The organism is Chitinophaga jiangningensis, assembly GCF_900142605.1.
Lineage (GTDB): Bacteria > Bacteroidota > Bacteroidia > Chitinophagales > Chitinophagaceae > Chitinophaga > Chitinophaga jiangningensis.
Genome location: NZ_FRBL01000004.1, coordinates 173,015 through 288,357, shown reverse-complemented (window position 1 = coordinate 288,357; position 115,343 = coordinate 173,015). Strand labels below are relative to the sequence as shown.

At 47.3% G+C, this 115,343-nt stretch carries 98 protein-coding genes and 1 tRNA gene (2 of these 99 running past the window's edge); 50 read left to right on the top strand and 49 right to left on the bottom strand.

The window, feature by feature from the left end:
* Together BUB18_RS11430 and BUB18_RS11425 are read left to right on the top strand one after the other, a co-directional pair.
* A protein-coding gene (locus tag BUB18_RS11430) for an anaerobic C4-dicarboxylate transporter (RefSeq protein WP_073080859.1) crosses the window boundary here: on the top strand, positions 1-1,006 show its 3' portion. It extends 335 nt beyond the left edge of the window; the window shows 1,006 of its 1,341 coding nt (coding positions 336-1,341); the start codon falls outside the window, past its left edge; it ends in the stop codon at positions 1,004-1,006.
* 34 nt (positions 1,007-1,040) lie between these two features.
* Positions 1,041-2,207, top strand: coding sequence for a porin (locus BUB18_RS11425; protein WP_073080857.1), 1,167 nt, complete (start codon positions 1,041-1,043; stop codon positions 2,205-2,207).
* A gap of 95 nt (positions 2,208-2,302) precedes the next feature.
* On the opposite strand, the gene BUB18_RS11420 is transcribed toward BUB18_RS11425, so the two are convergent.
* On the bottom strand, positions 2,303-4,729 hold the full coding sequence (locus tag BUB18_RS11420; protein WP_073080855.1) for an MG2 domain-containing protein: 2,427 nt from the start codon (positions 4,727-4,729) through the stop codon (positions 2,303-2,305).
* A gap of 125 nt (positions 4,730-4,854) precedes the next feature.
* Here BUB18_RS11420 and BUB18_RS11415 point away from each other — a divergent pair, with 125 nt between their 5' ends.
* The gene (locus BUB18_RS11415) at positions 4,855-6,087 is read left to right on the top strand and encodes a BaiN/RdsA family NAD(P)/FAD-dependent oxidoreductase (RefSeq protein WP_073081358.1); all 1,233 of its coding nucleotides are present in this window, start codon (positions 4,855-4,857) and stop codon (positions 6,085-6,087) included.
* A gap of 70 nt (positions 6,088-6,157) precedes the next feature.
* On the opposite strand, the gene BUB18_RS11410 is transcribed toward BUB18_RS11415, so the two are convergent.
* Positions 6,158-6,787, bottom strand: a complete 630-nt coding sequence (locus BUB18_RS11410; protein ID WP_073080853.1) for a deoxynucleoside kinase — start codon at positions 6,785-6,787, stop codon at positions 6,158-6,160.
* Between the two features lie 10 nt (positions 6,788-6,797).
* On the bottom strand, positions 6,798-7,277 hold the full coding sequence (gene folK / locus BUB18_RS11405) for a 2-amino-4-hydroxy-6-hydroxymethyldihydropteridine diphosphokinase (protein WP_073080851.1): 480 nt from the start codon (positions 7,275-7,277) through the stop codon (positions 6,798-6,800).
* Between the two features lie 86 nt (positions 7,278-7,363).
* Here folK and sppA point away from each other — a divergent pair, with 86 nt between their 5' ends.
* From sppA to BUB18_RS11380, 5 genes are all read left to right on the top strand, one after another.
* Positions 7,364-9,121, top strand: a complete 1,758-nt coding sequence (sppA, locus tag BUB18_RS11400; protein ID WP_073080849.1) for a signal peptide peptidase SppA — start codon at positions 7,364-7,366, stop codon at positions 9,119-9,121.
* A gap of 105 nt (positions 9,122-9,226) precedes the next feature.
* The gene (locus BUB18_RS11395) at positions 9,227-10,333 is read left to right on the top strand and encodes an ABC transporter permease (RefSeq protein WP_073080839.1); all 1,107 of its coding nucleotides are present in this window, start codon (positions 9,227-9,229) and stop codon (positions 10,331-10,333) included.
* A gap of 39 nt (positions 10,334-10,372) precedes the next feature.
* Positions 10,373-10,906 carry an SRPBCC family protein gene (locus BUB18_RS11390; RefSeq protein WP_073081355.1) on the top strand — a complete coding sequence of 178 codons (534 nt, stop codon included), beginning with the start codon at positions 10,373-10,375 and terminating at the stop codon, positions 10,904-10,906.
* Between the two features lie 3 nt (positions 10,907-10,909).
* On the top strand, positions 10,910-11,449 hold the full coding sequence (locus BUB18_RS11385) for an SRPBCC family protein (protein ID WP_073080837.1): 540 nt from the start codon (positions 10,910-10,912) through the stop codon (positions 11,447-11,449).
* 101 nt (positions 11,450-11,550) lie between these two features.
* Positions 11,551-12,045 (top strand): DUF2911 domain-containing protein, encoded by a 495-nt coding sequence (locus BUB18_RS11380; RefSeq protein ID WP_073080835.1) that lies wholly within the window; start codon positions 11,551-11,553, stop codon positions 12,043-12,045.
* Between the two features lie 95 nt (positions 12,046-12,140).
* Here the strand turns inward: BUB18_RS11380 and bioA are convergent, their stop codons facing one another.
* The 4 genes from bioA to BUB18_RS11360 all read right to left on the bottom strand — a co-directional run bounded on the left by bioA (position 12,141) and on the right by BUB18_RS11360 (position 19,039).
* On the bottom strand, positions 12,141-13,418 hold the full coding sequence (bioA, locus tag BUB18_RS11375; RefSeq protein WP_245805655.1) for an adenosylmethionine--8-amino-7-oxononanoate transaminase: 1,278 nt from the start codon (positions 13,416-13,418) through the stop codon (positions 12,141-12,143).
* 41 nt (positions 13,419-13,459) lie between these two features.
* On the bottom strand, positions 13,460-16,006 hold the full coding sequence (locus BUB18_RS11370) for an ATP-binding protein (RefSeq protein ID WP_073080833.1): 2,547 nt from the start codon (positions 16,004-16,006) through the stop codon (positions 13,460-13,462).
* A gap of 275 nt (positions 16,007-16,281) precedes the next feature.
* Positions 16,282-18,234: an LTA synthase family protein gene (locus tag BUB18_RS11365; RefSeq protein WP_073080831.1), complete on the bottom strand. Its 1,953-nt coding sequence runs from the start codon at positions 18,232-18,234 to the stop codon at positions 16,282-16,284.
* Between the two features lie 133 nt (positions 18,235-18,367).
* Positions 18,368-19,039: a response regulator transcription factor gene (locus tag BUB18_RS11360; protein ID WP_073081350.1), complete on the bottom strand. Its 672-nt coding sequence runs from the start codon at positions 19,037-19,039 to the stop codon at positions 18,368-18,370.
* A gap of 161 nt (positions 19,040-19,200) precedes the next feature.
* On the opposite strand from BUB18_RS11360, the gene BUB18_RS11355 reads away from it, so the two are divergent.
* Positions 19,201-20,058 carry a polysaccharide lyase gene (locus tag BUB18_RS11355; RefSeq protein ID WP_083549794.1) on the top strand — a complete coding sequence of 286 codons (858 nt, stop codon included), beginning with the start codon at positions 19,201-19,203 and terminating at the stop codon, positions 20,056-20,058.
* 70 nt (positions 20,059-20,128) lie between these two features.
* The gene (locus BUB18_RS11350; protein ID WP_073080830.1) at positions 20,129-20,908 is read left to right on the top strand and encodes a patatin-like phospholipase family protein; all 780 of its coding nucleotides are present in this window, start codon (positions 20,129-20,131) and stop codon (positions 20,906-20,908) included.
* 62 nt (positions 20,909-20,970) lie between these two features.
* On the opposite strand, the gene BUB18_RS11345 is transcribed toward BUB18_RS11350, so the two are convergent.
* The 3 genes from BUB18_RS11345 to BUB18_RS11335 all read right to left on the bottom strand — a co-directional run bounded on the left by BUB18_RS11345 (position 20,971) and on the right by BUB18_RS11335 (position 23,323).
* Positions 20,971-21,930, bottom strand: a complete 960-nt coding sequence (locus tag BUB18_RS11345; protein ID WP_073080828.1) for an HAD family hydrolase — start codon at positions 21,928-21,930, stop codon at positions 20,971-20,973.
* 337 nt (positions 21,931-22,267) lie between these two features.
* On the bottom strand, positions 22,268-22,681 hold the full coding sequence (locus tag BUB18_RS11340; protein WP_073080826.1) for a hypothetical protein: 414 nt from the start codon (positions 22,679-22,681) through the stop codon (positions 22,268-22,270).
* A 6-nt stretch (positions 22,682-22,687) separates the two neighbouring features.
* Positions 22,688-23,323, bottom strand: a complete 636-nt coding sequence (locus BUB18_RS11335) for an MgtC/SapB family protein (protein ID WP_218588029.1) — start codon at positions 23,321-23,323, stop codon at positions 22,688-22,690.
* 177 nt (positions 23,324-23,500) lie between these two features.
* On the opposite strand from BUB18_RS11335, the gene BUB18_RS11330 reads away from it, so the two are divergent.
* The gene (locus BUB18_RS11330; RefSeq protein ID WP_073080822.1) at positions 23,501-23,947 is read left to right on the top strand and encodes a response regulator transcription factor; all 447 of its coding nucleotides are present in this window, start codon (positions 23,501-23,503) and stop codon (positions 23,945-23,947) included.
* 239 nt (positions 23,948-24,186) lie between these two features.
* On the opposite strand, the gene BUB18_RS11325 is transcribed toward BUB18_RS11330, so the two are convergent.
* Entirely contained in the window at positions 24,187-25,836 is a 1,650-nt protein-coding gene (locus tag BUB18_RS11325) for a SusD/RagB family nutrient-binding outer membrane lipoprotein (protein WP_073080820.1), read from the bottom strand.
* An 11-nt stretch (positions 25,837-25,847) separates the two neighbouring features.
* Positions 25,848-28,937 (bottom strand): SusC/RagA family TonB-linked outer membrane protein, encoded by a 3,090-nt coding sequence (locus BUB18_RS11320; RefSeq protein ID WP_073080818.1) that lies wholly within the window; start codon positions 28,935-28,937, stop codon positions 25,848-25,850.
* 1,101 nt (positions 28,938-30,038) lie between these two features.
* Here BUB18_RS11320 and BUB18_RS11315 point away from each other — a divergent pair.
* The 4 genes from BUB18_RS11315 (at position 30,039) to BUB18_RS11300 (ending at position 36,309) form a co-directional block, all read left to right on the top strand.
* Complete coding sequence (locus BUB18_RS11315; RefSeq protein ID WP_073080816.1) at positions 30,039-31,067, top strand: pectinesterase family protein; 1,029 nt, start codon at positions 30,039-30,041, stop codon at positions 31,065-31,067.
* Positions 31,068-31,135: 68 nt separating this feature from the next.
* Positions 31,136-33,442 (top strand): WG repeat-containing protein, encoded by a 2,307-nt coding sequence (locus BUB18_RS11310; RefSeq protein ID WP_073080815.1) that lies wholly within the window; start codon positions 31,136-31,138, stop codon positions 33,440-33,442.
* Positions 33,435-35,660, top strand: coding sequence for a WG repeat-containing protein (locus BUB18_RS11305; RefSeq protein ID WP_073080813.1), 2,226 nt, complete (start codon positions 33,435-33,437; stop codon positions 35,658-35,660). The genes BUB18_RS11310 and BUB18_RS11305 overlap by 8 nt, the downstream gene beginning before the upstream one ends.
* 97 nt (positions 35,661-35,757) lie before the next feature.
* Positions 35,758-36,309: a lipocalin family protein gene (locus BUB18_RS11300; RefSeq protein WP_073081344.1), complete on the top strand. Its 552-nt coding sequence runs from the start codon at positions 35,758-35,760 to the stop codon at positions 36,307-36,309.
* 754 nt (positions 36,310-37,063) lie between these two features.
* Here the strand turns inward: BUB18_RS11300 and BUB18_RS11295 are convergent.
* Both BUB18_RS11295 and BUB18_RS11290 read right to left on the bottom strand, forming a co-directional pair.
* Positions 37,064-39,307, bottom strand: a complete 2,244-nt coding sequence (locus BUB18_RS11295) for a glycosyl hydrolase family 95 catalytic domain-containing protein (protein ID WP_073080811.1) — start codon at positions 39,305-39,307, stop codon at positions 37,064-37,066.
* Positions 39,308-39,380: 73 nt separating this feature from the next.
* Positions 39,381-40,265: a YybH family protein gene (locus BUB18_RS11290; RefSeq protein WP_073080809.1), complete on the bottom strand. Its 885-nt coding sequence runs from the start codon at positions 40,263-40,265 to the stop codon at positions 39,381-39,383.
* A gap of 197 nt (positions 40,266-40,462) precedes the next feature.
* On the opposite strand from BUB18_RS11290, the gene BUB18_RS11285 reads away from it, so the two are divergent.
* Positions 40,463-40,906, top strand: a complete 444-nt coding sequence (locus BUB18_RS11285) for a hypothetical protein (protein ID WP_143159910.1) — start codon at positions 40,463-40,465, stop codon at positions 40,904-40,906.
* 71 nt (positions 40,907-40,977) lie between these two features.
* Here the strand turns inward: BUB18_RS11285 and BUB18_RS11280 are convergent, their stop codons facing one another.
* Genes BUB18_RS11280 through BUB18_RS11260 form a run of 5 tightly spaced genes read right to left on the bottom strand, consistent with a single transcriptional unit; the run spans position 40,978 to position 44,416 of the window.
* On the bottom strand, positions 40,978-41,400 hold the full coding sequence (locus BUB18_RS11280) for an organic hydroperoxide resistance protein (protein ID WP_073080806.1): 423 nt from the start codon (positions 41,398-41,400) through the stop codon (positions 40,978-40,980).
* A 28-nt stretch (positions 41,401-41,428) separates the two neighbouring features.
* Positions 41,429-42,193, bottom strand: coding sequence for an alpha/beta hydrolase (locus BUB18_RS11275; protein ID WP_073080804.1), 765 nt, complete (start codon positions 42,191-42,193; stop codon positions 41,429-41,431).
* Between the two features lie 57 nt (positions 42,194-42,250).
* Positions 42,251-43,018, bottom strand: coding sequence for a DUF1223 domain-containing protein (locus tag BUB18_RS11270; protein ID WP_073080802.1), 768 nt, complete (start codon positions 43,016-43,018; stop codon positions 42,251-42,253).
* A 20-nt stretch (positions 43,019-43,038) separates the two neighbouring features.
* Positions 43,039-43,485, bottom strand: coding sequence for a hypothetical protein (locus BUB18_RS11265; RefSeq protein ID WP_073080800.1), 447 nt, complete (start codon positions 43,483-43,485; stop codon positions 43,039-43,041).
* A 7-nt stretch (positions 43,486-43,492) separates the two neighbouring features.
* Positions 43,493-44,416 (bottom strand): heme-binding domain-containing protein, encoded by a 924-nt coding sequence (locus BUB18_RS11260; RefSeq protein WP_073080798.1) that lies wholly within the window; start codon positions 44,414-44,416, stop codon positions 43,493-43,495.
* Positions 44,417-44,671: 255 nt separating this feature from the next.
* Between BUB18_RS11260 and BUB18_RS11255 the strand changes: the two genes are divergently transcribed.
* From BUB18_RS11255 to BUB18_RS11215, 9 genes are all read left to right on the top strand, one after another.
* Positions 44,672-45,694, top strand: a complete 1,023-nt coding sequence (locus BUB18_RS11255; protein WP_073081341.1) for a sensor histidine kinase — start codon at positions 44,672-44,674, stop codon at positions 45,692-45,694.
* A complete protein-coding gene (locus BUB18_RS11250; protein ID WP_073080796.1) occupies positions 45,675-46,436 on the top strand; it encodes a LytR/AlgR family response regulator transcription factor in 762 nt (253 codons plus the stop codon). Before BUB18_RS11255 ends, BUB18_RS11250 begins: the two co-directional genes overlap by 20 nt.
* 274 nt (positions 46,437-46,710) lie before the next feature.
* On the top strand, positions 46,711-47,301 hold the full coding sequence (locus BUB18_RS11245) for an RNA polymerase sigma factor (protein ID WP_073080794.1): 591 nt from the start codon (positions 46,711-46,713) through the stop codon (positions 47,299-47,301).
* Positions 47,302-47,380: 79 nt separating this feature from the next.
* Entirely contained in the window at positions 47,381-48,562 is a 1,182-nt protein-coding gene (locus BUB18_RS11240) for a FecR family protein (RefSeq protein ID WP_073080792.1), read from the top strand.
* Between the two features lie 285 nt (positions 48,563-48,847).
* The gene (locus BUB18_RS11235; protein ID WP_073080789.1) at positions 48,848-52,186 is read left to right on the top strand and encodes a TonB-dependent receptor; all 3,339 of its coding nucleotides are present in this window, start codon (positions 48,848-48,850) and stop codon (positions 52,184-52,186) included.
* A gap of 16 nt (positions 52,187-52,202) precedes the next feature.
* Positions 52,203-53,876 (top strand): RagB/SusD family nutrient uptake outer membrane protein, encoded by a 1,674-nt coding sequence (locus tag BUB18_RS11230; RefSeq protein WP_073080787.1) that lies wholly within the window; start codon positions 52,203-52,205, stop codon positions 53,874-53,876.
* A 26-nt stretch (positions 53,877-53,902) separates the two neighbouring features.
* The gene (locus BUB18_RS11225; RefSeq protein WP_178372122.1) at positions 53,903-56,734 is read left to right on the top strand and encodes a SusC/RagA family TonB-linked outer membrane protein; all 2,832 of its coding nucleotides are present in this window, start codon (positions 53,903-53,905) and stop codon (positions 56,732-56,734) included.
* Between the two features lie 14 nt (positions 56,735-56,748).
* Positions 56,749-58,404, top strand: coding sequence for a RagB/SusD family nutrient uptake outer membrane protein (locus BUB18_RS11220; protein ID WP_218588028.1), 1,656 nt, complete (start codon positions 56,749-56,751; stop codon positions 58,402-58,404).
* A 15-nt stretch (positions 58,405-58,419) separates the two neighbouring features.
* Positions 58,420-59,637 carry a glucuronyl esterase domain-containing protein gene (locus BUB18_RS11215; RefSeq protein ID WP_083549777.1) on the top strand — a complete coding sequence of 406 codons (1,218 nt, stop codon included), beginning with the start codon at positions 58,420-58,422 and terminating at the stop codon, positions 59,635-59,637.
* Between the two features lie 23 nt (positions 59,638-59,660).
* Here BUB18_RS11215 and BUB18_RS11210 read toward each other — a convergent pair whose 3' ends face one another.
* The gene (locus tag BUB18_RS11210; protein WP_073080784.1) at positions 59,661-61,040 is read right to left on the bottom strand and encodes a hypothetical protein; all 1,380 of its coding nucleotides are present in this window, start codon (positions 61,038-61,040) and stop codon (positions 59,661-59,663) included.
* Between the two features lie 131 nt (positions 61,041-61,171).
* Between BUB18_RS11210 and BUB18_RS11205 the strand changes: the two genes are divergently transcribed.
* Together BUB18_RS11205 and BUB18_RS11200 are read left to right on the top strand one after the other, a co-directional pair.
* Positions 61,172-61,245 (top strand) — tRNA-Pro (locus tag BUB18_RS11205).
* A gap of 74 nt (positions 61,246-61,319) precedes the next feature.
* Positions 61,320-61,925: a hypothetical protein gene (locus BUB18_RS11200; protein WP_143159908.1), complete on the top strand. Its 606-nt coding sequence runs from the start codon at positions 61,320-61,322 to the stop codon at positions 61,923-61,925.
* A 76-nt stretch (positions 61,926-62,001) separates the two neighbouring features.
* On the opposite strand, the gene BUB18_RS11195 is transcribed toward BUB18_RS11200, so the two are convergent.
* Both BUB18_RS11195 and BUB18_RS11190 read right to left on the bottom strand, forming a co-directional pair.
* Entirely contained in the window at positions 62,002-62,352 is a 351-nt protein-coding gene (locus tag BUB18_RS11195) for a lipocalin-like domain-containing protein (RefSeq protein WP_073080780.1), read from the bottom strand.
* Between the two features lie 109 nt (positions 62,353-62,461).
* Entirely contained in the window at positions 62,462-63,067 is a 606-nt protein-coding gene (locus tag BUB18_RS11190) for a helix-turn-helix domain-containing protein (RefSeq protein WP_073080778.1), read from the bottom strand.
* Positions 63,068-63,315: 248 nt separating this feature from the next.
* On the opposite strand from BUB18_RS11190, the gene BUB18_RS11185 reads away from it, so the two are divergent.
* Together BUB18_RS11185 and BUB18_RS11180 are read left to right on the top strand one after the other, a co-directional pair.
* Positions 63,316-64,935, top strand: coding sequence for an arylsulfatase (locus tag BUB18_RS11185; protein WP_073080776.1), 1,620 nt, complete (start codon positions 63,316-63,318; stop codon positions 64,933-64,935).
* Positions 64,936-65,006: 71 nt separating this feature from the next.
* The gene (locus BUB18_RS11180; protein ID WP_083549773.1) at positions 65,007-66,038 is read left to right on the top strand and encodes an HAD family hydrolase; all 1,032 of its coding nucleotides are present in this window, start codon (positions 65,007-65,009) and stop codon (positions 66,036-66,038) included.
* A 458-nt stretch (positions 66,039-66,496) separates the two neighbouring features.
* Here the strand turns inward: BUB18_RS11180 and BUB18_RS11170 are convergent, their stop codons facing one another.
* The 7 genes from BUB18_RS11170 to BUB18_RS11140 form a co-directional block, all read right to left on the bottom strand.
* Positions 66,497-68,233: a RagB/SusD family nutrient uptake outer membrane protein gene (locus BUB18_RS11170; RefSeq protein WP_083549769.1), complete on the bottom strand. Its 1,737-nt coding sequence runs from the start codon at positions 68,231-68,233 to the stop codon at positions 66,497-66,499.
* Between the two features lie 16 nt (positions 68,234-68,249).
* Positions 68,250-71,486: a SusC/RagA family TonB-linked outer membrane protein gene (locus BUB18_RS11165; protein WP_073080771.1), complete on the bottom strand. Its 3,237-nt coding sequence runs from the start codon at positions 71,484-71,486 to the stop codon at positions 68,250-68,252.
* Positions 71,487-71,585: 99 nt separating this feature from the next.
* On the bottom strand, positions 71,586-72,659 hold the full coding sequence (locus BUB18_RS11160; protein WP_073080769.1) for a FecR family protein: 1,074 nt from the start codon (positions 72,657-72,659) through the stop codon (positions 71,586-71,588).
* Positions 72,660-72,716: 57 nt separating this feature from the next.
* A complete protein-coding gene (locus BUB18_RS11155; RefSeq protein WP_073080768.1) occupies positions 72,717-73,319 on the bottom strand; it encodes an RNA polymerase sigma-70 factor in 603 nt (200 codons plus the stop codon).
* Positions 73,320-73,617: 298 nt separating this feature from the next.
* Positions 73,618-74,097 carry a DUF2200 domain-containing protein gene (locus tag BUB18_RS11150; protein ID WP_245805654.1) on the bottom strand — a complete coding sequence of 160 codons (480 nt, stop codon included), beginning with the start codon at positions 74,095-74,097 and terminating at the stop codon, positions 73,618-73,620.
* Entirely contained in the window at positions 74,036-74,278 is a 243-nt protein-coding gene (locus BUB18_RS11145; RefSeq protein ID WP_073080766.1) for a hypothetical protein, read from the bottom strand. The genes BUB18_RS11150 and BUB18_RS11145 overlap by 62 nt, the downstream gene beginning before the upstream one ends.
* Positions 74,279-74,355: 77 nt before the next feature.
* Complete coding sequence (locus BUB18_RS11140) at positions 74,356-76,398, bottom strand: site-2 protease family protein (RefSeq protein WP_073080764.1); 2,043 nt, start codon at positions 76,396-76,398, stop codon at positions 74,356-74,358.
* A gap of 168 nt (positions 76,399-76,566) precedes the next feature.
* Between BUB18_RS11140 and BUB18_RS11135 the strand changes: the two genes are divergently transcribed.
* Positions 76,567-77,034, top strand: a complete 468-nt coding sequence (locus BUB18_RS11135; RefSeq protein WP_073080763.1) for an OsmC family protein — start codon at positions 76,567-76,569, stop codon at positions 77,032-77,034.
* Here BUB18_RS11135 and BUB18_RS11130 read toward each other — a convergent pair.
* A complete protein-coding gene (locus BUB18_RS11130) occupies positions 77,028-77,771 on the bottom strand; it encodes a polysaccharide deacetylase family protein (protein ID WP_073080761.1) in 744 nt (247 codons plus the stop codon). The genes BUB18_RS11135 and BUB18_RS11130 overlap by 7 nt on opposite strands.
* Positions 77,772-77,782: 11 nt before the next feature.
* A complete protein-coding gene (locus BUB18_RS11125) occupies positions 77,783-78,424 on the bottom strand; it encodes a hypothetical protein (protein WP_073080759.1) in 642 nt (213 codons plus the stop codon).
* Positions 78,425-78,572: 148 nt separating this feature from the next.
* Between BUB18_RS11125 and BUB18_RS11120 the strand changes: the two genes are divergently transcribed.
* The gene (locus BUB18_RS11120) at positions 78,573-79,457 is read left to right on the top strand and encodes an ATP cone domain-containing protein (RefSeq protein WP_218588027.1); all 885 of its coding nucleotides are present in this window, start codon (positions 78,573-78,575) and stop codon (positions 79,455-79,457) included.
* A gap of 40 nt (positions 79,458-79,497) precedes the next feature.
* Positions 79,498-80,784 carry a DNA polymerase III gene (locus BUB18_RS11115; RefSeq protein ID WP_178372121.1) on the top strand — a complete coding sequence of 429 codons (1,287 nt, stop codon included), beginning with the start codon at positions 79,498-79,500 and terminating at the stop codon, positions 80,782-80,784.
* Between the two features lie 43 nt (positions 80,785-80,827).
* On the opposite strand, the gene ppsA is transcribed toward BUB18_RS11115, so the two are convergent.
* Entirely contained in the window at positions 80,828-83,224 is a 2,397-nt protein-coding gene (gene ppsA, locus BUB18_RS11110; RefSeq protein ID WP_073081320.1) for a phosphoenolpyruvate synthase, read from the bottom strand.
* A gap of 91 nt (positions 83,225-83,315) precedes the next feature.
* Between ppsA and BUB18_RS11105 the strand changes: the two genes are divergently transcribed.
* Genes BUB18_RS11105 through BUB18_RS11095 form a run of 3 tightly spaced genes read left to right on the top strand, consistent with a single transcriptional unit; the run spans position 83,316 to position 86,808 of the window.
* The gene (locus tag BUB18_RS11105) at positions 83,316-84,149 is read left to right on the top strand and encodes an LOG family protein (protein ID WP_245805653.1); all 834 of its coding nucleotides are present in this window, start codon (positions 83,316-83,318) and stop codon (positions 84,147-84,149) included.
* Between the two features lie 29 nt (positions 84,150-84,178).
* Complete coding sequence (locus BUB18_RS11100) at positions 84,179-85,741, top strand: PAS domain-containing sensor histidine kinase (protein WP_245805652.1); 1,563 nt, start codon at positions 84,179-84,181, stop codon at positions 85,739-85,741.
* 2 nt (positions 85,742-85,743) lie between these two features.
* Positions 85,744-86,808 (top strand): response regulator, encoded by a 1,065-nt coding sequence (locus tag BUB18_RS11095; protein ID WP_073080756.1) that lies wholly within the window; start codon positions 85,744-85,746, stop codon positions 86,806-86,808.
* Position 86,809: 1 nt separating this feature from the next.
* Here BUB18_RS11095 and BUB18_RS11090 read toward each other — a convergent pair whose 3' ends face one another.
* A complete protein-coding gene (locus BUB18_RS11090; protein ID WP_073080754.1) occupies positions 86,810-87,175 on the bottom strand; it encodes a hypothetical protein in 366 nt (121 codons plus the stop codon).
* Between the two features lie 82 nt (positions 87,176-87,257).
* Positions 87,258-88,091 carry a universal stress protein gene (locus tag BUB18_RS11085; RefSeq protein WP_073080752.1) on the bottom strand — a complete coding sequence of 278 codons (834 nt, stop codon included), beginning with the start codon at positions 88,089-88,091 and terminating at the stop codon, positions 87,258-87,260.
* A gap of 170 nt (positions 88,092-88,261) precedes the next feature.
* Here BUB18_RS11085 and BUB18_RS11080 point away from each other — a divergent pair, with 170 nt between their 5' ends.
* The 3 genes from BUB18_RS11080 to BUB18_RS11070 all read left to right on the top strand — a co-directional run bounded on the left by BUB18_RS11080 (position 88,262) and on the right by BUB18_RS11070 (position 90,551).
* Positions 88,262-89,188, top strand: coding sequence for a 1-phosphofructokinase family hexose kinase (locus tag BUB18_RS11080; RefSeq protein ID WP_073080751.1), 927 nt, complete (start codon positions 88,262-88,264; stop codon positions 89,186-89,188).
* Between the two features lie 122 nt (positions 89,189-89,310).
* Positions 89,311-89,715 (top strand): hypothetical protein, encoded by a 405-nt coding sequence (locus BUB18_RS11075; RefSeq protein WP_073080750.1) that lies wholly within the window; start codon positions 89,311-89,313, stop codon positions 89,713-89,715.
* A complete protein-coding gene (locus BUB18_RS11070; RefSeq protein ID WP_073080749.1) occupies positions 89,712-90,551 on the top strand; it encodes a universal stress protein in 840 nt (279 codons plus the stop codon). Before BUB18_RS11075 ends, BUB18_RS11070 begins: the two co-directional genes overlap by 4 nt.
* 44 nt (positions 90,552-90,595) lie before the next feature.
* Here BUB18_RS11070 and BUB18_RS11065 read toward each other — a convergent pair whose 3' ends face one another.
* From BUB18_RS11065 to BUB18_RS11050, 4 genes are all read right to left on the bottom strand, one after another.
* Positions 90,596-91,405, bottom strand: a complete 810-nt coding sequence (locus BUB18_RS11065) for an adenine nucleotide alpha hydrolase family protein (RefSeq protein WP_073080748.1) — start codon at positions 91,403-91,405, stop codon at positions 90,596-90,598.
* A gap of 121 nt (positions 91,406-91,526) precedes the next feature.
* The gene (locus tag BUB18_RS11060) at positions 91,527-92,369 is read right to left on the bottom strand and encodes an adenine nucleotide alpha hydrolase family protein (protein WP_073080747.1); all 843 of its coding nucleotides are present in this window, start codon (positions 92,367-92,369) and stop codon (positions 91,527-91,529) included.
* Positions 92,370-92,374: 5 nt separating this feature from the next.
* Complete coding sequence (locus tag BUB18_RS11055) at positions 92,375-92,866, bottom strand: hypothetical protein (RefSeq protein ID WP_073080746.1); 492 nt, start codon at positions 92,864-92,866, stop codon at positions 92,375-92,377.
* A gap of 102 nt (positions 92,867-92,968) precedes the next feature.
* Entirely contained in the window at positions 92,969-93,727 is a 759-nt protein-coding gene (locus tag BUB18_RS11050; protein ID WP_073080745.1) for a DeoR/GlpR family DNA-binding transcription regulator, read from the bottom strand.
* A gap of 53 nt (positions 93,728-93,780) precedes the next feature.
* Here BUB18_RS11050 and nudK point away from each other — a divergent pair, with 53 nt between their 5' ends.
* Positions 93,781-94,359, top strand: coding sequence for a GDP-mannose pyrophosphatase NudK (nudK, locus tag BUB18_RS11045; protein WP_073080744.1), 579 nt, complete (start codon positions 93,781-93,783; stop codon positions 94,357-94,359).
* A gap of 1 nt (position 94,360) precedes the next feature.
* On the opposite strand, the gene BUB18_RS11040 is transcribed toward nudK, so the two are convergent.
* Entirely contained in the window at positions 94,361-95,200 is an 840-nt protein-coding gene (locus BUB18_RS11040; RefSeq protein ID WP_073080743.1) for an alpha/beta hydrolase, read from the bottom strand.
* A 480-nt stretch (positions 95,201-95,680) separates the two neighbouring features.
* On the opposite strand from BUB18_RS11040, the gene fusA reads away from it, so the two are divergent.
* The 4 genes from fusA (at position 95,681) to BUB18_RS11020 (ending at position 99,710) form a co-directional block, all read left to right on the top strand.
* On the top strand, positions 95,681-97,717 hold the full coding sequence (fusA, locus tag BUB18_RS11035) for an elongation factor G (RefSeq protein WP_073080742.1): 2,037 nt from the start codon (positions 95,681-95,683) through the stop codon (positions 97,715-97,717).
* A gap of 110 nt (positions 97,718-97,827) precedes the next feature.
* A complete protein-coding gene (locus BUB18_RS11030) occupies positions 97,828-98,364 on the top strand; it encodes a hypothetical protein (RefSeq protein WP_073080741.1) in 537 nt (178 codons plus the stop codon).
* Positions 98,365-98,541: 177 nt separating this feature from the next.
* Positions 98,542-99,264 (top strand): SDR family NAD(P)-dependent oxidoreductase, encoded by a 723-nt coding sequence (locus BUB18_RS11025; protein ID WP_073080740.1) that lies wholly within the window; start codon positions 98,542-98,544, stop codon positions 99,262-99,264.
* A gap of 38 nt (positions 99,265-99,302) precedes the next feature.
* Positions 99,303-99,710 carry a hypothetical protein gene (locus tag BUB18_RS11020; protein ID WP_073080738.1) on the top strand — a complete coding sequence of 136 codons (408 nt, stop codon included), beginning with the start codon at positions 99,303-99,305 and terminating at the stop codon, positions 99,708-99,710.
* Here the strand turns inward: BUB18_RS11020 and BUB18_RS11015 are convergent.
* Genes BUB18_RS11015 through BUB18_RS11000 form a run of 4 tightly spaced genes read right to left on the bottom strand, consistent with a single transcriptional unit; the run spans position 99,683 to position 102,040 of the window.
* Complete coding sequence (locus BUB18_RS11015; RefSeq protein WP_073080736.1) at positions 99,683-100,369, bottom strand: class I SAM-dependent methyltransferase; 687 nt, start codon at positions 100,367-100,369, stop codon at positions 99,683-99,685. The genes BUB18_RS11020 and BUB18_RS11015 overlap by 28 nt on opposite strands.
* 60 nt (positions 100,370-100,429) lie before the next feature.
* Positions 100,430-101,137 (bottom strand): AraC family transcriptional regulator, encoded by a 708-nt coding sequence (locus BUB18_RS11010; protein WP_073080735.1) that lies wholly within the window; start codon positions 101,135-101,137, stop codon positions 100,430-100,432.
* Between the two features lie 5 nt (positions 101,138-101,142).
* Positions 101,143-101,754: an immunity protein Imm33 domain-containing protein gene (locus BUB18_RS11005; protein WP_073080733.1), complete on the bottom strand. Its 612-nt coding sequence runs from the start codon at positions 101,752-101,754 to the stop codon at positions 101,143-101,145.
* 31 nt (positions 101,755-101,785) lie between these two features.
* Entirely contained in the window at positions 101,786-102,040 is a 255-nt protein-coding gene (locus BUB18_RS11000; RefSeq protein ID WP_073080731.1) for a hypothetical protein, read from the bottom strand.
* A gap of 66 nt (positions 102,041-102,106) precedes the next feature.
* Between BUB18_RS11000 and BUB18_RS10995 the strand changes: the two genes are divergently transcribed.
* Entirely contained in the window at positions 102,107-102,685 is a 579-nt protein-coding gene (locus tag BUB18_RS10995; protein ID WP_073080729.1) for a Crp/Fnr family transcriptional regulator, read from the top strand.
* 53 nt (positions 102,686-102,738) lie between these two features.
* On the top strand, positions 102,739-103,257 hold the full coding sequence (locus tag BUB18_RS10990; protein WP_073080727.1) for a DinB family protein: 519 nt from the start codon (positions 102,739-102,741) through the stop codon (positions 103,255-103,257).
* A gap of 44 nt (positions 103,258-103,301) precedes the next feature.
* Here the strand turns inward: BUB18_RS10990 and BUB18_RS10985 are convergent, their stop codons facing one another.
* Positions 103,302-104,876, bottom strand: coding sequence for an arylsulfatase (locus tag BUB18_RS10985; protein ID WP_083549762.1), 1,575 nt, complete (start codon positions 104,874-104,876; stop codon positions 103,302-103,304).
* A 293-nt stretch (positions 104,877-105,169) separates the two neighbouring features.
* Here BUB18_RS10985 and msrA point away from each other — a divergent pair, with 293 nt between their 5' ends.
* Positions 105,170-105,658, top strand: coding sequence for a peptide-methionine (S)-S-oxide reductase MsrA (msrA, locus tag BUB18_RS10980; RefSeq protein ID WP_073080722.1), 489 nt, complete (start codon positions 105,170-105,172; stop codon positions 105,656-105,658).
* A gap of 73 nt (positions 105,659-105,731) precedes the next feature.
* On the opposite strand, the gene katG is transcribed toward msrA, so the two are convergent.
* The 4 genes from katG to BUB18_RS10960 form a co-directional block, all read right to left on the bottom strand.
* Positions 105,732-108,002, bottom strand: a complete 2,271-nt coding sequence (gene katG / locus BUB18_RS10975) for a catalase/peroxidase HPI (RefSeq protein ID WP_073080720.1) — start codon at positions 108,000-108,002, stop codon at positions 105,732-105,734.
* 306 nt (positions 108,003-108,308) lie between these two features.
* Positions 108,309-108,737 (bottom strand): YqgE/AlgH family protein, encoded by a 429-nt coding sequence (locus tag BUB18_RS10970; protein ID WP_073080718.1) that lies wholly within the window; start codon positions 108,735-108,737, stop codon positions 108,309-108,311.
* 16 nt (positions 108,738-108,753) lie between these two features.
* A complete protein-coding gene (locus BUB18_RS10965) occupies positions 108,754-109,218 on the bottom strand; it encodes a DUF4268 domain-containing protein (RefSeq protein WP_073080717.1) in 465 nt (154 codons plus the stop codon).
* 111 nt (positions 109,219-109,329) lie between these two features.
* Positions 109,330-110,301 (bottom strand): methylenetetrahydrofolate reductase, encoded by a 972-nt coding sequence (locus BUB18_RS10960; RefSeq protein WP_073080715.1) that lies wholly within the window; start codon positions 110,299-110,301, stop codon positions 109,330-109,332.
* Positions 110,302-110,604: 303 nt separating this feature from the next.
* Between BUB18_RS10960 and BUB18_RS10955 the strand changes: the two genes are divergently transcribed.
* The 3 genes from BUB18_RS10955 to BUB18_RS10945 are packed head-to-tail and all read left to right on the top strand — an operon-like array spanning position 110,605 to position 113,658.
* The gene (locus BUB18_RS10955) at positions 110,605-111,573 is read left to right on the top strand and encodes a hypothetical protein (protein WP_073080713.1); all 969 of its coding nucleotides are present in this window, start codon (positions 110,605-110,607) and stop codon (positions 111,571-111,573) included.
* 2 nt (positions 111,574-111,575) lie between these two features.
* Positions 111,576-112,241, top strand: a complete 666-nt coding sequence (locus BUB18_RS10950; RefSeq protein ID WP_073080711.1) for a hypothetical protein — start codon at positions 111,576-111,578, stop codon at positions 112,239-112,241.
* 46 nt (positions 112,242-112,287) lie between these two features.
* The gene (locus BUB18_RS10945) at positions 112,288-113,658 is read left to right on the top strand and encodes a glycoside hydrolase family 28 protein (protein ID WP_073080710.1); all 1,371 of its coding nucleotides are present in this window, start codon (positions 112,288-112,290) and stop codon (positions 113,656-113,658) included.
* Between the two features lie 48 nt (positions 113,659-113,706).
* On the opposite strand, the gene BUB18_RS10940 is transcribed toward BUB18_RS10945, so the two are convergent.
* Positions 113,707-114,609, bottom strand: a complete 903-nt coding sequence (locus BUB18_RS10940) for a BPSS1187 family protein (protein WP_073080708.1) — start codon at positions 114,607-114,609, stop codon at positions 113,707-113,709.
* 88 nt (positions 114,610-114,697) lie between these two features.
* On the opposite strand from BUB18_RS10940, the gene BUB18_RS10935 reads away from it, so the two are divergent.
* On the top strand, positions 114,698-115,343 hold the 5' portion of the coding sequence (locus BUB18_RS10935; protein WP_073080706.1) for a DUF695 domain-containing protein. It continues 458 nt past the right edge of the window; 646 of the gene's 1,104 nt are visible here — the first part of the coding sequence; it begins with the start codon at positions 114,698-114,700; its stop codon lies beyond the right edge, outside the window.

The following is a 115,343-nucleotide window of genomic DNA, read 5'->3' as shown; positions in this document are numbered from 1 at the left end:
GCTCCCCATTATTGCAGAGGTATCTACCAAAAAAAGAATACGTCCTGAAAGAGCACTCAGTATTTCCGTTATTGCTTCCCACCTGGCCGTTACCGCCAGCCCCATATCCGCTGCCACTGCAGCACTGGTATCTATACTGGGCGGCGCCATCAGTTTACCACAGGTAATCATGGTAAGTATCCCGGCCTGCCTGGTAGGCATCTTATGCGGGGTAGCCGTATGCTGGAAGAAAGGTGTGGAACTGGAACGAGATCCGGTGTTCCTTGAAAAAATGAAAGACCCGGAATTTGCAAAAAGCATCGATCTCGATACCTCCGCATCCAGAGAGCCACTGAAGCCTGGCGCTAAAACAGCCGTAGCGATTTTTGGACTCGCTGTTTTACTGATTGTGATGGTAGGTGCGTTCCCTAAAATGCTGCCTACGTTTGAACCCGGACACGCCAACCTGGCCATCAATAACCTGGGTAATATTAAAATGGCTGCTATGATTGAGCTAATAATGCTCAGTGCGGCCGCAGCTATTATGATCTTCACCAAAACAACTGCTGAATCGGTTTCCAAAGCCAGCCTGTTTACGGCCGGTGCGGTTGCTGTAATATCCGTTTTTGGTGTGGTATGGATGAGTGCCACCTTCATGCAAACCAACCAGGCGATCATTGAAAGTGCACTGGGCAACATGGTCAGATCGGCACCGTGGACTTTCTCCATCGCCATATTCCTACTGAGCATGCTGCTGTTCAGCCAGGCTGCCACCACACAGGCCCTGGCGCCACTGGGCCTTGCACTGGGTATCAGTCCTGCCCACCTGGTAGCCATGTTCCCGGGTGCAAACGGCGACTTTGTACTTCCCGGTTATCCTACACTGCTGGCGGCCATAAACTTTGACCGCACCGGTAGTACACATATCGGGAAGTTCCTCGTCAATCACAGCTTTATGATACCCGGACTCGTGGCGGTGGGTATGTCGGTAGCGGCGGGCTTTTTCTTTGCAAGTATCTTACTGTAAGCAGATATCCATTTAGTACCATAATCTAACGTACATGTACACACGTAATTGGCTATTGTATGTATTGTTGCTGGTATCATTTACTGCGGCCGCCCAGCAGCAGGAAGCGCAGGATACCATCTACAAACCCCTGATTAACCCTTCTAAGGTGTCGTTGTTACAGAATATGGACCTCATTGCCAATATGCGCTTTGCGGAACGTAATCAGTTTGTAAACGGCACCTACACGGGCTCTAAATTTGTGAATGAGCAATTCAGGCTGGAAATCAGGGGAAAGGTGACAGATAAACTTTACTTCCGCTTCCGCGACCGCTACACCCGCGATCCCATTACGCAGTCCATCGATAATATCAGCAGATCTACCGATCTGGCTTATCTCCGTTTTGATCCTAACGAGCACTGGAAAATATATGCCGGTAAACTCTGCGCCGACTGGGGCGGTTACGAGTTTGATGCCAACCCGATCGATATCTACGAGTACTCTGACATTATCGAGTACGCCGATAACTTTCTGACGGGTGTTGGCTTTGGCTGGCTGCCCAATAAAAATCAGGAGTTTACAGTGCAACTGCTCAACAGCCGCACAAAATCCTTTTATGAATTATATGATACCATACCTGGTATTGATGAAGCCAAATTCCCGTTTGCAGCCGTTGCAAACTGGCGTGGAAGCTTCTTTGGTGGCAAATTCCAAACGATCTGGTCCTATAGCATTTTTAAAGAGGCAACGCAACAGTACATGAACTATTTTGCTTTCGGTAACCAGCTACAGTTAAAGGGCTTTCGTTTGCAGTATGATTTCAAATTAAGCCTGGAAAACCTCGATCGCAAAATGATTGTAACTGATATGGTGAGAAGTCAGCTTCACTCCACCGCACAGCAGGTACGTTACATGAGCCATTGGGTTAGCGCGGATATCCAATTGAGTAAAATTGTACATTTCGCTTTCCAGGGTATGGTGGATTTTGCGTTTTGGGATGGCAATCCTGATCCTAATGCTCCCAGCAAGCTGCGCACCGCCTGGGGCTATATTCCGGGCATAGAAGTATACCCGCTCAAAGATGTGAACCTGCGTATTTTCTGCAACATGATAGGTAGAATATATCGCCATTCTGATTATGCGAAATCAGCATTCGGATTGACAAATAACGATAACTACCGCTTTTCGATTGGCTTCGTAACGCCATTAGTTGTTTTATAACCTCCTTGTTTTTTTACTTTCTGCTCCAGGGTGGAGGAAGTAAAAAGGGGAACGTCCGGCGGACGTTCCCCTTTTTTGTAAGTGAGGAGAGGAATCTAAAACTCCTGCTCCAAATGCCCTACACTACCATCTTCTGCCATACCTTCTACCACCATTCTGAATTTCTTAGTGAAATCATTGTTGTAGAATTCGATATTAGCCGTATGCGTCAGCGTATCTACTGTCACGTTAGGGTTCCAGTATAAAGTGAGACGTTTATCAGGTAAGGAGTGAACTTCTTTTTTCACGCTGTAGTCTGGAGAGTAAAATTGTTTTACAATCGCATAACCCGCTTTTTTATACAGCTCAAATCCGCGGATGCTGGGATCGTTCTGCGGTACGTTATCACCACCTTTTTTGGTGTAGATGGCGATGGCACCATTCGCACCACCAATACCCATAAATGGCGGGCGGATCACTTTAATCAGCGCGATGTCTGTCACTGGCAGAGAGGAGAGCATGGAGATATCTGTCTGCATTTCGTTCAGATATAATCCAGGCGCACCACCACGCCAGCTGATAGAAGGATTATTAATATCGCCGGTAATCTGCAGCCCTGCTACCTTTGATTGCAGGTACTGAAATACGTTCATGGCTATAGGCGTTTCCTTGGTGAGGTCGAAAGTGATACCATCACCACCGGCAAACATACCGCTTACATATCGTTTTTCTGTAGTTTCCTGCGGTTTCTCCTTTTTCGCATTTACGTTTACCTCTTTCAGGTATACCATTTTATTATTGATAGCCCTGTTCACTTTATTGCTTTCTGCAGCGTTGGCCAGAAAAGCTTTCAGTGCGGTATTATCCACCGGAGGAGGTACACGTAAAGGTGCCGGAATCTTGATCAGGGAAGGCTTTTCGAAGAAATGGTTGGTAAATTTAACACTCACGTCTTTGTTTTTCTTCGCCACATCATTGCCCTGGTAGTAGATGTAGGCCGTGTCCGGAAACACCATTCCGGAAATATGGAACTCCCCTTTATCATCCACAGGTGCCTGTGCAAAGAGGCTGGAGCTATCTGCCGGTACTTTAATAATCATATCGATCTGACCGCCGGTTGTCAATGGTCTGCCTGTGCCGGACATGGCTTTTCCGTCCATAGACAAGCCCTGCTCGTATGGATATTTGATTTGCGGGTATTCGTTGTTAAGTATTTTTTCCCAGCTGAAACGTGTCCAGCCGTTGGTCAGCATCACCAGGTCCAGTGCCTGCAGGGTTTGTGCGGAATCGTTGCGGAAGTACCAGGCCGGATTGTACACAAAACCTTTGATATCGGATGTCAGCAGCAGGTTGGAAATAATATTATTTACATTTTTAGTTTCCACCGGTACGGCTTCAGCATCCGTGATGGATACGGATATACTGGTATTAATAGTATCAGGGAGACGTAAAACCAGCGTGTTCTTGGTTCTCGCTTCCGTGTGAATATCCGACTCCAGTACATCCATCTGGAGAAGATCGTTTTTCTTTACAAACACCAGTCGCTGCGCAACAGGTAATCCTGATTTTGTAAACAGGGAAATCTGCACGATGCCGGAAGGTATGTTGGTGGCAGGTATAAATCCGCTGATACGGCCATCTGCCACGTCCAGGTTGGCTTTATATACCATTTGCTGGTTCATCTGTGCCAATACCAGCAGCTGATTCATGCTGGTATCATTGTCCGGGCCTGCAACGGCCTGGTAGAAGATCCTGGCGCCTTTATTATAAACTTTCAGCGTTACGCCTTTTGATTGTGCAGCTGGCAGGTCAATAGTTTTGGACTGGCCTTTTGCACTTTTCACTACTGCCTGGTATTTTTCGCCGGCAGCGGGAGTGTAGTCGAAACTGCCCATACCGTCGTGTACCGACTTAATAGCTGCCGTCTGGTCACCTTTGCTGCTTTTAACGGTACCGGTTACTTCAATCGGATACCCGTTCTGATCAATGGCTTTGAAAGCTACCGTGGCGGCCTGGCCTACGATGGCGTTACCACCTTCCGGGAAAAATTGCACGGAAAAGTCCTGTGCCAGCGAGTCGGCTTCAGGAACAGCTTTTTTGGCCGGATCAAATATTTCGAAGTTCTTCGTGAAGAAGAAGGCCGGATCAAAGTTGTTCATCCACGCAGTATAGGCGCGGATCTGGTAAGTCCCGGGTTTTTGCGTTTCAGGCAGTTCGAAAGCGCCGGGCGACATACCGCCGCCACTGGCAAACAGTTTCTTCTGAATGATATTGTTATTCTTGTCCAGCAGTTCTACGTAGAGGTTAGTGGCCTGAGTAGAGGGAAGGCCCTGCAGGGTGATATATGCCCGGAACCAGATGGTCTCACCGGCGGCATAGTAGTCTTTGTCCATATGGAGGTAGACTTTCTCCTGAGGGTAGCGCTTCACAAATTGCTCCAGGGCCTTAACGATGCGGTCCGACCAGTCATCCGGCGGCGGTACGATGAAAGCCATTGCGGTAACAACTCCTGTCAGCAGCGCTATTGGAAGTTTCCATTTCATGGTTGTTGATTTGTATACAAATTACTAATAAGTGTTAATTGTCCTAAGGAATCCTTAAAAATAGCAAGTTCAAAAGATTAAAGTTATTATTGCGCAAATACTGGATTTTTTTTAACAAGATTTTAATGAGTTTCAAGGGAAAACGACTGGTTGTGACAGGTGGCGGTGCTGCCGGATTTTTTTGTGCGGTAAACGCTGCACGTATGAACCCCCACCTGGAAGTATGGCTGCTGGAAAAAACCGGCAAGTTGTTGTCAAAGGTAAAAGTGAGTGGGGGCGGGCGCTGCAACGTTACCCATAACGCTTCCGATATCTCGTACATGGCTAAACGTTATCCCCGGGGTGGCAACTTTGTAAAAAAGGCTTTCGGGCAGTTTTTTGTACCGGATACCATCAGCTGGTACGGTGAAAGAGGGGTGAAACTCAAGGCAGAAGACGATGGCCGGATGTTTCCTGTTACCGATTCCTCCCAAACGATTATAGACTGCCTGTTGCGTGAAGCAGATAAATACCTGGTGAACATACGTACAAATGTGGAAGTACTGGCGCTGGAGCGCCGCGACAATGGCGGCTGGAAGCTGACTTTAAGCCAGGGGCCCGCGATTGAGGCGGATTTCGTGTGTATCGCCGCTGGCGGCTATGCCCAGGAAGGTAAATTCCAGTGGTTGAAGCAGATCGGGCATACGGTGGTACCGCCTGCACCGTCCCTTTTTACCTTTAATATGCCTGGCAACCCGATCACGCAACTGATGGGTGTAGCCACAGATGCCATCGTAAAAATTGCCGGAACCAAATTACAGCAGCAAGGCCCGTTACTGATCACGCACTGGGGTATGAGTGGCCCTGCGGTGCTGCGCTTGTCCGCCTGGGGAGCACGAGAGCTGCAGGATATGCAGTATACGTGTACGGCTATAGTAAACTGGTTGCCATCTTACAATGAAAATAGCCTCCGGGAAGACTGGCAGTCGCTCCGATTCGAACTGGGCAAGCAAAAAATATACAACAAGAACCCTTTCCAGTTGCCACAGCGCCTCTGGCATTTTTTACTGCAACAGGCTGGCATAGGCGAAGAGCTGCGCTGGGCCGATGTTCCAGCCAAAGAGCAGAACAAATTGCAGAAGATGCTGGTGGCAATGGAGTTTCCAGTGAAAGGTAAAACGACTTTTAAAGAGGAATTTGTGACCTGCGGCGGCGTCACCTTAAGTGAAATTGATCCGGCTACAATGCAGAGCCGTATTGCGCCGGGGCTGTATTTCGCCGGTGAGGTGATGGATGTGGATGGGGTGACTGGCGGGTTTAACTTTCAGCATGCCTGGACGAGTGGGTTTATTGCTGCGAAGAGTATCAGTAGTATTTAATTGTGGCGGCGCACCCGCGCCGTCTCCCGGCATTTGTCCACCACCTGCGGTGGTGGACAAATGCCGGTCATTATAACTTCATATAATTAATCCCCGGTTCATACTCCTCTTCCAATGCATCCAGCAATTTCTGAAAATCCGCCGGATTACGCACAAAATCCAACTTCGTCATATCCACCATGAGCGTACGAACAGGATGCTGTTTGATATACTGCATATACATGTCGTGCACATTCAGCAGGTATTCATCCGGGATGGCCTGCTCATAGGAGCGGTTACGGTGGCGGATATTTTCCTGGACTTTTGATACAGGTGCGTTGAGATAAATCAGCAGGTCGGGCTGTACCAGCTGCGGGTTGATGATGTCAAAAAGTTTCTGGTATAAGGCGTATTCTTCCTCCGGCAGGTTGATTTTGGCGAACAGCAGGCTTTTGATAAACAGGTAATCGGAGATGGTGCCGTTAGAGAACAGGTCTTCCGATTGCAACATATCCTTGAGCTGCTTATATCTCTCTGCCATAAAAAATAATTCCAGCGGAAAAGCGTACTGCTGCGGGCTTTTATAGAAAAGGGGAAGGAACGGATTGTCTGCAAACTCTTCCAGGATCAGTTTGGATGAAAAATGTTTGGCCAGCATTCCGGCAACGGTGGTTTTTCCGGCTCCTATGTTTCCTTCTATCGTGATAAATTTATAGCGCATGTATCTTCTTTTATAATTTGTGGACCGGTGAATCATCCGGGCAGCTTTCCCATAGTTGTTGGACTGTGCGATGCATCACGGGATGCACGTAAGCGGGTATGATGTCGTTGAGTGGTGTGAGCACAAACCGGCGCAAATGCATGCGGGGGTGGGGGATTTTCAGATCAGGGAGCGATAATATCTCCCCGTTAAAAAAAATCAGGTCTATATCTATCACCCGCGAGCCCCATTTTTCCTGACGCACCCGGCCAATCGTCCTTTCTATTTCCAGTGTGCAGGTTAGTAAACTGTGTGCATCCAGCTCCGTAGTTATTTCCAGTGCCTGATTAAGGTAGTCTGGCTGATCTACCACACCCCAGGGTGCAGTTTGGTACAGTGGGGACTGTTGTACTACCTGACCGGCCCTTTCTCCGATCAGTTGTATTGCCTGCCGGAGATTGTGCTCCCGGTCTCCCAAATTGCCACCTATAAGTAATATTGCTGTATTCATGTATAAATCCGGCCCCAAAAGTAGCCATATTCCTTATTTTTGAAAAAAATGTATCTTTCCTAATAGTTTCATATTAACTCGATAACATGCGTTTTTTTAAAGTATTCTTTGCAGCCCTGTTGGCATTGATCGTATTCACAGCCATTGGAATGATAACCATCATGGTGCTGATAGGAAAGGCGATAACCCCTGAAAAAGTTAGCCTCTCTCCCAACAGCGTTTTGGTGCTCGAAACCAGCCAGCGATTCCTGGAACAGGAACAATCTAACCCCCTGGGAAATTATTTCGGTGGTCTGGACACAGATGTGCCTGGCCTGTACGAAACCATTCGTTTGATTGACCATGCCGCCGATGACGACAACATCAAAGGCATTTACCTGAAAGTAAATGGCAACGGCAACGAACTGGCCACCAGCGAGGAACTACGCAGGGCAATACTGCAGTTCAAAAAATCCGGAAAATTCGTATATGCGTACGGGGAAGTAATCGACCAGGGAGCCTATTTCCTGGCCACCGCAGCAGATAAGGTTTACCTGAACCCTCATGGAGGACTCGATTTCAGAGGCTTTTCCACTGAAATTATGTTCCTCAAAGGTGCGCTCGATAAACTGGAAATCAAACCTGAAATTTTCTATTGCGGAAAATTCAAAAGCGCTACCGAGCCACTGCGCGAGTATAAAATGACTGATGCTAACCGCGAACAAACGACCTTATTTCTCGGTCAGTTATACGGCAACTACCTGAGCGGTATTGCAGCCAGTCGCAAAATAGATACTGCCACCCTGCATCAATACGCCAATGAGGCCCTGATCCAGGAACCGGGAGATGCGCTGAAATATAAGCTGGTAGACGGTTTGAAATATGATGACGAGGTTACAGCCGAACTGAAATCCAGGTTGAACATTAAGTCCGACGAAAAGATCAACTTTGTATCTCTCTCTAAATATGATAATGCTTCCACTCTCAGCGAAGGAGAAGGCGACAGCAAAATTGCCGTGATCTATGCGCAGGGTAATATCGTTTCCGGTGATGATGAAAAAGAAAATACCATCGCCAGCGATGTATATGTGCGTGATATCCGCAAAGTAAGAGAAGATAAAAATGTTAAGGCAGTAGTATTCCGGGTGAACTCCGGTGGCGGTAGTGCACTGGCCTCTGAAGTGATCTGGAGAGAGCTGAGCCTGACCAAAAAAGTAAAACCGGTTATTGTGTCTATGGGAGATTACGCGGCCAGTGGTGGCTATTACATCTCCTGCATGGCAGATACTATTTTTGCAGAGCCCAATACCCTGACCGGTTCTATCGGCGTATTCGGGGTGATGATGAACTTATCCGACTTCTTCAAAAATAAGCTGGGTGTCACTTTCGACGGTGTGAAAACGGCTAACTATGCCGACCTGGGTAATACCGGCCGCCCTATGACGGAAGCAGAAAAGAAACTGATCCAGAATAGTGTGGATACCACTTATGCTACTTTCAAATCAAGAGTGGTAGCTGGTAGAAAACTGGACCCGGCGATTGTGGACAGCATCGCACAGGGCCACGTGTGGAGCGGTACACAGGCACTGAAGCTTGGCCTGGTAGACCGCCTGGGTGGTATGAACGATGCGCTGGCATCTGCCGCAAAAATGGCTAAACTGAGCAGCTATAAAATCTCCGAATATCCGGATGTAAAGCCTTCTGTAAGCAGAATGCTGCGCAATATGGGTAACAAAGTGAGCACCAGCATGGTGAAAAAAGAAATGGGTGAGCAGGAATACAAGACCTACCAGGAGCTGAAATCCGTGAAGGAACTCCATGGCCAGGTACTTACCCGCATGCCTTTCGATTATATTATCCGTTAATAAAGCCCCTGAGGCTTAGCTAATTGGGAGTTGCTGTCAGAAATGATGGCAATTCCCAATTTCTTTTTATGTAGTTTTACGCGGTTTTTTAAAATTGCAGATCAGATGAATGGAGCTAAGTACAGTCAGTGGAGAGCGATGTTGGCCATTACGAAAGGTAGCCTGAGAGCGACTTTCAGAAGTCCTTCTTCCGTAGTTTTCAGCCTTGCGTTCCCATTGGTATTTATCCTCGTGTTTGGGTTTATTGGAAACAGCACAGTATCTGTAAAGGTGGGAGTAGACCGCCATACAGACATCAGTACCACCTATTTTAAGCAATTAGCGGCTAATAAAACGCTGAAGCTCATTACCGATGACAGCGAGGCGGAAATGGCCGAGGACCTGAAAAAAGGTAACCTCGTCGCTATTCTCAACATCGAGCAGCAGCCCGGTACAGACGGGCAGGAACATTATAAGCTGCATGTTAAAACGTCCACCGCCACCGATCCCAATAAAAAAGGTATTTTGATTGCTGCCCTCCGGGCCGTTACCGGTCAGCTTGACAGCCAGGTATATCCCCGCCCTTCCGTGGCTACCATTATCCCGGAAGAGGTGCCGGGCCGCATTTACAAGACGATTGACTTTATCCTGCCAGGCCAGCTGGGCTTTGCCCTGATGAGCGGGGCCGTGTTTACCACCGCCTTCCTGTTTTTCGGGCTGCGGCAAACACTGGTACTGAAGCGCTTTTTTGCCACGCCTATTAAGCGATTCTATATAGTGCTGGCGGAAGCCCTGGGCCGTACGGTATTCCAGGTGATCAGCTCCATCGTAATTATTGCCCTGGGCCACTTTGCCTTTGGGTTTACGCTGGTGAATGGTTTTGTTACTTTTATGGAGATGTTGGTGCTGTCGGCATTCGGATGCCTGATATTCCTTGGCTTCGGTTTTATCGTTAGCGGTATTGCCAAAAACGAGAGCACGATTCCGCTGTTTGCCAATATTATTACCCTGCCGCAGTTCCTGCTGGCAGGTACCTTTTTCCCGATAGATTCTTTCCCATCCTGGCTGCAGCCCATCTGTAGGCTGATGCCGCTTACTTACCTGGCCGATGGCCTCCGTGAGGTGGCCTATGAGGGCAAGCACCTGTGGAATATAGGGTTCGACCTGGGTATCCTCACCATCTGGGGGATTGTGGTGTATATTGTGGCAGTAAAAGTATTCCGGTGGGAGTAAGCGGGGCTTTTGTTAGCTTTGCTGAATAAATCCCTGCACATGCAAGCCTTTTTCATCATTTTGGGGGCATTGATAGTACTGGTGCTGGCTTTGTTTGTAATCAGCATGATATTGCCAGCAACCGTAAAGGTGGAGCGTTCTCTACAGATTCCTGCCAGCGCAGCCCAAATATTTCCTTATGTCAATACCTTGAAGAACTGGGAGTTATGGTCGCCCTGGCAACAAATGGACCCACAACTTGCCATTACCTACGGTGAAAAAGAAAGCGGGGCAGGGGCAGGTTACAGCTGGGAAAGCCGCAACCGCAATATTGGAAAAGGTAGTGTAGTGATCACCGTTTCCAGGGAGGAGCAATACATCGCCACGGAAACGGACTTTATGACCATGGGGGTAGCTAAAGGCTATTTCCGATTTGAACCTGTACTGGGTGGTACTGTAGTAACCTGGGGCATGGTGGCCGACCTGGGCCAGCACCCTGTCCGTAAGCTCATGGGGCTGATGATGGACAAATGGGTAGGCAAAGACTTCGAGAAAGGCTTACAAAACCTCGCAAAGATTAGCAGCAAAAAATAAATTATGAGATTTGTTAAATTAGGAATCATCAGTATCATCGTTTTTAGTACACTGATTTTCCTCGGCTCTTTATTATTGCCTACTACTGCCGTTGTAGAACGAACCGGCGTTATTCAGGCACCAATCGACTCCGTGTACGCACATATCGGCGATCTGAAGGCCTGGGAAGACTGGAACCCCTGGTTTAAGCCGGATACATCCGCTACCATCCAGTTTTCTGAACAAACCAGCGGCACCGGTGCCTGGTACACCTGGACGGGTACACGCAGCAGTGGTAAAGTAACTGTGCTGGACAGCGACACCAAAAAAGGCATCCATTACAGCATGGATGTAAAAAATATGAAGCCGGTGGATGCAGGCATTGAACTGAAGCCTACTGCCGATGGTAAGGCCACCGCCATCTTCTGGCATATGCAAACAAAACTGGGTATGCTCCCCTGGTGGAAATTACGTGGGTTTATGGCAGATAAGATCTTTGGACCCGCTATGGATAAGGGTTTGACTACTCTTAGCGAGATTTGTGAAGGCAGGAATGGAAACTGATGGAGCTATTTTGCCATTAATCCATATTAACAAATTGTTGAGCTTATTATCTTTAAATTGGCTTATCCTTCTAAACTCTAACTAAATAACGCACATCCAACATGAAACAGTTCATCATGGCAACTTTCTTCGTTGCTACCGCAGCATTGGCCTTCGGTCAGGAAAAAGCAAGAAAGAGCCCAAAAGTAACCACTGAAGCTAACGGCATTAAAGTGGTATATGGTCAGCCTTCCAAAAACGGAAGAGAGATCTTCGGTAAACTGGAGCAATACGGAAAAGTATGGCGTACCGGTGCCAACGAAGCTACTGAAATCACTTTTTCGAAAGATGTAAACTTTGGCGGTAAACCAGTAAAAGCTGGTACTTACACCCTGTTCTCTATTCCTGATCCTAAAACCTGGACCGTTATCCTGAATAGTAAACTGGGCCAGTGGGGTGCTTACGACTACGATAAGGTTAAAGACCAGAACGTGGTGGAAGTAAAAGTAAATCGTCAGGCATTGTCTACTCCGGTGGAAAAACTGACTTTTACCCTGCCAGGGAATGCAGTGGTGTTTGAATGGGATGATACGAAAATATCAGTTCCGGTGAAGTAGTAACTGGTGATTATTTTTTTATCGGGGAGAGACGAAGTGCCTGCGGCACTTCATCTCTCCCCGATTCATTTCCGGGCCTGAGGCCCGGAAATGAATCAAATGGATTGAAGGAGGTCGCTAATGCAGTCATACACTTCCTGCAGCTGTGCATCCGTAATGCAATACGGCGGCAGCACATATAAGGTATTGCCCAGTGGCCGCAACATCACCCGGCGTTCCCGGAAGAAGCGGTGCAGCTGATCAGCAATGTTATTAGTATAGCCGTCCGCGTTAGTGGTGATAATATCGAATGCAAGGATGGTGCCCTGGAGTCGCGGCGCTTTGATCTTAGGTGATTGTTGGAGCTGCGTCAGGAACCTGGTATGCGCTTCGTGTATCCGTTGCCGGTTGGTGGCGCAGGCAGGGTCGGTAAAGAGGTCGAGACTGGCCAGTGCCACGGAGCAGGCGAGGGGGTTGGCGGTAAAGCTATGACCGTGGAATAAGGTTTTGAGTTTATCGTTGCTGAGGAAGGCATCGTAAATGGTACTGGTACAGGTGGTAACACCCAGCGCCATACTGCCGCCGGTGAGGCCTTTGGAAAGGCATATCATATCCGGTTGGGTGCTGCAGTTTTCCATCGCAAAGTTTTTTCCTGTTCTGCCGAAGCCGGTCATCACTTCATCGGCAATGAGGAGGATCTGGTGTGATTGCAGCCAGGCCAGGAGCTGGTCCAGTGGTGCGGCTTCGTACATCAGCATGCCACCCGCGCCCTGCACCAGTGGCTCAAATATAAACGCGGCAATGGTGCTTAGGTCCAGTGCTTCGATGGTGGCTTTCAGCGTATCGAAATTATCAGCAGCAGGCAGGTCGATGAAATGAACTTCAAAAAGCAGGTCGTCGAATACGCGGGTGAATACGCTCCGGCCGCTCACGCTCATGGCGCCAAAGGTATCGCCGTGGTAGGCGTTTTTAAAGGCAATGAATTTATGGCGGCGCTGCCCTTTGTTATCCCAGTACTGGAGCGACATCTTAAGTGCCACTTCTACGGCGGTGGAGCCGTTATCGGAATAGAACACTCTTTTTTGGTTGGCAGGCAGCAGTGGTAGCAGTCGTTCAGCCAGTTCTACTGCCGGGGCATGGGTGTATCCTGAAAAGATAATATGTTGTAGCTGAAAGGCTTGTTTGGAGAGCATTTCCGCGATATGTGGATGTGCGTGCCCGTGAATATTTACCCACCAGCTGCTGGTGGCATCTATATAGGCGTTTTGCTGATCGTCGAATAGGAGTGCGCCTTCACCGCGGGTGATGGCGATGGGCTGTGGCGCTGTTTGCATCTGCGTGTACGGATGCCATATTACCTGCTGGTCACGGGCTGCTAAAGTCATTTGCTGCATCATCAATGAATTAGGTAGGCAGCGAAGGTACAACAACAATACTATTCGTAGTATTTGGCCAGGGCCTTAAAGAGGTCCGCGGCGGCGTAGGGCTTTGGCAGCAGGTCGGTAACGTGCAGGATGGCCAGCTTTTCCCTTACATCCGGCATAATATCGGCAGTGAGCACGATGATAAAAGCATCCGGCTGGATCATTTTAATATGTGGAATCGCTTCATAGCCGTTCATTTCCGGCATATGGAGGTCGAGGATGATGCCATCAAAATGTTGTTCTTTCAGTCGTTCCAGCGCCTGTTTGCCGTTGGTGGCGGTGGTAATGCGGGCGCCGGATTTCTTCAGTTGCATTTCGATGATGCGCACGTTGATCACGTTATCCTCCACTACCAGCAGGTTCATATTGTCGAGGAAACCTGCCGGGTACTGCTTAGGCGTATGTTGTTTTTTGTGGAGGACGGGAATATCGAATCCCAGGGTGAAGTGGAAGGTGGAGCCTTTACCTGGCGTACTTTCTACGTGTATATGGCCCCGTTGTATTTCCACAAGTTTTTTGGTGATGGCGAGTCCGAGCCCGGTGCCGCCATGGCGGCGGGTGGTGGCTGCTTCTGCCTGTACGAAGGTTTCAAATACCTTGTCCTGTATTTCCGGCGGGATGCCGATGCCGGTATCGCGCACAGCAAAGCCTATATGGGTGCGGTTACCGTGACAATCTTCCTGGTGTACCTCAATACATACCGATCCTTTTTGTGTGAATTTGATGGCGTTGTTGATCAGGTTGTTGAGGATTTGGCCGAGGCGCACCGGGTCGCCCAGAATATTTTGCGGCAGGTCGTGATCCACCGCTGTATACAGTTTAATGCCTTTAGCTTTGGCCAGTGGCTGGTAATTGCTGGCGATGCTGTGGATGAGGTCAGGCAGGTGAATCGGGATGTGTTCCAGTTCAATTTTGCCGGCTTCAATTTTATTGAAGTCGAGTATGTCGTTGATGAGGCCGAGCAGGTGTTTGGAGGAGAACTGCAGGCTTTGGATAACTTCGGTATTTTCAGGCAGGTGGTTATCTTCCAGGATGCCGGCGATACCGATGATGGCGTTGAGTGGGGTTCTGATTTCATGGCTCATAACGGAGAGAAATTCGCTGCGTGCCTGGGCAGCTTTTTCTGCGGATTCCTTGGCTTTGAGTAATTCCAGCTCCGTTACTTTTTGGTTGGTGATGTCCATGATGATACCTCTGAAGTGGGTTACCTGTCCGTTAGTAAAAACGGGGATGCCCATTGTTTTTACCCAGGTAGGCGTACCTTTTGCGGAGATATGCCGTAGTTCGAGGCAGTATGGTTTTTGATTTTCCAGCAGCTGTCGCCGCGCTTCTTCAAATACGGGCCTGTCGTCCGGATGATAGAAGGAAGCGGCGCTTTGGAGGGTAACGGGATAGTCTGCCGGTACTTCCCTGAGTTCAAAGATTTGTTTGGTCCAGAAGATTTCTGAGGTGGCGGTGTTGAACTCCCAGCCACCGATCGCCCCCATTTGCTGGCTGATGTTAAGCAGGTGGAGGTTGCGTTCCAGTTCTGCTTTTGTTTGCCTGAGGGCGATCTCGTCCCGCTTCCTGGAGGTGATGTTTTTAATCATGATCAGGATGCGTTTGTTGGGGCCGTTGTGGTTTTTCAGGAGCGACATTTTCATTCCGTACCAGTTGTTGATTTCCTGGCGAATGTCGCGGTACTCATATTCCTGTGTTTCTCCGGTACGCAGGAGGATGTCGGTCAGGTTATCGAACACCGGCGCCAGTGGGCCCAGCACTTCTGTCATGCTGCGGCCTACGATCTGTTCTTTAGGATGGAACAGCAGGCAGTCATTATTACACCAGACTTTAGTAAAGATTTTATACTCGTTCATCTCCATTACAATGTCATCGAGTGTGCCAATGAGTGCGTCGAGATCGGCGCGTGTTTGCTGATTGGCTTTCTCAGCCCGATTCCTGTCTCTTTCCTGGTTGTTGGCAAAGAGGAGGAGGGCGTAGCTTTGGATGAGTGGTTGCAGGGTGTCGATAATGCTGGTGCAGTATCCGCCGGGTTTATTGCCCAGGCCGATCACACCTAATATTTTATGATTGTATATAATTGGAATGCCTAAGTAGGAAGTTAGAGAAATGGAAAGGTCAGGATAGCTAACGGAAGTTTCGTCTGGTTCCGGATTGTTGTTAATAACAGGTGCGGCTGTTTGGATTACTGCTTTGGTAAGCGTATCCATGTTCAGGAATTGCAGGCCTGGCTCCTGGTCTTTGAAATAGCGGCGTTTCATTTCCTGCAGGTAGGCAGCAGGCGCAGCAGCGTGTAATATTAGTTTAGGGAGATATTGGTAGCTCGTGGTGATTTCTCCCACGAACCCTGTTTCACTGCCCGTGATGGTCAGCAGGTTTTGGAGAAAGTGCTCGAGCGTGAGCTGCAGATTTTTATGCAACGCCAGCGTTTGGTGCATCTCTGCGAGAACGCCCATGATGCCGGACAGCTGCTGGAGCCTTGCTTTTAGCGCTGAAATTTCAGTAATATCTTCCACCGCCGCCTGAGGCAGCAATACAGGTAAAGTTGAGGCCAGCATGAGCGATCAAATTTTAGTTGAGTGTTCTGGTTTCTCAGTTTTCTGTTTGTCTCGGAAAATCTCAGTTTTACACTACTAGCGGGCAATGGTTATGATGGGAGTATGGTATGTATCTCTTAACGGGTTAATCAGGGGAATAAATTTACTTAAAATATGTTCACAGCCAAGTTAATTTTTCGCACATCGGATGTGCAGATGATGTGCATATCGTTTGGAAAAGGAACAGTCCCCGCCACAGGCGGGGACTGTTCCTTTATATGGTCATAAAGCGACTACTATAATTTGCGCATACCACCATTCTTAAACAGCGTGTATGCCGTTTGATAGTTTGCGATGGCTTTGCGCAGCAGTACACTATCCATCGGCTGCGACTGTAAATCTCCGGTGCTGTCTTTCACGTGGAAAGTTTGCGCCTGGTGCTGTGGTCCGAGGATCATCAGTTTGCCTGGCTCGAGATAGCCGAGCAGTTGGTAGGTGCTGATCATGGCGCGTGGCTGGTAATCAGCGGCCAGTACATCTCTCCCGTATAAATTTGAATTGTATGACCAATTGAGGATTCCTAACAGTGTCGGGTAAATATCGAGTTGGGAACACATGGTAGGAATTTCCCGAGGTACTTCGTTTGGTACGTTGTAAACGATGCAGGGGATGTGATACTTATTCACTTCTATTTCATTCTTGCCTGCAACGCTGGCGCAATGGTCGGCCACAAATATGATGATGGTATTTTTAAACCACGGTTTTTGCTGCGCCTGTTTCAGGAACTGACCGATAGCATAATCGGTGTACTGAACAGCCCCTTCACGACTGGTATGCGACGGAATGGAAACCTTTCCTTCCGGATAGGTAAACGGCCTGTGGTTAGAAACCGTCATCACGAAATCGAAGAAAGGTTTGCCGGCAGCATGTTTTTCATCTGCCTTTTTCAGTACGGCACTGTAAATATCTTCGTCGCAAACGCCCCATGCATTCTCAAAATGTACGGCGCTGTCAGGGAAATTTTCCCGTTTGGTAGGGAAGTTGTCGCCCACCAGGCGATGGCGTAAGCGGTCGTATATATCAAATCCGTTGTTACCAAAAAACTGGTTCATGTTATCGAAGTAGCCATCCCCGCCATAAAAGAAGGTGCGGTCGTAGCCGGCGTTGCCGAAAATAGTACTGAGACTGAACAGCCCTTCATTATTTTTACGGCGTACGATGCTTTGCCCTGGTGTAGGCGGAACGGCGAGTGTGAGTGCTTCCATGCCGCGTACTGTTCTGGTGCCGGTAGCATACATGTTGGTAAACAGGATACTTTCTTTGGCGATACTGTCCAGCACGGGTGTAATGCGTTCCTTGTTGCCAAAACGTTCCATGAAGGTAGCGCTGAAGCTCTCAATCGTAACCATGATCACATTTGGCTTTACAGCTGCTGCGGTATCAGCAATGTGGCGATAGATGCTGGAGCCGGGTTCCAGGTATTTGCTATTGCCGGACTGTAAAAGACTGCGCATTTCAGCAAACGCCTGTTTATCATCTTCCTGGATATAATACTTATCGTATGGTAATTCATTATTGAAATAGGCCGACCCGAAGCTGTAAATACCTGCTTTAGACAGTTCCTGCTGGTAGCGGTTTTTGCCGGTTTCTGCCCAGGTATTGCTTACCAGGTAGAGATGTAACACTGCGATGGCAATGGTGCCGCCGGTGATGACCAGTCGCATACGAAGGGGTGTATACGACTGAAAACTTGCCCTGAACATGCCGGCCCTGGCAGCCAGCCAGGTAAGCAGTGCAGTACCTGCCAGTACGCCACCAATCAGTAATGGCAGCGGGTAGGACTGGTTGATGTTATTAATCACCTCATAGGTATAGAGGAGGTAATCTACTGCGATGAAGTCAAATCTTGCCTCATACTCCCCCCAGAAGGTGAATTCCGCAAAGAAGGAGAAGATCATGATCAATAATGCCAGGAAAAAACCGAATCCGGTGAAGGCTTTGTTGAACCATGTTTTATTGAGCCGTTGCGGCAGCAGCAGCAGGTAAATGGAATAAGCGACGGTGAAGAACACCGCGACACCCGAATCAAAGACTAATCCCTTGGCAAGGATGGACAGGATATTCCCGAAAGAGAGGGTGGCCACAGGAAAGGCCCAGCATAATAGCGCAACTCTTACGATTGTGGAAAGCAGGAGGTACAAAGCAGTAAATCCGAACTGCACGGCGTACCTGTTAGGTGTAGGCTTCATTATGAAAAATTGATGCGCGAAGGTAAGCTGTTAGATTAAATTTGAATTAATTATTTTATGAGCGTTACCATCGTGGGGTTGCAGGCGCAGTCTGGATTCTGAAGATTTTCTGAATTTATCTAGTGGGGTAGTTTTAGCCGAAGCGATAGCCGGTGCCATAAACAGTTTTAATATAGTCGTTGCCGCCGGCTTCCATCATTTTTTTCCGCAGGTTTTTGATATGGGTGTAGATGAAGTCGTAGGAGCCTGCCTGGTCGTAAGCATCACCCCAGAGGTGGCTGGCCAGGGCGGATTTTGTGATCAGTCGGTTTTGGTTGGCGATCAGGTACAGGAGCAGCTGGTATTCTTTGGTGGTAAGCTGGATAGGTCGCTGGTGGATTTGAACGGTTTGGGAGCCGGGGGTAATGGTGATTTCATGAAATTTGATGCGGGTATCGCCGTCAAAGTTTTTGCGTCGCAGGAGGGCGTGGATGCGGGCATTTAATTCGGAGAGGTGGAAAGGCTTGGTGAGGTAGTCATCCGCACCAAGGGCGAGTCCTGATAGTTTGTCTTCCAGTGAATCTTTTGCGGAGATAATAATGATTCCTGCGCGGGAGTGCAGGTGTTTGAGTTCTTTCACGATGTCGAGCCCACTTCCTTTGGGCAGGTTGATATCGGCCACTATGCAGTCATACTCAAATTCGTTCACTTTCCTGATGCCTTCCTGAAAATCCCCTGCTGTTTCGCAGATGTATCCCTGTTGTTCCAGGTATTGCCGGATGGCGTTACGGAGGGCTGTTTCATCTTCTATAATCAGGATCTTCATAAAATAAATATAATGATAATTATTCATTGACAGTCATTTATGAAATCGATTGCAAAAAATCGATTTCAATGCTAGGAAATTTGAAAAACAGCCCTTATCTTTTTAATGAAAATTGCAGTTCGATACTGTAGTAGCTATTTAAAACCCACAAATTTAAGCGCATGATTTCCACGTTTCGCATGCATGCCTTTGCCGTATTAGCGGCAACCTGTCTATTTTCCTGTAAGAAGGATCAAACCCTTGAAACCCCTGCCGACCCTGGCGCGGGCACGGGAGCACAAACAGAAGCAATTTTAAGTACCTGGACCAACAACTGGGACAACTACGCCACAGGCACCTGGCTTTCACAGTCGCAGGCCGCCAGTGATTTTGGTAATGTCAGCGGTTGGAATTCCGGACGTACTTACATCTCCAATGGTAACTTGCGCATCACGCTGGAGCCCAATGCCCTGAGCGCGGCTGGTGGCGTGGTGGCCAACATTGATGTTTCTGATGGTTCTGCTTATGAGATGGACTATGACATCCGCTTCCACAGCCAGTTTGACTGGAGCCGTGGCGGAAAAGTAGGCTTTGGTTTCAGCGTTGGTGAAGGTAACACCGGCGGTGATCCGGGCTGGGATGGTAATGGTGGATCATTACGCCTGATGTGGTATCAAACAGATGCCGGCAGGGTATTTTTCCAGCCTTACATTTATTACAAGGATCAGCCAGGAGAGTATGGTGACACCTTCGGCAAGAGTTACCCATCCTCAGGCAGCATCCAGAAAGGTACTACTTACCATGTACACATGTACATCAAGAGTAATACCGGCAGCAACACCAACGGTCATGTACAGATCGTGATCAATGGTACAGTGGTACTGGACCAGGACATCCGCTGGACAACCAACGATGCACAGCGCCTGATCAAAGGAGTGACGTTCCACACTTTCCGCGGCGGCAGCCAGAGTTACTGGGAGTCTACTTCAACAGGTTACATTTATTATGACAACCTGTCTGTACACAAGATCAGCAACTAAACAACAAATCCCTCATTTCCGGCTCGCACGGGAATGGGGGATTTAATGCAGCAGTTATTATCTTAGCAACATGGAATCATTAAAATCCGGCCAGCGGGCTTTTGTATTATCAGGAGGTGGTGCCAGGGGTTATGCACACCTGGGGGTATTGAAGGCTTATGCGGAACATGGCATCGTACCTAAAGCTATTGCAGCTACCAGCGCAGGTTCTATAGTAGCAGCGTTTATCGCTAACGGCTATAGTACGGAAGACGTTCGTACCATCTTCAGGGAATACAAAATCGGCCTTTCCATGCAATGGAAAAACTGGCAGGTGGGATTTTTGTCGCTCAAAAAACTGGAACACGTACTGGAGCAAACCCTCCGGTACAAAACATTTGAGGAACTGAACATGCCCCTGTACATCACGGCTACCAATTTCGAAACCGGCAACCAGCAGGTGTTCGACAGCGGCAACATTATTCCGGCAGTACTGGCAGCATCGTCTGTGCCGATGCTGTTTCAGCCGGTATTGGTGGATGGCATCCAATACGTGGATGGAGGCTTATCCAGCAATTTACCTGTGGAGCCGCTGCGTGGAAAGTATGATGATATTATCGGGGTGCATGTGAATCCACTCACTCCCTTCAATGCATCAGGAGGATTTTTATTTAACCTGGAACGTACGTTGCACCTGGCTATCCGGGAGTCGGTACAAAAAAATAAATCGCTGTGCAGCGAGTTTATAGAGCCCGCAGCATTGGGCCACTTCGGTATGTTTGACTTCAGCAGGTTCGAGGAGATTTATACGGCCGGACTTGACTATACGAGGAGCATACTGTCGGAAACAAACATTACATATCATCGGTAAGATCAGAAAGATCATAGTAAGCGCCTCGTCACTGCCGATGACGGGGCGCTTTTTTTATTGCATCAGGGGAAAACCGTATTCCAGTCGTTTTTCATACTGATCACCTGCCAGTAATATTGTTTGGCCATGTTGAGTGATTTATTGTCTTTCTCACCATACTCAAATTCCCGGGCGGCATCATCATGGTTTACAATGAGCTGTAGTGACTTGTAAGGACTTCCCTGGGAAAAGCGCAGCATATACACATCCCCGGCGCCGCCTTCGTTACCACAGGCCAGGATAGGCCGCTTACCAATATGAAACTGAATGTTGACGGGCTTTTCCTGTTTATCATTAAATGTGGTCATACCAGGTAACCGCATGATATCATTTACGCCAGCGCTATCTACATACTTGTATTTTAATTCCGAACCAATGACCTGCTCGGCCGGAATGCCGTATAACGTATCACTTACCACGCGCATAAAATCCACGGTACCGCCAGAGCAGATGAAGGTTTTGAAACCATTTGCACGCAGGTAGTTCAGCAGTTCCAACTGTGGTTTATATATCGCCTGGTATAACGACGTTCTTAAAGTGGGGTGTTTTACGGTATTGAAGAACAGCTGCACTTCTTCCGCAAATGCCGTGGAGGTCATCCCGGAATGGGTGAGGTTGAACAGGTGAATAATTTCTTTTAACCCGGCTTTTTCAAAATAACCTTTATCTTTTTCAATAACGGCCTTATACGGCTGCTGATTTTTCAGTGCAGGGTTTCTTGCAACCATTCTATGTACACGAAAAATGGCGAATAAACCCTGGATAAGAGGCTTTTCGGCCCAAAGGGTACCGTCGTTATCGAAGGTAGCGATTCGATCCGCCGGTGGCACAAAATCAGTTCCCGGCGTCGTCACCGCATGTACGAATTGAATAATGGATTGTTTAACGGGGCCTTCATTCCAGGAGGGGAGCGGATCGCTTTGCGCCAATGCCGCTGTGGAAATAAGCATGCTGATCAGGAGTGCCCGGAAAAGTCTTTTCATGGTCAGATGTTTTTTCTACAGTACAGCTGGCGGGGTGAGATTGTTTAAATGCAGTACTTTCAGCAGGTGGCTTGACCTTTAATGCTGCAAGTGATCTACTTTAAAAAAATAAGAATATAACGGCATGGCACACACCTTTCATGATACCGGCACAGGTTTTCCACGTATGGTTAAGTGTATGATAGATAGTTTTTCGCAAGGTGACCGGCATAGTACAGTGGTTGTTGTGACTATGTGGACGATTAACCGGGACGGATATTGTACGTTTCATAATACAAATCTCGCAGGCGGTTGTGACAACCTTGTGTCAGCAGCATTTACATCTCCCTGAAAAAAATCAGATAATATGATTGGCTTTCATTAATTCCTCCTGGTTTTGGTGGTTGATATACATCAGGATCAGCGGCTGCTGGTGGTTTACTTCCAACAGGTAAGTAACGTTGAAGGGGATGGCCGTATCCGGTTGCTGCTGGTAAGTGGCGCCCCAGGTAACTTTTGCACTGGTGTAATGGTCAGTAATATTGTTCAGGGAGATTTCAATGACCTCCATTCTCAGCAGTCCCGTTTTTTTGTTGTAATCGATTACACTGCGCAGCCATTCGATAAAGGACTCATCATTTTTGTAAGGTTTCGATTTTCCTCCATCGGCTACCATAAATTCTTTCGCATAGAAGTGCGCGATGGCCTGGGGCTGATGACCAGCGGCAGCCTTGCCGTAGTCCGTAAATAATTTTTCGAGCGTCGTTATCATAGCGGATTATTTATTCCAGCCGATTTCCTTAATGTCCTTTTCCTGCTGTAGTAGCTGTACCAGTTGCAGCATGGACTCATTAGTGATTTTATCAAATTTCAGCTGAAGGGTATAGTAATCATCTTCTTTCTCCATGAAAAAGCCGGACAAGCTCAACTCTTTCATGGTTGTTACCCGTTGTAACACATTGTTGGCTATGATGCTGGAGGTAGTTACCAGGCGCAGGGAGTTTTGGCGGAAGCGTTGTGATACCCTTTTTTCCAGCGGTTGCAGTGCCCATAAAATGATAATGGCTACCAGTGTGGTGGCGCCTGCTGCAAAATACATTCCGCCGCCGGTGGCCAGGCCTATGGCTGCTACGGTCCATAGTCCCGCTGCGGTGGTGAGTCCGCGGATAGTGCCCTGTTTCATAAACAAAATGGTGCCGGCGCCAATAAATCCAATGCCGCTAATCACCTGTGCGGCCACCCTGGAAGGGTCCAGCACTACATGTTCGGTGCCCAGTACATCCGAAAATCCGAAAGCAGATACCATCATAATAAGGCAGGAGCCAACGGATACCATCATGTGCGTGCGCATGCCCGCCGTCCAGTCCTTCCGTTCCCGTTCCAGCCCGATCAGCGCCCCGAAAAGCGCTGCCATAGATAGTCTGATTGCGATTTCCTGCCAGGTTAACATAAGCCAACTTTTACTTTAAGTTAACGAAAAGGCAGCGTTTTTCCAGCAATATTCGTTCATCCTGTTAACAAAAAAGGGTGATAATACGGTTGTTGAATAGATAAAAACGTTGCAATTTCGAGAACGCCATATCACTTTAGCATGCATCTGTTTATAGCATACTCCAAAAGTTTTAACGTGGGTATAAACATTTTTATAGCTGCAAATCCTTCCTTATACCGCTTTAAACTTCAGCGGTTGTTGTCTGCCTGTCACGAACTACGGGTACAGGCATTGTCCGCCGGAGAATGGACCTGCCCGGATAACTTACACCTGCAGTACGATGCAGTGCTGATCGACAGCAGGACTATATTTCACCAGATAGAAAGCACGCCCTGGAATGCCTTCAGGCTGGCTTCGTTTATTCGTGGCTGTTCTGAACTGGTGCCGCTGATTATGCTGGGAAATGGAGAAGATCTGGAAGAAAAGATCCGCGGACTGCAACATGGCTGCGATGATTTCCTGGATCGTTCGGTGAGTGTGGAGGAGCTGGAGTGCAGAATCCGCAACCTGGTTAAACGTGCCCGCCGGCAGGCAGCATTTGGGTGAATGGGGTTTTGTCTTTTTTTCTCGCAAAGCAGCATAGGCAGGTAAGCAACCAAGACCTGCAGTTTGTTACAATAAGTTTGTTTGATTTGTGTGAGACCTTCGGTCTCACACAAATCGTTTAGTGGTCCGCCAAAGGCGGACCACTAAAATGATGTTAACAACAAAACAAAAGCCTTAGCTGCTTACCTGCTTATGCTGCTTTGCGAGCAAAAAAGGTCGCGCACAAGCGCCGTAGGCGCCTACGGCTTATCCCACCATACCGGTTCTGACAGGTAAGCAGGCTTGGCCGCATTCGGATTCGCTTTCAGTACCTGATCGATATTGAAATTAATTTCATAGCTCGCCACTGCAAACCTCCGCGGGTAATCCGTAGGAGCAGGATAGCCTTCTATATACACATGCGATGGCCGCTGGTAGCCTTTGTATACGCCGGTTGCCAGGTTGTATACGCCGGAACCGTCCGCACAGTAGTTATTGCGACGCATATCCGCCCAGGTTTCCACGCTGAACGACAGCGCTATGTATTTCTGGATCATGATATGACTGAGCGTGAGGTTGGCAGCACTTTGTACCACGGAAGTACTCTGCAGGAACTGCTCGGTTTTTGCCGGCAGGATACCCAGCAGGTTCATGTGCGAACGTATCCCCGCCTTATAAGCCGTTAAGGCTCCGTTGGCATCACCCTGGCGGAATTTAACTTCTGCCTCTATAAAACGCATTTCAGCATTGGTGAGCAACAGCCCTTTTGCATCTCTTTTCGTATACCAGGAACCGGTAGACAATACACGCTGGCCGGCGGTAGGTGCATACGGATTTTTACGCAGCGGAATGTATACGGAGTCGCCGTTAGCAAACTTATTGGTAGACGAGTTATACGCCGGGTTGGAAGGGCCAGTTTTAGGCAGGTCGGAAGTCATATCCATCCCTTTGGTAAATAACCAGCCGGTATCCACCTGCATACGTGGCAGAATGCTGTCCATACGCGGATCACGCATGTTGTTAGCCCCTGTTGGAGCTCCCTGGTAATTATTGGTGAGATAGTCAATGTAAAGTTTGGTAAAGCGCACCGTGGTGCCGGTATTGCTATACTGCAACGCTTCTTTTGCCGTACTGGTTACGGTAGGGCCTTCATCCACATACTGGCGGATGCTGCTCTGGTCGTCCGTTTGAGGTGCATTGGCCAATGCGTCCAGCACTGCCTGTGCATTGAAGCTGCCTTTTTTGCTGGTATGCAGCAGGAAACGGGCCTTCAGACCGTAGGCCAGTCTGATCCATTTATCCACTGAGCCATTGTTGAGGATGTCAGCTTTCGACAACAGTGGCGCCGCAGGGCCCTGGGTCTTTTTCAGGTCGGCAATCGCTTCATCCAACAGTGGCAGAATTTTCCCCTGTATATATTCTCCGTCATCGAACTTCGGGGTGTAGGTGCTTGCCATGGCAAACTCATCGTAAGGCAGCATGCCGTAGAAATCCGCCAGGGTACCAAATCCCCAGCCTTTGATGACCTTGGCGGCACCGATGTAATGCCAGGCTTCCACCTTTTGTGCGGCAGTAATCAGCGGGTCCACGTTTACGGCGGTATTTACATACCAGCACTGCCATGGCCAGTTGGCGCTGGAAGTATTGCTGTACCACCTGGTAAGGTTCCAGTTGTTGTTGGTAGCGGCATTGGAAGCCGGATATACCACCGCTATCTGCTGTGTTAGAAACGAAGCGCGGGTGCCGGAGCTTTCGTAACAATCCGAAAACTGGCTGATGAGCGGCGCCAGCCTCATATCGGCCGTAGGCACGTCGGAGGTGGCAGTGTTAGGATTTTTGTTTACATCCAGCCATTTCTTGCAGGAACTAACGGCAACGGATATACCTATAATTAAGAATATTTTTCTCATGGTAGCAGCAATTAGAATTTAAAGTTTAAACCGAATGCGATCCCTCTCGTGGCAGGTACGCCTACATAATCGATCCCTACTGATCCGGAACCGGTTACGCCGGCACCGGCAGCACTGATTTCAGGGTCCATACCGCGGTAGTTGGTAAACAGCAGCAGGTTGGTACCGGAAATAGTAGCAGTAGCTCCTTTCAGCCAGCCGATGCGGTTCAGCACATTTGAAGGCAGTGAATAGGATAAGGCTACAGACCTGAGGCGCATCCAGTTTACGCTCTGGATGAAAAACGGTGCATTGTTGGCATATACATCACGGTAGTACTTTTCAGTAGCTTTTACGGTACGGGTTACCGGCTCATACTTACCGGTAGATGGGTTCAGCGACACGCCGGTAAAGGTGAGGTCACTACCACGACCCAACGTAGTTTCCGACAAACCGTTTACTGTCATCAGCCATTCGGTGGCATTGTATACATCACCGCCCAGGCGGAAATCCCACAGCATGGAGAAGTTGAACGATTTGTAACTAAAGCTGTTGTTGAGGCCTCCGATCATATCAGGCTCCCTGTTACCCACCGGTAAGGTGGTAAGGGAAGAAATGGTAGGATAGCCGGTGTTATAGTCAAGGATCACGTTGCCGCTGGAATCGGTAGCCCATTTGGAACCGCTCAGTCCCATGAACACGCCTTTATTAAAGGAGGCGGCCTTACCCGGTCCTTCCTGCACATCGGTTACATACAGGATGTTGATGGCTCCAGGCAGTTCTTTTACGCGACCTTTATTTTTAGAGATGTTGAGGGTCACGTCCCAGTTGAAGTTCTTGTTACGCACAGGGTTGGCGTTGATGGTGAGTTCAATACCCTTATTTTCAATCACGCCGGCGTTTACTGATTTCAGGATATAGCCGGTAGCGTTACTCACCCTTGGCGACAGGATCTGGTTTACGCTTTTGTTGTTGTACACGGTGAAGTCGAGCCCGAGGCGACCGCCAAGGAAGCGCAGTTCCGTACCAAATTCATAGGAGTCGGTATTTTCAGGCTTCAGCTCGGGGTTACCCTGCTGCCAGTAGTTTCTGTAACCACCGCCTACGGTGAGCTCCGGACCAAAGAGGCCGGTGGAGGTCACGTAAGGGTCGGTATCTTTACCTACGCGGGCCCAGGATGCGCGTACCTTACCAAACGACAATACACTGTTTTTAGGCAGCAGTTCGCTGAACACGAAGCTACCGCTCACAGAAGGGTAGAAGAAGGAGCGGTATACTACCGGCAGGGTGCTGCTCCAGTCGTTACGGCCTGTGATGCCGAGGTAAGCGAAGTTTTTATAGGATGCCCTGAATTCGCCGTACACCCCTACCAGCCGCTTCTGGCTTACATTGTCCTGTGCATATCGGTTTTTATTATCCGCATTGTTGAGGGAGATCAGTCCCGGAATGGAGAAGTTTTCCGCTCTTACGGAACCGGTTTTCGTGTAATAGTCTTCGGTATTGTGTCCCAGCAGGAGGTTAAAGTCGAAATCCTTAAACTGTTTATGGGCGTTGAGCATGAGGTTACCGCTGGTGAAGTTGTAGCGGCGGGTGGTTTCGGAGAGCATACCATTCTGCCAGGCTATTTTAACGGCGGAGCCGGGGCTGGTGAGACTGGTAAACTGTGTTACGAAGTTATCGATACCGAGGCGGTAGGTGGCATCGAGCCAGTTGGTGATTTTTACGCTGGCATAGATGTTACCGAGCATGCGGGTGGTTTTATCGCTTTGCGGGCTTCTGTTGATGGTCCAGTTGGCGTTGTCGATATCATCTTCCAGGGCTACGTTAGGCAGCAGGCGACGTTTGGAGCCGTCAGGGTTCAGCCATACGGACATATCGTCGTCAGTAGGCCATGACATTATACTTTGGAGATATCCACTACCACTGCCGCCATACAGGCCGCTGCCGGTGAGGGTTTTCTGCGTATTGCTTACGGCGTAGGTGGCGTTTACGCCAAAGGTAAAGCGGCCCACCTGCTGTTCTCCGTTGAAGCGTACGGAGGTACGGTTATAATCGGTGGTAGGCACAATACCTGTTTGCATGATATTGGAGCCGGAGAGGAAGAACTTACTGAGTTTGGTACCTCCGGAGATATTGAAACTGTTGTCATACGCGTGAGCGGTCTGGAAGAAGTCGCCCAGGTTATCGTAGGCTGATTCACCGGCGCCGAATTCAGGCCCCCAGGAGAAGTAGGTTTGATCCGTAAACGTGCCGCTGTAGGAGGTGCCGCGTTTGTAGCGGTCCTGTACTTTAGGCAGTTTGTTGACCCAGTTGGTGGTGTATCTTGGGGTAACGCTGACGATGGTATTGCCTTCGGAGCCTTTTTTGGTGGTGATCACGATGGCGCCGGCAGCAGCCTGCAGGCCGTATAACGCAGCAGCGGCGGGGCCTTTGAGCACGGTGATGGATTCCACATCTTCCGGGTTGATGTCCATAGCGCGGTTGCTGTTGGTGGTGGACATGTTTACGGAGCCGTCGAATGCGCTGTTGTCGCCCTGGCCGGTGGAGTTGTTCATAGGCACACCGTCGATGATGAACAGTGGCTGGTTGTTACGTTCCAGGGAGGTACCGCCGCGGATGATGATGGAGGCGGAGGAGCCGGGGGCGCCGCCGGAGTTGGTGATGTTGAGACCTGCAATTTTTCCGTTCATAGAGTTGATCAGATTGGGGTCTTTATTTTTCATCAGCTCGTCTGCCTTGATGTCCTGTACGGCGTAGCCGAGGGCTTTACGTTCCTTTTTGATACCCATGGCGGTTACGATTACCTCGTTGAGTCCGGTACGTGTGGGCATCAGCGTTACATTGATGGTAGCGGCGTCGCCAACGGTAACTGTTTGGGCGAGGTAGCCGATGTAGGTGAACTCGAGGGTTTGCCCAGGGTTAGCCTTGATGGTGTATTTCCCGGAGGCGTCCGTGACAGTGTTGACATTATTTTCACGGATGCGAACCGTAACACCGGGAAGCTGTACTTTTTCATCGGAGATGACGGTGCCGGAAATAATTTTTTGCTGTGCCGTTGTGAGTTTGGGCAACAGGAGCGTTATTAACGACAGGATCGTCAATAACCTGAGTGTTGTTCTCATGTTAAACGTTTTAGATGTTGGTTGACTTGCAGTTAATACTTATCTGAATTATAATAGGAGAATAGTATTTCTTTCTACATACAAAACTTGATTCCACAATAAGCAAATAATTGAAAAATACCTTTTGAATCCGTTGTGAATTACAGTTTGGCAAATGGCTTTCGCATTGGTACTAATATAATGGCTAAAAATATAATTTTCAAGCTATTTTTTCTAATATTTTGGAAGAGGGGGCCCTGACACCTTCGGTGTCAGGGAGAGGGGGCCGTGCTGCGCACGGCGGGCGCTTTTGATTTGTTTTTTGGCGGTTCCTCGGGACGAGACTGTGTTACGAACGTGGGTGCTTTTCGCCTGCTTTTGGGATAGGCGGCGAGTTTGCACACGTGCCAGTTCTTTGGGAAGGAGCTGTGTTGTATACGCAGGTGCCTTTCATTTGCTTTTGAGGCTAGCCGGTGGATTTGCATAGATGGCGGCTCTTAGGGACAAGCCTGCGTTGTGCACGCAGGTACCTTATTTGCTTTTGGGATAGGTCGGTGCCGTTGCTTTGTACTGACATGTGCTGATCCATTGGGAGTACCTGTACTACGCACGGCGGGCGCTTTTGATTTGTTTTTTGGCGGTTCCTCGGGACGAGACTGTGTTACGAACGTGGGTGCTTTTCGCCTGCTTTTGGGATAGGCGGCGAGTTTGCACACGTGCCAGTTCTTTGGGAAGGAGCTGTGTTGTATACGCAGGTGCCTTTCATTTGCTTTTGAGGCTAGCCGGTGGATTTACATAGATGGCGGCTCTTAGGGACAAGCCTGCGTTGTGCACGCAGGTACCTTATTTGCTTTTGGGATAGGTCGGTGCCGTTGCTTTGTACTGACATGTGCTGATCCATTGGGAGTACCTGTACTACGCACCGCGGGCGCTTTCCAGCCTTAGGTTGCTGATAGCCGGCAGCACTTAAAGCACAACTTCCCGGGAGGAGATGTGCGCGCAGCGCACACTCCCTCCCCGGGATCAGCCCGCGCCGCAGGCGCGGGCTGATCCCGGAAAAACCTGCTGAATTTTTGAATATTTTTTCAGAATTTAGGACCTGATTAAAATATGGGACACGTTATGAATTGTAAGTCAGGTAACTACTTGATAAGAATAGTTTTGTTTTTGCTGCTCTTCGCAGAAACGAAGGTTGAGGCGCAAACGGCCAATCCACAACAGTACAAGTACGTATTTACCGTGTCGAAGGACGGTTCGGGAGATTTCAAATACATACAGGATGCGATTGATGCCATGCGGGTGTATCCGCTGATGCCGATTGTGCTGTACATCAAAAACGGCGTGTATAACGAAAAGATTGAACTGCCGGCACCTAATACGGATGTACGTTTTATCGGGGAGAGTGTGGACAGCACCATCATTACCTACAACGATTATTCCGGCCGTGGTAAGCTTACCACCTTTACCAGCTATACCGTTAAAATTTCCGGCAACCGGTTTATAGCAGAAAACATCACATTTGTAAATGCGGCGGGGCCGGTAGGCCAGGCCGTAGCGCTGTATGTGGATGCGGACAAGGCGGTGTTTAAGAACTGCCGTTTCCTTGGGCACCAGGACACGATTTTTACCGGTGGGGAAGGGGCGCGACAACTATTCGTAAACTGCTACATCGAGGGAACAACGGATTATATTTTTGGCCCGGCAACAGCGGTGTTTCAAAACTGCACCCTGCATTGTAAAGCCAATTCCTATATTACTGCTGCCAGTACTACCGCCGGAAAGGCATATGGTTATGTGTTTACCGACTGCCGCATCACTGCTGATCCCGGCATAACATCGGTGCAGCTGGGCCGTCCGTGGCGGGCCGGTGCTAAAACAGTATTTTTACGTTGTGAGATGCCAGCCGCTATTGCTGCCGTAGGGTGGAGTAACTGGAGTAATCCGGACAATGAGAAAACGGTGTATTACGGTGAATACAAAAGCAGTGGCCCGGGAGCAAATGCCGCCGGCAGGGTTACATGGAGCCATCAACTCAGTGATAAGGAAGCCGCACAATATACCCTTTCCAACATTTTTCGTTTAGCCGGTACCGATAGTTGGTATGAAAGCATTGCTACGCCTGCATTCCAGTGGCCTGCAAAAACAAAATAATTATTACTTGGTGTTTCATGAATTACGCAGCATATTTGCATTTTTCGCACCAATATTCTGTGTAATTCATGAAATACCTGAAGTTGATCCTGCCATTGCTGTTCCCTGCTGCGCTTACCCAGGCCCAGCAAATTACCAATGCCGCCTATCTTGATCGTTTTGACGGCCTGTTTGCCGATGTGAAAATTAATAACCGCAAAGTGCTGCTGCACAGGTCCGGACTGGTTACCATCGATAAAATCGAAAACCAGGGCTACTTTCATACGGTAGTAGGTATTAAAGATAATGCCTACGGCGCTATTAACTACAACGGCAAAATTATCGCCCCCTTTACTTTCGATGAAGTGAGGCTGGCCGATGAAGACGATGAATACGACCCCTCCAACAACTACTGCTACGTTATCACAAAACTCAATGGTAAATACGGGGCTATCGATACACTGGGCAACGTCATCTGCAAAAATGAGTACCAGCTGATAGAACCCCTCAATGCGCGACTGCTCAAGATCCAGCGCAATGGTCGCTGGGGCTGGGTGGAACTAACCACCGGCAAAGTATTACAGGAGCCCGCCTATACCGACGTTGGTAAGAGCTATGTAAGCCCGTATGTGGAAATAACCAACAATGGCAAGAAAGGTCTTGCGAAGGAAAGCGGTGAAGTGGTAGCTGCACCTGAATATACTTCCTTCCATTATCCCGGTATAGAAAACAGCCGGCAGTTTGGGTATGAAATAAATGGAAAGATCGGCCTGATAGATCTTTCAGGGAAAAAAATTACACCTGCCGTATATACACGAGTTCAACGCGGCCCTGTGGCCGGCACATTTGCGGTAACGCAAAACGGTAAAACAGGTATTATTGATTCCACCGGCAAAGTGCTGGCGGCACTTGTTTATACAGAAGTAAGTCCCTTCGGCAGTTTCCTGGTAGTAAAACAGGAGCAAAAATTTGGCGTGCTGGATAAATCCGGAGCAATGGTACTCCCCGTTCAGTTTGATAACTTAGAGGTATATAGCAGCAACGGACAACCGCAGATGTCATCTACCACCCTGCAGAAACGCTGGGTATCCCCGGAACCGGCGTATTTTCTCGCCAAAAAAGGCGCGTTGAAAGAGTTGTATGATAGCACCGGTAAAAAGCATTTGTCCGGCAATTATCCTTTTATTACGCTTTATGCATCTCAAAAAGGAACATTTGTTGTTACTAAAAATGCTAAGGGCGACCAGGCATTACTTCGTACGGATGGTTCAGCGATCATCCCGACAGGATTTGAAGAACTGCTGGATGGCTATCATTCCACCTATCTGTACATGGACCGTGCTGCCGGCAACCAAAAGAAAGATTATGTTGCTATTGCGGCAAATGGCAAGATGGGATTATACCATCTCCCCACCAGTAAAATGATATTACCGCTAAAGTATACACGGATTGAATGGCAAAATGAACAGTTGCTGAATGTAAGGGAAGGAGAGGACGCATACAGCATGATAAATATTAATGGCAAAGTTGTAAAGCCTTTACAACGCTATGGTTATTATACCGCGGTAGCGCCGGATCGGATCATTGAAACCAAATACCGCGACAATGGCAAACTTACAACCCTGACGGATGAGAGTGGGGCTGTACTGTATTCAAAGGAAGACTGGGACTTTAAAGAAAATTCTTTCTCCAGGCTGTTAATGAAACCAGGTGAGGAACCTGAACACATTATGTACGCTGAAGGACTCCTGAAAATGTGGAACGTTCCCGAGGAAAATCTCTTTCTCAATATGAAAGGGGAGGAAGTCAGGTTTAAGGAATATGACTTTGTCAGCGATTTCTATAACGGGCTGGCCATTGCCGGTAAAATGGACGCTAACAGGAATGCCACTTACGGCATTATCAACCGGAAAGGAGATATCATTTACCCCATTACAGCAAGTGATATAAAGCAATTTGACAGTAGCCTGGTGCTGGTAAAAACTGATACGCTGCAAGGCTTGCTGAGAAAAGACGGGACGGTGTTCATTCCCATGAAGTACAAGCAAATTTCCAGTATTTACGGCATTCCTTATTTCAAAGTGTCTACCAGTGAAGGGGAAGGCGTCCTCGATTCTACCGGCAAGGAAGTGATTGCCCCTGCCTTCCGCGAACTGTACTATGATAAGGATCACAAATTATTCCAGGCAACAACCCATGATGACAAATATGGATTAATAGGATTAGACGGAAAAGTAATGCTGCCGGCTGTATATGATGAACTAAACCGCAATAATGGCTATAGTGCGGATGGGTTTCCGGTGCTCGTAAAAAAGGATAATAAATATTTTTATGTAGATGGGGAGGGTAAGGAATTACCTTATGCATCCGCAAAATCAAAAGGTTATAATGATTAAGTATTTGATCGTTGCCACTTTGCTGTGGTGTACAACGGTGCAGGCACAACAGGGTTCCGCCTTTGTAGGTGGCCTCGCAAGGATTGAGCAGGATGGGAAAAGCTGGTATATCAATACCCGTGGAGAAAAAGTATTTGACCGCATCCTGTCCCAAGTAAAAAATGGGGAAGAGGAGGCAAACGCCTTGCAGGTGATTGCGCTGAATGGCAAGATGGGCGTGATAGATGCCGAACAACGAATAGTGGTAAAGCCTGAATACGATCAGGTAGAAGCTAAGTGGAACCAATATCTCGAATTAAAAAAAGGAAATAAAGTAAACCTGGCAGACAAACAGGGGACGCAACTGTTTCCCTGGCAGTTTGAGGAAATCAACTACCTCGATGGCAACAATTTTGATGTGCGTGCTGGTAAGCTGTGGGGTATTTATAACCTCGAAGCTAAGCGACTGATCATACCACTGGCCTATGAAGGATTCGATTACTGTGGCGGCTGTGGCAGGAAAGGTGATTACCTGTTTGCCAAAAAGAACGGCAAATGGGGCATCATCAATTTTAACAACGAAACCCTGCTGCCTTTTGAATATGACCACGAACACTATTACATGCGCAGTGATAATTGGGTGCGTAGTCTGAAACGCGGCGATAAGGAAGTAGTGATTAACCTGGATACCAAAAAGGAATATCACGGGCCCGACTATACGGACATGGATGTGCTCAGCGCTGGTATGCTCAAAGCGAGGCACAACGGGCTGTTTGGGTTGATTGATGCTGCCGGTAAACAAGTGGCTGACTTTGTATACACAGATATTTATAGCCCTTATGATGAAAGATATGCCGGGGAATTGATTGGTGTTGTAAAGGATGGAAAGCACGGGATCATACTGCCATCCGGAAAAGTGGTGTTGCCGCCTAAGTACGAAAGCGAAATCCACTGCATAGAATCGTTTATGATTGTGCAGGAAGAGGGGATGTACCAGTTGCTGGACAGTACCGGCAGGCCTTTACTGGATAAACATTACACGGCCATAGCACCGAAATATGTTGGCAGGGATAACCAGCGGCAGCTTATTTTCATGCTGAAGCAACAGGCGGTGGATGGATTTTACAATCCACGTACCGGTAAAACGGCTGCACCGGCATTTTATGAACTGGACCCTACTTCAGATGGCACTAAAGCCATAGTAGAGCACCAGGGGCAGTACGGATTATATAGCATCAGCGGAGAAAATATCTTACCCATTGCCTACAGCGAAATCGAGGAATTAACGCCGGACCTGTTTACGGTGGCTGGCGAGGATAACAAACGCGGACTGTATGATGTGCCCAATAAGAAAATGCAGATACAACCCGCATTCAGGAATATTACGCAATTGCCCGGCAGTGGAGATGATTTCCTGGTGATTATGAACCATGAAGATGCTTCCTACCGGTATGGGATATACGATAAAACCTACAAACAGCTATTGCCGGCAGATTACACGGATATTATCTGCATTGGTCAGGATGGTTATTTATTGAAGCAGTTGCAGGGCGATTCGGTGATTTATTCCCTTTATAACCTCCGTACGAACAAGCTGCAGCCGCTCAAATGTCTCTATGCATACCAGGTAGAAGTGCCTGGCCAGCTGCAGTTAACTGATTCTAACGAATCAGGGATCATCGATGCTAATGGCAACATGGTGATACCGATGGCCAAACAAATGATTCATCCGTTGAAGAATAAAACCTACCAGGTAATCAGGGCACAGCAGGATGGCACTTTCAAATATGGTTATACTGACAGCACCGGCAAAATGATTGTGCCGGTGATATATGATTATTCCGGCAACGATGCTGATTTTGAGGGTGACGGGCTCCTGCTGGTGCGGGACGACCGGGAAGTAGGGCGCAGTAAAGTAGGCCTTGCCTCCACACAGGGGCTGATTAGGCTTCCGGTGGCTTACAATGCCATTATGCAAGGCGATCCCGGCCCGGGCTACATCGTGATGAAAGGTGAGCAGTTCCAATTGCTGGGCCCCGATGGGCAGCCCGTAGTGCCTACCTTGTTTGATGATGTTGCCCTGGCTAAAGTGACGTTCCGTAACGCCACACTGGTATCCTTTTCCTGGCCGGTGCTGACACGTACCGGAAAAGTGTATCAGTACATTAATGCTGATGGCACCACGCTGCCTGTCAGGCTCACCGGTGTGGCTGACTTTGAGCCCTCATATGGGTATTAATATACACAGTACGAGAATCCTGCAACTGAATGCCAGCGCTACTTACAGGGCTGGCATTTACTTTGGTGGCTATTCCTAAAAGGTATTTGCCATGACAATGCGTAAGAATCTGATTATAGGAAGTGCCGCAGCGGTAGCTGCCGCCGGTGTAATGCTTTATCTCAAAGGCCGCAGCGTATCCATCCCCCGAGGCGCTACTCCCGTGCAGCCCTTTGATCTCTCCAGATACCTGGGTACCTGGTATGAGATAGCCCGGAAAGATTACCGCTTTGAACGAAATATGAGCAATGTAACCGCTACCTATAGTCTTACTCCTAAAGGGGAAGTGCTGGTAGATAACCGCGGCTACGATGAGGCCACAGGCGAATGGCGGGAAAGTACCGGCAAAGCAAAGTTTGTAGGTGATAAAACTACAGCAAGATTCAGGGTATCCTTCTTTCCGTTTATATATGCAGGTTATAACGTAATCGATATCGATGACGACTACCAGCACGCACTCGTAGTAGGTGATAACCTTGATTACATCTGGTTTCTCTCCCGCACACCTGAGTTACCTGAATCGGTGAGAGAAAGGTTTATGGCAAAAGCGGAAGAATTGGGGTACTTGATAACTTCCCTGATCTGGACTACACACGACCGTAAAGCATGATTGCTGTCAATTGTTTTTTGATAGCAGATAGATGAGGATCACTCTTAGTTGATAGCTATTATCGTTTCGCGGCATAGGGACGGAAGCATTTTCATTATTAGAGGGCTTGTGTGATTTTTAGCGAAGATTGTGTTTTGATAGACGCCTGCGAGGCGTCTCTACGCCGCTGTTTAGGATATGTGAAGTTGATAGATAGTTAGAGTTCTGCACTTAGTGTGGTTATGAATATTGCATTACCTGGAAATCCTGCCAGGCGAAGTAGAGACGCCTGGCAGGCGTCTATGCGATTAAATCTCCTCCATTATCTTCGCACTAATCGATTCAAATTTACATTCAATTATATCACGGATGAAGCACCGCCGCAGTACCCGGGTGCAGGTACATCCTCAGTTCGCCGTCTTTTAGGGTTCTGCACTTAGTGTGGTTATGAATATTGCCATTACCTGGAAATCCTGCCAGGCGAAGTAGAGACGCCTGGCAGGCGTCTATGCGATTAAATCTCCTCCATTATCTTCGCACTCATCAATTCAAATTTACATTCTATTATATCACGGATGAAACACCGCCGCAGTACCCGGTTGCAGGTACATCCTCAGCTCGCCGTCTTTTAGGGTTCTGCACTTAGTGTGGTTATGAATATTGCCATTACCTGGAAATCCTGCCAGGCGAAGTAGAGACGCCTGGCAGGCGTCTATGCGATTAAATCTCCTCCATTATCTTCGCACTCATCAATTCAAATTTACATTCTATTATATCACGGATGAAACACCGCCGCAGTACCCGGTTGCAGGTACATCCTCAGCTCGCCGTCTTTCAGTTTATACATTTTAGGGCTTTTATCAAATTTTATAGTGCTGTACGGCCATTTAAGCACTACTTGTCCATTTAGGATAGCTGCTACCGTTACTTGCTGTATCTCTCCATCATGCATCGTTGCGGAATACAGTAACCCTTCTTCACTTCTCAACTGCTTAAAACTGACATTTTTCCAGGAGGCCGGTACGGCCGGAAACAGGGTAGTGACGCCCTTATGCGTTTGGAGCAGCAGTTCGTGTACGCCTTGAGCGAAGGCGAAGTTTCCTTCTAACGTGAAGGGGTTATACGTAAATCCGGAGTATTGTCCGCCTTTCTGATCACCGTTGAGGTGGAAGCTGTTGGCGCCTGTGAAGTTGGAGGCAAACCTGCGGAGCATGGATACGGCGCTGTCGCCGTTACCGGTTTGTGCGTACAGGCAGGCGGCCCATGCGAAGGAATAGCCTACCCATTGGCGGGTACCTTTTTTCTCCATCCAGGTAAGGGATTGATCGATGATGGCTTTTTCCTTCGGGTCGGTGTAGGAAATGACTTTCAAAGGATAGATGCCGATCATATGGCTGTGGTGGCGGTGGGAGTGGGTGAGCTGTTGCCCAGGTGCTATAAGCAGCCCGGTGGTATCCGTGCTGAAGTAGGGATACTGCACCAGTTCTGTTGCGTTCACTTTTTTGCCAGTGGCGGCTGCGTTTATTTCCGCATATTTTTCAAAGAAGAAGCGTACCAGTGCCAGATCGTAGTTGGTGAACTGTGGGAACCAGGCGTGGATGCTGTTATCATTGAATTCCGGTGAGGAGCTGAGCGGATGTTTGAATTTGCCACTAACTGGATCGGTTATACGAAGTGCACGCAGGTAGGTGGCTACTTCATCAAACCATGGTTTGCAACGGGTGAGCAGGAATGTTTTATCGTTGCTGTATTTCCATTGCCAGTAGAAATGTTGCGATAACCATGCTGCTGTGGTAGGACTGAGGGAGTACTGAATCCAGCCGCCCATAGGTTTGGCGGAGATGGTGCTTACTCCTGGTACGTTGAGTCCGTTGACGCCAAAGTATTGTTTGGTCCAGCGTTTATTTTCATCGCGGGTGTTCCAGAGCCAGTTGGTGAAGCCGGCGGTGAGGTCCAGGTGGTTGGAGGTGTAGCCGGGCCAGTAGCTGAGTTCCGTGTTCAGGTCGTGGTGGATATCCCCTTTCCAGGGTGGCAGCTTGCCATTGTCGGCCGTCCATACTGCCTGCAGCGTGATGGGAGGCGTGTTTTTGCGTGCCACTGCACCAAACTTATACATATCCAGGTAATATTGTTTTGCCAACAGCGTATCCGGTAGTTGTATGCCGGATTGTGCCCAGTAGCGCTGCCACCATTCGGTATGGGCGCGGTGGGCATTATCGATAAAATCCTGCGTGATGGCAGCCGTTGGTGCGGGTGCGTTATGCGTGATGGTCCAGCTGCCGGCGAGACGGTTGTTGCCGAGGCGCTGCCAGTTGACTGCTACTTCGTAATACTGGCCGTTGTACGTAGGTTGGTGGTAGCGGATGGTATTACCCGAAGTGGTAATAGTCCCTGCGGGGTAGCCGAGGCGTTGCAGGCTTTGTCCGTCCACAGAGTTGGTAGTTTGCGTAGTGCCATTGCCGGTATAGGCTGGTGTTACCAGCGTGGGGGTGAAGTTGGCCGGTACATTTTCGATGATGAAAAGTCCATAATCGGCGTTCGCCTGCACGAAGGTTTGAAATACGCCGCCGTTGCGGAAGTGGATGGTGTTAATGCCCGTTGCAATGTCCAGGATATTGGTTTGTATCTCTCCTAAACCTGCCAGGGGAAACGTAATAGCCGCGCCGGGAATTTTAGTAGGGGCAGCATTGGCTTCGTAGGGCGCATCGCCGGCGGCTTGTGCGGAATCGTACTGGTTGTTTTTTACTTTTTGGGCTACCCACTGAAAAGTGAATTGATCGATGCCTGGCATGGGGCGGTCGTCCCAGAGGTCGGCCCGGTCGAGGGAGAGTTTAAGTAATCCTTTTTCTTTCCAAACGAGGGCGCCCAGCATGCCATTGCCCAGTGGCATAGCGTCGTACCAGCGGGTGGCGAGTGTATCAGCTTGCAGGTTATGCGCCGGCGCAGGCTGCGCCAGGCAGGTGGAGCTAAAAAGTGCTACAGCGGCTGTTTGTAACAGCAGCAGTTTTTTAATATTCATTGTTCAGGTTTGTGATCCGGAACTAAGATAAAGGAAAAAAGCCCCTGCCAGTTAAAAAATGGATGGGTGGATGTTAGTCGTGCACTACCATTTGCCGGAACATTTTGTAGTTCCCGTCTGTTTCGCGTCGCCATACGTTAATGCTTTTGCCGCTAACGATACCTTTGTTGCCACCAGCGTTCCAGTGCACGGTATAGTAGCCGTTGACCAGTACAAAATCGCCCAGGTTCTTCAGGGACGACATATTGATTTCCACCTGGTCGATGCCTACTGCCGGGTCCTCGTGCATCACATAATAAGCGTTAATGGAATCCAGGCCTTTAATGGCGCTGGCATAGTAGGGCATGTAAATGGCGTCGGTAGCGTATAGGCCGGCCATGTTAGCGCCATTTCTCGTTTTTACATTGTTTTCGAACACCTGGTTTTGTGCAGCAATCAGTTTATGTATTTTATTTTTTTCGGGAGATGGAATGGCTTTCTGTAGTACGGTGATGGCGGGAAATACTTTGCGGTCGATGTAGTTGGTGGCACCCTGTATTTGTGCCAGTAGAACGAGGTGTTGGGGACTGCTGATATCCCATACCTGCAGGTATTTAGCCTGGTAGATGTAGGGGGCGTTGTCGCCATAGAGCAGGGTGGTGGTGTAGTTGCCTATTTCTATCACATGGTTTTTGAGCACCTGCAGGTCGGTGATGGTGTGGGTCGTGTTGCTGTGCTTCACGGAATCCAGCCAGGTAGATATAAATGTTGCTATGGCAGCTTTGCCATAGAGGGTGGGATTGTATTCCGGCATTACCACGGACCTGCTGTTGTAATACGCCATGATGCCATTGAGGTCGCGGGTAGCCCATGCATTATCGATTTGCTGGTTAATGGCAGCGAGTTTGGCGTGCCAGTCGGCCTGAGCGTAGCTGCCAAAGGGCAGGGAGAGGAGCAGGAGGAGGAACAATGGCTTCATATAGTTGGGTGTGAAGGGTTTGAATGATGGTATCGTTGCTACTATCTTTATAACAAAGAAACCGAATAATTGATGAATTGGATATGCAGTAAATGTTAATTTTCCATTGGTACAAAAAACAAGGAATTGTAAACTTTTTCCCTAACTATTTGAATATTGAAAAACAACACTTTAATTGCTACTTTAAACAGATGATTATGATTTTGGAAGTTCAGCCATATATGAGGCTTGGTCAGTTTAAAATAGGGGCGGGAAAGCAGGAAATCAGCCAGCAGCTGGACGGTGACACCCAGGACGCCATAGATGAGGCATCTCAGGATGCTTATCCTCACCTGGGATTGACATTTGACTATGATGAGGAAGGCCGCTGTGTAACAATCAGCGCGTCAGTACCGGCCGCAGCAATGTATGAGGGGCTGAATTTACTAGCCACACCTTTTGCTGCTATAAAAGAGCGTTATCCGAATTATACCCGGATGGGTAATAACGCGGTTTTATTGATCGACCTGGGCATCGGCCTTACTTTCGGCAACCCTGAAAACCTGGACAGGCAGCTGCCGAAGCAGGTGAGTATTTATGCCAGAGCGATTATAGAGGAGCAGATCAGGGATTTGGAGAGTTGGTATAGGATGTCGTGTTAATTACTTCTTATAATATGAAAAACAGGCAGTGAAAATTTTCACTGCCTGTTTTTATTTATAAGGATGGTCGGTTAAACCAGATTAATTTCCACCGGAATATTACTCTTCACCGCTTTCGAATACGGGCAGGTATTATGCGCAGTATTCACTATCTGTTGCGCCACCTCTTTATCCAGTCCCGGCAGTGCTACGTTTAGTCGTGCCTGTAAGCCGAAGCCACTATCAGATGTAACCAGGTCTACTTCCGCATCTACGGCGGTATCTGCCGGCAATTTAATACCCAGGGTATGCGCTGCAATGCCCATGGCGCCGATAAAGCAGGCGGACCAGCCGGCTGCAAACAGTTGTTCCGGATTGGTACCCTTACCGCTGCCAGGTAAGCCGAGTTTGATTTGCAACTGCTGGTCGTTGCTGCTGGAAGCGCCTTCGCGGCCGCCGGTAGTATGTGTTTTACCTGTATATAATACTTTGGTGTTTGTTGCTGTTGTTTCCATGCTATTAATATTTAAGTAGGTGATTGAACTATTTTTGTAAGCTGGCGGCGATAATAACTTTCGCCACTTCTTCAGGATGAGAAATAAATACGGCGTGGCTAGCTTTTATTTCAGTGATTTTGTCGCCGGCTCTTTCGTACATTTTACGCTGTACCCAGGGAGATAGTGCGTGGTCTTCCGTAGATAAAACAGCATAAGCAGGTTTTGTTTTCCAGGCGGCATGTGTTACCGGTGTGCCAAAACAGGCGGCATATATGGGGCCCTGTGATGCGGCCATGAAGTCTGCTTCTTCTTTACTCAGGTCAGCTGCAAATCCTTTATGGAACTGCTTTGTGTCGAAGTACAGGATGCCATGTTCATCCGGAGGCAGAATACCTGATCCTTCCATTTTGGGTGCGCCTTCAGATTGCTGTGCGCTGTTCTCGCCCGCATCCGGCTGAAAGGCCGCGATATATACCAGCGAGGCTACTTTCGGATGCACACCTGCTTCTGTAATCACGGTGCCTGCCCAGGAGTGGCCTACCAGTACGGTAGGGCCGTCCTGCTTATCCAGTATCCTCGTGGTAGCATCCACATCATCTTTTAGGGAGGTAAGCGGATTTTGTACCACGGTTACGTGGTAACCTTTTGCTGTCAAAATTTTAAAGAGCTTCTGGAATCCGGAGCCATCCGCAAATGCACCATGTACCAGCACAATATTTTTGACAGGCTTGTCGCCAGGATCTGCGGCCAGTACGGAAACTGCCGGAAGGCAAAACAATACAAAGAGGGTGATCTGAAACAATTTTTTCATGTCTGTTGTGTTTTTAAATTTCAGGCCTTAGTGTAGCCGTTACAGTGATAATTATTACTAGTCGAGTTTTGTTTTTGCTGCTGCTATAATTTTACCGTCACTGTTGCGTTGCAGGAAGCCGATCAGTTCCCAGTCCTGGGTGTTAAAACCTGCAGGCGTAGGCACCATGGCTATGCTCGCTCTTTTAGGATCGACGGTGGTGAGTTGTTTTACAATCTGCACATGACTCAGTTTCCTGCCTGCATTTTCCCCTGCCCGCACGTTGCTCTGTGCATTTTTTTGTACCAGGGCAAGGAGTAGTCTGGTATTTTTTTGGGGAGATAATGGCGCCCACGATACAGAGAGGCCGCTGGCTGCGGGCGTAGCCTTCAGGTGCAGCGTTTCTTGCGGAACGGCATCCAGCGCCTGATTGATGGCGTAGGTGATGTTGGCTACATCGGAGCCTACATACTGGCTTCTCCCGTTAACCACTATCTGAGGCGTATATACGGTGTTGAGGTTGAGCCAGCCGGCGTATTCTTCCTGTCGTTCAGAAAAAATATGCTGACTAAAGCTGTCTTTCCAGCCCTGGTGGTCCCAGTAGTCCACATGGAAGGCGAGGAGGTAGAGTTGTTTGCCATTGCTTTCCTGTTCCAGTTTGGCCAGCAGTTCATCTGCCGGGGGGCAGCTGGAGCAGCCTTCGGAAGTAAAGAGTTCTACTACGGCAAAGCCTTTGGAGCTGTCGGTGCTGTGTACCAGTGGGCCTGAAGTATTACTGTACAGCGGGTTGCAGGAGGCAAACAGCGCGGAGAGTGATAATACGGCGGAGAAGAATATTGCTTTCATATACTATAATTTTTTAAGGATCAGTAAGGATCGCATGGGTACCATGCGCGGTCTAATGTTTGTATAAAGTTTGTTCTTGCGGCGGCGTCCGCAGGACGGAAGGCAGGCTGGTTATATACATCCACGGAGTAAGCCGGTGCTTGTCCGCTGGCGGTAGGCTGCATATTTACGGTTTCCACGCGCAGCAGTTCCCCATTGATATAGCTGCCGAACCAGAATTTATTATCCTGCTCACGATAGGTCACCAGTTTGAATAAAGCCTCCGGTTGCGAGCGATTGTCGAAAGCCGCTTTGTTACCATACAGCATCGCGACTTCATTATCTTTTTCGTTGATGACGGTAGTGATGACCCGCATGCCACTGTCGTTAAAAGCGAATGGACGGATGGCAGGAGCCTCTTTTTTATCCATACAGCTGGCGATCATAAAGGCGAGTACAGCCACGGTGAATACATTTATAAAGCGCATGGTGTTATTAGTTTAAGGTGGAGAGATCGAAGATGCCGCCGGTTTTGGCTGCTGCTTTATGGCAGGAAGCGCACGACTGTGCTACGAGCAGGGTGGTGGTGGGTTTAAGCGCCTTGGTTTCAAATTTGGCATAGCCCCAGCCATCGGTGCTTTTATAGCGTTCAGCGTCCCTGACCATAAATTGTACGTTTTGGAATTGACCGGGATGGATGTACCCGTCTTTATCCCGCTCTTTGTCCCACACCACTTTGGCGATGACGGCGCCATCTGGCCATGGTTTGATCTGCTTCTCCCTGATGGCCTTCATGGCAATGGGGTTGGCGTACATGACGCGCATAGTGGTATTATCAAACCGGGAGGTGGTGCTCATCACTTCCCACTGCCTGAACTCAGGCATAAACTGTATGCCGGTGAGTGAGGTGGGCAGTGGATTGGGGAGGGTGGTAGCTGCCTGTTGTACGGTGTCCTGCTTAACCGCCGTTACTGTTTTTCTTTTAGTGAGAAGATAATTGCGCAGGGTAGTAAGTTCTGCGGCACTCACGGCGGCGGCGCTATGAACGGCGGCGTAGGAAGGCAGCGGCATCGTACCGGAGTTAATCATGTTATATGCTTCCCAGAGTGCAGCTTCCCGGGCAGCAGGTGCCAGCTTATCCCATTCGGAAAAGTTCAGGTGCTTACGTGCGGTAAGGATGTCGCTACGCACCATGGAAGCCACTCCCGGCAGTTTATCGAACCATTTCAGGTTTGCCGTGTTGGAATGACAGGGGTAGCATGCTCGAACGAAGATCTCTTTCACCGCTGCCGGAGCTTCGAGATCGCCCGTAACGGGTAGGTTATCGACTACTTTGGTAGTGAATGACAGGACCGCTGTTACTGCGAGGACGATGCCTGCGGATACGCTGATAATTTTGAGCCGGTTTGATATTTTCATATGCCGAAGTATTATGACACAAAGAGAAGGATTGTTAACCTCCTGTTGAAACGTAATACCCTGTATCCGGCAAAAAAAGGGGTGAGCCGGACAGATTTCGGGGTGAACCGATCCGCTCATTTTAAGGAATCGTATGACCTGGTTTAAGGGCCTGCCGGGCTTACCGGTGGGATTGTCTGCTTCGGCCTTCAAATGGCCGGATTCGGCCCTGATTTGTGCCTGGGGGATATGAAATACGATTATCTTTGGTTCACTATGAGGAAAAAACAGTCATTCAAAATATCGGGCAGGATCATATGGTTAAGCTCCCTGTTTCTGGGCGTCATTGTTTCGTTACCCAGCCTGATCCAGCACCAGTATAATATTTACGAGGTGATAGCCAATTCGATGATAACCTTTCTATTTTCATTGTTTGTATGGTATTTCAATATCTATACACTACCCGTATATACTTCCAAAGAGATAGCACGGGGATTCGCTGTTTACCCTCTGATCAGGAACCTGCTGGTAGGGGTGGCAGTGATGTTCCTGTTGTCATATATCCAGCAACAGATACTCACACATATTAACTTCGGGCCGGTAATGCTCATGTTTGAGGTACGTGGAGTCCTGATCAATCTTACCTTTTATATGTTTATTCACCTGCTCTATCAAACCTACCAGGGGCAGCGGGTGAGCATTGAACTGGAACGCAGTAAAATGGATAACCTGGCTGCGCAGTTTGAATTACTGCGGCAGCAGGTAAACCCGCATTTCCTCTTTAACACCCTCAATACGTTGAAGTACATGGTGGAAAGCGGGGATGAAAATAGTGTGGACTTCATCCTGAAATTGTCCGATTTCTACCGTTTTACCCTCGAAAACAGAAAATCAGACCTGATCCGGATGTCGGAGGAACTAAAGATACTGCAAGCCTATATCTACCTGCTGAAAGCCCGCTTTGAGCATGGTTTTGAAGTAGATTTGCAGGTAAGTGAAGCGCATAAATCCTCTTCAGTGCCACCGTTTACTTTACAGCTGCTGGTGGAAAATAGTATCAAGCACAATGTAGTGGCACCGAACAAAACGCTGTACGTAAGGATTTACTCAGAGGGGGACTATATAGTGGTAGAGAACAATGTGCAGCCTAAGATCACGCCGGAGTCCTCCACCGGCATTGGCCTGGAGAATATTAATGAACGATATCAGCATCTGCTCGGAAAGAACATTGAAATCTTACCAGATAATAAAAAATTTATTGTAAAACTTCCGGTAATCGATGAGGATAGTAATAATTGAAGACGAAATTAAGGCCGCAAAGTCGCTGGCAGGGCTGATTGCCAAAATCCGCCCGGAGGCGACGGTGGAAACCATGTTGCATAGCATTGAAAGCGCAGTGGCATATTTGAATACCAACCCGCCGCCTGACCTGCTGTTTATGGACGTACAGCTCTCCGATGGCTTGTGCTTCGAAATATTCCGCCAGGTGAAGATTACCAGCCCGGTGATCTTTTGCACCGCGTATGGGGAATACTCGATGGATGCCATCAAGTCCAACGGGGTCGACTATATCCTTAAACCCTTCTCCGCCTCGGAGCTGGAAGCAGCATTCACCAAAATGGATAATTTCAGGAACTTTTTCCAGCAACGGGAGCAGTCCGACTGGCTGGAGTTGATCAGGCGGCTGGATAAGCCGGAAAGCAAAACCAGCTTCCTGATTTTTCACAATAACCGGTACATGACGGTTCGTACAGAACAGATTGCGTTTATCTATATCAAATACGATGCACCTTATATTGTAACGTTCCAGCAGCAGAAATACATCATTTCCCAGACACTGGAGCAACTGCAGGCGCAACTATCTCCCCGGCAATTTTACCGACTTAACCGGCAGTACCTGATCAATTTTGACGCAATTAAGGAGGTGGAACATTACTCCGGCCGCAAGCTGGCCATTCACCTGGCAGTGCCGGCAGAAGAGCAGCTGACCGTAGGAAAGGATAAGATGACGCAGTTTTTGCAGTGGATGGAAAACAGGTAATTAATGGATGGTCATTACAAATAATCATTACTGTTTATTGCCATATTGATGAAGTAGAGACGCCTCGCAGGCGTCTATCCGGGTAAATCTACTACACAATCTCCGTTTTAATCAATTAGCTATAAAAGAGTTTGTGTTTTGATAGATGCTTGCGCGTGTCTCTGCGCTGACTAGCATGTTTTTCATTTTGGGAACGGAGTTGCAAAGCATTACTGAACATACCTGTATAATAATTCCCTGCTTTTTTTTAGCTTTAAGAACTGATACTACAGGTATGGCTATTCCGCGTCTCGCTAATGAAAAGCAACTGCTGGCTAAAATAGCCAACGGGGATGGCCATGCATTCAAGGTAGTATACGACTGCTATTACCCTCACATCTATCGATTTGCTTTCAGGATATTACAGTCCCGCAGCCTGGCCCAGGAGGTACTCCAGGAAACCATGCTTAAGCTGTGGCAGTTGGGTGATCAGCTGCACAAAATTGAATACCTGGAAGCCTGGCTGCACCAGGTAGCCCGCCATCACGCCATCGACCTGCTGCGCAAAAGCGCGCTGACAGCCCGCGTGCAGGCGGTGATCAGTGATACTTTTGAGGAGCGGCATAATGAAACCGAGGAAAGGATACTGCTGAATGAAACCCGGAAAATTCTGGAAGAAGGTATACGCCAGCTGCCCAGGCAGCAACACCTGGTATACCAGCTTTGCCAGCAGCAGGGCATGAAGTATGAGGAGGTGGCTGCGCTGCTCAACATCTCTCACGGTACCGTACAAACGCACATGAAACTCGCGCTTAAATCGCTTCGCCGCTACATGCAGGAACACAGTGATATCGCCGTTCTGCTGATCATCCTGCGATTATTATAATTTTTTTTCTCCGCCATTACCTCGATTTTCCCGCTGGTTCGTCAATATATAAAGCCCGCCAATGCAGGCAACGTAACTAATGGAAAAAGAGAGACTTCGTTACTTATTCCAGCAATACCAGCGCCATTCCCAAAGCCCTGCGGAGCAGGAGGAGTGGCTTGCCGCCTTGTCGGATGCAAACCTGGAACCCCTGCTGCACGAAATCGCCGCTGAGGAGTGGGAGCATACCACACCTGCCACTGAAGCGCTATCAGCGGAGGAAGCCCAACAAGTATATGAAGCGGTCATCAGCCATCCCCAACCTGCGCGGGTACGCCGCCTCTGGCCCCGGATGGCCATAGCAGCCTCTTTTCTCTCCTGCTTACTGGTCGCCGGCTACCTATACTACAAAAGCAAACCAATACCAGCTGCAACCATCGCACTGCAGCAGCCTGATGTAGTACCAGGCGCTACCCGTGCTACCTTAACGCTGGCCAATGGCCGAAAAATCGTATTGTCCGCCGAAACGGATGGGGCCATAGCCAAACAGGCTGGTATTCAAATTAAGAAAGAGAGAAACGGGGTTTTGGTGTATGAAGTAACCGACAGTCGCGACGTAGCCGCCAACGCCGTAAATACCCTGTCTACCGCCAAGGGCGAGACGTATAAAATTATCCTGCCCGACAGAACGCAGGTTTGGCTCAACGCCTCCTCGTCCTTGACGTATCCGGTAAAGTTCAACGGTGCCGACAGGGCAGTAACGCTTTCCGGCGAAGGCTATTTTGAGGTAGCCGGCGATCCGTCTCATCCATTTAAGGTGAATGCAGGCACCCAGCAGGTAACGGTGCTGGGTACACATTTTAACATTAACGCCTACACGAATGAGCAGGTAATTCGTACCACCTTGCTGGAAGGCAGCGTAAAGGTGAGTGCCGGAAATGCAGTGGCTATCATACAGCCGGGGCAGCAGTCGACCCTCCAAAACGGGGACATCGGCGTGCGCACTGTTGATACCGACCAGGCCACCGCCTGGAAAGACGATCAGTTTGTATTTGACGGTGAAAACATCCAATATATCATGCGAATGATTGAACGCTGGTATGATGTGGACGTGGTATATGAAGGCGCAGTTTCCCGGGAGAAATTCTATGGGGGCATATCCCGTTATGAAAATGTATCTGAAATATTAAAAGTATTAGAGTCAACCAAAAGTATATCCTTTAGGATAGCAGGCAAAACAATCTATGTAAAAACAAAAGAGACCAAAATTCATCTGAAGTAATCGTAAAATTTCCATCGTTATGCGAAAAAGTATTCCATGTTAATGAGTTGCGAATGAGCATAAAAAAAGCCAGGAGTGCTGGACACACCCCTGGCTGGTCCGGCTCATATCCATAGTATTACTACCACGTTAATCGCAGTTCCGCTTATGCTTCAACAATAGAGCGGCTGCTAAAACCGAACTAAACAAATGTATAGAATTTCTACCAAGGAATGGGGCATTCCCGTGCCGATACGTCCCTATTTTGCTAAATTCTTGTTGATGATGCGTGTCATTAGTTTTTTAATGTTAGCAACGCTAATGCAGGTGAGTGCCAAAACAGTTGCGCAAAAGGTGAGTCTTAACGCCAGCAACGCCACGCTAAAAGCCGTATTGAAGGATATCAGCAAACAATGCGGCTACCATTTTGTGATTACGGAATCCAGGCTCAAGGAATCACGGCCTGTGAGCATCCATGTGAAAGACATGGAGCTGCCCGCCGTACTGGATGAGATCTTCCGCGGTCAGGTACTGACGTACAGTATTAACAAAACCACTATCGTTGTAAAGGAAAAAGATTTTCCTGACACGGAGCCCGCGCCTGCACTGGTGATCCAGGAGATCCGGGGGAAGGTGACGGATGAATCCAATTCGCCCCTCCCTGGTGTAAGCGTTAAAGTAAAGGGTACCAGTACAGGTACGCAAACGAATGAGAAAGGCGAATTCACTATCCGTGCGGATAATGGCGCCGTACTTATTTTTTCCTTTATCGGTTTTGAAACCAGGGAAGCAACAGTGGCCGGCTCCAACCTGAATATTGCTTTAACCACTAAGCAAAGTGCCATCAATACCGTGGTGGTAAATGGTTATACTTCCCAGCGCAGGTCCGATGTAACGGCGGCCATATCCACCGTTTCTGGAGCGGAGCTGCTGAAAGCGCCGGTAACCAATGTTAACAATGCACTCGCAGGCCTGGTTCCCGGCCTGGTAGTACAGCAAACGTCCGGTCGCCCGGGTATCAACTCTGCAGCACTTTATATCAGGGGGCAGGTATCCTCCAATGCCACAGCGCTGATTATTGTGGATGGTGTGGAACGTACCTCTTTCGGCGATATAGACCCTAACGAGATCGAGAGTATTAATATCCTGAAAGACGCTTCCTCCACCGCATTGTACGGTCTTAAAGGTGCCAACGGCGTTTTTGTAATCACCACAAAAAAAGGGAAGGAAGGGCCTGCGAAAGTAGCGCTCACCAGTAACTTTGCGGTGGTGAGTCCTACCCGCCGGCCGGACGTACTGGGTGCCTATGAAAGTGCCATGCTGTACAACGAAGGACAGATAAATGTGGGAGACCCCAGGACTTTCACGGATGAAGACTTACAGATTTTCAAAGATGGTACGGGTGATAAACTGCTGTATCCGGATGTGAACTGGTATTCAGAACTCGTAAAAGAACACTGGTCCCAAAATCAGCAGAACCTGACGATTTCAGGTGGTACAAAACACATCAAATATTTCACCTCTTTTGGTCACCAGTTTGAAAACGGCAACTTCAAAGAGTTTAAAACGCCACTGGATTATTCCACCACCCCCAGCTACCGGCGTTACAATTTCCGGGCGAGAGTAAGCATGGACGTCACCCAAAGTACCAACTTTGAAGTGAACCTGGCGGGGCGTAATGAACACCGGTATTCGCCTACCGGCTTTACAGAGTATAATGACCCCGCCGGCGCGGTGAGCAACGGCATTGAAGGAGTGGTGGGCCGCGCATTGAAGATGCCTTCCTGGGCATCACCATTCTTTAAGGAGTATATTAATTCAGATGATCCTGCGCTCATCGCTTTGGATGCTACCTATAACCATATTGTAAACTATGGCCTGGCAGGGGTTAACTCAGTAAATCCTTATGCACTGCTTACCTATGGCGGATACGCCTTCACGGACAATAATGTGGGAGAAGCCGTGTTTACACTCAGCCAGCAACTGGATGCCATCACCCAAGGCTTATCCGTAAAAGCGCAGTTTGGCTACGATGCCACCCAGCTCTCCGGAAAATTGCAGCGGGGCAGTATAGGCTATTTCAACTTGGACAGAACTACGCTGGCATTAACGCCAGTAGCCGGCACCTATAACGACTTTTTCGGTGCCCCTGCCTATACCCGTAGCGGCTATACGAAAACAAACCTGCAGGTATTCATCAATTACCTGCGCTCCTTTGGAAAGCATAATATCAGTGCTAACCTCATCGGGCAACGGGAATTACAGGGTGCCACCACCGCAGCAGCTCCTTTCGCCAATCAGGGGCTTATTTCCCAGCTTACCTATAATTATGGTGGCCGCTATTTCCTAACAGGTAGCGCCACCTATAATGGGTCAGAAAACTATGCCAGCGGTTACCGCTACGGCTTTTTCCCATCTGCTTCGCTGGGTTACAACCTGGCTAATGAAGCATTCATGCAGAAATATGACTGGATCAGTATGCTGAAGGTACGTGGATCCGTAGGCCGGGTAGGTATCCCCAGCCCTGGTACGGGCCGTTTCTATTACCAGAATAAATTCGGGGCAGGCGCTAATGTCCCCTTCGGTAACCCAAACAGTTCCTTCAGCGCGCCTACCTACATTCAAACACAATACGGTAATCCATACGTGACGTTTGAAGTCTCCCTGAAAAGAAATATAGGACTGGATGTATCCCTGTTTCGCGACCGGCTGAGTATCACTGCGGATGTATTTGACGACACCCGTTCCGATATCCTCACCACCCGCTCTGCTACCAGCTTCGCCACCTACGGTGCTACGGTGCCAAGTACCAACTACGGGATGAATTATAATAAAGGCTATGAGCTCACGGTGCAGTACCGCAATAAGGTCCGCAACTTCAGCTATTCCGTTACCGGTAATTTCAGTTATGCGCATAACGAACGCCGGATCATGGATGAGGCACCGGGACTGGCAGCCAACCTGAAAGCAACAGGTACGCCGCTGGGTACCTATTTTGGTTACCATGTGCTGGGCTTTTATGCTGACCAGCATGATATAGATAATAGCCCGTTGAATAAAGTGACTGCGTTTCCTTCTATTCCAGGCGATTTGAAATACGAGGATATAAATGGCGATGGCATTATCAACAACCAGGATGTAATGCCTATCGGTCATCCCAATATTCCGGAATACAACGGGAGTCTGCAATTTCAGTTTGGATACAAAGGATTTCAATTATCCATGCTATTCAACGGGGTAACTAACGTTAGCTCTAATGTGATCTTCCAGAGTGCATCTCTTGCGCAGTACTATGGGCCTATGCTGGGAAGGTGGACACCGGATAATCCAAACCCTACCTGGCCCGCAGTTCGTCCGGGATTGAGTGCAAACCCCAATGAAAGTCTGAACGATTTTATTTTGCAGGATGCCTCCTATATCAAATTGCGGAATGTGCAGCTAAGCTATTCCCTGCCCACATCGTTGCTGAACAAATGGCGGTTGACGGGGCTAACAGTATACGTGAGTGGGCAGAACCTGAAAACCTGGACGAAATTCTATGGCCTGGACCCGGAAAATACCATGTCCGGCAACGCTTATGCACCAGCTATTACCACCATTCCAACTACCAAAGTCATCAACTTTGGACTGAACCTTTCTTTCTAACCAACGATTCCATTTTATGAAAAAGTTTATATATCTGGTAAGTCTGGTGATGCTCTCTGCCACCTTATCCTGCAAGAAAGATTTCCTTCAGCGGGATGTTGGCATCCAGACGGATCTGGAAGAAGTATTTAAAGATCCTTTACAGGCCGCGCGCTACGGCGATTTTACCTATACCTTTTCTATCAATGACTATGGCCGTTTAAGCGGTTATAAGGGCATGACCTCACAATTTACCGATGAGTCTATTGCCAACAATGCACAAACAGAAGTGGCCACTATGAACTCAGGACAGTGGCTGGATGGCGGGGCATCGGATGTAACCGGCATTTATTCACAGATGTACAGAGGTATCCGCAACGCCAACATTATGCTGGCGTACATGGAAAAAACACCATGGACGGCGGAGTATAATCCGGACTATATCAAAGGAGAACAGTTATACCTGCGTGCCTATTTTTATTTTGAATTACTGCGTCGTTTCGGAGGCGTAGTGCTGCTTACCAGGGCGCTGGACTTTACGGAAGCGGCTAAGGATATGCCGCGTAATACCTATGAAGAAACGTTGTCGCAGATTTTGACCGACCTGGAGCAGGCCATCCCGTTATTGCCGCTTACCAATGCAGACTGGCCCAACCCTGCTGCACAGGCCAACAGGGCCACGGGTGCTGCCGCTATGGCTTTAAAAGTACGTGTGCTATTGTTCGATGCCAGTCCGCTCAACAATACCAATGATGATCCGGCTAAGTGGCAGAAGGCCGCTGCTGCCGCAAAAGCTATTATTGACCTGGGTAAATTTTCGCTCGAGCCCAATTACGCAAACGTATTAACGGTGGCTAACTCCAACGAATATATCAGAATATGGCCGCGTGGGGGAAGAGCGTTTATTGGCACTTACCTGAGCGACTTCTTGATCCCTACCAGCTATGGTGGCGCGCAGTCGAATTTATCGCCCACACAAAACCATGTGGACCTCTACGAAATGAAAAACGGGAAACCGATCACTGATCCCACTTCCGGTTATGATCCGCAGAACCCTTACCTGAACAGAGACCCACGATTTTATGTGAACCTGTTATACAATGGTGCTGCCTGGCAGGGGAGGGCGGTGCAAACCTGGCAATCCAGGCCCAATGCGCAAGGTATAGTCACCTATGGTACAGATAACAGCAGCGCGATCAGTATCACAAAAACCAGTTACTACCTAAAACGCTTATGGCCCGAAGCATCTAAATCCGGTTCCACGGCAAATGCCTTGCTGAATTATGTTTTTTACCGCTATGCTGAAATCCTGCTCAACTATGCAGAAGCACTGAATGAAGCCGCAGGGCCGGGAGAGGAGGTGTATAAATCCGTGAATGCCATCCGCACCAGGGCCGGCATGCCGGAACTGCCGGCAGGTTTATCCAAAGCAGAGATGCGTGCCCGCATCCGCAATGAGCGCGCCATTGAATTCGCTTTCGAAGATATGCGCTGGTGGGATATCCTGCGTTGGAAGCAGGGTGCCGAGCTGGTGGCCCAGCCTATGAAGGGTATGAATGTGATTAAGAATGCCAATGGTACACTCACGTATGAGGTAGTGGAACTCCCGGTATTCAAAAAGGTGTTCAACGACTATATGTATCACTACCCAATTCCAAGAGCAGAAATGAATAAAACTTCCGGCGCATTGGTGCAGAACCCCGGATGGTAATCAGTATTCACTTAATGAGTTTTATAATGAACAGATATATAAAATTGCCCGGACTGATATTGGTGTTGCTGTCAATGATCAGTCAGCCGATTTTCGCGCAGCAGGATACTACGGCGCTTACACCTGCATTCAGTGATACCGTCAGAGGGATCAAAATATTGCAGGCTCCTGAAGAAATAGCCATTCCATTTGCAGTAGTCACAAAGGCAGCGCTTAATAATGCAGTGAGTGCTGTTAACGCTGCGCAGCTGCCCAAACTGCCGTTGAGCAATTTATCGGGTTTACTGGCAGGTCGACTCAGTGGGCTATGGGTCAACTGGACCGGCAACCAGCCTGGTGGTGGCAACCTCACTTATCAGATAAGGGGTAAATCCTCCTATGCCGGCGGTGCCACGCCTATAGTGCTGGTGGATGGTATCGTCCGGGATTTTGAGGATATGGACATCAATGAAATTGAAAGCGTATCAGTACTGAAAGATGCAGGTACGCTGAATTGGTATGGACTTAGCGGTGGCAATGGCGCCATATATGTGACTACTAAGCATGGAAAGGCTAACCAGCGTTTAGTTACGGTAGATGCCCAGGGCGGCTTTCAGACAACCGATAATTTGATCAGACCACTGAATTCGTATCAATATGCCTCCCTGTACAATCAGGCATTAACGAATGTGGGGCAGGCGCCGGCATACGACAGTGCCGCCTTATATGCTTATAAAAATCATACGGATCTGATGCTGTATCCGGATAATAACTATCTGGACGAATTTATGAGCAAATCCGCCCCTACGCAGCGCTACGCCTTATCATTCAGTGGTGGCAGTAACCGGATCAGGTATTTTACCACGCTGAGCTATTTTAATCAACAGGGACTTTTTAAGCATACCGAAACAGATAATTTCAATTCCAATTATGGTTACAAGCGCTTCAACTTTCGTATCAATTTGGATTATGAAGTGAATGAATCGCTGACGGTTACCCTGTTGTCCGGCCTCCGCAGTGAAATACGCAATGATGTAGGAGATGGGACTACCGCTGTACTCAATAATATTTACAACCTGCCACCCAATGCATTCCCGATAGTAAATAGCGATGGCACCTATGGCGGCACCTCTCTCTATCAGAATAACCCGATGGGGCAACTGCAATCAACCGGTTATGCCCGTACTACTACTAATGTGCTGCTGGCAAGCGTGATGGCAAAACAAAAATTGAATTTTATTACAAAAGGATTGTCGGCTAACCTGCTATTTTCATATGATGGTTATGGTAATTACGGGGACGGGCTAACGCAGAATTATGCAGTCATCAATAAAACCGTTTCTCCGGCACAATCCTACCGTACACCCGCCGCTATAGCTTACCGCACAGCGGCGTTTCAAACAAATACTAAAAACAACGAAGTATGGATGGGCTTTGATTACGACCGGAACTTTTCAGGCGACCATAAGGTAACTGCATCTGTGCGCGTACAGCAATATGTAAGCGCAGCAGTGGACCGGTTGGATTACAAGGAACGCATGCTGGCAGGAAGGGTGGATTATGGCTACAAAGGCCGCTATATGCTCGGCTTCACGGGTAGTTACAATGGTTCTGAAAACTATGCCCCCGGCCATCGCTTCGGATTTTTTCCTGCGCTGACAGCAGGCTGGCTTGCCTCGGATGAGCGCTTCCTGAAAAACTCAAAGGTGATAAATTATCTGAAAATACGTGGTTCCGGCGGTCGTTCCGGGAATATCGGACCTACTTATGATGCCAGTGGGAACGTGGTGCGACTCCCATACAGAACACTCTTTACCCGTGGAGCAGGACCACTGCTGGGCTCCTCCTTCTCTACTTCCACTACTGCCTATCTGGTAACACCTGCAGGCAACCCACTTACAACCTGGGAAAAAATAGATCGTATCAACATAGGAACAGATGTTAGCTTCCTGCATAACGCGCTTTCCATATCCGCTGATTACTTCCATGAAACCCGCCATGATATATTAGGTACGCCTAATTTACCGGGTATACTGGGGATGAGTATTGCACAGGTCAATTCCGGTAAAGTAAACAGCAAAGGGGCGGAGTTCAGCGGAACCTATAACAGGCAATGGGGCAAATTCAGCATTGCTGTTAATGGTAATATTACCTATGCTAAAAATACCGTGCTGGTGCGCACGCTTTCCAATGGATTGGAAGGGCAGTCGCAGGAAGGGCGCTATGTAAACAGCGGCCATTACTACATTGCAGAAGGCATCTTCCAGAGTCAGGCCGAAATCGATGCCAGTCCGAAGCAAACCCTTTCCGGCCTGGTAGTTCCGGGTGATATCAAATATAAAGATGTCAACAATGACAACGTGATTGATGCAAAAGATGATATCGCTACCGACTATACGGATATTCCTAAAATGTTTTATGGATTTGGGTTTGCCATCCGTTACGCGCAGTTCGACCTGAGCACGCAGTTTCAGGGTGTGGAAGGGCGTACGATCAATTTAAACGGGGTGTTCCATGCAGGACCTAATGGATTAAATCAGTTGTTGCTCGACAGCTGGACGCCAGCTACCGCAGCCACTGCAAAATATCCGCGTATTGGGCTTACAGATAACGGCAACAATACTGCTAACTCCACATACTGGCTTCGCTCGGGCGATTTCCTGAAAATGCGTACCCTTGAAATCGGGTATTCCACACCGGAAGGTTTTAATAAGCGGTTTCGTTTTAAAGGAGCGAGGTTTTTCCTCGGTGGCTATAACCTCCTGACATTCTCTTCGCTCAACAAACTGGGTATAGATCCGGAAACACCTAATGCCGGAAGGTTTACCAGTTTTCCTTATGTAAAAACCTATTCTGTTGGCATTAACGTAATAATCTAATTCAGGTAATGATGATGAATAAAATAATAAATCGAACTATACTGGCGGTGGGAGTGATGTTGTGTGCTGCCTGTGGGAAAGATTTTTTTGCACCTTCCTACAGCGAAGGTCCTATCTCCGAAGATGCCATCTGGACAACGGACCGCCGCGTCCGGGAATACCTGAATAACGGGTATAACTATATGCTTTCCCGTTATAATGTAGACGGTGGTGGGGCATTACTCGCAAGTGGCTGTGATGAGGCGGTGAACTCCAATCAGAACAGTAATGTAAATTATTTCAACAATGGCACCTGGAGCAGCTTAAAAACTTTTGATGAGCAATATACGAACCTGTATGCCGGCCTTTGGGTGGTGAACACGTTTTTGCAGAAGTCGCCCACGGCCGTGGTGTTTCCTGCCAGTGATCTGTGGGGCTTAAGGGGAGAGGCTTATTTCCTGCGGGCCATGATGCACTTCGAGCTATTTAAGCGGTATGGCGGCATTGTGCTGGCAACAAAAGCGTTTTCTCCCACAGATAATCTGAATATTCCCCGTAATTCCGTCAGCGAAGTGGTGCAGTCTATTGTAACGGATTGTGATTCTGCGATTGCCATGATAGTTCCTTCGTGGACGAAGGAGTGGGATGCCGCCAATTACGGCAGGGCCACCAAGGCGGCGGGGATGGCATTAAAGGCGAAAGTGCTGCTTTATTATGCCAGCCCGTTGTACAACAGTGCCAATGAAATACAAAGGTGGCAGGATGCCGCCGATGCCGCTAAAGCCCTGATGGATTTAAACAAGCATGGCCTGCTGTCGAAAACCGATTTTCAGTCGCTCTGGGATTATACAGCGGCAGCTACCACTTATAACAAGGAAGTAATATTTGCTACCTCAGCCAGTAACATTAACACCATCGAATCGTATAACGCGCCGGTGGGATTTACTGGTGGTTTGGGCAGAACGAATCCAACCCAGGAGCTGGTAGATGCCTTTGAAATGGCTAATGGCCTGCCAATCACAGATGCCGCTTCCGGATACAATGCGCAGAACCCTTATGCGGGTCGCGATCCGAGGCTGAATCAGTTTATTGTTTACAATGGTGCCACTTTTAAAACAGGGAGTTTATCCCGTGCAGTGGAAACTTTTGATGGCGGGCTGGATAATGTTTTAACGAATGTGAACAGTACTAAAACCGGTTATTACCTGCGTAAATTCCTTAGTGGGAATGCTACTTACAATGTCACCAGTGTTACTAACGTACGCAGGCCCTGGGTATTGTTCCGTTATGCGGATGTGCTGCTGATGCATGCGGAGGCTGTAAACGAGGCCGAAGGCCCAACGGCGGCGGTATATGCGGATGTAAATGCCGTACGCACCCGCGCGGGTATGCCGGTATTGCCGGTGGGATTGTCGCAGCAGGACATGCGCGCACGCATAAAAAATGAGCGCCGTGTAGAATTGTGTTTCGAAGAGCAGCGTTTTTTTGATGTACGCCGCTGGAAGGAAGGGGAGTTATATCTCAATACGCCTGTCCATGGGATGAAGATTACGAAAGCAGGTACCGCACTCACCTATGCGCCGTTCGTAGCTGAAAACAGGGTCTTCACAAACAAAAATTATTTATATCCTTTTCAGCAGAGTGAGCTCAATAAGGCGGGCAATTTAACACAGAACCCGGGTTATGAATAAACTATTTTAATTTTTATGAAAATACATTTGAGCATAGTATGCGCGGGATTGCTGGTGTGTCATGCAGCCACTGCGCAAAAGCAGGACCGGTTTATGGGTGAAACCGTGAATTATGATGAAGATTCAGTACCACCATATGTACTTCCACCGTTGCTGAAAACTTTAAAGGGGAAAACTGTCAGCAATACCACTACCTGGGAAAAGGTACGGAGGCCTGAAATTATTCACCTGTTTGAAGAAAACGTTTACGGCTATACGCCGTCTGCATTTGATAGTATCAGGTACCGGGTCACCAATGATGAACCTGCTGCGATGACCGGGCGTGCGCATTTGAAGGAAGTAGCCGTGAGTGTATGGAACAGGGGGAAGTCGGTTACGATTAACCTGGTATTGTTTACCCCTAATAAACAATCGCGTCCGGCGCCGGTTTTTCTGTTGATTAACAACCGGGGGAAAAGAAATACGGACCCGACCCGTGCGGTAAAAAGTGAATTCTGGCCTGCGGAGATGGTGATTGACAGCGGTTTTGCGATAGCGGCTTTTCACGTAAGCGATGTTGCGCCGGATAATAAAACCAATTATCAACAGGGGGTGCTGGATCAGTTATTTCCGGAGCAGCTGGGCAGGGCCGATGGTATGAAGGCCATTGGTGCCTGGGCATGGGCAGCCAGCAGGGTGATGGATTATCTTCAGACTGATCCGGCAATCAATCCAAAGCAGGTGGCAATAGTAGGCCATTCGCGGGGTGGTAAAACTTCCTTATGGGCGGGTGCACAGGATCAGCGTTTTGCCATGGTGGTGAGCAGTTGCTCCGGTAGTTCCGGGGCTTCGCTTGCACGCAGGCAGTATGGTGAAACCATCAGTTTGATTAATAAGCAGTTTGGCTATTGGTTTAATGATAACTACAAAAAATATAGTCACAACGAAGCTGCGCTTCCTGTTGATCAGCATATGTTGTTGGCGCTTATTGCGCCAAGGCCGCTGTATACCACCAATGCCGTGGAGGACAGGTGGGCAGATCCCCGCGGATCTTATCTTTCGGTAGTAAATGCGCTGCCGGCGTATCAGCTCTATGATAAAAAATTGACCTTGCCGCTGGAAATGCCTGCTACCAATAAGCCTGTGTGGAAATCTGCTATAGGGTATCATTACCGGGAAGGTAAGCATGACCTGAATCTGTACGACTGGACCGAGGTGGTACGGTTCGCACAGATTCAGTTTAAAACTAAGTGAGGTGGATGGACGGGCTGTATTTATTATTCATTCGTGAACACCGGTTTGCTTACTGCTTTCAGTGATTCCATGATGTAGCCTGTCATGGCGGCATCTGCCACCCACTCCTCACAGGAAGCATAGCTATCTTCACGTTTGTTTAAGTAAGTATGCCCGTCCTCAAATCTTTTTTGCATATCCAGTGCCATTTGTGCCTGCATTAATTCCCATGCTGTAGCACGTTTGCGGGTATTTTTATTATTTGTGAAGACGCTGATGATGCTGTTGAATACCGCGAAGTTCATTCTGCGGCTTTGTCCCCAGTCGGTGCCTATGGGATAAAAAATATTTCCCGTACCAGCCTTAAAGATGCTGCCACCGGGCACTTGCACCTTTCCTCCGATGATACTGTCGCCTGCATGGAATTTCAAATCTGCAAAAGCCTGAAACACTACTTCACTGTTTAATTTAAGCGCCAGCGGAATCGGTTGGTTAGCTAACCAGAAGTACTTGGTGGCATTCAGTTCAAAAGGAGCGGTCATATAGTCGGGGTGAATGAAATGATGATTCACCACCGTACCATCTTCATTGATATTAGACCCTGTGAGCCAGGTACTCAGCGGGCTGCCGCTGTATATCTGTTTGCTTTCCACATCCGATGGGCGGGCCATCGCGTTGAGGGTAAGTTTAATCAGTTGTTGTTTCCAGGCTTGCTGCTGTGGCGCTTGCGGCATCATGGCGCAGGCAACGCCGAGTATGCTGGCATCCCAGGCATTTTCTTCGGCGCCGGTATCTCCGGGACTAACAATTTCTCCGGATTTATTTCGGTAAGTTTTAATACCTGCTGCACCTTTGTTGCTCATCACCCAGGCGCATTCGCTGTTGATCATTGCCAGTACTTCCTGTTGTGTAGTGGTATCTATTTTGTCCCACATGGCCCAGGCGGCAAAAGCGGTATAGCACGCCCATAGCGGCGATTGCCAGGCTTTCCCCCAGCCGCCTGTTTTATTGCTCAGGTGTGCATGTGCAAGGCTCCGGATCAGTTGTATGGTTTTTTCCTCCGCAGTGGATACAGGTACGCCGGTATATTCAGGGAGATATAAACCCATGCGCAGGGAAATAGCTAAGGCCTGGGCTTCAGCTGCAACAGGCCTGATCTTGTGTTCTGAAGTGCCCTTCAAATCTAAAAATTCCCCGGAAGATATTGCTGTAAAATCATGTTTGTCCCACCAGGTGGTAAGGGCGTATTTGTTCGTATTTAACAGGATTTCACCCATGATTTTACGCTGCGGTGTAGTCGGGCTGTTTGACTTAAATCTTTCCCAGCTGATTGTTTGTACAGGGCTTTCAATTTTTGTTTGTGCAGAGAGTTGGATGCTGCTAAGCGTGAGGCAGAGTAGCATGCCGGTAGTGAACTGGCGCATAAGGTGGAATTGGAAAATTTTGATTTTAGCGTAAGGAGGTAAAGATAATTAAATGCGGATGCTTTTTTTGCAAATATTGCGGCAGCAGTGTAAATTAGATTTACATATTTTTTTTATATTTAGGAATCATTCGGGATGTAGCGCAGTCCGGTAGCGCGCTTCGTTCGGGACGAAGAGGCCGCAAGTTCGAATCTTGTCATCCCGACCCTTACTTGTTAAATGCCACGTTATTTCCTGCCGGACTTTAACGGAATGCTTACATCAAACACTATCCCTACCATGATGACAAGAATATTCTTATCTACTATCTTAATCTTTACCCTTGCTTCCTGTCAGAACAGCCAACGGAACAATCAGCCTCAATCTCCGACTCCGCAAGCATTGGAAGATAAAAGCTCTTTTGCAATCGTTTCAAAAAGCCGGTATTCAGAAAACTTAATGGAAAGCCTTTATGCGGAGATAGTGAGTAATGATATCGCTTTAAAGAGATTGGAAAAAAGTATTGCTGACCTCAACAGTAGTAAGCAGGACTCCATCGATTCCTTTTATAAATTCGACAATAAAATGCAGGGCTATAGGAATGTTGTGCAGTTAACCGTAACACAAATTCAGGACACAATCCTGAGAAATAGAATGAAGCTCCTTGTGGATACTCATGTGGCAAAATATGATTCGCTTATAGCAAAGCATAAGCACCTGCTAAACGATATAAATAAGAACGATTCCACGCTTGATGACCTTCATTTAGCATTGAAAATTGTAACGACCTTGCCTGTAATTGAAAAATATCAGCGGGATAACTTACCTCAAACTACACCGCTGGAAGGTTTCTTAAATCAACAACATAAAACTATTCAACTGGCAGACAGCCTCGTAAATAAATAGCGAAAATATGCCAATGGCGGAACGTCAGTAACTGTCAAAAGATATTAAGGCCTGCTCCAATGCAGGCCTTGAAATTTTACTCCGTTACTTTTTCATATTCCAGCGTCCCCGTCTGCGGATTGCTGATCACTCTCCGTTTAGCATCAAAGTAATCCACCGAAAACTTCAGGGAAACCACACTGATGGAAATGGTGAGCTCGCTGTTATCGCTGGAGAGCCGCCATTTACCTTTGCGCGTTTTGTCTTCTTTGATGCCCTGGAAAACACCGCCTTCCTCAAACACCTGGTAAGTTTCCTTGGGCGTGGATACGCTACCATTTTTCGTTTCTTTTACCAGCTTCCACTTGCCTATTAGTTCCTTTGCTGTTTGGGCTTTGGTGGCAAAGCCGGCAAGGCATAATGATAGTATGAGTGCTACTTGTTTCATGTAGAAAATTTCTATTTAAGATAAGTTCTTTAGGCCTGACTATGAAATTTTTTAGCAGCGTATATGCGGGAACGTAATCCCTCGCGGCTTTTACATCTCCCTAAAAAAATTATTTATTATTATCCGTAAAGAGATATAAGACCAGCAGGCGCACCATTTTATTTTTACTGTTAATCGGTACGTGTGCGATGTTGCCGTCAAAAAAGAGGGCATCGCCGGTATCCATTTCGAAGGTCTTATCTTCCAGCTGGTATTCCAGGCTGCCTTCGAGCACATAAATAAACTCGTAAGCCGCAGTGGTTACCTGAGGCCTGTTGGAGCCAGGGAATAAGGTGAGCAGGGAGATCTGAAACGCCCCGCCGTCGTGGCTGGATTCCAGAATGGACTGGTATTGAAAGCCAATGGCACCTTCTTCCTTTTCATACGCTGCAAAAGTCTCCTTTGGCAGCAGGAGGTAGCCGGGGAAGGTATTGTCGGCATACAGGTGAGAAAAGAAATGTTCCGGGCGGATACCCAGTTTGTTCATGATCGTGAACAGCGTAGGGATAGTAGGGATCATCCGGCCGTTTTCTATCTTGGAAAGCATGGCAGATTTAATCCCTGTGATGGCGGCCAGGTCCAGCAGTTTCAAATCCTTTTCCTTCCTGAATTTCCTGATGACGCCGCCTATTTTATAATATTCCAGTTGTCCGTGTTCGAATGACTCCTGTTCCATAAAAACCGATTAAGGCGTAAAAATAAGAAACTTCGTGCATGTATGCCTGTAACAGCAGCCAGCTATCTCCTGAATATTTCCCCTTTTTGCAACAATATCTGCTTGTGCCGTGTTTACTTAGCATTACCTGTAGATTTTACTATAAGCCCCATAGGCTTTTACCCCGCTTAACAGATATTGGCATCGCATCATTATGGCTGATCGTTTACAACAGCTGTTACCCATTGCATGACCAAAACTTAAATCATATGAAAAAGAAGGTAATTGTCTGGATGCTTACCGGTATAAGCGTCCTGTGCGTTGGAAAGGTGGATGCACAAAAAAAGGAACGTCCTAAGAAACCTAACATTATCATGATTATTTCTGATGATACGGGATGGGGCGATTTAGGTGTGTATGGCGGCGGCGTAGGCCGTGGTATGCCTACACCCAACCTCGACAAGCTGGCTAAGGAAGGGATGCAGTTCTGGGACTTTTATGGACAACCCAGCTGTACACCCGGCCGCGCAGCCATGCTTACGGGAAGAATTCCAAACAGGAGCGGGATGACCACCGTCGCATTCCAGGGCCAGGGCGGCGGCTTGCCGGCGGCAGAATGGACGCTTGCTTCCGTACTAAAAAAAGCAAATTATAAGACTTACTTCAGTGGCAAATGGCACCTCGGTGAGGCGGATTATGCCATGCCAATTGCCCAGGGATTCGATAAAATGCAGAATGTGGTACTCTATCACCTCAACGCATATACGTATGCTTTCCCTTCCTGGAACCCTGAAATGGGCCCGCAAATGCTGGCCTTTTTCAAGAAAGTGACCACGGGGGTGCTCGAAGGCGAGGCCGGCGGTAAAGCCAGAGAAACGACTAAGGTAACGGAGGAAAATATCGGTGAACTGGATATGATGATGACCGATAATGTGCTAAAACAGTTGAATGATTATGCAAAAGGTTCCGGACCATTCTTCATGTGTGTCAACTTTGCTAAAAACCACCAGCCTAACGTGCCATCCAAACAGTTTGCCGGAAAATCACCCGCAAAAAGCAAATACGCAGATTGCGTAATGGAAATGGATTATAACGTAGGCCGCATCATGGACGAAATCCGTAAACTCGGCATCAGCGAAAATACTTTTGTAATCTATACGGTGGATAACGGTGCATGGCAGGATGTGCACCCTGATGCCGGATATACACCATTCCGCGGTTCGAAAGGAACGGACAGGGAAGGGGGCAGCAGGGTGCCTGCTATTGCCTGGTGGCCAGGCCAGATTGAAGCAGGCAGCGATAACCATGATATTGTTGGCGGCCTTGACCTGATGGCAACATTTGCCAGCTTTGCAGGAATCAGCCTACCTACCGCCGACAGAGATGGCAAACCAATGGTGTTTGATAGTTACGACATGTCAAATGTTTTGTTTAAAGAAGGAAAACCGCTGCGCGACAGATGGTTTTACTTTACAGAGTCAGAACTTACACCAGGTGCTGCACGCGTAGGCCGCTGGAAAGCTGTATTTAACACCCGCGGTGATAACGGCGCCCAGGCAGGTAGTGATATGCCAGGCCAGCAGCTGGGCTGGAGAGGAAATGAAAACTACGTGGCTACTGTACCCGCTATTTACGACATCTGGCAGGACCCGCAGGAAAGGTATGACCTGTTTATGAACAGCTTTACTGAGAAAACATGGACAATGCCAATTTTCAATAAAGCGATGCAGGAACTGATGGAAACATATACCAAATATCCGCCAAGACCACTCCAAAGTGAAGGCTATTCTGGTCCTATGGAAATTAATAAGTTCCGTACCATTCAGGAGGCTAAAAAACTGATGGAAAACAAAGGCTTTAAATTACCGGATGAATTAAATAAACAATAAGTTTTGGTACCGCCTGCCGGTCGCTTCAAAAGCCTTCACCGGCAGGCTTTTCTTAATTACAAGCTGACACCATGAAACAAAAAGTAGTAGCTGTCTTCGCACTTGGCTTATTGATGACGGCAGGTTGTACAAATTATGTGAAGCAGCCGGAAAAAACAAATGCCGCTCAGGTGACTCCGGCAGGAGATCCACTGTCTTCCTGGAATAGCGGGGATATTAAAGACGCAATTATAAAGTATGTACAAACCGTGACTGATTCTGCTGATAAATCCTATATCCCGGTACAGGACCGCATCGCTACCTTTGACAACGATGGAACCCTATGGGCAGAGCAACCTGTTTATTTTCAGTTTTTTTATGCCCTGGATAAAGTGAGGGAAATGGCAGGCCAACATCCGGAATGGAAAACCACGGAACCTTTTAAATCCGCCCTCATGAACGACATGGGAGGAATAATGCGGCAGGGAGAAAAGGGAGTGCTGGCAATAGTAGCCGCTACACATGCCGGTATGACTACTTCCCAGTTCGATTCCTCCGTAGCGCAGTGGATCGATACGGCCGTACACCCGATAAAAAAGATGCACTATAACGCCATGGTTTACCAGCCTATGCTGGAACTCATAAAATATCTGCAAACCAATCAATTCAAAGTATTTATCGTTTCAGGCGGCGGAATCGACTTCATGCGAGCGTGGGCTGAAAATGTATACGGTATTCCTAAAGATCAGATCGTTGGCAGCAGCATTAAATCAAAATACGAATACAATAATGGGCAGCCTGAAATTATAAAGCTCGCCGAACTGGATTTTATTGATGACCACGAAGGAAAACCTGTCGGTATCCAAAAATTCATAGGCCGAAAGCCTGTATTTGCATGCGGTAATTCTGATGGCGACCTGCAAATGTTACAATGGGCAGCATCCAATAAATACAGCAACCTGGAACTGTATATTCATCACACGGATGCTGACAGGGAATGGGCTTACGATCGAAAATCTGCTATTGGAAAGCTGGATGCAGGCCTGGATGAAGCACAAAAGAAGAACTGGCTTGTTGCCGATATGAAGCGCGACTGGAAAACGATGTTTCCGGAAGGTAAATAAAACCTGACCACTTATTGCTACTGAATTTGTAGTCGGCTGGGGATTACCCGGCCGGCTATTTTTTGTTGCAGTATTTTACAGAACCTTCAAAAAAAGAAGGCTGCAATTTAGACAAATTGCAGCCGTACCCTAGCATAACAGATTAGCAATCATCAAAACATTCGCAGGAACAATCAGCAAATGAATAATTCCCCTTACACCTTGCAGGCGTAATGGGGAATTATTTTATGTAGGAATGCCTACATATTTAGGGTTTCCGTATGAATGATCAACGGTGGATGTTGGTAATGGAACTGTTTCAAGGTTAAATTTTTTTGGGCAATGGATAAAAGGCCGTTTTGGATTTCCAAGTAGTATTGATTTGCCCTTTTTCAAACCAAACTTGTACCTATATAAGGTTGCTATCTGCACCATAATTAGTTTATTTTTAAAGAGATCTATTGCTCCTGCGTACCGGTTTACCATCCTGGATTTTTTGTCAGGTTGGGGTTTAGTGTTATTTCATTCACCGGAATACAATCCAGGTAGTCCCTGTTTTTATTAAAATAGTATCCTGATGGTAATGATTTTTTGTAAGGGTCTACGAATCCCTCTGTGGTAGGTACATCCATACCGTCGTATTCCGCAGCCTGATAGGGAAATCCAAGTGGACGTTTGCCACTGAATAAATTTCCAGCTGCCCATCGGCGCCAGTCATCGTACCTAAAGCCTTCACACGCCAGCTCTACTGAGCGCTCCCGGCGTATTTCCTGTAACTCGTCTGATATCAGGTAACCATAGTCGGCATACACTTTCCGCTGCGGGTCCGGCTGTACTACGAGCGGAGGCATGCCTGCCCTGGTTCTGATAAGATTTATGGTGTGTGCATAATCTACGGTTACCCCCATTTCTGCCTGTGCTTCCGCCAGGTTAAGTAACGCTTCCGCATATCTGAATAAGATACTTCCTGTGCGGCACCCGGCATTAAAGTTTAATACGCCGCCAGCACTTGGGTCAGCAGGATTGGCCCCTTTACTAAGCTGGAAACCGGTATAATTTTTATCTATCCCGGTTGCATCCAGTGCCGGCTTTATAAAGTTCCCGGTACCTCCGGTGTTAGACCACATGGTTTGCCCCGGAATCCAGATAATGCTTTTTAGCCGTGGGTCGCAATCACGAGCAATTTTGGTGAGGAAGGATGTTCCCCTGTATTTGACAGCCGTATCCCGGTAGCTGTAAATACTACCGTCGGATTTAAGAAATGCCTGTATTTGCTGTAAGGTAATACTTACCTCATCTGTTGATTTGGTCAGGAACAATTGCAGGTTATGCATAAAGCCCAGCATATTGTCGTATTTGCGCCATAATATCACCTCCGGGTTGTTACTGAGATCGTCCGAATTAAACAACTGTGGATAGGAGGCATGTAATGCGATATTGTACTTTCCTGGCGTCATAAGTTCCTGCACGGCATCGATGGCTGCCTGGAAATATTTTTTCGGATCTGCGCCGCTGGTGCCAAATGGAGTGCCGGCATGGTATTTTTGCCAGGTTCCTTCAAATAAAGCTACCCGCGATTTAAAAATTAATGCAGCTTCTTTACTCAGCCTGTTATTTTTCCCATCTGCATTCCGGAGATAATCCAGGTCTGCAATGGCACTGTCGAGTTCAATCAGGATAGAGTCAGCTACCAGTGTACGCAGGGTTCTGGGCGCATACAGCCGCGGGTCATTAATTAGCATGGAGTGTGAGTACCAGGGTACATCGCCATATTGCTTCAATAGATTGAAATAAAACCAGGCCTTGAAAAAATGTGCTTCCCCGACATACCTCGCGATATTATTCCTGGATTCTTTGACACGCTGGTAGTTTTCAAAGAATATATTGACGGCCCTGATGTTGGTGAAATTCCAGCCTGTACCTGTTGCCGTATTTACCTGTACCCTGCTGCCATTCAGTTGTGATGCAGGAGTGGACCTGATCTGAAGGTCGCTGCCATTCAATGCGTCACTGCCGAGATAGCCGGTATACAATCCGTCCACATTTCCTATCCTGGGAAATGAACCATAAAATTGCAATACATAGGCATTCAGGTCGCTGGCTGTTTTCCAATAGGCATTATTGGAAATCTTGTCCTGCGGAGGAATATCCAGCGCCTTGTTACAAGCTGTCAGCAATATGAATGAAATGATAGGCAAAATATGATTTCTAATCATGATTACATTTTAGTTGTCAGAGTGTAACATTTACGCCTACACTGTAGCCGGTGGCAGGGAAGAAGGATTTAGCATCTCCTCTTACACCTATAGTGGCAGTTTCCGGGTCGAGGTGCGCAGGAAGACTACTCCATGTCACCAGGTTTTCACCGGACAGGAAAACGTATAAGCCCTGCATTTTAATCCGCTCCAACATATGGGCGGGTAAATGATAACCCAGCCGCAGGTTTTTCAGTCGCGCGTATGCACCATTTAACAGGTACCTTGTTTGTAACACCTGGTTTTTGGCATTCATTTCCGCATTCAGATAGGGGCGTGCGAAGTAGGCATCTTTGTTTTCACCTAATCCTGCATATTTCCCTGCCGGCGCATCACGGTAGTAGTTGAGGTGGCCGGCAAATATGGAGCTTTGGTTAAGCGTGGTAAAGCCCCACATCATATTGGTAGTGCCGGTATATCCAACTGGAAGGTCACGTTTCCCGGTTCCCTGCAAGAAAAGGTTTAGTTCTATTCCTTTCCATGTTGCATTTAAAGTAAGCCCAAACTGGTATCTGGGAGTGAGATTGCCGATAATGCGCCTGTCCCCCGGATTATCCACCGTATTATTACCATTGCTGATCTTACCATCTCCATTTATATCCATGTATTCCATATCGCCGGTATTCCATTTTTGTCCGGAGATAGCCACCTGCGTTTTTTGCTGATTAATCTGGTCCGCTGTTTTCTGATCCATGATTAATCCTTTTGAAACAAAGCCCCATATTTCACCAATTTCCTGCCCGTTGTAGCTGGTAGTGAGTATCCTGGTGGGGTTATTAAATTTGCATACTACTGATTTGTAATCAGCCACCATTGCCGTCAGGCTATAATTAAAATCCTTTCCAATCTGATCTTTCCAGCCTAAGGTTATTTCCCATCCATCAGTTTTCGTTTCCCTGTTATTGGCTAGCGGGAGTGTAGGTACGCCAATAGTAGCAGGAACGGCTGCTTCAGGGCCCAGCTGGTTTTTAGTATGCCTTTGGTAAATGTCACCGGTAACGGTTAAACGATTTTTCAACAGGCTTATATCCAGGCCTAAATCCGCCATATTGGCCATTTCCCAGGTAATGTCCGGGTTAATGAGTCCCGGCGCAGTTACGTAGCTTGGCCTTGTTCCATTCACAATCCAGTTAAGATTTGTATTCACATCTAACAGCGGAACATCCTGATAGGGCGAGGCTGTTAGCTGATTACCCAATGAACCATACGAGCCTCTGATTTTTAAATGGTTGATTACCGGCGCGATATGTTTCCAGAATTTTTCGTTGGATACATTCCATCCGGCGGAAGCGGACGGGAAAAAGCCCCATTTCTTTCCATTTGCAAATTTGTAGGTGCCATCATACCGGGCATTAAATTCGAATAGGTAGCGGTGGTCGTAATTGTATTTAAATCTCCCAAAAATCCCCTGTGTAGCGTATTTGCCAATACTATCACCTGAGTACTGGATGCCGGTGGAAGTATTCATAACGGGTACGGAGGAGGTGAGTAAACCTGTTTTTGCTCCGTATACATAGTCGCTGCTGGCTAACTCTTGCTGAAATCCTGCCATAGTACTTAAATCGTGTCCGGGAGCGGGTGAAAAATTATAGGAGGAATAAAGATTAAAGCTCTGGTAAAATGTGAGATTGCGTGACTTTTCTGTATAAGCATTTTGCGTACTTCCGGAAACCCTGGGATTCCCGGCCACATCATCTTCATACACGGTATAATTTTTCGAATTGTATGCGGTATGCGTTATATCAAAACCATAATCGCCATTAATGCTCCAGCCTTTAACCGGATTGATCTGGACGGTGAACTGTTGTACGATATCATTAATAGTGATGGCATTGGTGCCTGCGTCTTTTGTCCAGGGAATTTTCGACTGTACCCTGTACACACCATTGGGTGATTTCAGGGGTTGGGACGGGAATGTTCTGGCTACCTGGTGAAATACCAGGTCGTAATTTCCCTGGTTATCGTAGGCCGGGGTAATCCGGGAGCTATTATAAAATCGTGTATTGGAGGAAAACTGCAGCCACCTGGTAAGTTTGGTAGCCAGCTTGGAAGTGAGGTTGTATCTTTTGTAATTATCCTCACCGATTTGCAATAAACCCCCATCGTTGGTATAGCCACCGGAAACAAAAAAGGTTAGTCCTGTATTGCCACCACTAAGAGATATATTATGTTGCTGGCGGTTGCCGTTGCCATAGAAAACATTAAACCAGTCATAGTTGGCATTGCCCAGGTAAACATCCCCCCAAAGGGCCAGATTGGCCGGGTTTGGAACTGTTTCAGGCGTATGCGCAGGATCCTGCATATACTTCAGGATGCGATCGATGGTTTCATTGGTATAAATAGGAGAGATGCCGGTGTTGTTGCTCGCTTCATTATACGCTTTGGCGGTGGTGTAGGCGTCAAGCATATGAGGCATGCGCAGCGGGGTAATCCGGGTAAAAATACCATCATATTCCACCCGCATTTTCTGGTCTTGTTTTCCGTTTCTGGTGGTTACCAGCAATACGCCGTAAGGGGCCCTGGCACCATATATGGCAGAAGCGGCTGCATCTTTTAAGACAGTAATATTAGCAATGTCATTGGGATTAAGTCCATCCAGGGAGGCCACCGCAATACCATCTACGATAATGAGTGGTGTGCCCTGGCCTCTGATCTGAATATGCATGCTGGCACCTGGTTCAAAGCCGTATACCCCAGGGGTAAAATTCATACCCGCTACCTTGCCCTGCAGGGCTTGCGTAAGCGTAGGGGTGGGGCGGTTAATCAACTCTTCCCCTTTTACCACCTGTACCGCGCCAGTGAGGTTTACTTTTTTCTGCGTACCATAACCCACAACCACCACAGATTCCAGTGAACCCGTGGATGGCTGTAAGGTTATATCCAATCCTAGTGTACTGTTGTCTTTTAATGTATAGCGGGAAAGCGTCTGTGTTTCAAATCCTATACTGCTGATGGTAATGGTATAACCATCTCCAGGGGCCACCGTTGCGGAAAATACACCCGATTCATTGGATGTTGCGCCGGTTACTGCTTTTGATTCCGCTTGCCGGATTAAAATAGTGGCGCCAATAATGGGATGATCGGTTGCATCATGCACAATACCTCGTACAACAGCTGACTTTTTCTGCGCCGCGAGGCTGCCGAATTTCAGTAGTGATGCCAGTATAATGATGCCTGCTGTTATATTAATATTTGAAGGTTGCGTAATTTTCATAAGGGCACTGTGGATTTGATTGGGCAAAACATGCTATTGACCAATGCTTATTGGTTTTAAAACCACCCTCTTTCAGGATAGCAGATGTATGTATGTTTTTTAGTTGGTAACGATGAATCCTGAATCAGTTTTGGTTATGCTCAAATTATTTGCAGCGGCTATGCGTGCAAGTATTTTTTCTATAGCGTCAGTTTTATTATATTTTCCAGTGAAATAAATGTCTTTCAATTGAACCTGGTTGTAATCGATATGGATGCCAAATGTTGCTGACAGGTTATTGAAAACACCTTCCAGCGGTTGATTCGTAAAATGATAATAAGTGCCGTCAAATTCACAGACAGCTTTGGTATTACCTGCGTTTGTAATGGATTTAACGGTGGCTCCCTGCGCATTATATATCAATTCCTGACCAGGTTCCAGGTAAATCGCCTCTTTTATTTTACTATCTGCTTTTCCTGGTTCTTCCACCACCACTTTGCTTTCATATAACCGGATGATAAATGACTGCTCAGACTTATTGTAATCTATCATAAAGGCTGTTCCCAGTGCCGTGGTGGTAATGCTTCCCGTGCGTACAACAAATTTTTTCGGAATGCCTTTCGCCACTTTAAAAGATGCCTTTCCATTCAGTACAATATTTCTGTCCTGCTGAAAGGGTTCCCTGTAGCCGATCTCACTATTAGCTGCCAGCGTCACCACTGACCCGTCGCTAAAGGATATGGTGGTATCTCTTTCCCGGATATTTTTAATTTGCATGCTGATAAAACCTTGCGTGGAGGGGGAGGTAATAGCAGTTGTAGGTTGCGATTTTTTTACTGTTATACCTTTCCACGCAAGTGATATTACCAACAGCAGCGAGGCTGCTACTCCACTGACCACCAAAAGCTTTTTATACCTGCCATTTTTATTTTCTGAAACAGATAGGGGTACATTTTCAGCCGGTTTGTTTGCCTGTATGGCTTGCTGGAATAATTCCCATTCTTCCTCTACATCAACATTCCTGCTGATGTGAGGTGCGCCGGCACTGTACCATGTATATCTAAATTCGTTGTAATATTTCATGTGTGCCGGATCGCTGTTCAGCCATTGCTCTATTTCCGTTATTTCACTGGCACTCAGTTCGCCGGTGAGATACCTGGTTAATAGTTCCTGGTATTTATCGAGATTTTCCATTCCGCTGTTTATTAAACGACTGAAAATTAAAATACCCTTACAGGGTATTAAAAAAAATTAGAAATGAAGGGAGACGTAGATGAATAAAAGGGTGGCAGGGTACATAAACCTGGCCAGTTTGAGCCGGAGTTTAGCCAGTGCTCTGCTCATTTGCGTTTCTACGGTTTTGGGAGAAATGCCTAGTTTGGTGGCGATTTCATGGTATTTTAAATGCTCATACCGACTCATTTCAAATATGGTGCGCATCTGGTCCGGCATTTCGGTGATAGTGGCATTAACATCGGTTAGCAGCTCTTTGTATTCAAGGTCCTCAAACCCGTCTGTATACACGTCTTTTTCAATGTATGAATAAATTTTTTCATGTTTTTGGTGTACACGGTGATGCTTTATCAAGTCAAGTGCTTTATTTGACACAATCTTTTGCATGTAGGATTTTAACTTCACATCCGGTTTAAGGCTGGCCCGGACTTCCCAGAGTTTGATGAAGGAGGTGTGCACAATTTCCCTGCACTGATCCAGGTCAAATCCATACCTGATCTGGCAATAAACGCATAGCGATACAAAATGCTCTTTGAAAAAAGCTTCAAAGGAGCCTTCCTTTTCGCTGAGTGTCTGAACAGTTACGTCAATTTTAATATCTTCCTGGTGCTCAAAATCCATGTTGCTATTGTATGCTTGCTGTGGTAATTATTTCGAATTCAAAGGACAATCGTAGTGGAATCAATTGATTAATACCTGGTAATATTGTTGGTGAAACTTAAAGTACTAACACATTTCTTTGATGAGTGCTGAATGAATAAGTACTGTTTTAGCTATTCTCTAATGTAAGGATTATTATTCAGTCCACTGCGTTGGTGCTATGCCGATATGGTGAGGTTGGAGTTAATTCATTGGAATTTATCAACTAACAAATAAATCCCTGGTTTGTTTGGGGGTAAATACATTAAAGTTAGACGGATTAGGTCCGTAAAATTTTCTCCATTTTCCGGCCTTTTGCCAGTTCATCCACCAATTTATCCAGATAACGGGCCTTTTGTGTCAGTGGGTTTTCTATCTCCTCTACCCGGTAACCGCAGATTACGCCGGTAATGAGATGTGCGTTGGGATTGAGCTTCGCACGCTCAAAGAATGTTTCAAATGTTACTTTTTCTGCTATCAGCGCCTCGAGTTGTTTTTTGTTGAAGCCGGTGAGCCATTGGATCACCTCCTGCAGTTCTTCCTCGGTGCGGCCTTTCTTTACCACTTTTTCGACGTAATGAGGATATACGGAGCCGAAAATCATTTTGGCGATGCGCTGGTCGTGGGTGCTGGAAGTAGCCATGGTGTATATACTGATGGTGCAGTATAAATATACTTCTTTCTGCCAAAAAATAACCTCAATGATACTGATGGTGTCTGCATATGGCCTCACCCACCTGGAACAGCAGTTCCTGGTCATTAAATGAGGAGGTATACACGGGTTGCAGTCTCTCATGGGAAAGGTTTTCCTCAAACAGCACTGCAGCGCCATCGATAAAGGCAGTAATCCTGGTTTGTTCGGCCGTACGCTCTATGACAACCGGAACCTTTTTTTCATCACCCTTGTAGACAAGTGTAACAACAAATTTTTCCATTTTCATAGCTGTAATTTTAGTTAAAATTACTATTGCCTGTGCTGCTGGAAACTGACACCGGTCAGGATCGAATATGATACCGGTTACTGATATTGAATATATATCGGTGCGGGGATTAGTTGCAGCACCTCCGCAGGTCCCATCAGGTGTTTGCCAACATTGACATCATTCTTGTAAAAGAGTTTGAATCCTGTGAATTCCACCGGCTCGCGGGATATATATGCGTTATAACTGTCCCGTTTTAAGGATGGCCCGCCGAATCCATCCATATTCATGACCACCTGCACTTGTGGCATCAGGGTAATATCCTGGTAATTGGTAACCATTTGCCGGGTAAACCTGTGTACCACCAGGATTTTGGGTGGCAGTTGATAATTCTTTACCAGTGCTGCCAGGTGGTTAATGGCGAAGTTAATATCATTGGCATCATATGTACCAATACAGGTACATGGTACCTGGAGATTTTTCATCGAGTATTCAGGATCTATGCCCAGATGTACCTGGGGCAGGCGCAGGTACTTGTCAAGGCGTGGGATTTCATCTTCTAAAGAACTAAGTCCGACCTGTATATCCAATATCACAATAGCATTCAGCCGGGCGGCCAGTTCTATTGCTTTGTCTATCTGTGCGTCCGGCATACGCGCACGGTATTTACCATCTGCGCCACCGGTTTTTTGTGCTGTTACTGCTATGTAATGCAATGCGGGCTGTACAGGGAGAACAGGGTCTGCAAGCTGCCAGGCCGTTACCTCCTGCTTCAGGCGGGATAGCATGCTATCGGGCGGCAACGCGCCCAAGATACCCATTTGGGAAGAATAGAAATTACCATAGTAAGCAACGATTCTTTTATAGGGAAGCAGGGCTCCGGGCAAAGGGGTAGAAGACGCTGCTACCCAATGATCACTGGGGCGTCCATTTAATAAATGCTGCCAGATCTGATGATTACGACTACTGTCGGGCTGTGCTTGTGCAGCTGCCATCCAGGTCGAAAGCAACAGTATAATAAGGGTGACCAATGGTACCCGGCCTTGCGAAGAATTACCTGCTTCCATTTCTTCAAATACCAGTGAGTGTTCACTGAGGTTATTCAGGCTTACTATCCCGCAAATTTGTTCTCCGGTCATTACAGGAAAGGCTTGCTCAGGATCGGCTGTTAACTGATCGATTACCTCATCCACGGGAGTTTCTGCCTGAAGTATATTTTTATTAGTGCGAGTAATACTATTCAACGTATTGTCTTTCGGATGGCCGGCCATTGCCTGGAACAGCATGGTGCGCGAGGCAATGGCGGGAGCGCCTCCGTGGTAAACAATGGCAAAGAAGCTACAGGGACTATGGATTATTTTTCTGGCAGCAGTTTGCAGGGGAAGGTCGCTGGGAAATGCCAGTACGTCTGTAGTCATAATTTCTCCAATTAACAGGCCCCGGGCATGGTGCCGTAAAAAGGTAAGTGTTTCCTCTGCTCTTCCGCTTAAAACGATAAAGAGACCAATCACTGCCAGCAACAGATTAAAATTTAACAGCCCGCCAATTATAAAGATGATGGCTATGCTTCGCCCAATAAACGCAGCGATGGCTGTGGCCCTGCCATAACTGGTGTAAGCAGCTATAATACCACGCAGTACACGACCTCCATCCATGGGAAAGGCAGGAATCAGGTTGAATATTGCCAGTAGCACATTGATCGTATGGATATATAGTAACATGTTACTGTTATCCAAATAACTAAACGTGTCCATAAACTGCCAGAAAGGAACATAATCTTTGATAAATGGCAGTAGTAGCAGTGCCAGGACAATATTCATCATTGGTCCTGCGAGGCTGATCATAATTTCCTGCACAGGCTTTTCTGGCATATGCTGCATATTGGCCATCCCGCCAATTGGCAGCAAGGTGATACTTTTTGTTTTGATGCCATAATGCGCTGCCATGAGGGCATGCCCCAGCTCATGTAAAACGATACAGATAAAAACAAGAGATATGCCAAGCATGGCCCATAACGTTTGACTAACAGTAGCTTGCTGGATGGTCATAATCAGCAATGTCCATACAATTATGAAAGGAAATGACCAGTGAATGGAGATGTCAATGTTTCGAATTTTGAAAAGAGTCAGCGCGGCTTTCATATTGTTACATTTATCTGCAAACTATCATAATCCCGGTATCCGGGGAATGATGTTTATCAAATGAAGGGAGGATTTATGTCAGTAAAATTGGGCGTGTTGCCTGACGGAAGTCATAAATCCCCATACCTGGCCTTCCTATATTCGTATTAGAATAAATACTTTGTGAAAATGACAAATAGCAATACTGCATCTGCAGATCTCCGGTTTGAAACAAAACTCACCTGGATGGAGGCTGAAAAAGGTATTATCACCTCAGATGCTGTGGCGGATACCATCCGGGTGAAAATGCCTCTTCACGCAGACTGTGTTTATGAACATTGGGGGGCTGTACATTTACTGTTGGGGGCCGTAAGCACCAGCTTTATGAGTGCTTACCTGTATCTGGCCAGTCAGCTGGGTGTGGTTGTTACCCATTTCTTTTGTCAGGCAGTGGCAATGGTATCTCCCGAAACAAATAAATATACTTTTACCAGGATTGAATTGTATACCAAAGTATTGGTTCCGGCTGAAACCTCCTTTGAAAAAGCGCACTATATAATGGAACGGACAAAAGTCAACTGTGTGGTGGCAAATAGCCTTAATGTAACTGTCATTTATCACTGTGAGGTAGCTTCGGATCCCAATCCACGTCAGTGAGAAAAAACTGTCTCCATTTTCCCGATTAGATAGGTGCCTGACCATGCACCGGACACCATCAACCTCCTGATCGTGTAAATCGGATACTCCTTGTCGGGGGCCTTATTCAACTGAAAAGCTGCTTTGAATCCAACTGCTTTTACTTCGGCGATCGCCGTTGAATCCCATATCCCATAAGGATAGGCGAGACTGATAACCGGTTTCCCTGTGAGTTGCTCCAGCTCCGATTTAGGCTTATTTAGCTGTTGGTGCCAGTTAATACTACCTTTCATCAACGGTTGATGATCCCAGGTATGGCAACCGATGAAATGCCCGGCAGTAGCCAGGGAACTTATTTGTTGGGCAGACAGATAACCTGCTTTATTTATGGTGACCGTCATTACAAAAAATACACCGGTAAATCCGAAATGCTTTAATGCCGGGGCTGCCAGTGTGTAATGCGTTGCATGGGAATCGTCAAAGGTAATCAGTACCGGGTGTGTGGGTAAAACTGCTTGTCCTTGCAGGTATGCTGCCAGTATATCCGGCGTTATGCTTTGATAGCCGTTTGCAGCCAGGGCTTGTAATTGCTGCTCAAATTGTGCCACACTGATATGTAGCAGGTCGTTCTTTTCATTTGTCCCTTCATAAATGTGGTGGTAACAAAGCACCGGAATTTCTTTTATTTCAGTTCCTTGCTGGCAAACAGCCGACAGGCTCCCCAGGAGGTATAATACAGTCAATAATATCTGTTTCATAGCTTTTACAGTTATTCAACATCACTGGGATATAATGTTATAATAATGCCTGCTTTTTCCAATCGCTTCATGATTTCCCTGCTGTAGCGATGGCTGAAGGTGGTTGCATTGCGAATATCTATGGCCGCTGATTGCAGGCTATAAATAAGCCGGCAGTCCCGCATATCATAGAAATTGGCTTCCCAGTAAAAAACTTTACGATTGTCTTTGGGGACAGAGCCGGTTGACAGCGTTAACTGGTAATATTGCCAGAAGTAGGTGTATTCCGGGTCCTGAAGCAGGTAGTAGTCAAACCAGCAGGGTGTTTCTTTGGTGTCTGTTATCCCGACATGCATGGTAATGATGAGGACGGCGTCTACCGCTGCATCCTGAAGACTCAGCACAGCTGCTTTTTCATCTTTTTCTTTTAAAATTTCATGATAGGGAGATGTGGAGGACTTGATGGCTGTGTGTCCCATTAATTCAAGCTTAGCCGCCAGGTTTGATTCCAGCTCACTGCGCCATTGCTGAACTGAGTCGGGCAGAATGCCCACGAGCAAAATGCGCCTGTATCTCGATGGAAGCGGATCCGGTGTATGCCACTCATTTGTTACATGTGTGGCTGTGCAGGCACTAATAACCATGAATAGTACGAACCATTGATACTTTTTCATTTGCCATGTTTTAATGGTGCTTTAACATCTACCTAAAGCTATAACAGTATAAGGAGGCAAAACATGACTGATAGCAGTACCCTGGTTGACAATAATCACTGAGCAGGATCATCTGTGTGGCTAACCGGGATCATAAATTAGGGTTAAGATGCAGGCTAAATTCGGGTATAATTCAACAGGTATGGCTGAAAATGCGGTATATGTTACAAAACGGAGTGGAGAAACAAAACTGTTTTCCGATGAAAAAGTGCGGGATTCCCTGCACAGGGCAGGAGCGGAAGAGGCAGTTATTGATGAAATAATGAAGGAAATTCATGAGCGTTTATATCCCGGGATATCCACCAGGGCGATTTACCGTACTGCTTTTAATATCCTGAAAGCGAAATCGCGTCATGTTGCTGCCAGATATAACCTGAAGCAGGGCATTTTTCAGTTGGGGCCGTCCGGTTTTCCTTTCGAAAAGTACATGGCTGAACTATTCATAAATGAGGGATTTCAGTCCAGCAATAATATCATTATGCAGGGTCATTGTGTCACACATGAAGTGGATGTATTGGCAACAAAAGGACCCCGTACGCTCATTGTAGAATGCAAGTATCATCATGCCGGTGGCACCTTTTGTGATGTAAAGGTGCCACTTTATTTTCATTCCAGGTGTGATGATATCATCCGTCAGCAGGAAGGGCGATCACCGGATTATGAAGGCTGGCTGGTTACCAATACCAGATTTTCTACGGATGCTTTGCAATATGGGAATTGTGCGGGCCTCCATCTGTTATCCTGGGACTATCCGGATAACAGGGGACTTAAAGATATAATTGACCGTACGGGTCTGTATCCCGTTACCTGTTTAACTACGCTGACAAGAGAAGAGAAATTCAGGCTGCTTGGAAAAGGATACGTGCTTTGCAACAGCTTATTATTGCAGTCGCCGGTACTGGAAGAGATAGATGTAGGCCAGGGGAGAAGAGGTGCCATAAGGTCCGAGCTGGAAGGCCTTTGCAAAAAGGTTACTGCATTTAAATGGGTATAAACATTTCTGATAAAAATTAAAATCAATCAAAATGAGCACTATGGTGAAGCCATCTGGCAGGTTATTATTATGGAATGCCACGTTGTTGGGAAAAGAGTTGCAGCGTACAATGATGATGCTGCCAGGGGTGGAAAAAGCCGTGCTGGCCGGTAGCCTCAGGAGAGGCAAAGATACAATAGGAAATATAGACGTGGTGCTACAGGTGCCATTATCGAACCGGCAACAGGTGCAACAGGCTGTGTTCGGATTACGGCAGGTTAGCCGGATTATTGAAAGTGATAGGTATGAGGTTCACTTTGTTGGAAAGTCCGGTGAAATTGTTAATGTGTATATGGCACAACCCTCTTCTTTTGGGGCAGCCCTGTTATACTACACCGGCTCTGCTTCACATAACAAAGCCCTGGCAGTTTTTGCTACTGGAGCTGGCTTGTTGTTAAATAAGTATGGCTTGTTTAGACGCAGTAATGGTGAACTGTTAGCAGGGGAAAGTGAAGAAGATATTTACCGGTTGTTGGGCCTTCAGTATATTCCCCCGGAATTGAGAGAGGATCAAACCGTGATCCCGAAAGCATCACAGGGTCAATTACCCCAACTGGTGTCCTTTAATGCCATCCGGGGAGATATGCAGGCGCATAGTACCTGGGCTGATGGCAATGAGAATATACCCACTATTGGCCGATATGTGCTGAATGCCTTCCCGCATTATGAATATATGGTCATTGCGGATCCATCTTCAGGAGAGTTTATGGCAAACGCTATGACTCCAGCCGACTTTCGGGAGCAGTTCAAAGAAATTGCAATGGTTAACAGCCATTTGGGATATGATTTTTTCAAAAAAGGAGTAGAAATTAACCTGTTGGAAAACGGCATGCCTGATCTTGCACTCTCCATATTACCGGAGTTTGATTGGGTTATTGCTACTGTACGTGACAAAGAAGTAAAAGATAAAACGGAGCGTTTGATGAAGGCATGTGACAACCCGCACATACACTGTATCGGGCATATTGGTTGGGTAGGCGGAAAGGGGCTGGATGCGTTTTCTATTGACTGGCGCCGACTCTTTGAAAAGGCCGCCGCTACCCATACTGCCATAGAGATAATTGCTTATCCTGGTCAGCAGGAGGTGGCTGATATGCTGCTGAAGACAGCCATAGAAATGGGTGTTTACCTTGTTATCAGTTCAGATGCGCATACATTGCGGCATTTTGATTATATGCAGGCCGGTATCAGTAAGGTAAGGCGGGGCTGGTGTAGTAGTAAACAGGTTTTAAATACACTGTCGTGGCAGGGCATAACGGCATTCAAACAGCTTAAATCTGCCTGTTAATACAAAAAGAGGGTACGGCCATAATAGTCGTACCCTTTTGGTGTTACAGTAACACGGGCAAAGGTGCGGGCCTGGTTTCCTGCTGCTGCTCTGCTGTCCTGATATTTTCAATGCCCTGCAGCAGCGCATCGGGGTTAAATGAAATACTATTTATTCCATGTGCTACAAGAAAAGTGGCGAATGATGGAATATCGCTGGGGGCTTGTCCGCATAGGCCGGCTTTTACGCCGCATTTTTTTGCTTTTTCGAGGAGGAGGCTGATCAACTGTAAAACAGCGGGGTCTTCTTCATTAAAGAGCGGGGCAACCAGCTGGGAATCCCTGTCAATGCCAAGTGTAAGCTGTGTAAGATCATTAGAGCCGATTGAAAAACCATCAAATATAGATGCAAACTTTTCTGCCTGCAAAATATTTGATGGAATTTCCGCCATCACATATACTTCGAAATCATGCTCTCCACGTTTTAAACCATGGCATGCCATAATCTCCAGAACCTGTATGCCTTCCTGCATTGTCCGGCAAAAGGGGATCATCGCTTTTACATTGGTAAATCCCATATTATTCCTGACCCGCCTGATAGCGGCGCATTCCAGTTCAAACGCCGGCTGGTACAACGGATGGTAATAGCGGGATGCGCCACGGAAGCCAAGCATCGGATTTTCCTCCAACGGTTCAAATTCTTTGCCTCCTAATAGTTGGGCATATTCATTGGTTTTGAAATCGCTCATTCTTACAATTACTTCCTTCGGATAAAAGGCGGCTGCTATAGTGGCAATACCTTCTGACAGGCGCTCTATAAAAAATTTACTTTTATCGGTATAATCCTTTGTTTGATTCTCTATAGCGCGTTTTGCCTGCGCGTCTTTCAATACAGCATGGTGAATCAATGCCATAGGATGAATACCGATATGACGGGTGATAATAAATTCCATTCGTAGTAGTCCTACGCCATTGTTTGGAAGTAGGGAAAGCTGGAAAGCCTGTTCCGGGTCACTGACGATTAACATCGCGTTAGTATGCTCAGGCATCTTCATCTCACTGAAATCGATGGTTTTCGATTCAATAGAAATAGCTCCGTCATATACATATCCCGTTTTTCCTTCGCAACAGGAAACTGTAATGAGTTGTCCGTCCTGTATGAGAGCTGTTCCATTAATAGTACCAGTGATAGCAGGCATTCCCATTTCCCTGGCCACAATTGCTGCATGACTGGTTCTGCCACCGCCGTTCGTAACTATGGCTACCGCTTTCTTAAATAGCGGATCCCAGTCAGGACTGGTATTGGCAGTAACAATAATTTCTCCCTTGTTTAGCCGTGCTGCATCGGCCGGAGAAGTGATCAGCCGGGCAATCCCGCTGACAGCCTGGGTGCCGATAGCATTTCCTGAAACAATAGCATTTCCTTTTGCAGACAGGCGGAACGTAGTAGCATTACCTGGAAGCTTTCTGGAATGGATGGTTTCAGGCCTTGCCTGAATTAAATATATTTTTCCATCGATGCCATCTTTGGCCCATTCAAAATCCATAGGACACTGATAATGTTGTTCCAAGGCAATTCCCCATTGTGCCAGGGCTGTTATTTCACTATCGGACAAAACATAGCGCTGCTGCTTTTCCACAGGGGTAGGCACGTTAATGGTACCATGATCGTCGTAGATCATCATCTCCTTTTTGCTGCCTTTATTCCGTTGGATAATGGCCTGTTTATTTTGCTGTAGTGTAGGTTTAAATACTAAATATTCGTCAGGAGAAACGAGTCCCTGTACGATGTTTTCCCCTAATCCCCATGTAGCTGTTATCAATACCACCTCCCGGAAACCGGATTCCGGTTCCAGGGTGAATCCTACACCTGAGCAGGCCAGGTCAGCTCTCACCATTTGCTGGACGCCCACACACAGTGCTACCTTATGATGATCAAAGTGATGATCTTCCCTGTATTTAATAGCTCTGTCAGTAAATAAGGATGCATAGCACTTTTTAACTGCTTCCAGCAATGCCTGCGTGCCCTGAATATGGAGATACGACTCATGCTGGCCGGCAAAGCTGGCATCAGGTAAATCTTCAGCTGTGGCACTACTTCTTACTGCTACTCCGATCGGGGTAGCACCTGACAGTTGATGGTATGCAACAGTAATTGCTTTTGCCAAATCCGCCGGCATAAAGCTGTTTAGGATCAGGGAACGTGCGGCAGCACCTACATCCGCCAGGTTAGTATAGTCCTTCCGATCGAGCGATCGCAGGAGGTTTTCAAGTCGGTCGCTCAACTTATTTTCTGCCAGGAAGTACCTGAATGCTGCTGCAGTGGTGCTGAACCCATCCGGAACCCGGAGGCCTTTACTTGCCAGGTTGGAGCGCATTTCTCCGAGAGATGCGTTTTTTCCACCTACCTCAGGTACATCTGTGAGCCTGATTGCTGAAAATGGTTTTACCAGCATGTTCATATTTATTTCTTTATACAATGTTCCTAAATATGGCAGTGCTTTTCGCTGACAGTGATCAACCAGTAACCTAATTTCTGTCAGGAGGGCTGGAATGAAGGCTGTGACAACAGTCATTGTTCATTATGATAAGTTTGCAGAAATTGATGGCAAAATTCAAAACATGACTGCTGTTTCCGAAAACGAAGGACCCAGGCTAAATGAGAATGGAATTGTTGGAGAAGAGGATAAATATTTCCTGGAAGGGCCTCGTTCCCGTTTCCTTGAATTGCTTTTTTTATTGCATATATGCTGGGAATTCCTTAGAGGATTCAGGGTATTCCATTTCAGAGGACCTTGCATAGCTGTATTTGGCTCTGCCCGTTGGAAAGTTACAACTCCCTGGTACGAAACTGCGCGCAAAGTGGGTGCTGGTATTGCCTCGATGGGTTTTAATGTTATGACCGGTGGTGGACCAGGTATTATGGAGGCGGCCAGCCGGGGCGCTAAAGAGGCTGGTGGGCATGCTTTGGGTTGTAATATTATATTGCCAAAGGAGCAGGTGCCTAATAAATGGCTGGACAAGGTATTCAATTGCCGGCACTTTTTTGTGCGTAAAGTATTAATGTTCAAATATTCATACGGTTTTGTCATCATGCCTGGCGGTTTTGGAACCATGGATGAATTTTTTGAGGCCCTTACGCTCATACAAACGCATAAAATTCTTAACTTCCCAATAGTATTGATGGGAAAAGAATATTGGGAGCCGGTAATGGCATTACTGCAGCAAATGCTGAAGGAAAATGCCATCGATGAGGCAGATCTTCAATATATTCATTATACTGACTCCGTGGAAGAGGCACTTCATCACCTACAACGATTCGCAAACGAAAAATACCGTCTCAGTCGCTTAAAAACTTTAAAGCGCCTGGTGTGGTTAGGAGAATAATTAAATATCCATACACAACTCTCCGAGATATGAGTACATCTGTGAATAGGACTAACGAAATATCTTCACAGCTTGAATTTTTCGGCGCCATTATGAAGGATGTACCCGGGCTTACCGGCATCAGACGGCTGGACGATGGTAGCCTGGTTTACCTCAGTTATGCCCAAATGGATTTATTTGCCGGGATAGATGAGCCGGCATTAATACAGTTAGTCAATCTGAATAAGTTTGGTTTAGATGAGAATGATGCCGACCGTCAGCAACAGCAGGAAAGAGAATGGATAGATCTTAACGGACAAAATTATACAGGCATTTACGAAAGTATTTCATTTCAGTATGATAATGTCGCTTACAGACTGTTCAGGCTTTCGGAGTCTCCCACCAGCTTCCTCCATCGTTTTGAAAAGGATCTTCAACGTTTCGGGGCCTTGTTCAACTATGCGAGCCTGGGTATACTGGTATCAAATGCCAGAGGGGAAATCACCATGATTAACAACTTTGCCCTACAGCAATTTGGTTACCAGCGGGACGAAGTTATAGGTCAAAAAGTGGAAATACTCTTGCCGCAAAAGTTTAAGGCCAAACATGAAGGACATCGGCAACACTATGTTCAGCATCCGCAAAACCGGCCTATGGGCATTGGTATGGATTTATTCGCTGTCCATAAGGATGGATCAGAGTTTCCTGTCGAAATCAGCCTCAGTCACTATAAAGACGATGAGGGAGCCTTTGTGATTGCCTATATCAATAATATCACTGAAAGAAAAAAGGCGGAAGAGAAAATTGAAAAATTAAATAATGAGCTGGAGCAGATGGTGGAGGAACGAACAGCCCAGCTTCGGATAGCACTGGAACAGTTAGAGGCTTCTAAGGAGGAGCTGACAATTGCGCTCAGCAAGGAAAAGGACCTGGGCGAATTAAAATCCCGCTTCGTATCCATGGCGTCACATGAGTTCCGTACCCCTTTAAGCACTATACTTTCATCAGCTTACCTGGCCAAACAATACTCGTCGGAAGCGGACCAGCCTAACAGGGATCGCCACCTGGATCGAATTGTAGTGTCTGTGGAGATGTTAACTACCATTCTGAACGATTTTCTGTCGCTTGGAAAAATTGAGGAAGGAAAGGTGGAAGTGAGGGAATCAACCTTCAATGTACAGTCACTTATACAGGAAGTGCTGGATGAAATGCAGGGGCTGCTGAAAGTTGGACAGTGGGTGGATTATCAACACAGTGGTGCGCTGGAAGCAACATTGGACCAAACTCTTTTTAAGCACATCATAATGAATTTGCTGAGCAATGCCATAAAATTTTCACCGGAATATAGCTGTGTTCAGGTATTTACTACCACTGGTGTTCAGGAACTTACCCTTGAAGTGATAGACAAGGGCATTGGAATGTCTGCCAATGACCGGCAGCACCTTTTTGAGCGATTTTTCCGTGCCGCAAATGCGGGAAATATTCAGGGGACCGGATTGGGCTTACATATAGTCAACAAGTATGCAGAATTAATGCATGGGGAAATACAGTGCGAAACGGAACTGGGCAATGGAACTAAATTTACCGTAATTATACCTACAAATTACCTGTAACTATGGCAAAAAAAACGATTCTATTAATTGAAGACAATCGCGAGATCAGGGAGAATACTGCAGAAATACTGACCCTTGCCGGATACCATGTGCTGGCAGCTGAAAATGGTAAGGTGGGAGTGGAGATGGCACTGCAATTCAGTCCCGACCTTGTGGTGTGCGACATCATGATGCAGGTGCTGGACGGTTACGGCGTATTGCATATGCTTCAAAAAAATGAAGTTACCCAGGATATTCCCTTCATATTCCTGACAGCCAGAACCGAGCGTGCTGATATTCGAAAAGGCATGGAAATGGGTGCAGATGATTACATTACAAAGCCATTCAGTGGCACCGATCTCCTTCATGCCATTGAAAGCCGGATAAAAAAGTCAGACCTCCGAACCCAGCACTTTCACACAAATCTTCATGGATTCAGCAGGCTAATGGAGGCTGCCACTGGCAAAAGCCCGCTACAGGAACTGGCTGACGGAAGAAATACAGAGAAATTCAGGTCCAAGCAAATCATTTACCAGGAGGGGAATCATGTAATTAATATATTCTACGTGCAAAAAGGAAAAGTGAAAACCTTTAAACGCAACGATGATGGAAAAGAACTGGTGACAGACCTTTACAATGAGGGTGACTTTTTCGGGTACGTGCCGTTGCTGGAAAATACGGTATACAGGGACACTGCACAGGCAATAGAAGATACGGAGATTGCGATGATACCGCGCGCAGAGTTTGAAGAACTGCTTAGTAACAACCGGGAGGTAACTGGGCAGTTAATGCGTTTGCTTGCCGGTAGTGTTACAGCGAAAGAGCAGCAGTTACTGGGATTGGCCTACAATTCCCTTCGCCGCAAAGTGGCTGAGGCACTGCTTTTCCTTAACAGGAAATACAATCAGCGTAAGGAAGTGCCTTTTTCGATTGGAATCAGCAGGGATAACCTGGCGACTATCGCTGGCACGGCAACGGAATCAGTGATAAGAACCCTCGCAGATTTCAGGGAGGAGAAGTTAATAGAAATCCGCGAAGGTTCGATTGTATTACTGAATGTAGAAAGACTCAGTAATATGCTGTATTGATTTACAATTGAAATTGACGGATATATTCATGAAATGTGGCCCGGAGCTTATCGAGATTTTCCTGGACAACAATAAGTTTTACTTCTAACTGTCTTTGTTTGTTGATAGCCTTACTGTATGGAATACTGTCTTCCTGCAGTAAATGTTCCTGCTCCCGGATTTCATGTCGGAGTAGCATGATTTGTTCATCCATTTGCAGAAGCCGATTATGAAAAACTTCTACCTGGCTAATGGCAACTCTCCCGTGATAAGTTTTCAGCAGCGCTACCAGTTGACTCTTAAAATCAATATTCTCGGACTCCAGTTGTTTAATCTGGGTCTTCCATGCTTTATTTTCTTCGATCAGGCTTTTTAATTTCAGATTCATTGATTCATTTTTCGGAAAATTAGGTTAACGTATATTTTTGCTGCCTGATGGAAGTCAGGTATTATAATGATAAAAATCAGGCTTACAGGTGTGCAATAAATACCGGTTGGCTAATCAGCCTCAATACCGATGTGGCATGACTGGGCTTGAAAAGATTTGAAAGCGTGCTCCGTCCGTAGGCGCCCATTACAATCAGGCTGTTTTTGCTGGTGAGCAAGAATTCCAGCAATTCTGCATTTGTATTTCCTTTCCGTTTAACGAAGTTTACGCTGCTGTAATGGTTGTTCATCCATTCTTTCATATTACTTACATCTTTATGGTCTGATTCCTTTCCGTTATTAACAGTAAATACCTGTATGGGCTGCTGTTTAAGTTCAGGAAAAAGATAAGTGAACTGCTTGATGGCAAAGATAGCAGAAGGGCTGCCATCATAGGTGAAAATCACCTGCTCTATCCCCTCAAAGCTCACCGGGGAGATCATTACAGGGCATTCTGCATCCAGCAATACATCCTTTACCAGTTTGGTAGGTACGGATTCACGTTGGTTAGCAAACGAGGTTTCAGCATCTATCAACACCAGGTCAGCATAACGGCTTTCCTGGATAATTTCCTGCAGCGGTACGCCCCGGTCGCGATGAATAGCAGAATTGATTCCTCTGCGTTCACACGCCTCCTTAAAATGTTTGATATTCATTTCACAGCATTGAGACTTCAGTTCATGGGTGTCCACCTGAGCAGTGGCGCCGCTTTCTGCTGCTTTTGATTTTAATGCGGATGGGGGGCGTTCTTCATATTCCAGGTTTTCGAGAAATATAGCCGTAAGTTTTGAATGGGTAAGATTGCAAAGAAAAGCGGCGAAGTCAAGCGCCTGGTAATTAAGAGACATGGCATCTGTTATAAATAATATCTTTTCCATAAAACTCGATTTTAGAGTAAAGGTATACCCGGGGCTTAGGATAAGTTATGATGGCTGTCAGTTGGTATTATGATTGTGAGTGTTTAAATCAGGATTAGCCGGATCACTGATGAGCATCATGGATCACCTGCTATATTCCACTTAGCTTTATGATCATAAAATTCGAAAAGATGGAGCCTGTTATAACAATCACACTTAACCCGGCCATAGATAAAACTACCAGTGTGCCATCACTGGAGCCTGATAAAAAACTAAAATGCACTCAGCCTGTATTTTCTGCCGGTGGAGGTGGTGTAAATGTGGCAAGGGCCATTTGCAAACTTGGCGGGAATGCTGCTGCCTTATATTTCAGTGGCGGGCACACCGGGAAGTTCTTCGGTGAACTGCTGGGAGCTGAAAAAGTCCCAGCTATTCCGATACTGATCAACGGTTATACCCGTGAAAATCTAATCGTTACGGATGAGCATACTGGCCAGCAGTACCGTTTTGGTATGCCCGGGCCTGAAATTTCTGCTACTGAATGGGCAACATGCCTTAGCCGGATCCGTGAAATACCACTCAGAAACAGGTTTGTGGTGGCAAGTGGCAGCCTGGCAGTAGGTGTGCCGCCTGAAGCGTTTGATACAATTGGACAACTGGTGAACGAAAGGGGAGGTCAGTATATTGTTGATACCGCCGGTAAGGGACTTTACCATGCAATACAGGGTGGGGCATTTTTGTTTAAGCCAAACCTGGGTGAGCTGGCTGCCCTGGCCGGCAAAAATAGGATTACCCTTGAGGAGGCTGCAGCAATAGCGAAGTTATTTATCGATGCGGGTAATTGCCAGTACATGGTAATTTCCCTTGGCCCTGCCGGTGCGATGCTGGTAAGTGCTGCTGGGGTAAGCCGTTTTAATGCACCTGAGGTGGAAAGGGTGAGCACAGTGGGAGCGGGTGATAGCATGGTGGCTGGTATTGTGCTAAAGCTGGCCCAGGGAGAAAATATTGATTCGGCAGTGAAATTTGGTGTCGCCTGTGGAACAGCCGCAACACTGAACCCCGGAACTACACTGTGTCACCCGGAAGATGTTCAAAAACTCTATCACTTGATGGATTAGTCCAATCACAGCATGCAAGCATGGTTCTTTCAAGGATGTGACCACTATCATACTCCTGCCTAACAGGTGTCATTTCATGCCGGGTCTAATAGAACTAAGTTTGAATTAATAAATACTTAGTTATGGAAATCTATGTTAGTGAAGAAGCCGTATTACAGGAAATTCAAAAAAAATTTAGTGAATTTTATCCGCACCTCCGGATTGAGTTTTATAAAAACCCGCATGATTTGAATACTTCCTGTCCTGATAAGGAATGGTTGGACAATTCCCTGCCTGTTGATGAGGTGCGAATTATCCATACTGCAGCCTGGATTAATATCAGCCCGGAAGTGACTACCGGTGCTCTCGAACAGGCATTTTACGATTTACTTGGCCTCAGTGTACAGATTTACAGGAAGGAGCGGGAGCACTGGATAGAAACTACCACTACTGATATATGGACGCTGGGAAAACAGGAGGAAGTGGCCAGGCGCGAAGGTAGTGTGGAAATTGTCCCTTCTCCCGATGATGTAAATGATGGGTTATGAAAAAAGTTCTACTGGTGGCTGACTGTATGTTGCTTTCAAAAGGAGCAGTCCGGTATGCATGCTACCTCGCTAAAATGAGCAGTTGTGGTCTTGCCGCTGTACTGGTAAAAGATGAGGATTTTATGGAAATGAGGCCGGAATACAAGAGTGTACAGTTTGAAAAAAACAGCGGCCAACTTCCAGTGATGCTTAAAAACGAGTCAGATATGCAAAAATTGGTGGAAACCAGCATGCATGATTTTCTGGCCCTTTGCGAAAAAGAAGGAGTTGCCGGATCCATCTATCACGCCGCTCCTGTAACACCGGAAGAAATGATTGAAGAATCCAGGTTCTCAGACCTGATTGTAGTAGATGCGGGTACTTTTCTTACAGATAAAATTGAACAAATACCGTCACCATTTCTGCAATACCTGCTCGCCAATGCTATTTGCCCGGTACTAATCACTCCACCTGTATTTCATCTTCCACAGGAGATTGTTTTTTGCTACGACTGGCACGACGATGCAATGGTGGCGATTAAACAATTTACTCTTTTGTTGCCTTTTTTCGGAGATAATAAAGTGACTGTGCTTATAGTCAAAGAAAACGGTGAGAAACACTCAGGAATGGTGCCCCGGATGAGAGACTGGCTGGGTAAATACTACAGCCAGGTAGCCTTTAGAGTTTTGGAGGGGGATCCTTATGATCAGCTGTTTTCCTACCTGATGAAAAGCCAGCGAACATTGGTTGTTATGGGGGCATATGGCCGCTCCATGATTTCCAGGTTTTTTTATCGCAGCCACGCTGACCTACTCATCAGATCATTAGCTTTCCCTATATTTATTGCGCATTCCTGAATGCGTTACTAACGCATTTCGCAACCTTCATATGCTCTTTTCCACTACTTCATATGTACAGTAAACACTGGAATCTTATGTTCATTCAATACTTCACTGATGAAACTCTGCCTGAAAAGTCTGGAAAATCCACTTCTTCCATAGGCACCTGCAATTAAAATCGGTTTAGTATACCCTTGCATCCAGGTGGTCAGATATTTTTTAGGGTCGGCCTCCAGTTGCTCCACTGATAAATTTGGAAAGTGCCGGTTCACCAATTCGGTTATATTTTGTTCTTCCGGAACAGCTTCTTCTTTTCTACTGCAATACACCAACTTTGCAGGGAGATGACATAGATATGGGAATAAACAGGCAAAACTTTTAATAGAGAAAACGGAGGATGGACTACCGTCATATGTCAGAATTAAGCTTTCCGGAAATGCTGCATTTTCCGGTATTATTATCACCGGACACTCTGAGATGTGTAATACATTACCCATTGTTTCGTCAGGGCCGGTTATTTTGATATCATCAAAGAAATTTTCTCCTGGAACTACCATTAAATCTGCGAAGCGTGTTTCCCGTTTTAATTCTGATAATGCAAAACTATTCAGGTTTTTATGAACTGTGCACTCCATGCCACTGTTAACGCAGGCCTCCAGAAACTTTTCGACTGCCGGTTCAACGGATGCAGCACCATATTCTTCTATCAGCGGAACATAGGGTGATGTTCCTGCAAAGGAGTAAGTGAGCTCCGGGCTTGGCAGGAAAATCCCTGTAAGCAGGATATGTTCAAGTGCATTTAATTTTTGGGAGAAATCAAAGGCAGATGGAGAAAAATTCTTACCATCAGTTGCCAGCAAAACTTTTTTCATGATTTAATAATTAATGTGTGAATAAATTATCTGCTATATGGGGAGAGCCTGTTAAAGCAGATGTTTAACAGGCAATGGTAAGGAATGAATGATACCGTAACCAGGCAACCAGACTTAATACTTATTTACAGTGTGCGATAAACAGTGGTGCATTGGTTGCCATTATCAGGTCATCGGCCATACTGGGGTCCAACCAACGGGAAAGGCCACTCCTGGCATAGGCTCCGAGTACAACCAGCGTATTGCTCCCCATTTCGTTTACATGTCGGATGATGAGATCTTCCGGGGTGCCTTTCAATACAGTATAGGAGGCATCCGGATAATGCCGCTTCATAAACTCTTTCATTAAACGGCCATCAGGCAGGTGCAGATCTGTCCGTGGTTTCTTCACTGTCAGTACTTCTACCGGAAGGTGTTTTGTTTCCGGTAACAAATAATTCAGCATACGAATGGCCTGTACAGATGCGGGTGTAGCATCAAACAATATTACCACCTTAAAGATGGGCTGATATGGTTTAGGCACCGTTAACACGGGGCAGGCTACTTCGGCCAGTAGATGCCGCATAAAATGCGATGGCGTATCCTCGTTTGCATACGCAAAGGATTCATGCATGTCGATTATTAGTAAGTCCGCGTACACACTTTCCAGTAGTAGTTCGCTAATGGCATAATTTTTACTTCTGTGCACCGAATAATTTAAACCGGCTTCCTGGCAATTGGCTTCAAAGCGCCCAACGGCAGCGTTTCGTAATGATTCATCATGTTCTTCCAGAGCGCTTACGTGGTGTGGAGTAATCATGCCTTCCTCCCCAACCAGTTCACTGATCCCGTAACTGTGATAACTGAAATCTTCCAGAAATACTCCTACCAGGTGGGAGTGGTCGTTTTGGGCGATTGCGATAGCGTAATCAAGAGTGTTCTGGCGGAACCGCAGTCCGTCCAGTACTACTAATATCTTTTTCATGCCATTTAGTTTAGAGGGTGACGGGGGGCGTGGAAAATGCTATGCACACCCAGGAATTTTGCTTTCAGAAATAAGATAAATGCTGCAAATGCCAGGATTAAAGTAGATGGAAAGGCTGATCCGGCTCCCAGCGGAGCAATTGCCAACAGGAATAACATCGCTGTTACAAGGCCTGCCTTCATCAGCTCAGTTCTGCCGCAGATGGCGGCAGCAGTAAGTAGCTGGACAATTCCAATACTGACAACAATAACGGTAATACTATTCCTGAATGCGCCATAAATAAAGTCCTCATATATCCTGAAAACGGCGGTGTTGCCGAAGTAGAGATAGGACTCCGGGGTACGTATGGCGGTTTGAATATTATAAATGCCAGCCAGGAGGAATATGGCGGAAAAAAGTATGCGTGCTACGTTAGGCCACCTGATTGCTGTTACCAGCATAAATATACTGAGGAGGTTTGCGATCAGGTAACTGGTGGTGAAGATATTGCCAGACATAACTTTAAAATTTGACAATACTAAACTAAGTCGATAATTAAGTACCTCAAATGATGCTGGTCACACCGCCGCCTGATTCAGATCAGGTATGGAAACTTGTCTTTAATTCATCACCTTTACGCCATTGCCTTTCAACTCCGCCATCTGTTTTAAAGTTATGTCCTTATCAGTTACCAATGCATGTAAGAGAGATAAAGGCGCAAATTTCAGGTAGCTGTCGCGGCCTATCTTAGTTGAATCGCATAGTACAAACACCTGATCTGCACTGCCCGCCATGGCGGTGCTGATAATGGCTTCGGTTTCGCTGAAGGCGGTCAACCCACTTTTTACTGACAGTCCGTCTGTTCCAATAAAGGCTTTATCCGCATGGTAGCTGCGGATATGTTCCACTGCTTTGCTGCCATGCACCGCCTTGCGCTGACCGTCCATTTCACCGCCGGCGAGGTTTACCTGTATACCCGGAACGTCCATAAACGCCGCGGCTACGGGCAGGGAGTTAGTGATGATACGCAGTGGCGTAATATCTTTCAGGTGGGTACACATGGTAAACACCGTGCTGCCACAGTCCAGGAAAATGGTGTCCCCCGGCTCTACCAATGCGGCTGCCAGTTTGCCAATATATTTCTTTTTGATCACAGCCTGGGTTTCTTTATCCGCATAGGCTGTGAACGGATGCCTGGGAGGGGCTTTCATGGCGCCACCATGGGTGCGTATTAACAATTCCTCATCAGCTAGCTGCTGCAGGTCCCTGCGGATAGTGACAGCTGAAATGCCCAGTTCATCGGCTATTTCCTGCACTTCCATGCTTTCCCGCTTATCCAGGATTTTAAGAATCTGTTTTTTTCTTTCCGGGTATCCCATTTTAATCTATCTTTGATAAAATTAATCAAATTTGATCAAAAGTAATCATTTGTATGCAGCCTGAAGTGAAAATTATCTCGAAGGAAGTGTTGTCGGACAACTGGTACACGCTCTATAAAGTAACGTACGACTATAAAAACCGCCGCGGCACCTGGCAAACACAAACCCGCGAAGCGTATGACCGTGGCAACGGCGCAGTGATACTGCTTTATAACCCCGCCACGGGCAACGTTATCCTGACGAAGCAATTCCGTCTCCCCAGTTATATAAACGGCAACCCCACCGGGATGCTGATAGAAGCCTGCGCAGGCTTACTGGACAAGGACAACCCGGAAGAGTGCATCCGCCGCGAAGCGGAAGAAGAAACTGGTTTCCGAATCAAAGACGTCCGGAAAATCTTTGAGGCTTATATGTCGCCCGGCTCTGTTACCGAAATACTCCACTTCTTCATCGCCGAGTACACCCCCGAAATGAAAACCGGCAGCGGCGGCGGACTGGAACATGAACAGGAAGAAATAGCCGTACTGGAAGTGCCGGTGGACACCGCCATGGCCATGATCAGCAGCGGTGAAATCAAAGACGGTAAAACCATCATGCTGCTGCAATACGTGAAACTGCACCAGCTGATGTAAGCTATTGTGAAAGGGCTGTTTTAGGATACAATTTTTTGAAGGCATTGTACACGGCCTGGTGTATCACCGTACTGTGCAACTCCTCCGGCAGATAGTCGAACACCGCCTCGATATTTTTTGCAGCTTTTATATGATCATATAACTTCACGGCATCTTCATACATGCGCTTATCTTCCGCCTTATTGGGTGCACCAATGTAAACACGCGCAGGCGTTACGTTTACCGCTGTTTTCAGTAGTGATTCATCATCCCACCACAGGCTCGGACTGATAATAATATAAGTGGAAAACAACTGCGGATGCCGCAGCAGTATTTCCGATGCCAGCAGCCCTGCAAGCGACTCTCCAATCACCGTTCTTTGTTCACTAACACGGAAATTTTTGCTAAGCCAGGGCTGCAACTCCTTCTCAAGAAAGCCGATATATTTGGCTGATTGCCCATACTGCGGGAAGTTGGTCTTCTTAAACCCGGCCTTTTCAATAAAGTCGGTATTAGGCACCGCAAAGGTGAAATCGCGGCGGCGGTTAGTATTTTCAATGCCTACTACTATGGACCTTGGAAAACGGGCAATCCAGGGTTGTGTATTATACCGCACAATGCCGGCAAGGTGGAAGAAGTCTTCCTCCATGCCGCCATCCAGCACAAAAATCACCGGATAGCGCACCGTGTCAGCTGCATTATATCCCTCCGGCAGGTAAATATTAATGTGTCGGTTTTCCTGCAGGATGTCGGACCATAAAGTGGCCGTCTGTCCGATTGTAATAGGTTGGCTGTTGATTTGCGCTGATACATTTGCGCGCAAGCAAATAATGATAAAAAGTACTTGCAGAAATCGAGTCATGAATGGTGTTTTATGGAAATTGAATGTACTGGAAATACCTGACGCTACCTTGCTTTGTTTTGTATTTATCAAAAATGTTCATATCTTTGCGGCGTCAAATTCACTACAATGAAAACAAACATCACATACCGTACAGCGTTGAACGCAGCTACTGTCATCAGGGCAGTAATTGCAAGCACCTGTATCGTCTTAATTTAAGACGGGGAGGCAGCCTTGCACCCAGTATGATTGATGATTACTCCCCATTCCATTTTTAATTTATTTAAATGCGATGACCATGCCCGGCATGGAGTAATCCGCTGTTTCCCCTATTTATTCAATCCCATTTGTTAAACAAATTTTTTCAACTGTATGATGCACCTGATCATTAAAACTTTGATTATCGTAATTACCGAACCGCTCCGGTAACAGGATCGCATTTGCTTATTCGCAGCGCCTCCGTTACCAAACGCAGGCGCTTTTTTTATTTAATACATTTTTATGAAACGCTTAACCCGAAACAGAAATATTGGAATCATGGCCCATGTAGATGCAGGTAAAACCACTGTCACTGAACGCATGCTGTATTATACCGGCCTTACGCATAAATTAGGAAGTGTAGATGAAGGAAACACCGTGATGGACAGTGATCCGCAGGAAGAAAAACGAGGTATCACCATCTCTTCTGCGGCCATCACCACTTACTGGAAAGATCATCAGATCAATATTATCGATACTCCCGGCCACGTGGATTTTACCGCTGAGGTGGAAAGATCGCTACGCGTGCTCGATGGCGGGGTAGTGGTATTTTGTGCCAAATCAGGCGTACAGCCGCAATCTGAAACGGTATGGCGCCAGGCGGACAAATATAACGTGCCACGTATTGTGCTGATCAATAAAATGGACCGGCAGGGGGCCGACTTTCAACGTGTATTAAACGAAGTACGCAATGTGCTGAAAGCTAATACCGTACCGGTGCAAATCCCGATAGGCGCTGAAGACGATTTCCAGGGTGTGATCGACCTGGTGAATATGGAGGCATTAGTCTGGAATAGCGATGATGGCAAACAGTTCGGTATTACGGATATTCCTGCGGGACTGCTGTCCGCTGCCCAACAGGCGCGACAAACACTCCTGGAAGAATTATCCATGGCAGATGAAATGATCTTCGAAAAGTATACCGATGATCCGGAAAGTATAACGGTATCGGACCTACGTAATGCCATACGCAAGGCTACTTTAACAGGTGCTGTTATCCCGGTGCTGGCCGCTGCGGCTTATCGCAACAAAGGGGTGCAACCCCTGCTGGATGCAGTGGTCGATTATCTGCCGGCTCCGGAAGATATGGCCACCATTCATGTGGCCGATCCTGAACAGGAGCTGAGGGTAAGTACGGATAGTCCGCTTGCTGCCCTGGCCTTTAAAATCATGGCAGATGATTATGCGGGTAAATTAACGCTCGTCAGAGTATATACCGGTATGCTGCGTGCAGGCGATACCGTTTGGAATAGTCGCACCGGTAAACGGGTACGTATCAGCCGCCTGCTCCGCATCATGTCCGATAAATATGAACCGGTAGAAACCATTGAAGCAGGAGACATCGGTGCGATCGTGGGCCTGAAGGATGTGCGTACCGGTGATACTTTATCTGCCGGTGATCAACCGCTCACGCTTGAAAAAATCAGCTTTCCCGAACCGATGATCGGTTACGCCATTGAGCCCAGGCTGGCAAAAGATGCGAACCGGCTGGGTGAGGTGCTGGCGCGACTGGCAGACGAAGATCCTACTTTACAGGTCAGTGTGGATGAGGTGTCCGGACAAACCATCCTGAAAGGAATGGGAGAGCTGCACCTGGAAGTAGTCCTGGAAAAAATGGCCACGCAATACCAGCTGGACGTGAACAAAGGACAACCACAGATTGCCTACAAGGAACTGTTCACAGCTGCTGTTACGCACAAGGAAGTTTACAAAAAGCAGAACGGCGGCTCCGGTAGCTTTGCTGCTATCGAGTTTGAAATAGGACCCCGTAAAGATGGTATGCCCGGACTGGAATTCATCAACGAAATCAGGGGTGGTGCTATCCCGGCGGCATTTATTCCTTCGGTGCAGAAAGGCTTTGAAACAGCCATGAAAGCTGGCGTGCTGGCAGGGTATCCGTTGCAAAGCATGCGGGTACGACTGTTTGATGGTAGCATACACGAAAAGGATTCCCATGCACTCGACTTTGAACACGTAGCGGTGTTAGGATTCAGGAGTGTGGCTGTATTAGCCAGGCCAAAACTGTTGGAACCTGTTATGCAGGTGGAAGTAACATTGCCGGAAGAATTTACCGGTGCCATCACCGGGGACCTGAACAGGCGCCGCGGTGTGATCCGCCACATTGAAATGAAGGGAAATGCGCAGGTCATTAAAGCGGAAGTTCCCCTTGCGGAATTATTCGGTTATATAACGGCGTTGAGAACGTTGTCGTCCGGAAGGGCCGCTGCTTCGGTAACTTTTTATGATTACCAGGTAGCTCCCGCAAGCGTGGTAGCGTAGTATTGTGTAGAAGCAGGTGATGCCGGGAGGGTCACCTGCTTTTTGATGAGACAAAAATCCTCCCTATCTTTGCCGCTTCATTAACCCAAATTTTAATCAGTTTATTTTCTATGCAAAAACATTGGAACCTGCTCTGTATTGGCGTATTCGTATTATTCCTCGCTGCTTGCGCACCCGAATCACCGCAGCATTTTTTTGAGCAGGCAGTATTAAACACCAACCTGGTAAACGATTTTGATCCGAAATCATTTGGTAGAACACTTGAACAGAATACGATTGAGTATCCGGATATTCCATCCAGCAAAAAGAAAGGAGACGAAGCACAGGAAGTAGTCAAGATGAAGATACTGACTTCAGAACGCGCGCTGGAAAACATTAAAAAGTTGTCCGCCAATGATGACGAAACAAAAGCTATCAAGGAAAATTCGATCGCCCTTTTCGAAATGGTAATACCGGTGTACAAAAATGAGTACATGCAATATGCTAAGCTCTGTGATACAAAAGGGTCCGCCGAAGAAAAGGCGGCTATCCTCACTAAAATTGAACAGAACTATGCGCCTAAAGTATATCAGCAACTGGATGCACTCTACCAGAAAGGAAAAGTATACGCTGAAAAAAATGATATTGAGGTAAACTGGGGGAGATAGTAACTGTTACCCCACTACGAAATATATTAAAGCTTCGGTCGGACCTGAATAGGTGTTGATCGAAGCTTTTTAAACGTTTGATCCCAGCATGACCTTCTCAACAAACCATTTTGATCCGCTCACCAAACCTCCCATCCTCCATCCATCCGTAATTTTGTACTACTAAATACATTCAAGATGAGAAAAGTACTGATCACCGGCGCAAACAAAGGACTAGGCTATGAACTGGCGAAATATTTATTACAACAAGGTTATTTTGTTTACATCGGCGCAAGAAGCAAAGCACTCGGGCAACAGGCGGTGGATGCTCTCCACCAGGAAGGACTCACCAACAGCACATTATTGGAAATAGACCTCGCCAGCGAGGAGTCTATTACCCGCGCTGCCGCTACCTTCGGCAGTAAAGAAACTACACTGGATATCCTGATCAACAACGCTGGCATCCTCGGACGCCGCCAAAATCCGGAACAGCCACTAACCATTAAGGATGTACGAGAAGTTTTTGAAACCAACCTGTTTGGCACTATCGCAGTAACAGAGGCTTTCCTGCCTTACCTGGAAAAATCTGAGTTGGCAGTCATTGAAAATATCACCTCAGACCTTTCTTCCCTAACGTTGCATCAGGACCCAAATTGGTTGTTATATAAGGCGAAGTCAATTACCTACGGTCCATCCAAAACAGCGCTGAACGCGTACACCGTGGCGCTCGCCTATGAGTACAAAGACCGCAACTTCAAAATCAACTGCGTAACGCCCGGCTGGACCTCCACGGATTTCAACGGCCATAGTGGCGGTAAGTCAGCAGCTGAAAACTGCGTCAACCTCGCTAAATATGCCATGCTGGATGCAAACGGCCCTACCGGTAAGTTTTTCGGTGAAGAAGGAGAGTTGCCATGGTAGTCAGGTCAACAATTGGCTTTTCCGGTTGTTAATTCGGCATGGCTGATATTATAAAACCGGGCACTGCTTTAATCATTTTCCAGATCGCTATAACGGCTGGCTACCGTGCTGCGGCACAGCATGATACTACACATGTCCAAAAACATAAGGTAAATATCACCGGCATTGGTGGAAAAGATATTCGCGGCTATACCAATGGTAAATACCGCGGTAATCAGGTATATGCTGCACAGGCTGAGTATCGGTGGAACTTTTATAAACGCTGGGGCGCAGTAGGCTTCTTCGGGGTGGCCTTTACGGAAGCTCCGTCCAGTGCTGTACTGCCTGGTGGTGGGGTAGGCGTGCGTTTTAAAGCCATCCGTTCCAGGAATATCAATATCGGCGTAGATGGCGCGCTGGGCAAGGATGATAAGGGTATCTACTTCCGCATCAACGAAGCTTTCTGACAAATACCGGTATAATACGCATAGGTGCCCAGCCAGGTATCAATATAATCCGGCTCCTGCACATCGGTAAACCCCTGCATTTCCATGTACACCGGCATCAGGCCTTTCACATTATCGGTAGTGGTACGAAAGCCATCTAATAGCTGCACCGTGTAAAAGGCCATACGCATACGGTAGGACGAAGGCTGGCCCCAATCCCCGATCACCAGCCTGCCGCCCGGCTTCAGCACCCGTTGTATTTCCGCGAGGGCAGCAAACTTCCCTTCTTTACTAAGCTGATGAAATACCAGCGAGCTCACCACCTTATCAAAGCTATTATCCGCATACGGAAAAACGCCACCGTCGTATAGATCCAGCGGCAGGTCGAGGCCGAACTTTGCCAGCTTTTTCGCTGCCAGCGCTTTCACTTTTGGGTCGATGTCGAGCCCGCGAAGGTTCGTGTGTGCGTTACGTTGATGAATGCGAATGAGGTTCTGACCGGTACCAAACCCAAATTCAAGGATGGCCTCCCTGCTTTGCGGGGCCAGTTCAGTCACTAACCTTTGCCGGATGCGGTTTTCAGGCATGGTCAAACTCACCGTAACATCATATAATCCCGTCAGGAAGTGATATCCCATAGCCGGGGTAAATTGCTTTTTTGCTGGTTCCAGTGTTGCCATAGCAGCGCGTTTAGGCAACAAAAATCCATCAATACACCTTCCGGAAATTGTACAAACCTGCTAACTTTTCAATGCGAAGAAAGGTTTGATGCCAAACATTTTATAGAAAACCCGCGTGAAATGGGAGGAGTCCGTGAAGCCGGCATCATGCGCGCAGGCTGTGAGGGAGCTGCCTTGCCTGGATTTTAGGATAGCCATCATCAGTCGTTTCCATAATATATACTGGTGCACGGATATCCCCAGTTGGTTTTTAAAGAGATGGGAGAGCCGCCCTTCGGATAAGTACGAGGCCTTTGACAATTGGGTTAAGGTCAGGTGGTTGGTATGGGCCAGCGCATCGATGGTGCGCAAACACTGCCGGATACGCTCATCCAGGTGGCTGTTATCAGGAGTGCCTGCGCGTTGCAGCAGCAAGGGGATGTTCACACCTGCACCCACATGAAATGCATCCAGGTCAGGGTGATTGGTAACAGGGGAATTTGACTGATATAACGTAAACGCCTGCATGAAATAACGCCCCGCCGGGGATAACGGATCAAGGAACAGGAGGTCGCAGGTAGCATGCAGGCAATCGAAGCTATGGGTAACGTTTGGCGGCAGGATAGCATTGGTAAGGCCGGTAAATTCCCCCGCCGCGGTGCTGATGCTGAAAGTGCCGGTATGGCTGAATACTACCTCAATAAGGTAATGGGCGTGTTTCCGTGTTTGATAGTTGCTGTTGGAAAACACGGCGTAGCCCTGATCTAAGTTGAATATTTCTACCGGCATAATACCTATTCTTCCGGCGTATCAAAATCCTGCACGGCCACAAAATCGTTTATTGACGGGTCCCATTCAAAGGCTGCATGTTCAGAGGCAAATACGGATTCCAGTCGCGGTTCAAAGTGCAGCACTTCCGCCAGGCTGATTAGCGCGGCATGATCCGGGTTACCCAGGTAGGCATCATCTTCATCCCCATGAAACAGCTGCCAGCCGCTATCTTCCGGGTTATCAGGCTCGGCACACAGTGCCCAGTTGATTTCTCCTTTTTCCAGTGCCCGCAGCGTAATGATGGCTTTCTTGTTTTCATCAAACTGTGGTGCTACCAGGATGGTAGCAATCTGGCTGCCGGTAAAACTAATAACGTCTCCTTTGTGCAGCTCCTGAATATAGTGCGGTTGATTGGTTAAATAACCTTTGAAGGTCTCGCCGTTGATCTCGGAAATCTCTACCCACATTCTTTCGGCGCGACAATTATCTGCAGTCTGAAAATTGAATACGAAAAACAGCCGCACCATATTGCCCACTTGCAAACTGGCAATTTCTTCCGGCGATGGCGCCAGGAAATGACGTGGATGGAGGGAGGCTTCCTTACGGATATCCTGTAAATAGTAGCTTGCAGACATGTATGAAATTTGCCTGCAAGATATTATTTTATCACGTATTATAGCCATCTCCTAAAAGGTAAGCTACTATCAGAAAACAAACGAGGAATGCTGCCACCAGTGCAATCAGTGTGTACAACACACGAACTTTTCGAACTGCCCAGTAATCATGAAGCGGAAGCTGTTGATTTGACAGTTTTCGTACGATCATTACCACCAACTTAATTAAAAAATAACAGATCGGATATACTATCAGATAGAGGATAGGGAAGAGGATGCCTACTCCCATTGCAGCCTGCAGTAACATAGGTAAGGATTTAATCTCTTGTAAGATACTATATAAAGTTTTGTATTTTCCATAAAATCCCACGTTATGCAACTCACTGAAACTATCAGCCAGTTATTTGGTATAACCCCTGCACAAACCGCTATCTTCCTCAATGGATTCCATAAAGTCCACCTCAAAAAAAATGACCATTTCTCACACAGCGGAAAAATATGCCACCACATTGGTCTCGTTGAACGGGGGCTTATGAAATGCGTATTCGATACCACAGGAGAGGAGCGAGTGTTCGAATTCGCCTATGAAAATAATTTTATTGCCGATTACCATAGTTTTATCACCCAAACCCCTTCCGAAAAATCAATCATCTGCCTGGAAGATACTACGGTGATGGTGATAGACAGAGCACAACTACAGCAGCTGGCAGCGGCACATCCTTTTGTAGCAGCTATGAGTGAAAAGATGAATGAGCTGCTGTTTCTGAAAATGCACGAACGTGTGAAATCGTTGCTACTCAGCAATGCGACGGAACGCTATGAACAGCTGCTATCCTCCCGGGCGGACCTGGCCAACCGCATCCCGCAGTATTTACTCGCTTCCTACCTCAACGTGACGCCTGAAACTATCAGCCGCATCCGCCGCAAAAACTTATCAGGTTCCGGTTCTTGATGTAGGTCAAGCAATGCCGGGCTGGCTGGCTGTTATCTTTACTGTAAAAACATATGACACTGCTACAGCAAACCCGCGATGCCTACTATTGGACCAACAAACTTCTGGACGCCATTCCGTTTGAACACTGGGATACCCTCCCTGATGTGCTGGAAACCAGCGTGAGCTGGCAGGCCGGCCACCTGATAGTGAGTTTGTACTATCACTCTGTTATGGTAATTACCGGCCATCAGATGGACATACTGAAAGCGCTGCCCATGCAAAAGTACGATCAGCTTTACACAGCAGCTTCTCCTGCACTGGCCACAGGCGCTACAGCTCCCGAAGTGCTCCGGGAGCACTTGCAGCTGATCCAGCAAAAGTCACTGGCCGTAATAGCGCTGATATCTCCCGAACAACTAACCGAACCACTGGCACCAGGTACCGGTACTCACCCCATTGCCCATATGAAAGGGGAAGCGCTGGACTGGAATATCAAGCATACCATGTGGCATTGCGGGCAGCTGGGGATATTGAAGCGACTCATCAATGGCCGCATGGATTTTGGCCTGGCACCAAATAAAAAACCGTAGCAAACAGCGTTTGCTACGGTGGTAGTAGAACTTATTACTGAAAATTAACGCGTCGTCATATTCTCCATTTCCTTCAACCGTTTCATGGCATCCTGCTGCCTTAGGAAACCGTAGTTAATACCACTTGGGTTAAGAGAGGAACCTTCCTGGTATGGATACTTGTCGAAATCCTTGAAGAACTCCTTAATGGTTTGCTGGATAGGTACCAGTAACCACATTTGCTGCCCCAGGAATCTTGTGGACCCGCCACCCTCTTTCATGCCCCTTTCATAAGGGTCCATCCGGAGGTTGGTGATGGTGGCCCAGGAAGTAACTTCCCTGGTGGCAGTGGCAATGTTTCCTTCGGATGCAACAGCGAAGCTGGTTTTCCAGTCTTTCCATCTTACTGCATTCAGGTTGCCTCCCTGGTCAAAGTAATAAATTACCTCACGTGGACCTTTCTGGGTTTGGCCGGTCAGGTACGGAAGGAAATCAAAACCATCGAGGTGCACCTTGAAGTTTTTGCCATTGGCACTATACCCGCTTGCCATTTTCCCTTTTATGTCAGAAACGCCGGCAGCAGCGCATAATGTAGGGAACCAGTCAATCAGTGAAATGATTTCATTGCTGACAGTGCCTGGTTTAATTTTGCCTGGCCAGCGAATCATCATTGGAATACGCATACCGCCTTCCCAGGTGGTACCTTTCTCGCCATGGAACATCGTCATGGCGCCATCAGGCCATAATGCAATTTCAGCACCGTTATCGGTAGTGTACAGCACTATGGTATTATCCGCTATCTTCAGATTATCCAGGAGGTTCAGTAATTCGCCCACCATACCGTCGTGTTCCACCATACCATCAGCATGTATGCCTACACCGGTTTTACCCAGGCTGGCAGGCTTCAGGTGGGTAAACACGTGCATACGGGTACTATTGAACCACACGAAAAATGGCTTGTCAGCTTTCGCCTGTTTATTGATAAATTCTTTGGCTGCACCGAGGAATTCTTCATCCACTGTTTCCATGCGTTTGCTGGTGAGAGGACCTGTATCCTCAATTTTGCCATCAGCGGAGCTGCGTATTACACCGCGGGGACCAAACCTTTTCTTAAAGGAAGGGTCTTTGGGGTAGAAGTAGCCTTCTGGTTCCTCTTCCGCATTGAGGTGGTAGAGGTTGCCGAAGAACTCGTCGAACCCGTGCTTGGTGGGCAGGTGCTTATCCTGATCCCCCAGGTGGTTTTTACCAAACTGGCCGGTAGCATAACCGGCGTTTTTCATGACATCCGCAATGGTAGGCATCCATTCGGTAATACCGTGTGGATCTCCGGGCATACCAATGGTGAGCAGCCCTGTCCGGAATGGCTCCTCTCCGAGGATAAACGAAGCGCGGCCGGCGGTACAACTCTGTTGCCCGTACGAATCTGTAAACAGCATGCCCTCATTAGCGATGCGGTCAATGTTAGGTGTCTGATAACCCATCAGCCCTTTCGTATAGGCGCTGATCTGTGGAATACCAATGTCGTCACCGAAGATTACCAGGATGTTAGGCTTTTTCTGCGCCTGAGCGGAACTGCTGGTCAATGCGCCCAGTAAGGCTATGGCCGCTATTGCCCGTAACTGCTTTGAAAAAATCAACATAGCTCGATTTTTAGGTGTTAGCACGCCAGACAATACACATAATGGAAAGTATTACGGGAACGGTTTTCCAGGACATAGCCTTCGCCGGAGATGCGACGGTACTCGGATCTATTCGTACGCGGTAATAACGATCCAATATGTTTATGCCTGGACACAGATGATGTATCTGTTGCTTGTATGATCTAAATTAACACCGGATTGCACGAAATGTTTAAGCAAACGAACCAATCCTTGTCTTAAATTATTTACTCAGTAAAATGAGCTACCTTCATCATCCATAAAAAATACAGAATATGAGTACCGAAAAAGCCATTCTTGCAGGTGGTTGCTTCTGGGGAGTGGAAGAGCTGATCCGCCAGCTGCCAGGCGTTACGGCCACCGTAGTGGGATATACCGGCGGTGATGTGCCCAATGCCACCTACAGAAATCATGGGACACATGCCGAAGCCATCGCTATTACCTTTAACCCGGATATCATTTCCTATCGCACCCTGCTGGAATTTTTCTTCCAGATACATGACCCTACCACCCGCAACAGGCAGGGGAATGACATAGGCACGTCCTATCGCAGCGCTATCTTTTACCTGAATGAACAACAGCATGAAACCGCTGTGAAGCTTATTGAAGAACTGAATGCTTCCGGCAAATGGCCCGGTAAAATTGTGACGGAAGTAGTGCCGGCCGGCGACTTCTGGGATGCCGAAGAAGAACACCAGGACTATTTGCAGAAACATCCTTTTGGCTATACCTGCCATTACATCCGACCGGAGTGGAAATTATAAATAACTAATTGAATAAAAAGAGGCGGCGATTATACATCGCCGCCTCTTGCCTTTTCTAACCATTTATCACGAATTATTTCCGGAGATCGAACCTGTCGAGGTTCATCACTTTATCCCATACTTTAACGAAGTCAGTGACAAATTTCTCCTGTGCATCAGCGCTGGCGTAAACTTCAGCGATGGCTCTCAGTTCAGCGTTGGAGCCAAATACGAGGTCGGCACGTGTAGCCGTCCACGTTGGTTGCGTAGTTTTACGGTTGTAGCCCTGGTACAGTTCTTTATCGTCCGACGCCTGTTTCCATGCGGTATTCATGTCCAGCAAGTTTACGAAGAAATCGTTGGTAAGCTGACCCGGGCGCTCGGTGAAAATGCCGTGGTTGGACCCATCGTAGTTGATGTTGATGGTGCGGAGGCCGCCCAGCAGCACGGTGAGTTCAGGAGCAGAGAGGGTGAGCAGCTGTGCTTTGTCTACCAGCATGGCTTCAGTAGACTCTGCGAGCCTGCCTTTGCGGTAGTTGCGGAATCCGTCGGCCAGTGGTTCCAGGAAGGCGAAGGAGTGTACTTCGGTTTCTTCCTGTGTGGCGTCCATACGACCAGGGGTGAATGGAACGGTGATGTTATGACCAGCGTCTTTAGCGGCCTTTTCCACACCGGCCACACCTGCGAGTACGATCAGGTCGGCAAGGGAAATTTTCTTACCGTTTGCGGCGGCGCTATTGAATGCCTGTTGGATGCTTTCGAGCTGTTGCAGCACTTTCCAGAGCTGGGCAGGATTGTTTACCTGCCAGTCTTTCTGTGGTGCAAGGCGGATGCGTGCACCGTTGGCACCACCGCGTTTATCAGAACCGCGGAAGGTGGAAGCCGATGCCCAGGCAGTGCCTACCAGTTGTGAAACGGTTAAGCCGGAAGCCAGGATTTTTTCTTTCAGGGAAGCGATGTCGGCTGCATCCACCAGCGGATGATTTACGGCAGGAATAGGATCTTGCCAGATCAGTACTTCTGCTGGTACATCCGGGCCGAGGTAGCGGCTGCGCGGGCCCATATCGCGATGGGTGAGTTTAAACCATGCACGGGCAAATGCGTCTGCAAAGGCGTCAGGGTTAGCGAGGAAGTGACGGGAAATGCGTGCAAACTCCGGATCGAATTTGAGTGCGAGGTCCGTGGTGAGCATGGTAGGCAGGTGCTTTTTATTTGCGTCGTAAGCATCCGGGATAATTGCTTCTGCGTTTTTAGCTACCCACTGATGTGCGCCGGCAGGGCTTTTGGTGAGCTCATAATCATAATTGAAGAGGTTTTCCAGGAAGTTGACCCCCCATTTGGTAGGAGTGGTGGTCCAGGTTACTTCCAGGCCGCTGGTGATGGTATCAGGACCTTTACCTGATTTATAACTGTTTACCCAGCCGAGGCCTTGTGTTTCCAGTCCTGCCGCTTCCGGCTCTTTACCTACGTTATCCGCAGGAGCGGCGCCGTGTGTTTTACCGAAGGTGTGGCCACCGGCGATGAGTGCTACGGTTTCTTCGTCATTCATGGCCATGCGACCAAAAGTATCCCTGATGTCCTGTACGGATTTCAGCGGGTCAGGATTACCATCCGGGCCTTCGGGGTTTACGTAGATAAGTCCCATCTGTACGGCTGCCAGCGGCTTTTCCAGGTTACGGCCGTGGGTTTGGCCATCGGCATCGTCATCGGAGGATACTACGCCATGACCTTCTACGCCCGGAGAACCTTGTGCATAGCGGATATCGCCGCCAAGCCAGGTTTTTTCAGAACCCCAGTATACATCTTCATCTGGTTCCCATACATCCGCACGGCCACCGGCAAATCCGAATGTTTTGAGGCCCATGGATTCCAGTGCTACGTTACCCGTGAGGATCAGCAGGTCCGCCCATGAAATCTTGTTGCCATATTTTTGTTTAATAGGCCATAATAAACGGCGTGCCTTATCCAGGCTTACGTTATCAGGCCAGCTGTTAAGTGGTGCAAATCTTTGTTGACCGGAGCCTGCGCCACCACGGCCATCGCCTACGCGATAGGTGCCGGCACTGTGCCATGCCATGCGGATGAACAGGGGACCGTAATGGCCAAAGTCGGCCGGCCACCATTCCTGCGAATCCGTCATGAGTGCATGGAGGTCTTTTTTCACTGCTTCCAGGTCGAGGGTTTTAAACGCTTCTGCATAGTCGAATTCCTTATCCATAGGGTTGGAAAGGCTGGAGTGCTGACGAAGCGTGTTCAGTCGCAGCTGGTTGGGCCACCAATCACGATTCCTTGTTCCGCCGCCTGCAACATTTTGTTTGAGTGTGCCGTTGTGAAACGGGCATTTGCTGATGTCTTGAGATTCCATGTTAATAGGTAATGCTAAGAAGTGAATAATATATTTTACCCTTTGTGTTTTCTGATGCGTCAAAAGTAGGCTTTTAATAATATAGTCAAAATCAATTGATTTGATGATCGTATAGTCAAAACCTATGTGATGTATTTTGCTGTGCCTGTAATGTTAGAAAACACTTTGGGGCGGCGTTGGGTTCGATATTTAGTTGAGTTGTCCATAATGCAGGAGGGGCGCGACCATCGGTGGCGCCCCTCCTGCATCTTCCGTTCTGCCGAAGGCAGAACGGAAGATGCAAATCGTAATGTAATCATTAAAGTCCTAATTTTCCCCTACCAGCCAGGATCCTTCCGCCACTTCTCCTTCCAGGTCCCCGGCATCCCATCCGCAGTAGCCCAGGAAAATCGTAATCTCTGTATCATCGATCTTCAGGGTGTTGATGTGTTCCATGGCGATTTTAAAATCTCCCCCTAAATAATTATTACCGGAGATATGGGTGCCGCCGGGAATGAGGTCCGGCCGCTGATGCACAAAAAACAGGTGCTCCCGGTCCACCGGCCCACCGTCGTGAATCGGAAAAGGAATGCTGTACTTAAACTCTTCCAGCTCATTGATATGATGGGGAAACAGTTTGTTGGTCACAAATCCCATCGCACCATTTTCATTGTATTCCGTGAGGTAAATCATGGCACCTTCAAAAAAGCTGCCGTCCAGTAATGCGGTGCTGTGTAAGTAATCACCTGCCTTCATGCGGATAGAATTAATATTATAATAACATTTCAAAACCATATTTGGCGCTGCTCCAATATTCATCCAGCTTAATAATCCTGGATTTAAAAAAGGAGATCAGTGCGGGCCAGTCCTCCTGACGCAATACCGACACGCCCTGCAGTTCCTTGCGGATATAGCTCACGTGTTTGCCATAGTCATCAGTAGCCTGGAATTGCCAGTCCCAATCGCTTTCTTCCAGCGTTGCTTCCAGCATATTTTTCTGCAATTCAAACTGTTCGTAGAACGCAAGGTGCAATTCCGCATCCGCCTGTGTAATAAGAATGGTTACACTCGCCGTTTTGTTGTCTGCCTCCAGTTTAAAGCTCACGCCGGGAATACCGGTTTTGTAGTTCGACCAGCTGATAAATTCGCCATCTGCAGATAATATAGGTTTCATGTATTTGCCGAATGCTGTCCAGAATGCCTGCTTAATCGTCGAAACTTCTTGTTTGGAATACATGGGCCAAAAATAACTATAAAAACAGAAACTGCTTTTTGTATCCTTATACGAACACCTACAAAAAAGGCGTGAACCTTTGGTCCACGCCCTTTTCAAACAGTCTTACGCTGCTTAATATGCCGGAGCCGGCCGGGCCGCCTTTTTAGGCTTCCTGATCTCTTTGGTGAGGTCCAGGATGTTGTGAAGCAGCTCCTGCGCTGCATTGATTTCTTCTTTTTTGATCGACACGCTTTCGATGTTAAACCCTACCGGCATATTCTTCGCCTGCGCATAGTTCAGGATTTCCGCTGCAATGTTAGTGGTAGTATCCAGCGATGCCTTGAGTATATCCTTGGAATTTTTCAGGTCGTTGTACAACCATTTTGGTACTTCAATACCCAGCCATTCCATGAACTGCAGGGTTTTCAACGAACCGCATGGGGCCAGTGTAAAGATAACAGGCGCTATCTGCTTACCACTTTCCACACTGTTGTAATAGTAGTCAGACAACAGGTTTTTGGTATCATGCAAATTGTAGACACACTGTGATACAAAGAAATTACAGCCCTGATCCATCTTATTAAAGATACGCAGGTGCTCATCCCCTTTCTTATTATGCCTTTCCGGAATAGTCACACCGCCGAGGATGAAATCACGCCCGCTGGCTTTTTTCAGGTCATACGCATCACTCAGGCTAAACTGTGTAGCCGCTACCTGCTGATGCGAAGAGGCGCCTACAAATACGGAGTATTGCAGGTCTTCATTCTGTTCCAGCCAGTTGGAAAACGTTTCTTTCGTTTGGTTGGCGATGCTCTTGTATATAATTTTCGGAACGGATAAATCCGCTAAAAACTGCTTGCTGTATTGCTCCGGCGCAATAGTGGGAATAAAGGAAAAGGTTCTTTCCTTTTCGGTGCGAAGCGACTCATCCTGGATATCATAGAGAATTAATCCATCGATGTCCAGGTTCTTTAAGCGCTCTACCTGGTTGTATGCAATGGCGGTAACGCGTTCTTCTTCTGTCGTGATTTTAGGAGGCGTAAGGCTGTACAATACTATGCCCGACTGTCCTTCTACCAATTTGGTCTTTAATAGATCCTGCATCCCGAATTATCTTAATGAGTTAGTTTATGTTCTATTTTGAGGTAAAACTATAGAATAATCATCTATAAATCAAGAAAAGTCAAAAATTATGTTCTTTATAGGGAGATGGTAATCGCACCTGTTGCGGTAAGGCCATGGAAGTGAAAAAATATAAGTTATTGTAAATCAATAAGAATGTGTGTACGTGGCTTGCCGGCGGCAAGTCTCATACGTTGCACAACAGCACCCGCTATCCTGTTGCTCAACAAATGAAACTTAATAGATAATTCCCTAGTTTTGAAATACATCAAATGAAAAACCACATTGGGACGTTTCTTCAAATACTTCTGGCTACTGTTTTTCGCCTACTTCATTTTTGCACACCCCCTCATCATTTACCGGGCTACCTCCGGAGATAAGGACCTCAGCACCACCGATGGTAAAACCGCCCTAATTTACCTGGCCATCAGCCTGTTCCTGTGGGCACTCATCTTAGGCATTGCCTTATACCAGATTTACAAATACTCTTTCCGGGCCCTGATACAAATGCGCTGGCTCATGCAAAGCGGTACGCCCTTGCAAGCCAAAATTATCGGGGTCGCTAACATCCGTACCTCCAAAAACATAGAGCAAAAGGAACTGCAGCTGGAAATGCCTAACCTGGAAGGTTCCATCATCCGGCATAAACTACCTGTCAACGATTCTAAACCTTATGAACACCGCTTCGAAAAGGGTAAGCATATTACGGTGCGGGTCGACCCCTCCTTTAAAAGGTATCCTTACATCGTATTGGACGGCGCTACCGGAACAGTAAACTACGGCCTGTACCTGCTGTGGATACTTGCATTGGCCGCAGTCGTTGCAGCCTATGTATATTTCTATCAAACGGAAAGTCAGGGCTACGGCTGGCGCTTTATGATATTATGGCACCCGCTCATTATGTCCGCTACGGCCATGCTGGGCTTCGGAACCATCTTCTATATCATCTTCGCGGTATTCCTCGGAGGGCGTGTGTTTGGCGGAAAAAATCTGGCGAAGATCAAATTTGCCGGCATCCAAACCATGGCACGCATTACCAATGCCAACCAAACAGGTACTTATGTTAACGAACTGCCACAGGTGAAATTTGACCTTGAGTTTACCGATAAAACCGGCCGTACCTGGAATACCAGCCTTAAAAAAATTGTTTCCATGCTGGATTTACCGCATGTTCGACAGCCGGAAGCAGCGATATTTTATTTACCTGATAATCCAAAGGAAGTCAGATTTGCAGACGATATAAACGATAAATAGCCATGGCAACGAAAAATCTACCCTTTTTACTGGCACTCACTATAGCACTGGCATCCTGCGACAGTATTACCAAATCTATTAAGGATACACTGCGCGGGGATACCACCATCATCTCCCAAAAACAAAAGGAAGAACCGGTAATAGTTACCACCGAACCGGAACCGGTGAATAAACACCTCCGCAGTGAAGGCAACAGCCTGCCTTTCGCAGGTAACCCTGCCGCCCTGCAGGAAGTAGAACAGCTGCTGCGCAACCGCCCGGAGTTCAAAGGAAAAAAAATAATGGTCTACAAGTCGATTCATTTTTATAGCAATTACCGGGTAATGACTGAATTGCAAAACCCCGACAATCCGGCATATGTAGACCAATACTATTTCGATAATGGCCAGTGGGAAGCACCTAAACCAGTGCGGCTCTCTAAAAACACGGATGTAGCCAAAGACCTGGTGCCGCTGGACAAGGTGCCGTTTGCAAACGCCAACAACGTATATAAAGTGCTGCTGGAAAAAAGTAAGGAAATCGGCAGTGACCCAGGCGATATCACCGTGTACGTGGTGTTTTATAACAACAAAATCCGGTGGTACCCCGGCAGCATCCATAACGATCGCTACGATTACGACCTTGAGTACAAGCAGGACGGTACATTACAGTCCTTTGAACAAAGATGAGTATGTTAGTACCACAACAGTGGTAAACACTCAAACAACGGTATTCATGAAACTGATCCTTCCAATAGCTGCGCTGGCACTGGTGCTGGCAACTGCTTCCTTCCGCGTTGAAAAAGATAAAGTGATAGTACGCGAACTGGCCGTAAAAGCGCCTTTCGCCATGCCTAAAATTAAAGTACCTGATTATAGTAAGGGTATATCGGTGAACATTACCAGCACAGGTGCGGTAGCGGGCGACAAAGAAAGAAATGCCGCCGCCATAGCACAGGCGATCGATCAGGTAAACGCCGCCGGCGGCGGTACAGTGGTGATACCTGCCGGCGAATGGATCACTAAAAAAGTGCATCTTAAAAGCAATGTAAACCTGCACCTGGAAAAAGGCGCCACCCTGCTGTTCTCCGGTAATCCGGCCGATTACCTGCCTGCGGTACACAGCAGCTGGGAAGGCATGGAGTGTTACAATTATTCCCCGCTGATTTATGCCTATGAATGCAGGAATGTGGCCGTAACCGGCGAAGGCGAAATCAAAAGTGAAATGGACACCTGGAAGCAATGGTTTACCCGCCCTAAACCTCATATGGAAAGTCTGAAACGCCTCTACAACCTCGCCTGGAATTACACGCCGGTAAAGGAAAGGCAGATGGTGGATGATACCTCACACCTTCGCCCGCAGTTCATTCAGTTTAACCGCTGCCAGAACGTACTGCTGGAAGGCATTCAGATCACCAACAGCCCTTTCTGGACGATCCACCTGTATCTTTCCAAAGATGTGGTAATACGTAAAGTAAAAGTCTATGCCAAAGGACATAACAACGATGGTGTGGACCCTGAAATGAGTCAGCAGGTACTGATCGAAGACTGCGAATTTGACCAGGGAGATGATGCGGTGGCCATTAAATCAGGCCGCAATCCGGAAGGGTGGCGGTTAAAAACGCCTTCCAGGAATATTGTAATCCGCAACTGCATCGTGAAAAACGGGCATCAGCTGGTAGCCATTGGCAGCGAGCTTTCCGGCGGTATTGAAAATGTATTTGTAGATAATTGTACCGTGCTGGAAGGGGCAAAACTCAATCACCTGCTGTACATCAAAACCAATGAGCGCATGGGTGGTTTTGTCAACAACATCTACATGCAAAATGTGCATTCCGGGAAAATAGACCAGGGGGTACTGGGCATCGATACAGATGTGCTGTATCAGTGGCGTACACTGGTGCCTACCTATCAGCGTAAGCTCACCAAAATCAGTAATGTGTTTATGAAAGATATCAGCACCGGCGAAGTAAAGTTTGTGTCGAGGATTATGGGGCAGGCCGAATTACCGGTGCAAAATGTGAAGCTGGCAGGGATTCAGACTGGTAAGGTGGATACCACGGCAAACATGCAACAGAACCTGGTTGGGTTTAGTGTTACCAAATAAGTATTTCCAGGCCGGGGAAGCGCCGCTAAAGCGCTTCCCCGGCTGCTGTTAGCGTTTTGCCGCATTGGTAATCATCACCTTCCATACCTCCGTAAACTCCGTCCCCAACGTTGACCCGTGTTTATCCTTTTTATCAATATCTGTTACAAATATCCGGTGGTGACTGCCCACAGCGCTATTCGGCTGTACCATAGTCGTATCCGTTAGTTGCTGCTGATTCACTGCGGTTACATCCTGGATCTGGTAATTGTAATTAAACGGGTCCTGCAGGTGCAGGAATGCATAGATTTTTGATGCCGGTGTCTGGCCTACCTGCAGCTGCCAGCTGGCCGGCCGGTGGAATTGCTGGAGGTAGTCCTGCGGGCCGGAAAACAGCAGTACCCCGGCCATTGGGAACCGTTTGCCAAAGTAAGCGGCATGGCCCGCACCCTGACTATGTCCGCCCACGATAATGTGCTCCCAGCGAGGCTTTCCGTTGATTACAAACTGTTTCCATTGTTTAGGCTGCTGCTTTGCCAGGTAGTTTAGCAGGGTAGTGATGCGCTGTACCAGGGAGTTGGCGGAGTCAACCTGCACCTTATCGCTGACCGGTGTGCCGAACATAATCTCCTCTCTGAAATTATTGAAACAGGTGCTATCTTCACTGGTAGAACAAACGGTGGTCACCACTTTATTCATATAGTCAGGGGTGATAACAAAGTACCCCATGGCTGCAAAGCTGCTGTCGAACCGCTTGAAATCGGCCGCCTTGCCGTTAGTACCGGGAATCATGATAAACAGCTGATGTTTGTTGTTTTTTGCCGGCTCATATACCAGGTGGTGTGTGTGTACCATTACCTGGGAAGGGGAGGTGGCAGCCGGTGAAATTTCCTGATGGCGGATTTGTGCATTTGCTGCTATGCCGCCGAACAGCAGGGCAATGATGTATGTTAAAGGTGTATATGCTTTCATGTAATTGGGAATAAGGCTGCCAAGATAAGGCACCCGCCGGATTATTGCTATAAGCGGCAAACTATTTATTTTCGTAAAAATTGTTACAATGGGATTGCTTAGTAAAATATTGGGGAAGGATAAGTCAGATAACCAGGCTGATGGTTACAAAAATTTTTGGAAATGGTTTCAGAAGCACGAACAGCAATTCTTTAAAGCCCTGAAGAAAAAGAAAGACCTGGAAGAAGATTTTTTTGATCAGCTGACCAATGAGCTGAAGCAGATGAATGACGGCTTCTTTTTTCTGGCAGGTATGATGGACAAGGATACGGCGGAACTGATCATTACTGCGGATGGAAATATTAAAACCATTCCGTTTGTAGAAGAGCTGGTGGCCGAGGCGCCGCAGCTGCCCAACTGGCATTTTACTGCGCTTAAGCCTGCATCGGATATCAGCACCGCAAATATTCAAATGGGAGAGCTCACGTTTAATCCTGATAACATTCACTTTTATCCGAATGAGCATCCGGAATATCCGGATGAAATTGATATTACCATTGTGTACGATCATTATGAGGAAACCCTGAAGGATAATATCCTGAGTGGCATTTACATCTTCCTGGATAATTTTTTGGGAGAACTAAGATTCGCTACGGCAGTGGATAACATGACCGTTACAGGCAGAGAGGAAGGGCAGCCGGATTTGATTCCTGTGAGTAAGTTGAAAGATTATTTGTTGTGGAGAGAGAAAGAGT

What these genes read in the sequence shown, in the direction of transcription:
- BUB18_RS11425 (WP_073080857.1), top strand. Translation starts at nt 1,041, where the DNA reads ATGTACACACGTAATTGGCTATTGTATGTATTGTTGCTGGTATCATTT.
- BUB18_RS11420 (WP_073080855.1), bottom strand. Translation starts at nt 4,729, where the DNA reads ATGAAATGGAAACTTCCAATAGCGCTGCTGACAGGAGTTGTTACCGCA.
- BUB18_RS11415 (WP_073081358.1), top strand. Translation starts at nt 4,855, where the DNA reads ATGAGTTTCAAGGGAAAACGACTGGTTGTGACAGGTGGCGGTGCTGCC.
- BUB18_RS11410 (WP_073080853.1), bottom strand. Translation starts at nt 6,787, where the DNA reads ATGCGCTATAAATTTATCACGATAGAAGGAAACATAGGAGCCGGAAAA.
- folK (WP_073080851.1), bottom strand. Translation starts at nt 7,277, where the DNA reads ATGAATACAGCAATATTACTTATAGGTGGCAATTTGGGAGACCGGGAG.
- sppA (WP_073080849.1), top strand. Translation starts at nt 7,364, where the DNA reads ATGCGTTTTTTTAAAGTATTCTTTGCAGCCCTGTTGGCATTGATCGTA.
- BUB18_RS11395 (WP_073080839.1), top strand. Translation starts at nt 9,227, where the DNA reads ATGAATGGAGCTAAGTACAGTCAGTGGAGAGCGATGTTGGCCATTACG.
- BUB18_RS11390 (WP_073081355.1), top strand. Translation starts at nt 10,373, where the DNA reads ATGCAAGCCTTTTTCATCATTTTGGGGGCATTGATAGTACTGGTGCTG.
- BUB18_RS11385 (WP_073080837.1), top strand. Translation starts at nt 10,910, where the DNA reads ATGAGATTTGTTAAATTAGGAATCATCAGTATCATCGTTTTTAGTACA.
- BUB18_RS11380 (WP_073080835.1), top strand. Translation starts at nt 11,551, where the DNA reads ATGAAACAGTTCATCATGGCAACTTTCTTCGTTGCTACCGCAGCATTG.
- bioA (WP_245805655.1), bottom strand. Translation starts at nt 13,418, where the DNA reads ATGCAGCAAATGACTTTAGCAGCCCGTGACCAGCAGGTAATATGGCAT.
- BUB18_RS11370 (WP_073080833.1), bottom strand. Translation starts at nt 16,006, where the DNA reads ATGCTGGCCTCAACTTTACCTGTATTGCTGCCTCAGGCGGCGGTGGAA.
- BUB18_RS11365 (WP_073080831.1), bottom strand. Translation starts at nt 18,234, where the DNA reads ATGAAGCCTACACCTAACAGGTACGCCGTGCAGTTCGGATTTACTGCT.
- BUB18_RS11360 (WP_073081350.1), bottom strand. Translation starts at nt 19,039, where the DNA reads ATGAAGATCCTGATTATAGAAGATGAAACAGCCCTCCGTAACGCCATC.
- BUB18_RS11355 (WP_083549794.1), top strand. Translation starts at nt 19,201, where the DNA reads ATGATTTCCACGTTTCGCATGCATGCCTTTGCCGTATTAGCGGCAACC.
- BUB18_RS11350 (WP_073080830.1), top strand. Translation starts at nt 20,129, where the DNA reads ATGGAATCATTAAAATCCGGCCAGCGGGCTTTTGTATTATCAGGAGGT.
- BUB18_RS11345 (WP_073080828.1), bottom strand. Translation starts at nt 21,930, where the DNA reads ATGAAAAGACTTTTCCGGGCACTCCTGATCAGCATGCTTATTTCCACA.
- BUB18_RS11340 (WP_073080826.1), bottom strand. Translation starts at nt 22,681, where the DNA reads ATGATAACGACGCTCGAAAAATTATTTACGGACTACGGCAAGGCTGCC.
- BUB18_RS11335 (WP_218588029.1), bottom strand. Translation starts at nt 23,323, where the DNA reads ATGGCAGCGCTTTTCGGGGCGCTGATCGGGCTGGAACGGGAACGGAAG.
- BUB18_RS11330 (WP_073080822.1), top strand. Translation starts at nt 23,501, where the DNA reads ATGCATCTGTTTATAGCATACTCCAAAAGTTTTAACGTGGGTATAAAC.
- BUB18_RS11325 (WP_073080820.1), bottom strand. Translation starts at nt 25,836, where the DNA reads ATGAGAAAAATATTCTTAATTATAGGTATATCCGTTGCCGTTAGTTCC.
- BUB18_RS11320 (WP_073080818.1), bottom strand. Translation starts at nt 28,937, where the DNA reads ATGAGAACAACACTCAGGTTATTGACGATCCTGTCGTTAATAACGCTC.
- BUB18_RS11315 (WP_073080816.1), top strand. Translation starts at nt 30,039, where the DNA reads ATGAATTGTAAGTCAGGTAACTACTTGATAAGAATAGTTTTGTTTTTG.
- BUB18_RS11310 (WP_073080815.1), top strand. Translation starts at nt 31,136, where the DNA reads ATGAAATACCTGAAGTTGATCCTGCCATTGCTGTTCCCTGCTGCGCTT.
- BUB18_RS11305 (WP_073080813.1), top strand. Translation starts at nt 33,435, where the DNA reads ATGATTAAGTATTTGATCGTTGCCACTTTGCTGTGGTGTACAACGGTG.
- BUB18_RS11300 (WP_073081344.1), top strand. Translation starts at nt 35,758, where the DNA reads ATGCGTAAGAATCTGATTATAGGAAGTGCCGCAGCGGTAGCTGCCGCC.
- BUB18_RS11295 (WP_073080811.1), bottom strand. Translation starts at nt 39,307, where the DNA reads ATGAATATTAAAAAACTGCTGCTGTTACAAACAGCCGCTGTAGCACTT.
- BUB18_RS11290 (WP_073080809.1), bottom strand. Translation starts at nt 40,265, where the DNA reads ATGAAGCCATTGTTCCTCCTCCTGCTCCTCTCCCTGCCCTTTGGCAGC.
- BUB18_RS11285 (WP_143159910.1), top strand. Translation starts at nt 40,463, where the DNA reads ATGATTTTGGAAGTTCAGCCATATATGAGGCTTGGTCAGTTTAAAATA.
- BUB18_RS11280 (WP_073080806.1), bottom strand. Translation starts at nt 41,400, where the DNA reads ATGGAAACAACAGCAACAAACACCAAAGTATTATATACAGGTAAAACA.
- BUB18_RS11275 (WP_073080804.1), bottom strand. Translation starts at nt 42,193, where the DNA reads ATGAAAAAATTGTTTCAGATCACCCTCTTTGTATTGTTTTGCCTTCCG.
- BUB18_RS11270 (WP_073080802.1), bottom strand. Translation starts at nt 43,018, where the DNA reads ATGAAAGCAATATTCTTCTCCGCCGTATTATCACTCTCCGCGCTGTTT.
- BUB18_RS11265 (WP_073080800.1), bottom strand. Translation starts at nt 43,485, where the DNA reads ATGCGCTTTATAAATGTATTCACCGTGGCTGTACTCGCCTTTATGATC.
- BUB18_RS11260 (WP_073080798.1), bottom strand. Translation starts at nt 44,416, where the DNA reads ATGAAAATATCAAACCGGCTCAAAATTATCAGCGTATCCGCAGGCATC.
- BUB18_RS11255 (WP_073081341.1), top strand. Translation starts at nt 44,672, where the DNA reads ATGAGGAAAAAACAGTCATTCAAAATATCGGGCAGGATCATATGGTTA.
- BUB18_RS11250 (WP_073080796.1), top strand. Translation starts at nt 45,675, where the DNA reads ATGAGGATAGTAATAATTGAAGACGAAATTAAGGCCGCAAAGTCGCTG.
- BUB18_RS11245 (WP_073080794.1), top strand. Translation starts at nt 46,711, where the DNA reads ATGGCTATTCCGCGTCTCGCTAATGAAAAGCAACTGCTGGCTAAAATA.
- BUB18_RS11240 (WP_073080792.1), top strand. Translation starts at nt 47,381, where the DNA reads ATGGAAAAAGAGAGACTTCGTTACTTATTCCAGCAATACCAGCGCCAT.
- BUB18_RS11235 (WP_073080789.1), top strand. Translation starts at nt 48,848, where the DNA reads ATGTTAGCAACGCTAATGCAGGTGAGTGCCAAAACAGTTGCGCAAAAG.
- BUB18_RS11230 (WP_073080787.1), top strand. Translation starts at nt 52,203, where the DNA reads ATGAAAAAGTTTATATATCTGGTAAGTCTGGTGATGCTCTCTGCCACC.
- BUB18_RS11225 (WP_178372122.1), top strand. Translation starts at nt 53,903, where the DNA reads ATGAACAGATATATAAAATTGCCCGGACTGATATTGGTGTTGCTGTCA.
- BUB18_RS11220 (WP_218588028.1), top strand. Translation starts at nt 56,749, where the DNA reads ATGAATAAAATAATAAATCGAACTATACTGGCGGTGGGAGTGATGTTG.
- BUB18_RS11215 (WP_083549777.1), top strand. Translation starts at nt 58,420, where the DNA reads ATGAAAATACATTTGAGCATAGTATGCGCGGGATTGCTGGTGTGTCAT.
- BUB18_RS11210 (WP_073080784.1), bottom strand. Translation starts at nt 61,040, where the DNA reads ATGCGCCAGTTCACTACCGGCATGCTACTCTGCCTCACGCTTAGCAGC.
- BUB18_RS11200 (WP_143159908.1), top strand. Translation starts at nt 61,320, where the DNA reads ATGATGACAAGAATATTCTTATCTACTATCTTAATCTTTACCCTTGCT.
- BUB18_RS11195 (WP_073080780.1), bottom strand. Translation starts at nt 62,352, where the DNA reads ATGAAACAAGTAGCACTCATACTATCATTATGCCTTGCCGGCTTTGCC.
- BUB18_RS11190 (WP_073080778.1), bottom strand. Translation starts at nt 63,067, where the DNA reads ATGGAACAGGAGTCATTCGAACACGGACAACTGGAATATTATAAAATA.
- BUB18_RS11185 (WP_073080776.1), top strand. Translation starts at nt 63,316, where the DNA reads ATGAAAAAGAAGGTAATTGTCTGGATGCTTACCGGTATAAGCGTCCTG.
- BUB18_RS11180 (WP_083549773.1), top strand. Translation starts at nt 65,007, where the DNA reads ATGAAACAAAAAGTAGTAGCTGTCTTCGCACTTGGCTTATTGATGACG.
- BUB18_RS11170 (WP_083549769.1), bottom strand. Translation starts at nt 68,233, where the DNA reads ATGATTAGAAATCATATTTTGCCTATCATTTCATTCATATTGCTGACA.
- BUB18_RS11165 (WP_073080771.1), bottom strand. Translation starts at nt 71,486, where the DNA reads ATGAAAATTACGCAACCTTCAAATATTAATATAACAGCAGGCATCATT.
- BUB18_RS11160 (WP_073080769.1), bottom strand. Translation starts at nt 72,659, where the DNA reads ATGGAAAATCTCGATAAATACCAGGAACTATTAACCAGGTATCTCACC.
- BUB18_RS11155 (WP_073080768.1), bottom strand. Translation starts at nt 73,319, where the DNA reads ATGGATTTTGAGCACCAGGAAGATATTAAAATTGACGTAACTGTTCAG.
- BUB18_RS11150 (WP_245805654.1), bottom strand. Translation starts at nt 74,097, where the DNA reads ATGACCAGGAACTGCTGTTCCAGGTGGGTGAGGCCATATGCAGACACC.
- BUB18_RS11145 (WP_073080766.1), bottom strand. Translation starts at nt 74,278, where the DNA reads ATGAAAATGGAAAAATTTGTTGTTACACTTGTCTACAAGGGTGATGAA.
- BUB18_RS11140 (WP_073080764.1), bottom strand. Translation starts at nt 76,398, where the DNA reads ATGAAAGCCGCGCTGACTCTTTTCAAAATTCGAAACATTGACATCTCC.
- BUB18_RS11135 (WP_073080763.1), top strand. Translation starts at nt 76,567, where the DNA reads ATGACAAATAGCAATACTGCATCTGCAGATCTCCGGTTTGAAACAAAA.
- BUB18_RS11130 (WP_073080761.1), bottom strand. Translation starts at nt 77,771, where the DNA reads ATGAAACAGATATTATTGACTGTATTATACCTCCTGGGGAGCCTGTCG.
- BUB18_RS11125 (WP_073080759.1), bottom strand. Translation starts at nt 78,424, where the DNA reads ATGAAAAAGTATCAATGGTTCGTACTATTCATGGTTATTAGTGCCTGC.
- BUB18_RS11120 (WP_218588027.1), top strand. Translation starts at nt 78,573, where the DNA reads ATGCAGGCTAAATTCGGGTATAATTCAACAGGTATGGCTGAAAATGCG.
- BUB18_RS11115 (WP_178372121.1), top strand. Translation starts at nt 79,498, where the DNA reads ATGGTGAAGCCATCTGGCAGGTTATTATTATGGAATGCCACGTTGTTG.
- ppsA (WP_073081320.1), bottom strand. Translation starts at nt 83,224, where the DNA reads ATGAACATGCTGGTAAAACCATTTTCAGCAATCAGGCTCACAGATGTA.
- BUB18_RS11105 (WP_245805653.1), top strand. Translation starts at nt 83,316, where the DNA reads ATGAAGGCTGTGACAACAGTCATTGTTCATTATGATAAGTTTGCAGAA.
- BUB18_RS11100 (WP_245805652.1), top strand. Translation starts at nt 84,179, where the DNA reads ATGAGTACATCTGTGAATAGGACTAACGAAATATCTTCACAGCTTGAA.
- BUB18_RS11095 (WP_073080756.1), top strand. Translation starts at nt 85,744, where the DNA reads ATGGCAAAAAAAACGATTCTATTAATTGAAGACAATCGCGAGATCAGG.
- BUB18_RS11090 (WP_073080754.1), bottom strand. Translation starts at nt 87,175, where the DNA reads ATGAATCTGAAATTAAAAAGCCTGATCGAAGAAAATAAAGCATGGAAG.
- BUB18_RS11085 (WP_073080752.1), bottom strand. Translation starts at nt 88,091, where the DNA reads ATGGAAAAGATATTATTTATAACAGATGCCATGTCTCTTAATTACCAG.
- BUB18_RS11080 (WP_073080751.1), top strand. Translation starts at nt 88,262, where the DNA reads ATGGAGCCTGTTATAACAATCACACTTAACCCGGCCATAGATAAAACT.
- BUB18_RS11075 (WP_073080750.1), top strand. Translation starts at nt 89,311, where the DNA reads ATGGAAATCTATGTTAGTGAAGAAGCCGTATTACAGGAAATTCAAAAA.
- BUB18_RS11070 (WP_073080749.1), top strand. Translation starts at nt 89,712, where the DNA reads ATGAAAAAAGTTCTACTGGTGGCTGACTGTATGTTGCTTTCAAAAGGA.
- BUB18_RS11065 (WP_073080748.1), bottom strand. Translation starts at nt 91,405, where the DNA reads ATGAAAAAAGTTTTGCTGGCAACTGATGGTAAGAATTTTTCTCCATCT.
- BUB18_RS11060 (WP_073080747.1), bottom strand. Translation starts at nt 92,369, where the DNA reads ATGAAAAAGATATTAGTAGTACTGGACGGACTGCGGTTCCGCCAGAAC.
- BUB18_RS11055 (WP_073080746.1), bottom strand. Translation starts at nt 92,866, where the DNA reads ATGTCTGGCAATATCTTCACCACCAGTTACCTGATCGCAAACCTCCTC.
- BUB18_RS11050 (WP_073080745.1), bottom strand. Translation starts at nt 93,727, where the DNA reads ATGGGATACCCGGAAAGAAAAAAACAGATTCTTAAAATCCTGGATAAG.
- nudK (WP_073080744.1), top strand. Translation starts at nt 93,781, where the DNA reads ATGCAGCCTGAAGTGAAAATTATCTCGAAGGAAGTGTTGTCGGACAAC.
- BUB18_RS11040 (WP_073080743.1), bottom strand. Translation starts at nt 95,200, where the DNA reads ATGACTCGATTTCTGCAAGTACTTTTTATCATTATTTGCTTGCGCGCA.
- fusA (WP_073080742.1), top strand. Translation starts at nt 95,681, where the DNA reads ATGAAACGCTTAACCCGAAACAGAAATATTGGAATCATGGCCCATGTA.
- BUB18_RS11030 (WP_073080741.1), top strand. Translation starts at nt 97,828, where the DNA reads ATGCAAAAACATTGGAACCTGCTCTGTATTGGCGTATTCGTATTATTC.
- BUB18_RS11025 (WP_073080740.1), top strand. Translation starts at nt 98,542, where the DNA reads ATGAGAAAAGTACTGATCACCGGCGCAAACAAAGGACTAGGCTATGAA.
- BUB18_RS11020 (WP_073080738.1), top strand. Translation starts at nt 99,303, where the DNA reads ATGGCTGATATTATAAAACCGGGCACTGCTTTAATCATTTTCCAGATC.
- BUB18_RS11015 (WP_073080736.1), bottom strand. Translation starts at nt 100,369, where the DNA reads ATGGCAACACTGGAACCAGCAAAAAAGCAATTTACCCCGGCTATGGGA.
- BUB18_RS11010 (WP_073080735.1), bottom strand. Translation starts at nt 101,137, where the DNA reads ATGCCGGTAGAAATATTCAACTTAGATCAGGGCTACGCCGTGTTTTCC.
- BUB18_RS11005 (WP_073080733.1), bottom strand. Translation starts at nt 101,754, where the DNA reads ATGTCTGCAAGCTACTATTTACAGGATATCCGTAAGGAAGCCTCCCTC.
- BUB18_RS11000 (WP_073080731.1), bottom strand. Translation starts at nt 102,040, where the DNA reads ATGTTACTGCAGGCTGCAATGGGAGTAGGCATCCTCTTCCCTATCCTC.
- BUB18_RS10995 (WP_073080729.1), top strand. Translation starts at nt 102,107, where the DNA reads ATGCAACTCACTGAAACTATCAGCCAGTTATTTGGTATAACCCCTGCA.
- BUB18_RS10990 (WP_073080727.1), top strand. Translation starts at nt 102,739, where the DNA reads ATGACACTGCTACAGCAAACCCGCGATGCCTACTATTGGACCAACAAA.
- BUB18_RS10985 (WP_083549762.1), bottom strand. Translation starts at nt 104,876, where the DNA reads ATGTTGATTTTTTCAAAGCAGTTACGGGCAATAGCGGCCATAGCCTTA.
- msrA (WP_073080722.1), top strand. Translation starts at nt 105,170, where the DNA reads ATGAGTACCGAAAAAGCCATTCTTGCAGGTGGTTGCTTCTGGGGAGTG.
- katG (WP_073080720.1), bottom strand. Translation starts at nt 108,002, where the DNA reads ATGGAATCTCAAGACATCAGCAAATGCCCGTTTCACAACGGCACACTC.
- BUB18_RS10970 (WP_073080718.1), bottom strand. Translation starts at nt 108,737, where the DNA reads ATGAAGGCAGGTGATTACTTACACAGCACCGCATTACTGGACGGCAGC.
- BUB18_RS10965 (WP_073080717.1), bottom strand. Translation starts at nt 109,218, where the DNA reads ATGTATTCCAAACAAGAAGTTTCGACGATTAAGCAGGCATTCTGGACA.
- BUB18_RS10960 (WP_073080715.1), bottom strand. Translation starts at nt 110,301, where the DNA reads ATGCAGGATCTATTAAAGACCAAATTGGTAGAAGGACAGTCGGGCATA.
- BUB18_RS10950 (WP_073080711.1), top strand. Translation starts at nt 111,576, where the DNA reads ATGGCAACGAAAAATCTACCCTTTTTACTGGCACTCACTATAGCACTG.
- BUB18_RS10945 (WP_073080710.1), top strand. Translation starts at nt 112,288, where the DNA reads ATGAAACTGATCCTTCCAATAGCTGCGCTGGCACTGGTGCTGGCAACT.
- BUB18_RS10940 (WP_073080708.1), bottom strand. Translation starts at nt 114,609, where the DNA reads ATGAAAGCATATACACCTTTAACATACATCATTGCCCTGCTGTTCGGC.